The following is a 112,652-nucleotide window of genomic DNA, read 5'->3' as shown; positions in this document are numbered from 1 at the left end:
GCCGTCGGCGGGCTCGGCGAGGCGGCCGATGGCGTCGCCGATCGCGTAGCCGGTGAGGAACATCTCCGGAGCGGCCAGCAGCGCGGCGCCCGCGGCGGCGGCGCGGCCCGCGGCCTCGTCGAGGACCTTGAGGTTCTCGGCGATCGAGCCGGGGCGGCCGGAGCTCTGGAGCAGTGCGGTGCGCATGCGGGTTCCTCACCGGAAAGGGGGGTTTTGGGGCCACAAAAAAGGTACGGTCGGCGCGCTCGGCCGGACAAGCGGGAGCCGTTGCGCGCCGGTGCGCGGTTCGTTGCGTGACAGGGGGGCCGGGCGGCGATTCGTTGCGCGCCCCGAGGCGGGGTTCCCCTCCACCCCGAGGCGCAGGTCACGGCGGGGCTTCCCCGCCGGACGGGGGAGGCGGGATGCCGCCTGCGGGGCGATGTGCCGACGGCCCGCCGCCGGGAGAGTGGTGAGCGTTCAGTTCACACGCTTGACCTGCGGAAAGGACCGTCATGCAGCGTCGTACGAGGATCGCCGCCCTCACCTGTGCCGCCGCTCTGCTGATCACCGCCGGGACGGCGGGCGCGGCTGTGGCCTCGGGAGCCGGGACGCATCATCCCCAGCGTGAGGCCGCCGCGCTCACCGGCACGGCCAAGCTGTACCGGTCGGCCGGGGACGACATCACCTTCTCCTTCGACGCGCATCTGGCGGCGAAGGACAACAGGAATCCGCGGAAGGCCACCGGAACGTTCGAGTTCAGCCACTACCTGCACGGGGACGGCGCCTGGGCCAAGGCGAAGGTGGACTGCCTGGTCACCGGCGGGAAGGTCGCCGTCGTCTCCGGCGTGATCACGGCCTCGGACCTGCCGGGGGCCAAGGGCAGGCGGGTCGGCGTCACGGTCCACGACCTCGGCCGGCACGACCGGCTGGGCTACAGCTGGGCGGGGGCCGGCAGCCCCACGGACACCACGGACCTGCCGCCGTGCGTGTCGTCGGCTCCGTTCGAGAAGGTGAAGCAGGGCACGGGCGACTTCGAGGTCGTCCCGTGGAACCCGGCGCTGTGACGGTCGCCCGACGCCGATGACCACCTTTCCGAGCGGGCTCGCCGACTCGTAGTACCGGTAGGCCTCCGCGGCCTCCTCGAAGGGGAACACCCGGTCGACCACCCGGGTGCTGCTGCCTCCGCAGGGCCTGGGGCCCGCATCGTCAACCTCGAGCAGTGGGCGTGTCACATCATCGACGCGGTCCAGGCCGAGAGCATGCGCAACCCAGTCGACCGGCTGCGGCGGCCGGCGGCCGATCTCGCCGAGCCGGCTCCGGCACGCCCGCGCGAGTCGCCCGACCACCGGGGTTTCGCCGTACCGCTGCGGCTGCGGGCGGCCGGTCGGGACGACGACCGCGAGCTGACGCTGATCACCACGCTCACGCAGCTCGGCACGGCCACCGACGTCACGGTGGCCGAGCTGCGCCTGAAGGCCTTCCTGCCGGTGGACCGGGAGACCGCCGGGATGCTGACCGAACTCGTCGGCGCGGCGCCTACAGCGGCCGCGAACTTTCGGCGGGTGCCCGCGCGCCCTGTTGTGGCCCGCGCCGGCGGTCGGCTGCCGGACCGTCTCGGGCCCGCTGACACGGAGTCCCCTCCCGCCGTCCTCGAGCTCGCCCCGGAGCTCATCGCACGCGCGCTGCAACCGGACTCGGCACGCGGCCGCTACAGCTCCTTCAGCCGCGCCATGATCTCCCGCAGCAGCCCCGGATCGGCGGCCGGACCGCTGACCGGCAGCCGACGGGGCTCGTCGATGCGGATCAGACCGGCCTCGGCCAGGTCGCCGAGCAGGACCCGTACGACGGTCAGGGGCAGGTCGGCGTCCGCGGCCAGCTCGGCCACGGGGCGTGCGCCGCGGCGGATCAGGTCGAGCAGCGCGGTGCGGGCGTGGTCGAGTTCCGGGTGCGCCGCGCCGTCCGGCTCCAGAGCGGTGACCCGGGACATCAGGTCGATGGTGTGCCGGTCCGAGGGCCGGGTGCGGCCCCGGGTCACGGTGTAGGGACGGACCATCGACCCGGTCTCGTCCTCGTACCAGTGCTCGTCGCTCACCGCGGGATCAGGGGGCCGAGCGGGTGGCGGCGTCCAGGTGGCGGCCGAGGCGGCGGACGAGCAGGGCCATCTCGTGGGCGAGCTGTCCGACGTCGGTCCGCGCCTCGCTCAGGACGGCGAGGCGGCTGCCGTGGCCGGCCGGGGTGATGAAGAGGTAGGCGTCCTCCAGCATGACCATGGTCTGCCGCACCTCCCCCGCCTCGAACCGCTCCCCCGCCGAGCGGGCGAGGCCGTGGAAGCCGGAGCAGACGGCGGCCAGGTGCTCGATGTCCCGGCGGCGCATGCCCTCCGAGCAGCTGAGCGGCAGGCCGTCGGCGGTCAGCAGCACCGCCTGGCGGACATGGTCGGTCCGGGCCACCAGGTCGTCGAGCAGCCAGCCGAGATCCGTGCCGGGCGCTCCGCTGGGCTCGACGGACTGCTCGGGTCCGTGTTCGTCACCGGGCATCGTCGGTGTCCGTCCCTTCGTGGTCGGGTGTCCCTTGGTGGGGGCTGGTCGCGTCGTTCCTCGCGCCCCTGGGGAGCTGCGGTGCCGTCTGCCCGTGAGGCGAGGGAACGCCCTTGCGGCCTCGGTCCAGGCCTCGCTGGAAGGCGCCGAAGATCGCCCTCATCTCGTCGGCGTCGACCTCGCGCTCGGGTTCCGTGTCACGGGGCGGCGGATCGTCGCGCAGCTCGCGGACGAGGGACGCCTGGCGCGTACGGGTGGGCAGGGCGGGGGTGGGCTCCGGTTCGGGGGCAACCTCCGGGCCGGGAGCGACCTCCACGCCGGGAGCGACCTCCAAGCCGGGAGCCTCCCCCAGACCAGGGGCAACCTCCAAGCCGGGACCGTCCCCCAGACCAGGGGCAACCTCCGGACCAGGGGCGACCTCCGAGCCAGGGGCCTCCAGCCTGCGGGGCTCGTGCGGTGCAGGTCCGGGTGCGAGGGCGGGCCGGGACGTCGACCGCTTCCTGGTGGGCAGCTCCAGCACCGGCGCCTTCCGCTCGACCGGTCCCGTCCGCTCGACCGGCCTCGGCAGCTCGGCCGAGGCCGGCGGGTGGGCCACCGGGTCCCGTCCCTCGGCCCCGGCGGACGGCGCGCCCGTCGGCTCCACCGCCGCCAGCACCCCCTCCGGAAGCAGCACCACCGCTGTCGTACCGCCGTACGGCGAGTCCCGCAGGTTCACCTCGATGCCGTGCCGGGCGGCGAGGCGGCCGACGACGTACAGGCCGAGCCGGTCGTGCCGGGTGGGGTCGAAGGCGTCGGCGTCGGTGAGGGTGCGCTGGGCCTCCGCGCGCTGCTCGGCGTCGAGGCCGAGCCCGCGATCGTCGATCTCCAGCACGAAGCCGCTGCCGACCCGCCCGGGGCGCAGGGTGACCTGGGTGTGCGGCGGCGAGAACGCCGTGGCGTTCTCCAGGAGTTCGGCGACGAGATGGACGACGTCGGCGACCGCGTCCGCCGCGACGCCGACCTCGGGCATCGGCGGCACCACCACGCGCGCGTAGTCCTCGATCTCGCTCACCGCCGAGGCGACGACGTCCGCGACCGGCACGGGCCTGCGCCAACGGCGGCCGGGCGCCGAACCGGAGAGGATGATCAGGCTCTCCGCGTGCCGGCGCATCCGGGTCGTCAGATGGTCGATGCGGAACAGCTGATGCAGGATGTCCGGGTCCTCGGTGCGCCGCTCCAGCGTGTCGACGAGCTTCAGCTGCCGGTGCACCAGCGCCTGGTTGCGGCGCGCGATGTTGAGCAGCACCGCGAACAGGCCCCGGCGCAGGGTGGCCTGCCGGACGGCGGCCTCCACGGCGGCGAGCCGCGCGGTGTTGAAGGACCGGCCGACCTGGCCGATCTCGTCGTCCCTGATCTCGTCGGCGGCGAGCGGCGGCGCCTCGGCCAGCGCGTCCACGTCCTCGCCGGCGCTCAGCCTGCGCATCACGTCCGGGAGCTTGCGTGTGCTCAGCACGTCGGCCGCGTCCCGCAGCGTCTCCAGGCGCCGCGAAATGCGCCGCGCACCGCGCACCGAGAACCACAGAGACAGGGCGACGGCGGCCAGTCCGATCGCGCCGACGACGGCGGCCTTGGTCAGCTCGTGGTAGGCGAAGTCCCGGCCGCGCGCCGCGGAGTTCTCGGCGGAGCGGGTGCACAACTGCATATAGCGCTTGACGGCACGGTCGGAGGTGGTCCGCCAGGTGTCCGCCGCGACGGCCCGCCCGGCTCCCGCGGCTCCGGACCGCAGCAGCGCGTCCTCGCCCTGCGTCAGCGAGCGGTAGAGGTCACTGCGCTGGAACTCCTCGAACAGGCCGCGCGAGTCGGCGGGCAGGTCCGGTACGTACGTCCGCTCGAAGACGCGTCGGTCCTCGATGGTGGCGGTCAGGGTGTCGTACTGCCGGTCGGTCAGGATCCCGGCCGCCCGTGCCCCGGCGACCAGGGCGTCCTCCCGGGACACGAACTCCCGTACCCGCACCAGCTCGATGACGACCTGCGACTCCCGGGCGAGCTGCCCGGCCTGGAGCGCGGTGAGCGTGGACTGCACGTCGAAGCCGGGCTCGACGAGTGCGCTGTAGTCGTCGACCGCCTGGTCCCAGCTGATGTTCCTGGACAGGACGCGCTCGCGCAGCCCCTCCAGCTTCCCGGTGGCGGCGACCATGGTGTCCAGGGCCTGCCGCTGCCGGTCCGTGAGCCGTCCGCGGTCGCCGTCCCGGACCGCGTGCCGCATGGCGTCGACGGCCCGGTCGGTACGGCGCTGCTGGCCGAGCAGGTCCCCCGCCGTCGCCGTGTCCAGGCGGGCGCCCAGGTAGGAGGCGGACATCCGGCGTTCGATCTGGATCTGCCCGATCGCGGTGTCCACGGGGGTGCCGAAGTCCTCATACACCCCCTGGAGCCGGATCAGCGCGCGCAGTTCGGCGGTGACCGACACCATGGCGAAGCTCCACAGGGCCATCAGCGCGACGGCCGGGGTGAGAGCGAGCGCCACGATCCGCGCGCGGACGGTGGTGGGACGGCCGACGGGCCAGCGCATGGGGTACCTGCCCGTGTTACCAGTCAGTAGCAGTGGAAAGTCCGGCACAACCTACGGGATCGCCTCCTGGTCCGCAATGGTGACCTGCGGTAACCCCGGGTCACTTCCGAGGCAGTTCGAAGGTGGTCACGACGGCCGCGTGGTCCGAGGGCCAGTCGTTGCCCGCGACGTCGGGCCACGGGCGCGGGGTGCCGACGACGAGGGTCCGCGCGTCGCGCACGCTCAGGCCGCGGTGCAGGACGTAGTCGATCCGGTCCTGCGGCTCCGGGCGCCCGCTGCCGTCCTCGTGCACCGGGTGGATCGGCGACCAGGTGTGCCCCGGCTCGGCCACCGGGTCGGGGTGGACCTCACGGTAGGAGTCCGCGAACCCCGCGTCCGCCGCCGCCCGCGTCACCGGCCAGGCCACATCCGGCCAGTCCAGGTGCGAGGGGCAGTTGAAGTCGCCGACGAGGACCACCGGCACGCCGTCGCGGGACGACTCGGCGATCCGGTGCAGCGCGTCCCGCAGCTGAGCGAGCCGCACGTCCTCGTGGGCGATCAGCTCGGGTGCGCCGAGCCCGTCGAAAACGGCTTCGTAGGGCCCGTACGGCGTGTAATGCAGGTGAGCCGTCCACACGTCGACCTCGCGGCCGGGCGCGACCCGGATCCGGACGCCGGCGGCGCCGTAGAAGCCGACCTCGGGGTCGCCGAAGCGGGCGGTGATCGGGTACCGGCTGATGACGCCGAGGTTCTCGCCCGCCCGGTGGTGGTGCCAGCCGAGGGCCTCGGCCAGCTCCTGGGCGGCCGTGCCGGCGGTCTCCTGGAGCCCGACGACGTCGGCGCCGCTCTCCAGGACGGCCTTGACCTGCTTGGCGCGGTGGTCGTCGACCTCACTGCCGCCGAGCCACAGGTTCCAGCTCATGACGCGGAGTTCGGGCGCGATCATCCGGCGCAGCTCCTCGGGCGTGACACCGACCAGGCTGTCGCGCACGGTCCGCCCGGGTGCCGCGCCGATCGGCGCGAGGGACGGCACGGCGAGTACGGCGCACCCGGCGGCCTCGGCAGAGGCCACACCGGTCTCGGTGTCCTCCACGGCCACGCAGGCGGCCGGGTCGACGCCGAGCGCCCGGCAGGCGGCGAGGTAGGGGTCGGGGGCCGGCTTGGTGCGGGCGGTGTCGTCGGCGGTGACGGAGACCGCGAACCGTCCGGCGCCGAGGGCGTCGAGCACTACGTCGGCCACCGCGCGCGGGGACGCGGTGACCAGGGCGGTCGGGACGCCGGCGGCGGCCAGCGCGTCCAGCAGGTCCAGGGCGCCGGGGCGGGGCACGATCCCGGTGCGGACGCGGTCGGCGAACTCGCGGTGCAGCTCGGCCGCGAGGTCGGCCTCGGTCCGACCGGTGGCGCCGGCGGCGAGCCAGGCGGCGGTGTGCTCCACGGCCCGGCCGAGCACCTCCGGCTGGTCGGCCTCGCTCAGCGCGCGTCCGGCGACCTGCTCGACCGCCTCCCACCACAGGCGCTCGGTGTCGACGAGCGTGCCGTCCATGTCGAAGAGGACGGCCTGAAGCGGGAGTACGGGGTTGTGGGGGGTCACGTTGTTGTCGTTCCTCACTTCTGGATACGTTCGGCCACCAGCACGGGGCGCTCGGGCAGCGACACGGCGACGGCGGCTCCGGCGCCGAGCCCGGCGGCCTCGTGGGCGGGCAGGTCGGCCTTGGCCTCGGTGCCGTCGGCGAGCCGTACGGTGACCCGGACGACGGCGCCCAGGAAGGCGGTGGCGACGACTCGGGCGCTGCCCTGCTCGTCGGCCCGCACCTGGACGGACTCCGGCCGCACCAGCACGTCGACCGCGCCGTCCGGCACCTCGCCGTCGGCCGGGAGCCGCTGCCCGAGCACCTCGACGGTGCCGTCCTTCAGCTCGCCCGGGATCCGGCTCATCGTGCCGACGAACTCGGCGACGAAGGCGGTGGCGGGGCGGCCGTACAGCTCGGCGGGTTCGGCGCACTGTTCGAGCCGTCCGGCGCGCATGACGGCGACCCGGTCGGCGACCGAGAGGGCCTCCTCCTGGTCGTGGGTGACGAACAGGGTGGTGATGCCCAGCTCCTGCTGGAGCCGACGGATCTCCTCGCGCAGGGTCAGGCGCACCTTGGCGTCCAGCGCGGACAGCGGCTCGTCGAGCAGCAGGACGCGCGGGCGCAGGGCGAGGGCACGGGCGAGCGCGATGCGCTGCTGCTGGCCGCCGGAGAGCTGGTGCGGGTACCGCTCCCCCTTGTCGCCGAGGCCGACCAGCTCCAGCAACTCGGCGGCACGGGAGCGCCGTTCGGCCGTACGGACCTTGCGCATGCGCAGCCCGAAGGCGACGTTGTCGACGGCGTTCAGATGCGGGAAGAGGCTGTACGACTGGAAGACCATCCCGGCGTCGCGGCGGTGGGCCGGGACGTGGGTGACGTCCTCGCCGTCCACCAGCACCGCGCCGGAGTCGGGGTGTTCGAACCCGGCGAGCATGCGCAGCGCGGTGGTCTTGCCGCAGCCGGACGGGCCGAGCAGCGCCAGGAACTCCCCCGGGCGGACGGTCAGGTCGAGCCCGTCGAGCGCGACGGTGGCCCCGAACTCCCTGCGCAGTCCCCGGAATTCGACGGTGGCGGCCTTTTCGGCGGCGGCCTTCTCAAGCGTGGTGACGGTCATGGTCTATCCCCGGGAGGAAGCGGTTCGGGTGCGTCCGCCGGCACCGGCGAGCACGAGGAGCAGGGCCCAGGTGAGGAGCAGGCTGAGCACGGACACGGCGACGGACATCTGGGCCTGCGAGCCGCCGACGTTGTAGATCCACACGGCGAACGGCTGATAGCCGAGCAGCCGGGCGACGGTGAACTCGCCGAGGACCAGCGCCAGCGTGAGGAAGGCCGCGTTCAGCAGCGCCCCGCGCAGGTTCGGCAGCACGGCCCGCACGAGGGCCTGCGGCCAGGAGGCGCCGCAGCTGCGGGCGGCCTCCACGAGGGTGCGTACGTCGATGGCGCGCAGGCCCGCGTCCAGGGCTCGGTAGACGAACGGCAGGGCCATCACGACGTAGGCGAGGACCAGCACGACCGGGAAGGTCGGGTTCTGGATCGCCACGAACGTCTGGAACAGCGGGGTCCGGGACAAATGGTCCGGGCCCCACTTCAGCACGGTCACGATGCCGGCGACGAAGGCGATCGGCGGCACCACCAGCGGCAGCGAGCAGACTACCTCCACCACCGGCCGCAACTTGGGCGCGCCGAGCCGCAGCGCGACCACGGCGGGCACCATCAGCAGCAGGACGACCACGATGGTGGCCACGGCCAGCTCCAGCGAGAGCAGCAGGCTGGAGGTGAAGCCGTCGGCGGACAGGATCTGCGTGTAGGCGTCGAAGGTGACGCCGTGTCCGGGCACGTCGACCGTGAAGATCACGGAGGCGCCGAGCGGCACCAGGAAGTACAGCGCGGCCAGGCCGAGGACGGCCCAGCGCCAGGGGGTCAGGCGTCGAGCCATCGGGCGCTCCGTCGTTGCAGGGGCAGGTACACGGCCATGACCAGGCCCGCCACCAGCACCATGTCGAGGCTGAGGGCGAGGGCGACGTTCTCCTGGCCGACCAGCACGTTGCCGGAGAGGGCGTCGGCGATCTGCAGCGTGACGAGCGGGACCGCGCTGCCCACCATCGCGGCGGCGGTGGCGTAGGCGGCGAAGGCGCTGCCGAACAGCAGCACGAGACCGCCGAGCAGGGAGGGCGCGAGCACGGGCAGGGCCACGTGCCGCCAGTACTGCACACCGGTGGCGCCGTTGTTCAGCGCGGCCTCGCGCCACTGGACGCGCAGACCGTCCAGGGCGGGGGTGATGGTGAGGACCATCAGCGGGATCAGGAAGTACAGGTAGACGAGGACCAGGCCCCAGAAGCTGTAGAGGTCCCAGCCCTTGTCCGTGAGGCCCAGGTGCACGGTCAGGACGCCGGCGTTGCCCAGGGTGGCGACGAAGGCGAAGGCCAGCGGGACGCCGCCGAAGTTGGCGAGCACACCGGAGGCGGTCAGCACGGCCTCGCGCAGCGCGCGGGAGCGGGAGCTGACCACGGCCTGCGCGAGCGGCAGCCCGAGCAGGGCACCGAGCGCGGCGGAGATCGCCGACAGCTTCACGCTGCCCACCAGCGCGGTGAGGTACGGGCCCTGCAGCGAGGTCGAGAGGTTCTCGGCCGTGTAGGAGGCGGCGCCGGTCGTCTGGTCCTTGACCGTGAAGGCGCCGTCCAGGATGGCCAGGGCGGGCAGCCCGAAGGCGATCGCCGTGAACACCAGCAGCGGCACCACGGCCAGCCAGCCGGGGGCGCGGCGCCGCCGCTTCGCCGAAGCGACGGGCGCCACGTCCGTACGGGGGAGAGCGGTGGTCATCCGGAGACGGCCTTACCCCAGCCCTGCGCGATGACCGTCTTCGCCTTGCTCTGCTGGTCCTCGGTCGGGAAGGAGGGCGTGCCGGTGACCTTCGGGAGCTTGGCGGCGGCGGTCTTGTCGAGGGTGCCGGCCTTCTCCATGGCGGTCATCAGCGCCGGGCGGGCGTAGCCCTTGAGCCACAGGTTCTGGCCCTCGGCGCTGTACAGGTACTCCTGCCACAGGCGGGCGGCCGCCGGGTGCGGGGCGTCCTTGTTGATGGCCTGGGAGTAGTACTGGGCGTACTGGCCGTCGCTCGGGATGGCGACCTTCCAGTCGACGCCCTTGGACTTGAACTCGTCGGCGTAGCCGGCGTTCAGGTAGTCCCAGTCGATGCTGATGGGCGTCTCGCCCTTCTCGACCGTGGCCGGGGTCGACTCGACCGGCGTGTAGTTGCCGTTCTTCTTCAGCTTGGCGAAGAAGTCGAGGCCGGGCTGGATGCTGTCGAACGAGCCACCGCTCGCGAGGGCCGCCGCGTAGACGCCGCCGAAGGCCGAACCGGACTTGGTCGGGTTGCCGTTGAGCGCGACCTGGCCCTTGTACTGCGGCTTGAGGAGGTCCTTGAAGGTGGTCGGGCAGGCCTTCACGCGCTTGGCGTCGCAGCCGATGGAGATGTAGCCGCCGTAGTCGTTGAACCAGCGGGCCTGCGGGTCCTTCTGGCCCTCGGGGATCTGGTCGTAGGAGGCCACCTTGTAGGGCGCGAGCAGCCCCTGCTGTGCGGCGCTGAGGGCGAAGGAGGAGCCGAGGTCGAGGACGTCCGGGGCGCGGTCCTGGCCCTTGCGCGAGGTCACGGCGTTGATCTCGTCCTGGCTGGAGCCGTCGGGGCTCTCGTCCTCGATCTTGATGCCGTACTTCTTCTGGAAGCCGTCGATGATGGCGCCGTAGTTCGCCCAGTCGCGGGGCACCGCGACGATGTGCAGCGTGCCCTCCTTCTTGGCCGCCTTGACGAGGGCGTCGAGGCCGCCGAAGTCGGCCGCGGAGGTGGCGGTGGCGGCGTTCTTGCCGTCCTTGGTCTTGGTGGACGCGTTGTCGGGGGCGGCGCCACAGGCGCTCAGCGCGAGCGCGGCGACGACGGCGAGGGAGCCGCCGAGGACGGCGTTTCTCGGCAGGGACACGGTCACGGTCTCTCCAGGGGTGCGCACGAGGGTTGGGCGGTGCGTTGGGGAACTGCGGAGAACTTGTATGAACAAGTTGCGTCACAGTACGCCCGGCGCAGGTGTCCTGTCTGTAAACCGTGACGAAACTTTGAGCCCTTGTTGTGTGCACAATCCAGACCGTTACAGATCACGCTCAGGTCTCGATTACGCTGGTCACGTTGTGCACAGCGACCTGAGCAGAGGGGAAGCATGACCGCGCGACACGAGGAGATCGCCGACGAGCTGCGGCGCGCGATCGACCGCGAGCAGTACACGGTCGGCAGCCGGCTGCCCTCGGAGGCGGAACTCGCGACGCACTACGGCGTCTCGCGCGGCACGGTCCGGCAGGCCGTCGCCGCCCTCACCTCCGAGGGCCTGATCGGCTCCCGCCAGGGCGCCCGGCGCGTGGTCCTCGCCAGCCGCCGCAGTCAGAGCTTCGAGGAACTGCGCAGCTTCGCCCAGTGGGCGCGGGCGATGGGCCGCGAGGCCACCGGACACGTGGTGGCACAGGAGTACCGCCCGGCCACGCAGGAGGACGCGGTACGGCTCCAACTGCCCGCCGGGACGCAGGTGTTGCACGTGCTGCGCGTGCGCGGCCTGGACGGCGAGCCGGTGCTGCTCGAGCGCACGGTGTACGCCGACTGGATCGCACCGGCGGTCGAGCCGATCGAGCCCGAGTGCCCCTCCGTCACCCAGCGCCTCTACGACGACACGGGCCTGGTCTTCGCCTACGGCGAGCACGTCATCGACGCGGTCGCCTGCGGCGCGCAGGACGCCGAGTTGCTGGGGGTTCGCCGCACGAGTCCGCTGCTGCGGGTGCGGCGGGTCACCACGACCCGCGAAGGGCGGCCGGTGGAGTGGTCGGACGACCGGTACCGGCCGGACGCGGTGAGCTTCAGCGTGCGCAACTCGATAGGCAACAACGCGCTGGCACGGAAGACCCCGGAATAGAGCTCGGGGCGCTGTGCTGTGCGCCCCTGAAGGGGCGCGGGGAACTGCGCGAGCAACCCCGTACGGCCTGTACTCGGCATCCGGCAGAGCGCCCCGAGCTGGAACCCGCCCCCTACCCCGGCGCGCCGGAAGAGAAGCGGCGCAGCAACGGCGAAAGCACCAGCACCGACTTGGTCCGCTCCACGAACGGCTCCCCGGCGATCCGCTCCAGCACCCGCTCGAAGTGACGCATGTCGGACGCGAAGACCTGGACGATCGCGTCCGCCTCGCCGGTGACCGTGGACGCGGCCACGACCTCCTGGTAGCGCTCCAGGCCCCGCTGGATGGTCTCCGGCGAGGTGTTGCGCCGGCAGTAGATCTCGACGAACCCCTCGGTCTCCCAGCCGAGCGCCGCCGGATCCACCCGGACGGTGAATCCGGTGATGGCTCCGGTGGCCCGCAGCCGGTCCACGCGCCGCTTCACAGCGGGCGCGGACAGGCCGACCATCTGCCCGATGTCCGCGTAGGAGCGGCGGGCGTCCTCGGCGAGGGCGTGCACGATGCGTTCGTCGAGATCGTTCAGCACAGGGGGTGGTTCACTTCACTTCTTGTGTCGCAGGAGCTTCTTGCGTCGCGAGGCGGGAACGGCGGTAGCCGTAAAGGAAGTAGAACACGAGCCCGGCGGCCATCCAGCACCCGAAGACGACCCAGGTGACGGTGTCGAGGCTGAACATGTTGTACGCGCAGAACAGGAAGCCCAGCACCGGCAGGACCGGGCCGAACGGCACCCTGAACGTGCGCTCCAGCTCCGGCCGCTTGTAGCGCAGGACGACGACCGCGACGTTGACCAGGGCGAAGGCGAACAGCGTGCCGATGCTGGTGGCGTCGACGAGCTTGCCGAGCGGGATGAGCGCGGCGAGCACACCGCAGAAGAGGGACACGAGCACCGTGTTGAGGCGGGGAGCACCGGTCTTCGGGTGGACCTTGCCGAGCGCCCTCGGCACCAGGCCGTCGCGGGACATCGCGAAGAGGATGCGGGTCTGGCCGTAGAGCACGGTGAGCACCACGCTCGCGATGGAGATGACCGCGCCCAGCGCCAGCAGGGTGCCCCAGAAGGTCTGGCCGCTGACATCGTTCATGATCGCGGCGAGGGTGGCCTCCGAGCCGTCGAACTTCTTCCAGTTCCAGGCGCCCACGGCGACGCCAGCGACCAGCACGTACAGCGCGGTCACGATGATCAGCGACAGCATGATCGCCCGCGGCAGGTCCCGCTTGGGGTTCTTCGCCTCCTCACCGGCGGTGGAGGCGGCGTCGAAGCCGATGTACGAGAAGAACAGCGTGGCACCGGCGGCGCTGACCCCGGACATGCCGAGCGGCATGAAGTCGGCGTAGTTGCCGGACTTGAAGCCCATGAAGCCGATCGCGCAGAACAGCACGAGGGCGGCGATCTTCACGCAGACCATGATCGTGTTGGCGCGGGCGGACTCACGCGCGCCACCGAGCAGGAACAGCATCGCCAGGAGGACGACGATCAGGGCGGGCAGGTTGATGATGCCGTTGCCTTCACCCGGGGCCGCGGACAGTGCGTGCGGGATGGTGACGCCGATGGTGCCGTCGAGCAGCTCGTTCAGGTACTCGCCCCAGCCGACGGCGACGGCGGCCACCGACACGCCGTACTCCAGCACCAGGCACCAGCCGCAGACCCAGGCGACCAGTTCGCCCAGCGTTGCGTACGCATACGAGTAGGAGGAGCCGGCGACCGGGATGCTGCCTGCCAGTTCGGCGTACGACAGGGCCGAGAAGAGAGCCGTGAGACCGGCGATCACGAAGGCCAGGGTGACCGCGGGACCGGCCTCCGGGACGGCGTCGCCGAGGACGACGAAGATGCCGGTGCCGAGGGTGGCACCGATGCTGATCATGGTCAGCTGCCACAGCCCGAGAGAGCGCCTCAGCTGCCCTCCCTCGCCCTGGCCTCCCTCCGCGACCAGGTGTTCCACCGGCTTGCGACGCATGAGGCGCGCGGCGACGCCCGGGGACGCGGGGGCGGCCGTTGTGTGGTTCTGCGGGGGTGCGCCTTGGTCGAGCACGCGCTGGCTCCTTGTTCGATGCCGGGAAGGACGGACGGGGACCGGCAGGGGGCTGCAGGGCAGGAACCCACCGAGCGGAGTCCCCGCCACACCACGTACAGCGCAGCACCCTATGAGGCGGGCCTTAACGGGCGTAATGCAGCAACCTTGCGCGTCCCCGCATGATCATTGCGTTCATCGGGCCGGTATGACAAATCGTTGCGCGTGGGCTGCGGACCGTTGCACGGGCACCTCACCGGCCCGACGGTGCACCCTCTCCCGGCCCCCGTGACCCCGTGCACGCGGACGGCCCCCGCCGTTCCCGAGAGGGGAACGACGGGGGCCGCGGGGAAGCGATTCGGGGTCAGCTCCAGCTGGCGTGCAGCGGCTTGCCCTCCGCGTAGCCGGCGGCGCTCTGGATGCCGACGATGGCCTTCTCGGCGAACTCCTCCAGGGAGCCGGCACCCGCGTAGGTGCAGGAGGAGCGGACGCCCGCGATGATCGAGTCGATCAGGTCCTCGACGCCCGGGCGGGCCGGGTCGAGGAACATCCGGGAGGTGGAGATGCCCTCCTCGAACAGCGCCTTGCGGGCGCGGTCGTAGGCCGACTCCTCGGACGTACGGTTGCTCACCGCGCGTGCGGAGGCCATGCCGAACGACTCCTTGTACAGGCGGCCGTTGTTGTCCTGCTGGAGGTCGCCCGGGGACTCGTAGGTGCCCGCGAACCAGGAGCCGACCATCACGTTGGACGCGCCGGCCGCGAGGGCCATGGCCACGTCGCGCGGGTGCCGCACACCGCCGTCGGCCCACACGTGCTTGCCGTACTTCTTCGCCTCGGCGGCACACTCCAGGACGGCCGAGAACTGCGGGCGGCCCACGCCGGTCATCATGCGGGTGGTGCACATGGCGCCCGGGCCGACACCGACCTTGATGATGTCCGCGCCGGCGTCGATCAGATCCTTGACGCCCTCGGCGGAGACGATGTTGCCCGCGACGATCGGCACCTGCGGGTCGAGGGCGCGCACCTGCTTGATCGCGCTGATCATCGACTCCTGGTGGCCGTGCGCGGTGTCGATGACGAGCGTGTCCACGCCCGCGTCGAGCAGCTGCTTGGCCTTCTCCGCGAAGTCGCCGTTGATGCCGACGGCGGCGGCGATGCGCAGCTTGCCCTCGGCGTCGGTGGCCGGCGTGTACAGCGTGGCGCGCAGGGCGCCCTTGCGGGTCAGGATGCCGGCGAGCCTGCCGTCCTTGTCGACGGCCGGGGCGTAACGGCGGTTGTGCGCGTCCAGGGTGCTGAAGGCCTCGTGCGGGTCGATGTCCGCGTCGAGCAGCAGCAGGTCCTTGGACATGACCACTTCGAGCTGAGTGAAGCGGTCGACGCCGCTCAGGTCCGCGTCGGTGACGACACCGACGGGCCGGTGGTCCTCGTCGACAACCACACCGGCGTTGTGCGCCCGCTTGGGCAGCAGGGCCAGGGCGTCGGCGACGGTCTGGTGCGGGGCCAGCACGATCGGGGTGTCCAGCACCAGGTGGCGGCTCTTCACCCAGGTGATGACGTCGGTGACCACGTCGATCGGGATGTCCTGCGGTATGACCACCAGACCGCCGCGCCGGGCGACCGTCTCGGCCATGCGGCGGCCGGCGATGGCGGTCATGTTGGCGACCACGAGCGGGATGGTGGTGCCCGTGCCGTCGGGCGAGGCGAGGTCCACGCCCTGACGCGAGCCCACCGCGGAGCGGCTTGGCACCATGAAGACGTCGTCGTACGTCAGGTCGTACGCGGGCTGGATGTCATTGAGGAAACGCACGTGCCGCACATCCCAGTCGATCAGAGGTGACCCCCCGACGGGTGCGCCAGGGGGAAAAGAGCACGTACTTCATTGTCCCATGACGGGGTGCCCGCCATGCCCCCACAGAACATCCAGGCTGGTCGGGGCGGGTCTAGGAGGATCCTCCAAGGGCCAGGACGACGGCGAGCGCGGGGGTGCGGTCCACCGCCTCGGCGAACACGTCCTGCGCGGTCCGCCACTCGCCCGGGTTCGCCTCGGCGTAGGGCCGCCAGTCCCGCACGACGACCAGCAGTCCCTGCTCGACGGCGCCCTCGGGCCAGACGGTGTGGTCGGAGAGGGAGTCCACCAGCGCGTCCCAGTTGCGGCCGAACCAGTCGGGCAGCGCCAGGGCCCGGGCCGTGCGGTCCATCAGGCCCGCCTTGTCCGTGACACCCCCGAGGTCGAGGGTGACCGTGAGCCGGCCCGCCAGGTCTTCACTCATCTCAGCACCGCCCGGAACGAGTTGTAGTGATCACAGCAGCCCTTGAGCAGCACGGAGAGAAAGACCAGCAGCCCGGCGGGCGCGCGGGGAGCGCGCCGCGGGAACGGCGAGGGGACGGACCGCAGCAGCATGCCGAGGATGCTGCCACGGCCGTCCCGTAACGGCGTCGCCACGACCCGCCGTCAGACCCCGTCCGGGTCCGTGCGGCTGAGCGCGGGCTTCGGCGTCGGCCCCGCCGTCATCAGGTAGTCGGCGGCCGAGGTGTCCGTCACCAGGCTGGTGACCAGCCCGGAGCGCAGCACCGCGTCGATCGCGGAGGCCTTGCGCTGACCGCCGGCGATCGCCACGACCTCGGGGACACGGCGGAGCTGGTCGGCCTTGACCGTGATGCACCGCTCCCCCAGGTCCCGTCCGACCCGGCGCCCCTCGGCGTCGAAGAGGTGCGCGGCCATCTCGGCGGCGACACCGAGCGAGGCGTAGTGCGCGCGCTCCTCGTCGCTGAGCATGTCGTGCACCGTCGAGATGCCCGGCTCCCAGGAGCCGATGGAGACGCAGGCGACCGTGACCTTGTCGAAGTACTCGTAGGCCCGGGCGATCCCGGTCTGGTTGCGCAGCGCGGCCGCGGTGGCCGCGTCCGGCAGCAGCATCGGCGCGTAGATGGGGTGCGCGTCACCGCCCGAGACCTGTGCGGCACGCCGCACCGCCTCGACCGAGCCGCGCTCGGACGTCCCGGCGTCGTACACGCCCGTCAGCTGCACCACCGTGCACGGCGGCAGCCGGTCGAGCGCCGCCGCCATGTGGATGGTGGACCGGCCCCAGGCCAGCCCGAGCACGTCCCCTTCGTTGACGAGTTCGCCGAGCAGGTCGGCGGCGACCTCGCCGAGGTTCTCGGGGTCGGGGGTCTCCTCGGCCTCGGCCGGGGATTCGACCACGACTGCGTGCCTCAGGCCGTACCGGGCGCGGAGCGCGTCGGAGCGCTCGGCGTCCAGTTCGGCCGGCACACGGATCTCGATGCGTACGAGATCCCGTTCGAGAGCGGTCTCCAGGACCCGGGCCACTTTGAAGCGGCTGACGCCGAACTCCTCCGCGATCTGGATCTTGGACTTGCCCTCGAGGTAGAAGCGGCGGGCCATGGCCGCCGCCTGCACCAGCTCAGCGGGTCCCATCCGCATGGCTGACCGGCCCGCCGACATACCCGACACGGCGATCTCCTCACTGCTGTTCACACTCTGGATTCGCCGTTCATCCTTGCAGATTCGGCGGAACTGACGTGCCCTGAAGGGCGCCGAGCACTTAACCGTTCACGTAGCCGTGGCTCAGTGGTCGCATGCCCACGAGGCCTTGGCGGTCGCGGAATCCGCCTGGGCGCGCAGCGCCCGCACCGCCTCTGCCGGGTCCGCGGCCCCGTAGACCGCCGAACCGGCGACGAAGACGTCCGCCCCCGCGTCCGCGCACTGCTCGATGGTGGACGCCGACACGCCGCCGTCGACCTGCAGCCACAGCTGGAGGCCGTGCTTGCCGATCAGCTCACGGGTGCGGCGGATCTTGGGCAGCATGATGTCGAGGAAGGCCTGGCCGCCGAAGCCCGGCTCGACCGTCATGATCAGCAGCATGTCGAGCTCCGGGAGGAGGTCCTCGTACGGCTCGATCGGCGTGGCGGGCTTCAGCGCCATGGAGGCGCGGGCGCCCTTGGCGCGGATCTCCCGGGCGAGCCGCACGGGGGCGGCCGCCGCCTCCACGTGGAAGGTGACGGACGAGGCACCCGCCTCGACGTACTGGGGCGCCCAGCGATCGGGGTTCTCGATCATCAGGTGGCAGTCCAGCGGGGTGTCCGTCGCACGGGCCAGCGACTCCACGACCGGCACGCCGAGCGTGAGGTTGGGGACGAAATGGTTGTCCATGACGTCGACGTGGAGCCAGTCGGCTCCCTCGACCGCCTTCGCCTCGTCCGCGAGGCGGGCGAAGTCGGCGGACAGGATGCTGGGGTTGATCTGCGCGGCCATGACCCAAGCCTGCCATGTCCGGGGCACTGATGTTCGCGCCGGTCCACAGGCGAGACCGTTCATCACACTTGTGGGACTGTATGCGGGTGGCTGTGGACAACCGGCCGGCAGGACATGGGGCAGGGCGTGTTTCACGCGGTGAGCTGGTAGATGCTCTTCCCGGTGAGGTAGAGCCCGAGACCCAGGCAGAGGATCACGATCGCCTGCTGCTGGTGGCCCTTCATCCAGGCACGCAGCCGGAGCAGCCGGGGCTTGGCCTTCTCCGGTGCGAACACCACGTACAGCTCGATGGCGAGCAGACTCGCCGTGGCGAGCAGACAGAAGGCGAAGAGGACGAGCCAGGTCACCGGGTGGGACAGGTCGGCGGACACCACCGTCGTCGCTCCTGCGGCGATCATGCCCCAGGGCTGCAGGAGCACGGCCAGGCCCGCCGAGGTCCACACCGTGGTGCGGTCGAGTTCGGACGTCAGACTCGGCTGCTCCGGCGGGCGCCGGTTGCCGCGTTCGGCGACCATGCGGCGGCGTCGGCGTTCGCCATAGACGACGAGCCCCACCCCGATCGCCAGCTTCGCCGCGAGCACGGCCGTCGACGGCGCCGATCTCGGTGCCGGAGGGTGTCCACCGGTCAGGGCCAGGACCAGGGCGATCACCGCGACCAGGCACGCCAGCCAGCTCAGGATGAAGACGAGTCCCTTCCACACGCCCTTCGCCGAAGCGACCACCAGGACGAACGCGGCGAGCGGCAACGGATCGAGCGTGATGGCAAGGGCGATCAGCAGCAGATCGAGGACCATGGCGACCCCACCATGTCGGGACATCCCGAGCGTAAGCGGGGGCGGCCGACCGCACCTCCCGGCGGCGGCCGCCCGTGCCGTCAGCCGGTGCGGCGGATGAGCGCCAGGTACATCGCGTCGGTGCCGTGCAGATGCGGCCACAGCTGCACGTCCGGTCCCTCGCCGAGCGCGGGGACACCGGGGAGCAGCGGCCGGGCGTCGATCAGCTCGGCCTCCGGGTACTGCTTGAGCACGTCGGAGACTACCGCCCGGGTCTCGGCGAGGTGCGGCGAGCAGGTGGCGTAGCCGACGACGCCGCCGACGCGCACCGAGTCCAGCGCGGTGCGCAGCAGGGCGCGCTGGAGCGGTGCGAAGTTGTCCAGGTCCTCGGGGCGCCGCCGCCACCGGGCCTCGGGGCGCCGCCGCAGAGCGCCGAGTCCGGTGCACGGCACGTCCATCAGGACGCGGTCGAAGGTGCCGGGCCGCCACGGCGGCCGGGTCCCGTCGGCGGCGATGACCTGGTACGGCCCCGGGTTGCCGTGCAGGGCCTTCGCCACCAGGCCCGCCCGGTGCGGCTGCTTCTCGGAGGCGAGCAGCGCGGCCCCGCGTTCGGCGGCGAGGGCGGCCAGCAGCGCGGCCTTGCCACCGGGACCGGCGCAGCCGTCGAGCCACTTCTCGTCGGGACCGTCGATCGGGGCGTTGGCCAGCGCGAGGGCGACCAGCTGGCTGCCCTCGTCCTGCACACCGGCCCGCCCGTCGCGCACGGCCTCGACGGCACCCGGCTCGCCGCCCTCGGTGAGCCGCACTGCGTACGGGGACCAGCGCCCCGGCACGGCGGCGTCCTCGCGGAGCAACTCCTCGGTGGTGGCCCGCCCGGGCCGCGCCACGAGGGTCACCTCGGGCCGCTCGTTGTCTGCCTCCAGCAGATCCTCGATCCCGGCCCGCCCGCCACCGAGGGAGTCCCACAGCGCGGAGACGACCCAACGGGGGTGCGAGTGCACCACGGCGAGGTGGTCCTCGGGATCCTTGTCATAGGGCGGCGCGACCTTCTCCAGCCACCCGTCGAGGTCGTCCTGCGCGACCTTGCGCAGCACGGCGTTGACGAACTTGGCCCGCCCGTCCCCGAGCACCACCCGCGCCAGCTCCACCGAGGCGGACACGGCCGCGTGGGTGGGAATCCGCGTCCCGAGCAGCTGGTGGACACCGAGGCTCAGCACGTCGAGCACCGGCGGGTCGACCTCCCTGAGCGGCCGGTCGACACACGCGGCGATGACGGCGTCGTACGTCCCCTGCCTGCGCAGCGTCCCGTACACCAGCTCGGTGGCGAGGGCGGCGTCCCGCGCGTCGAACTTTTCGGGTCCCTCCTTCTCCCGCGCCTTGCGCAGCAGCGGCGGCAGCACGAGGTTGGCATAGGCGTCCCGCTCGTCCACCGCGCGCAGCGCCTCGAAGGCCAGCATGCGGACGGGGTCCTTCTGGGGACGGCGGTAGGGCTTGGCGGGCCGGTGCGGCCGCCGGGACTGCTCGCTCACGAAAAAGGTGCTCCGGATGTGAAGAAGAGGGTGCGGTTCCCAGCGTACGTCGGGACACCGCAACCCCCGCCTTCCGGGACCCGGGCTCAGGTGGGCGGGCCTCAGCTCCCGAGCCGCTCGCCCTCGGCGATGCGCACCCCGCGCGCCCAGTCGGCGGCCCGCATCGGCTTCTTGCCCTGCGGCTGCACCCACAGCAGCTCGACGGCGTACGACCCGGTGCCCACGTGCACGCTGTTCTTGCCGACCGCGAGCTGCCCCGGGGCGAGGTCGGTGCGCTCGGGCACGGGCCTGACCTGGATGAGCTTGAGCCGCTCGGCGCGGAAGGTGGTCCAGGCGCCGGGCGCCGGCGTGCAGCCACGCACCACCCGGTCGACCCGCAGCGCGGGCGTGGCCCAGTCCACCTGGGCGTCCTCGACGGTGATCTTCGGCGCGAGGGTGATCCCCTCCGCCGGCTGCGGTACGGCCTTCAGCGTGCCGTCCTCGATGCCGTCCATGGTCGCCGCGAGCAGCCCGGCACCCGCGAACGCGAGCCGGGTGAGCAGGTCCCCGCTGGTGTCGGTGGCCCGGATCTCCTCGGTGACGGTGCCGTACACCGGACCCGAGTCGAGCCCCTCCTCGATGAGGAAGGTGGAGGCGCCCGTGATCTCGTCGCCCGCCATGATGGAGTGCTGCACGGGGGCTGCGCCGCGCCAGGCGGGCAGCAGCGAGAAGTGCAGGTTGACCCAGCCCTGCGCCGGGATGTCCAGAGCCGCCTTGGGCAGCAGGGCGCCGTAGGCGACGACGGGGCAGCAGTCCGGGCCGATCTCCTTCAGCCGCTCCAGGAACTCCGGGTCCCTGGGCCTGACCGGCTTCAGCACCTCGATCCCGGCCTCCTCCGCCCGTTCGGCCACGGGCGACGCGACCAGCCTGCGGCCCCGTCCGGCCGGCGCGTCGGGCCGCGTGACGACGGCGGCCACCTCGTGCCGCCCGGAGGCGATGAGAGCGTCCAGAGCGGGAACGGCGACCTCGGGGGTACCGGCGAAGACGAGCTTCATGGGTGGGTTGGGGCCTCTCGGGCGGGGTCGGACGGGCAACGCACAAGTCTATGACGATGGAATGCGGGGGGTGCGCGGGTGGGAGACAGGCGTACGCATATGCCTGTACGCCCCCACCCCGTGACCAGCGGAGCGCAAACGCGTTGGTCAAGAGAGAGTTGACCACATCGGGCCGCTTTGGCGGCCCAATTCCTTTCAACGCCGGTTCGAGAGGCTTGTTCATGGCCGACCACGCCACCCACGACGCCCAGGCCCGGGCCAGCCTGCACTTGCTGGTGCGGGACATCGAGCGGGTCCGCCGGCAGGTGGACGCACTGCGCACGCTGACCGCCCAGTTGGGCAACGTCTACCGCCCGCGCCGCTCCGGCCCTTCCACGGGCTTCGTCGTCTACGGACGCGCCCCCGCCCCGACGGTCCGCCTCGCGCAGGAACTCCGGGACAGTGTCGAAACCCTGGTCACGGCCGCCGTGGACTTCGACCGCTCACTCGGCTTCTCCTGGGACGCGGTGGGCTCTGCGCTCGGGGTCACCAAGCAGGCGGTGCACCGCCGTTACGGCGCCCGCCGCGCCGCGGCCCAGGCGGCGGCCGAGACGGAGCGTTCGACGGAGCCGACCGGCACCCGGACGCTCAACGTGAGCGCCGGCCTGCCCAGCCTGCCCACGGTGCCGACGGTGCCCGCGGCCCGCTCCATGCCGACCCAGCCGACCGCGGGCAGCCCGACGCTGCGCGACGACGCCAGGCCGACGGCCTTCCCCGGCCCGCGCAACGGCTGACGCGACGGCCGGCGCCCTCACTCTGCCCTCCCGGGCGGCCTCCGGGAGGGCAGCCGTATGCCGGGCCTCAGCGCCCCCGTGGGCACGGTCACCCGATGTCCGGCGGATCGATCCGCACCCGCACCGCTTCCCCGCCGCCCCGCGCCATCCGCGCGGCCTGAGCCGCCTTCAGGGCGGCGGCCAGCGCGGCCCCGCTCCCCGGCGGCACCCGCACCAGCGCCCGCTCCCAGTGCTCACCGGGCGGCGGCGCCCCGGGCCTGCGCTGTCGCCCGGGGAGCGTGGGCGGCACCGGAACCGGCCCCAACACCTCGGCGTCCGACGGCAGTTCGACCGCGAGCAGGAACTCGGCGACCGCCTCGGCCCGGCCCGACACGGCCGCCATCCGGGACACCGGCGGGAACCCCAGTTCGGCCCGCTCCGCCAGCTCCCGCACCGCATGCCCCACGGGATCCCACCGCACCAGCGCCTGCACGGGCCGCAGGGTCGGCTCGGCCACGACGACGACGGTCCCCCGCTCCCCCTGCGGCCGTACGAGCGCCCCGGCCGCGATCCAGCGGCGCAGCGCGTCCTCACCGGCCCGCAGGTCGGGCCGCCCGAGCATGGCCCAGCCGTCCAGCAGCAGGGCGGCCGCGTACCCGCCCTCGGCGACCGGCTCGGCTCCCGGGGTGCTCACGACCAGCGCCGGTGTGCCCGGCACGGTGTCCAGCACATGCTCACGCCCCGACGTACGCACCGGTACCGCGGGAAAGGCCCGCCCCAGCTCCTCGGCGGTCCGCCGCGCCCCGACCACCTGGGCGCGCAGCCGGAAGCCTCCGCACTCGGGGCAGTGCCAGGCCGCCTCCTCGCGCCCGCACCAGCCGCACCGCAGCGCACCCGCGTCCTGCGCCTCCAGCGGCCCGGAACAGTGCCGGCAGCGGGCGGGCGCCCGGCACTGGGCACAGGCCATGCGCGGCACGTACCCCCGCCGGGGCACCTGGACCAGCACCGGTCCGTGCCGCAGCCCCTCCCGGACCGCCTGCCAGGCCAGGGTGGGCAGCCGGGCGGCGCGGGCGGCCTCGTCGCGCGCGAGGTCGTCGTCCCCGACGGTCCGCACCAGGGGCGCGGCCCGCCGTACCTGCTCCCGCCCGGCGACCAGCGGCCGCGCCCAGCCGCTCTCCACGAGCTGCGCGGCCTCGACGGTGCAGCTCCAACCGCCCAGCAGAAAGGCGCACTTGTCCAGCGCTGCCCGCAGCAGCAGCACGTCCCGCGCATGCGGCTGGGGGGCGTGCAGCTCGCTGTGGCTGTCGTCCCCGTCGTCCCAGATGGCGACGAGTCCCAGATCCCGCACGGGAGCGAACATGGCCGCCCGCGTCCCGACCACGGCCCGCACGCTCCCCCGCCGCACCGCGAGCCACTGCGCGTACCGCTTCTCGGGCCCGGCGTCGGCGGTGAGCAGCGCGTGCCGGCCCTCGCCGAGCAGCGCGGTCAGCGCGGCGTCGACCCGCGCGGCGGCCCGGCCGTCCGGTACGACGACGAGCGCGCCACGTCCGGAGGCGAGCGTCGCGGCGACGGCCCGGGCCAGCTCCTCGCTCCACAGCGGACCCGGCAGCGCGTTCCACACCCCCCTCGGCGCTCCCCCGGAGGCCAGCGACTCCAGAAGGGCACCCCCGTGCTCGTACCGCGCCCACGACCCGGTGTCGGGCGCGGCCGGCGGTGGCAGGGGCGCGGGCGACGGGCGCTGCTCGGCCCGCGCGCTGCGCGGCGGCACGGCGAGCTGGAGCACATCGGCGAGGCTTCCCGCATAGCGGTCGGCGACGGCTCGCGCGAGCCCCAGCAGCTCTTCGCTCAGCACGGGCTCGGGCGACACGACCTGGGCGAGGGCGGCCAGCGGCCCGGAGTACTCCGACTCGGCCAGCCTCTCGATGAGAAAACCGTCGATGAGCCCGCCGCCCTCACGACGCCCCTCGCGCACCCGATGCCGTCCGGCCCCGAACCGCACCCGCACGCGCACGCCAGGCTGGGCCTCGGCGTCCAGCTCCTCCGGCACGGCGTAGTCGAAGTACCGGTCGAGATGCAGCACGCCCTTGTCCACGAGCACCCGCGCGACAGGCAGCTCCTTGGCCAGCGCGGCCCCCCGCCACGTCCGCGGCTTGGCCCGGGGCACCTTGGCCCCCCGCACGGTCTCCCGGATGAACGCGAGCTGCTCCGGCGGCGCCCCTGCGCCACCGCCGTCCCCCGATCCGTTCTCGCTGCTCACGCTTGCATTCTTACCAAACGGCACCGACAACGGACGCCCGTGCCTAGGCTCGCGGCCATGTCCGAACCCGCACCCGACCCGCTCGAACGACTCCGTGAACGCCTCGCGGCCATCCCCGACGGGGAGGTCAGGACCGGCACGGTGGCCGGCTTCGGCGAGCGGGGTGACGTGCTCGTACAGCTCGACGGGGACGATCCGCAGGCGCCCACCGGAAGCATCCCTCGGCACCTCCTCTCCTGGACCGCGTTCGACGACCCCGGGGAGGTGGTGTCGGTCGGGCAGCGGATCACGGCCGAAGTGTTCGGCATCGACGAGCAGAGCGGCCATGTCACGCTCTCCGCCAAGGCGTGCGAGGACGAGGCCCTGTACGGGTATCTGCGCAGCAAGCAGCGCGGGGATGTCGTCACGGGCACGGTGGCCGCCGTGCACAACTTCGGGGTCTTCGTCCGGCTGGACGGGGAGCCCGCGCACCCCGCCTATCCGGGGACGGGCTTCGTCCGCATCCCCGAACTGACGTGGTCGCACATCGACCACCCGGAGGAGGTGGTCCGGCCCGGACAGCGGGTCACCGGCGAGGTGATCGACACCGACACGTACCAGGGCGAAGTGGTCGTCTCGCTCAAGGCCCTCCAGGAAGACCCCTGGGACGCACTCGCCGCGGGCACGGGGGACGTCGTGACAGGACCGGTCACCAAGGTGATCCCCTTCGGCGTCTTCGTCCGGGTCGGCGCGGCCGCAGAGGGCCTGGTCCATGAGTCGGACCTGGACGGACGGGCCGTGCGCGAAGGGCAGGAGCTGACGGTCAGGATCGTGGAGATCGACCGGGTCCTGCGCAGGATCCGGCTGGCGCCCGCAGACTGACGGCGCACACGCCGAGGCCCGGCCCCCCGAAGGGAGACCGGGCCTCGGTGAGAGAGCTGTGCGGGCTCAGAGCCCGGCGGCCTTGCGCAGGGCGTCCACGCGGTCCGTGCGCTCCCAGGTGAAGTCGGGCAGCTCGCGGCCGAAGTGGCCGTACGCCGCGGTCTGGGAGTAGATCGGGCGGAGCAGGTCGAGGTCGCGGATGATGGCGGCCGGACGGAGGTCGAAGACCTCGTCGATCGCCTTCTCGATCTTCTCGGCGTCGATCTTGGCGGTGCCGAAGGTCTCCACGAACAGACCGACCGGCTCGGCCTTGCCGATCGCGTAGGCGACCTGGACCTCGCAGCGGGAGGCCAGGCCCGCCGCCACCACGTTCTTGGCGACCCAGCGCATCGCGTAGGCGGCCGAGCGGTCCACCTTGGACGGGTCCTTGCCGGAGAAGGCGCCGCCGCCGTGGCGGGCCATGCCGCCGTAGGTGTCGATGATGATCTTGCGGCCGGTCAGGCCGGCGTCGCCCATCGGGCCGCCGATCTCGAAGCGGCCGGTCGGGTTGACCAGCAGCCGGTAGCCCTCGGTGTCCAGCTTGATGCCGTCGTCCAGGAGCGCCTTCAGCTCGGGCTCGACGACGAACTCGCGGATGTCGGGGGCCAGCAGCGACTCCAGGTCGATGTCCGACGCGTGCTGCGAGGAGACGACCACGGTGTCGAGGCGGACGGCCTTGTCGCCGTCGTACTCGATGGTGACCTGCGTCTTGCCGTCCGGACGCAGGTAGGGGATGGTGCCGTTCTTGCGGACCTCGGACAGGCGCTTGGACAGACGGTGCGCCAGGAAGATCGGCAGCGGCATCAGGGTCGGCGTCTCGTCGGAGGCGTAGCCGAACATCAGGCCCTGGTCGCCCGCGCCCTGCCGGTCCAGCTCGTCCTCGTCGCCCTCGACCCGGTTCTCGTAGGCGGTGTCCACGCCCTGCGCGATGTCCGGGGACTGCGCGCCGATCGACACCGACACACCGCAGGAAGCGCCGTCGAAGCCCTTCTTCGAGGAGTCGTAGCCGATCTCGAGGATCTTGTTGCGGACCAGGGTCGCGATGTCCGCGTAGGCCTTGGTCGTGACCTCGCCGGCCACGTGCACCAGGCCGGTGGTGATCAGGGTCTCGACCGCGACCCGGGAGGTCGGGTCCTCGCGCAGAAGCGCGTCGAGAATGGTGTCGCTGATCTGGTCAGCGATCTTGTCGGGGTGACCCTCGGTCACGGACTCCGAGGTGAACAGGCGACGGGACACAACGCTCCCTGGGGTTGCAGCGGCTGCTGGCTGATCATTGGCGGACCACGCGGGAGCTGCGCCCGACGTCGTCCGACAACAGTTTATCGGTCGCACTCGGCCACCGGCCCACGTGTCTCGCCTCTCGGGAGCGCTGTGACCTGCGGCACGGGCATTCTGCACAATGCCGAGCGGGCTTGGCCAGGGCCGCCACGCGACATTGTCGTGGGGAATGTCATGTGGTGGGAAGACACCGATCGGCTGAATCAGATGGCTCCCAACGGCGGAACGCGATCATCCGAGACGAGCGGCCACGAGGTCCCAGACGGTGTCCGCGAGCGCCTCCTTCGGACCGTGCGGCACGGGGGTCTCGCTGCCGTCGGCGCCCAGAACAAGGGCCTCGTTCTCTTCCGAACCGAACGTCTTGCGCTCTCCCACCTCGTTGACGACGAGGAGGTCGCACCCCTTGCGGGCGAGCTTGGTGCGGCCGTTGGCGAGGACGTCGTCCGTCTCCGCCGCGAAGCCGACGACGACCTGTCCGGGGCGGGCACGGTCGGCCGAAACCTCGGCGAGAATGTCTGGATTTCGCAGCAGGACGATCGGGTCGGGGTCCTGGCCGTCCTTCTTCTTGATCTTTCCGGCGGCGTAGGCCGCGGGGCGGAAGTCGGCGACGGCCGCGGCCATCACCACGGCGTCGGCGTCCGCGGCGGCCTTGAGGACCGCTTCACGCATCTGCACGGCGGTGCCCACCGGGACGACGTCGACGCCGGCCGGGTCGGGCAGGCCGGTGTTGGCCGCGATCAGCGTCACCCGGGCACCGCGCGCCGCGGCCGTGCGGGCGAGGGCGTAGCCCTGCTTGCCGGAGGAGCGGTTGCCGAGGAAGCGAACCGGGTCGAGCGGCTCGCGGGTGCCGCCGGCCGAGACGACGACGTGGCGGCCCGCGAGGTCGGGCTCGGTGACGCCACGGGCGAGTACCCGGCGGCAGACCTCGAAGATCTCCGCCGGGTCGGGCAGCCGCCCCTTGCCGGTGTCGACACCGGTGAGGCGGCCGACCGCGGGCTCGATCACGACGGCGCCGCGGCGGCGCAGCGTGGCCACGTTCTCCTGGGTGGCGGGGTGCTCCCACATCTCGGTGTGCATCGCGGGTGCGAAGACGACCGGACAGCGGGCGGTGAGGAGGGTGTTGGTCAGCAGGTCGTCGGCGAGGCCGTGGGTGGCCTTGGCGAGCATGTCGGCGGTCGCCGGGGCCACCACGACCAGGTCGGCGTGCTGGCCGATGCGGACGTGCGGGACCTCGTCAACGTCGTCCCAGACCTCGGTGGAGACCGGGTTGCCGGACAGCGCGGACCAGGTGGCGGCCCCGACGAAGCGCAGCGCGGAGTCGGTCGGCACCACGCGCACGTCGTGACCCGATTCCGTGAACCTTCTCAGCAGCTCACAGGCCTTGTACGCGGCGATGCCACCGCTGACCCCCAGTACGACCTTCGGCTTGTCCACCGTCGTCTCTCCCCGGCTAGGAACCCTACGAGCCCATCACACACCACAGGCCCGGCAGAAGCACTGCCGGGCCTGTGGATAAGTCAACCGCGATCTGAAAGTACTACTGAGCCGGGCCCTCGATGGCCTCGGAGGTCAGCAGACCCGCGTTGATCTCGCGCAGGGCGATCGAGAGCGGCTTCTCGTGGACGTGGGTGTCGACGAGCGGACCGACGTACTCGAGGAGACCCTCACCGAGCTGCGAGTAGTACGCGTTGATCTGGCGGGCACGCTTGGCCGCGTAGATCACGAGGCTGTACTTCGAGTCGGTGGCCTCGAGAAGCTCGTCGATCGGCGGGTTGATGATGCCCTCGGGCGCGGTGATGGAAGAGGACACGCTCTACCTTCCGATGGATGGGAAAGATTCAGTGTGCATGATCAGAAACGATCACACAACGTCCATCAAGGCTAGCAGCTCGCTGGCCACGTCCTCGACGGAGGTGTTGACCAAGGTCACGTCGAACTCCGGCTCGGCCGCCAGCTCGGTCCTGGCCGCCTTCAGGCGGCGCTCGATGACCTCGGGCGACTCGGTCCCCCGGCCGGTGAGCCTGCGCACCAGCTCCTCCCAGGAGGGCGGAGCCAGGAACACCAGCTGGGCGTCGGCCATCGACTCACGGACCTGCCGGGCGCCCTGGAGGTCGATCTCCAGCAGCACGGGCTCGCCGTTCTCCAGCCGCTCCAGCACGGCCGCGCGGGGCGTGCCGTAGCGGTTGCCGGCGAACTCGGCCCACTCCAGCAGCTCGCCGTTGGCGATCAGCTTGTCCATCTCCTCGTCGGTGACGAAGAAGTAGTGGACTCCGTGCCGCTCGCCGGGGCGCGGCTTGCGGGTGGTGGCCGACACCGAGAGCCAGACCTCCGGGTGTTCCTTGCGCATATGGGCGACGACCGTGCTCTTGCCGACCCCCGAAGGGCCGGAGAGCACGGTCAGCCGCGGACGTTCACTCATGCAGCGATTATTCCAGCAATCCCGGGGTGCCCGGGACGCCCGGTCCGGCCGGAGCCGGACTCAGGAACCGGTGCTGCCGAACTCACGCTCCAGGGACGCGATCTGGTTCGAACCGAGACCGCGCACACGGCGGCTCTCGGAGATGCCCAGACGCTCCATGATCTGCTTGGCGCGGACCTTGCCCACGCCCGGCAGGGACTCGAGCAGGGCGGAGACCTTCATCTTGCCGATGACGTCGTTCTCCTGGCCCTGCTTGATGACCTCGTGAAGGGAGGCGCCGGAGTGCTTGAGTCGATTCTTGACCTCGGCCCGCTCCCGGCGAGCCGCGGCGGCCTTTTCGAGCGCGGCTGCGCGCTGTTCAGGGGTAAGGGGCGGAAGAGCCACGCCTACGTCACCTCGGATGTCGAACTGTCGGATACGGACCGGTGAGGAACCTAGTCGCCCCACACCTGGGGAGCTACGAGCAACACGCTGCCCGTTCTCCCCCACTGCCTTAAACGGCGTGGGAGGTGCCCCCACTGCTCGGAGACTAGCGGGCAAGTCCGCCAGAGTCAGCGAGAACAGCGGAAAAGTACTGGTCAGCCGCCGTCAGGCCGGACATTTCAGACATACTGCCCTCGATTTGAGGATGTATTCACACTCAAGTCGCCCTGGTGCCGTCGGCGGGAACGCCCGGCGGAGTTCTCAGTCGGCGCTGACAGCGGCCCTGATCTCCTCCGCGAAGCGCTCCGTGGCCGAGCGCAGCGCCCCGACGTCGGGACCGTGCCGCAGCACACCCCGGCTGACGTTCGGGACGACGTTGCGCACCGCCGGCCCGAAGACCCTGGGAAGGTCGGCCGCCGTCGCGCCCTGAGCGCCGACACCGGGCGCGAGGAGCGGGCCGTTGATGTCGAGGTCGTAGGAGGACAGGTCGCCCACCGTGGCGCCGACGACCGCCCCGAAGGAGCCCAGCGGCTCCTCGCCCGCGTTCTCGGCGGCGAGGTGGGCCAGCATGGTCGCGCCCACGGTGCGCCCGTCGGCGCGGACCGCGTGCTGGACCTCCGGTCCCTCCGGGTTCGAGGTGAGGGCCAGGACGAACAGTCCGGCGCCGGTCTCCCTGGCCAGCGCGACGGCCGGGCTGAGGGAGCCGTAGCCGAGGTAGGGCGAGACGGTCAGGGCGTCGGAGAACAGCGGGGCGTCCTTGTGCAGGAAGGCCTCGGCGTACCCGGCCATGGTGGAGCCGATGTCGCCGCGCTTGGCGTCCATCACGACCAGGGTGCCGGCCGCGCGGGCCTCCTGGACCGCCTTCTCCAGGACGGCGACGCCGCGCGAGCCGAACCGCTCGAAGAAGGCGCTCTGCGGCTTCATGACGGCGACCCGGTCGGCCACCGCCTCGACGACCGTGCGGCTGAACCGCTCCAGACCGGCCACGTCGTCGTTCAGGCCCCACTCGGCGAGCAGGGAGGCGTGCGGGTCGATGCCGACACAGAGCGGGCCGCGCTCGTCCATCGCGCGGCGCAGCCGGGCACCGAAGGGCTCGAAGGAGGTCATGCGGGCTTCCTCACGTCGGCGCCGACCGCGTCGGCGAGGGTGGCGTACGGGCTGGTGCGCAGGCGCGCGGCGAGGCCCTTGTGGATGGCACGGGACCAGAAGGGGCCCTCGTAGATGAAGGCGCTGTACCCCTGGACCAGCGTGGCACCGGCCAGGATGCGCTGCCAGGCGTCCTCGGCGGTCTCGATGCCGCCGACCCCCACCAGGGTGATCCTGTCGCCCACGCGCGCGTACAGACGGCGCAGGACCTCCAGGGAGCGTGCCTTCAGGGGTGCGCCGGAGAGGCCGCCGGTCTCCTTCACCAGCGAGGGTGCGGATTTCAAACCGAGGCCCTCGCGCGCGATGGTGGTGTTGGTGGCGATGATGCCGTCCAGACCCAGCTCCACGGCGAGGTCGGCGACCGCGTCGATGTCCTCGTCGGCGAGGTCCGGGGCGATCTTCACCAGGAGCGGAACGCGCCGGCCCGCGACCGTACGGTCGGCGGCCTCGCGTACGGCGGTGAGCAGCGGGCGCAGCGCCTCGGTGGCCTGGAGGTTGCGCAGGCCCGGCGTGTTCGGCGAGGAGACGTTCACGACCAGGTAGTCGGCGTACGGCGCGAGGCGCTCGGCCGACTTCACGTAGTCGCCGACGGCCTCCGCCTCCGGGACGACCTTGGTCTTGCCGATGTTGACGCCGACGACGGTCCTGAAGACGGGCTCGCGCGTGGCCAGACGGGCCGCGACGGCGAGCGAGCCGTCGTTGTTGAAGCCCATGCGGTTGATCAGCGCCCGGTCCGCGACGAGCCGGAACAGCCGCTTCTTGGGGTTGCCGGGCTGCGCCTCGCCGGTGACCGTGCCGATCTCGACGTGGTCGAAGCCCAGCATCGACATGCCGTCGATGGCCACGGCGTTCTTGTCGAAGCCGGCGGCGAGCCCGAAGGGGCCGTGCATGCGCAGCCCGAAGGCCTCGGTGCGCAGCTCCTTGTGGCGGGGCGCGAGGGCGGCCGCGACGAAGGTGCGCAGCACGGGGACGCGGGCGGCGAGGCGGATCCAGCGGAAGGCCAGGTAGTGGGCCTGCTCCGGGTCCATCCACTTGAAGACGAGGTTGAAAAAGATCTTGTACATGCTGTCCTCATACAGAGGGGGACACCGTTTCCGGTGTCCCCCTCAGGGCTGCTAGTCGCGGGCCGCGGTCAGGTGTTCCGCGTGTTCCTGGAGCGAACGGACGCCCACGTCACCGTGGTTGAGGGCGTCGATGCCCTGGACGGCCGCCGCGAGCGCCTGGACGGTCGTCAGGCACGGCACGGAGCGGGCCACCGCGGCCGTACGGATGTCGTAGCCGTCGAGGCGGCCGCCGGTGCCGTACGGGGTGTTGACGATGAGGTCGACCTCGCCGTCGTGGATGAGCTGGACGATGGTCCGCTCGCCGTTCGGGCCGGTGCCCTCGGACTGCTTGCGCACGACCGTGGCGTTGATGCCGTTGCGCTTGAGGACCTCGGCCGTGCCGGAGGTGGCGAGCAGCTCGAAGCCGTGCGCGACCAGCTCACGGGCCGGGAAGATCATCGAGCGCTTGTCGCGGTTGGCGACCGAGATGAACGCGCGGCCCTTGGTGGGCAGCGGGCCGTAGGCGCCCGCCTGCGACTTGGCGTACGCCGTGCCGAAGACGGAGTCGATGCCCATGACCTCGCCGGTGGAGCGCATCTCCGGGCCGAGGACGGTGTCGACGCCGCGGCCGTGGATGTCGCGGAAGCGCGACCACGGCATGACGGCCTCCTTGACGGAGATCGGCGCGTCCAGCGGCAGCTCGCCGCCGTCGCCGGTCGCCGGGAGCAGGCCCTCGGCGCGCAGCTCGGCGATGGTCGCGCCCAGCGAGATCCGGGCGGCGGCCTTCGCGAGCGGCACCGCGGTCGCCTTCGAGGTGAAGGGGACCGTACGGGAGGCGCGCGGGTTGGCCTCCAGGACGTACAGGATGTCGCCCGCCATCGCGAACTGGATGTTGATCAGGCCGCGCACCCCGACGCCGCGCGCGATGGCCTCGGTGGAGGCCCGCAGGCGCTTGATGTCGAAGCCGCCGAGGGTGATCGGGGGCAGGGCGCACGCCGAGTCGCCGGAGTGGATGCCGGCCTCCTCGATGTGCTCCATGACGCCGCCGAGGTACAGCTCCTCGCCGTCGTACAGGGCGTCGACGTCGATCTCGATGGCGTCGTCCAGGAAGCGGTCGACGAGGACCGGCCGGGAGGGGCTGATCTCGGTCGACTCGGCGATGTAGGAGGCGAGGCGGGTCTCGTCGTAGACGATCTCCATGCCGCGCCCGCCGAGGACGTAGGAGGGCCGGACGAGGACCGGGTAGCCGATCTCGTCGGCGATGGCCTTGGCACCGGCGAAGGTGGTGGCCGTGCCGTGCTTGGGCGCGGGCAGGCCGGCCTCGGCGAGGACCCGGCCGAAGGCGCCGCGGTCCTCGGCGGCGTGGATCGCCTCGGGCGGGGTGCCCACGATCGGCACGCCGTTGTCCTTCAGGGCCTGTGCGAGACCCAGCGGGGTCTGGCCGCCCAGCTGGACGATGACGCCCGCGATCGGGCCGGCGAGGGACTCCGCGTGGACGATCTCCAGCACGTCTTCGAGCGTCAGCGGCTCGAAGTACAGGCGGTCGGAGGTGTCGTAGTCCGTGGAGACGGTCTCCGGGTTGCAGTTGACCATCACGGTCTCGTACCCGGCGTCGGACAGCGCGAAGGAGGCGTGGACGCAGGAGTAGTCGAACTCGATGCCCTGGCCGATGCGGTTCGGGCCGGAGCCCAGGATGATCACCGCGGGCTTCTCGCGGGGCGCGACCTCGCTCTCCTCGTCGTAGGAGGAGTAGAAGTACGGTGTCTTCGCGGCGAACTCGGCGGCGCAGGTGTCGACCGTCTTGTAGACCGGGCGGATGCCGAGGGCGTGCCGGACCTCGCGGACGACGTCCTCGCGCAGGCCGCGGATCTCACCGATCTGCTGGTCGGAGAAGCCGTGCCGCTTGGCCTCGGCGAGCAGCTCACGGGTCAGCTCGGGCGCCGCGTCCAGCTCGTCCGCGACCTCCTTGATCAGGAAGAGCTGGTCCACGAACCACGGGTCGATCTTCGTGTACTCGAAGATCTCCTCGGGCGTGGCGCCCGCGCGGATGGCCTGCATGACCGTGTTGATCCGGCCGTCGGTGGGGCGCACGGCCTCGCGCAGCAGCGCGTCCTTGTCGCCGGGCTCACCGACGAAGGTGAACTGGCTGCCCTTCTTCTCCAGCGAGCGCAGCGCCTTCTGGAAGGCCTCGGTGAAGTTGCGGCCGATGGCCATGGCCTCGCCGACCGACTTCATGGTGGTCGTGAGGGTCGAGTCGGCCTGCGGGAACTTCTCGAAGGCGAACCGCGGGGCCTTGACGACCACGTAGTCGAGCGTGGGCTCGAAGGAGGCCGGGGTCTCCTGGGTGATGTCGTTCGGGATCTCGTCCAGGGTGTAGCCCACGGCGAGCTTGGCGGCGATCTTGGCGATCGGGAAGCCGGTCGCCTTGGAGGCGAGCGCCGAGGAGCGCGACACACGCGGGTTCATCTCGATGACGATCACCCGGCCGTCCTCGGGGTTCACCGCGAACTGGATGTTGCAGCCGCCGGTGTCGACGCCGACCTCGCGGATGACGGCGATGCCGATGTCGCGCAGGATCTGGTACTCGCGGTCGGTCAGCGTCATCGCGGGCGCGACGGTGATCGAGTCACCGGTGTGCACGCCCATCGGGTCGAAGTTCTCGATGGAGCAGACGACCACGACGTTGTCGTGCTTGTCGCGCATCAGCTCCAGCTCGTACTCCTTCCAGCCGAGGATGGACTCCTCCAGGAGCACCTCGGTGGTCGGCGAGAGGGTGAGGCCCTGACCGGCGATGCGGCGCAGCTCCTCCTCGTCGTGCGCGAAGCCGGAGCCGGCGCCGCCCATGGTGAAGGACGGGCGGACGACGACCGGGTAGCCGCCGAGCTGCTCGACGCCCTTGAGGACGTCGTCCATGGAGTGGCAGATGACCGAACGGGCGGACTCGCCGTGCCCGATCTTCGCGTTGACGGCCTCCACCACGGCCTTGAACAGGTCGCGGTCCTCGCCCTTGTGGATCGCCTCGGGCTTGGCGCCGATCAGCTCGACGCCGTACTTCTCCAGGACACCGTTCTCGTGCAGCGAGATGGCGGTGTTCAGGGCCGTCTGGCCGCCCAGGGTGGGCAGCAGGGCGTCGGGGCGCTCCTTGGCGATGATCTTCTCGACGAACTCGGGGGTGATCGGCTCGACGTAGGTGGCGTCGGCGATCTCCGGGTCGGTCATGATCGTCGCCGGGTTGGAGTTGACGAGGACCACACGCAGGCCCTCGGCCCTGAGCACGCGGCACGCCTGGGTGCCGGAGTAGTCGAACTCGGCGGCCTGGCCGATGACGATCGGGCCGGAGCCGATGACCAGGACGGACTGGATATCGGTGCGCTTAGGCACGCTGGCCCTCCATCAGGGAAACGAAGCGGTCGAAGAGGTAGGCGGCGTCGTGCGGGCCCGCTGCCGCTTCGGGGTGGTACTGGACGGAGAAGGCCGGCTGGTCGAGCAGCTGCAGCCCCTCCACGACGTTGTCGTTCAGGCAGACGTGCGAGACCTCGGCGCGGCCGAACTTCGTGTCGCTGACCTTGTCGAGCGGCGCGTCGACGGCGAAGCCGTGGTTGTGCGCGGTGACCTCGACCTTGCCGGTCGTACGGTCCTGGACCGGCTGGTTGATGCCCCGGTGGCCGTACTTCAGCTTGTAGGTGCCGAAGCCGAGGGCGCGGCCGAGGATCTGGTTGCCGAAGCAGATGCCGAACAGGGGCGTCCTGCGCTCCAGGACGGCGGACATGAGGGCCACCGGGCCGTCGGCCGTGGCCGGATCGCCGGGGCCGTTGGAGAAGAAGACGCCGTCCGGGTCGACGGCGTAGACGTCGTCCACGGAGGCCGTCGCCGGGAGCACGTGCACCTCGATGCCGCGCTCGGCCATGCGATGCGGGGTCATGCCCTTGATGCCGAGGTCGATGGCGGCGACGGTGAAGCGCTTCTCGCCGATCGCGGGGACGACGTACGCCTGCTCGGTCGCGACCTCCTCGTACAGGCTCGCGCCCTTCATGTGCGGCTGGGCCTGCACGCGCTCGAGCAGCTCGGCCTCGGGGGCGATCGCCTCGCCGGAGAAGACGCCGGCGCGCATCGAGCCGCGCTCGCGCAGGTGGCGGGTGAGGGCGCGGGTGTCGATCCCGGAGATGCCGACCACGCCCTGCGCGACCAGCTCGTCGTCCAGGGAGCGCTTGGCCCGCCAGTTGGACGGAACGCGCGCGGGGTCGCGCACGACGTAGCCGGAGACCCAGATGCGGCTCGACTCGTCGTCCTCGTCGTTCCAGCCGGTGTTGCCGATCTGCGGGGCGGTCGCGACGACGATCTGGCGGTCGTACGACGGGTCGGTGAGAGTCTCCTGGTAGCCGGTCATACCGGTGGAGAACACGGCCTCGCCGAAGGTCTCCCCCACGGCCCCGTAGGCACGGCCGCGGAAGGTGCGGCCGTCCTCCAGGACGAGTACGGCGGGAACCTTGGCGGCTCCCCTGGTGGAGGTCGTCATCGTGCGCCTTCCGTGTCGTTGGTCATCTGGTTGAGGGTGTCGACCCACTCGGTGTGCTCGGCCGCGTGGTCGGAGCGGAAGCCGGAGTCGATCAGCTTGTCCCCGAGGGCCCAGGTCACCACCAGCAGGCCGCCCTCGGTGAGGACCTTGCCGGCGATGCCCTTGTCGAGCCGGGCCCCGCGCAGCGCGGCGGTGGGGACGAAGAAGTCGGTCGCCCCGGGGCGTACGACCTCCAGGCCCGCGTCCGTGAGGGTCAGCTCGGCCCGGCTGCGGGTGCCGAGGCCGTGGGCCACGATGCGGTCCAGCCACTGCCCGGCCGTGGTCGAGCCGTGGTAGCGGCCGCTCATCGTCAGTCTGGCCTCGCCTGGCTCCTGCGGCGCGCTGGGCAGCTCGGGCAGGTCGCCCTGGAGCGTGCCGCGCCACTTCCAGCCCTCGCGCATCAGCCAGTAGATGAGCGCGACGAAGAGGGCGAGGCCGATCAGCCAGCCGATGCGGGCGGGCCAGTCGGTGACCTCGGCCGACTTCTGCGCCTCGGCCAGCAGGATTACAGGTGTCACGTGAGCTTCCCGTCGACGAGCGTGGCCTTGCCCCGGAGCCACGTGTGGGTGACACGGCCCGGCAGCTCGCGTCCCTCGTACGGGGTGTTGCGGCTGCGCGAGGCGAAGCCCGCGGGGTCCACCGAGCCACGGTATTCCGTGTCGACGAGGGTGAGGTTGGCGGGCTCACCAGCCGAGACGGGACGGCCGTGGCCGGTGGCCTGTCCGATCTGCGCCGGCTTGACGGACATGCGGTCGGCGACGCCGGCCCAGTCCAGCAACCCGGTGTCGACCATGGTCTCCTGAACCACTGACAACGCGGTCTCCAGACCGACCATGCCCATGGCGGCCGCGGCCCACTCGCAGTCCTTGTCCTCGTGCGGGTGCGGGGCGTGGTCGGTGGCGACGATGTCGATCGTGCCGTCGGCGAGCGCCTCGCGCAGGGCGAGCACGTCCCGCTCGGTGCGCAGCGGCGGGTTGACCTTGTAGACGGGGTTGTACGTGCGCACCAGCTCGTCGGTGAGGAGCAGGTGGTGCGGGGTCACCTCGGCGGTGACCTGGATGCCGCGGGACTTGGCCCAGCGGACGATCTCCACCGAGCCCGCGGTCGAGAGGTGGCAGATGTGGACCCGGGAGCCCACGTGCTCGGCGAGCAGCACGTCCCGGGCGATGATCGACTCCTCGGCGACGGCAGGCCAGCCGCCCAGGCCCAGCTCGGCGGAGACGATGCCCTCGTTCATCTGGGCGCCCTCGGTGAGCCTCGGCTCCTGCGCGTGCTGGGCGACGACACCGCCGAAGGCCTTCACGTACTCCAGCGCCCTGCGCATGATCACGGCGTCGTCGACGCACTTGCCGTCGTCGGAGAAGACGGTGACCCCGGCGGCCGACTCGTGCATCGCGCCCAGCTCGGCGAGCTTGCGGCCCTCCAGGCCGACGGTGACGGCGCCGATGGGCTGGACGTCGCAGTAGCCGTGCTCCTGGCCGAGCCGGTAGACCTGCTCGACCACACCGGCGGTGTCGGCGACCGGGAAGGTGTTGGCCATGGCGAACACGGCGGTGTAGCCGCCGGAGGCGGCCGCGCGCGTGCCGGTCAGCACGGTCTCGGAGTCCTCGCGGCCCGGCTCGCGCAGGTGGGTGTGCAGGTCGACCAGGCCCGGCAGCAGCACCTTGCCGGCGGCCTCGACGACCTCCGCGCCCTCGGTGCTGAGCCCGGCGCCCACCTCGGCGATCGTCTCGCCGTCGATCAGCACGTCCTGCGGCTCGCCGCCCAGCACCTTCGCACCACGGATAAGGATCTTGCTCATGGGTCTTACTTCTCCTCGTTGGTGCGGGTGGGGGTGACGGCGGGCACGTTTTTTGAATCAAACACAGCGCCGCCGAGCAGCAGGTACAGGACGGCCATCCGGATGGAGACGCCGTTCGCGACCTGCTCGACCACGGTGCAGCGCTCGGAGTCGGCGACCTCGGCGGTGATCTCCATGCCGCGGACCATCGGGCCGGGGTGCATCACGATGGCGTGCTCGGGCATCTTCGCCATGCGCTCGCCATCGAGGCCGTAGCGACGCGAGTACTCGCGCTCGGTCGGGAAGAAGGCGGCGTTCATGCGCTCCCGCTGGACCCGGAGCATCATCACCGCGTCGGACTTCGGCAGGGTGCTGTCGAGGTCGTACGACACCTCGCAGGGCCAGGTCTCGACGCCGACCGGCACCAGGGTGGGCGGCGCGACGAGGGTGACCTCGGCGCCGAGGGTGTGCAGCAGGTCGACGTTGGAGCGGGCGACCCGGCTGTGCAGGACGTCGCCGACGATGGTGATCCGCTTGCCGGCCAGGTCCTGGCCGAGGCCGGCGTCCCGGCCGACCAGGCGGCGGCGCATGGTGAAAGCGTCCAGCAGGGCCTGCGTGGGGTGCTGGTGGGTGCCGTCGCCGGCGTTGATGACGGCGGCGTCGATCCAGCCCGAGGTGGCCAGGCGGTAGGGGGCTCCGGAGGCGCCGTGCCGGATGACGACGGCGTCGACGCCCATCGCCTCCAGGGTCTGCGCGGTGTCCTTCAGGGACTCGCCCTTGGACACGCTGGAGCCCTTGGCGGAGAAGTTGATGACGTCCGCGGACAGCCGCTTCTCGGCGGCCTCGAAGGAGATCCGGGTCCGGGTGGAGTCCTCGAAGAAGAGGTTGACGATGGTGCGGCCGCGCAGGGTCGGCAGCTTCTTGATCGGCCGGTCGGCGACCCGGGCCATCTCCTCGGCGGTGTCGAGGATCAGGACGGCGTCGTCGCGGGTGAGGTCGGCGGCCGAGATGAGATGACGCTGCATCTGTCAGGCTCCGTAAGGCAGTTAATCGGGAGAATTAGGGCAAACCGGTTCGCGTGTCAGCACGCCGAAGCGGCCGCGCGCGCCTGACTTGCTACTGGTCGGCCGGCTTCACACCGAGCAGCACGGTGTCGCGACCGTCCTCCTCGGCGAGCTGGACCTTGACCGTCTCCCGCAGCGACGTGGGGAGGTTCTTGCCGACATAGTCGGCGCGGATGGGCAGTTCGCGGTGGCCGCGGTCGACCAGGACCGCGAGCTGGACCGCGCGCGGGCGCCCGATGTCGTTCAGGGCGTCGAGGGCGGCACGGATGGTGCGCCCGGAGAAGAGCACGTCGTCGACGAGGACGACCAGACGGCCGTCGATGCCGTCACCGGGGATCTCGGTGCGGGCCAGCGCACGCGGCGGGTGCATGCGCAGGTCGTCGCGGTACATGGTGATGTCGAGCGAGCCGACGGGGACCTTGCGGTCGGTGATCTGCTCCAGCTTGGCGGCGAGCCGCTGGGCGAGGAAGACACCCCGGGTCGGAATACCGAGGAGCACCACGTCGTCGGCGCCCTTGGCGCGCTCGACGATCTCGTGGGCGATACGGGTCAGCACCCGTGCGATGTCGGAGCCTTCGAGTACAGGCCGCGCATCGGATGCATGCGGGTTCGCGTGCGAGTCCATAAGAAACGGACCTCCTTCTCCGCCTCACGGGACGGACCTTAAAGGACGTCGGATTTGCGCCATCCACGGTAGCAGGTCCCGAGCGGGCGTCGATCACCCACCTGGAGCAATCGGCCGCCACTACCACGGAAGAGTCGGTGTGGACCATTCGGCTTGACGCATGAGAGTCACGCTGCGTAACCTCACAGTGAGTTACCAGCCGCGCGGCGGGAAACCCAGCCGACCGCGTCGACACAGTGTCCGGGGAGCTATATGTCCAGCGAATACGCCAAACAGCTCGGGGCCAAGCTCCGGGCCATCCGCACCCAGCAGGGCCTTTCCCTCCACGGTGTCGAGGAGAAGTCCCAGGGGCGCTGGAAGGCCGTGGTGGTCGGTTCATATGAGCGCGGTGACCGCGCCGTTACCGTGCAGCGTCTCGCCGAGTTGGCCGATTTCTATGGCGTCCCCGTGCAGGAGCTCCTGCCGGGCACCACGCCGGGCGGCGCCGCCGAGCCGCCGCCGAAGCTGGTCCTCGACCTGGAGCGGCTTGCCACGGTGCCGGCCGAGAAGGCGGGCCCCCTGCAGCGCTACGCGGCGACCATCCAGTCCCAGCGCGGCGACTACAACGGCAAGGTGCTCTCTATCCGCCAGGACGACCTGCGCACCCTCGCCGTCATCTACGACCAGTCCCCCTCGGTCCTGACCGAGCAGCTGATCAGCTGGGGTGTCCTGGACGCGGACGCGCGCCGCGCGGTGGCCACCCACGAAGAGGCCTGAGCGCCTGCGACAGCTGAGCAGAAACGTGCCGCCGGGGTGGCCTGAACCGTACGGTTCGGGGCACCCCGGCGGTGTTTTCGTGGATGTACGCCGAAGGGCCCGCAGCATGCGTTCGCTGCGGGCCCTTCGGCGTTTGTCGTACCGCTTACGCCTCGTCCCGGCGCAGTGACGGCTTCAGCTCCTTGAGCCGGCCGAGCAGGCCGTTCACGAACGAGGGCGACTCGTCCGTGGAGAACTCCTTGGCGATCTGCACCATCTCGTCCAGGACGACGGCGTCCGGGGTCTCGTCCACCCAGATCAGCTCGTAGGCACCCAGGCGCAGGATGTTCCGGTCGACGACCGGCATCCGGTCGAGCGTCCAGCCCACCGCGTACTGGGAGATCAGGTCGTCGATGCGGCGTGCGTGCTCCGCGTAGCCCTCGACCAGCTGCATCGTGTACTCGCTCACCGGCGGCTGCCGGGTGTCGGACCGGGACAGCCGGATCCAGTCCGCGAGGACCGTCAGGACGTCGGCGCCGCGCTGGTCGCCCTCGAAGAGGATCTGGAAGGCGCGCTTGCGGGCCGTGTTGCGGGCAGCCACGGTTAGCTGTTCACCCGGCCGAGGTAGTCGCTCGTACGGGTGTCGACCTTGATCTTCTCACCGGTGGTGATGAAGAGCGGGACCTGGATCTGGTGGCCGGTCTCCAGGGTGGCGGGCTTGGTGCCACCGGTGGAGCGGTCGCCCTGGACGCCCGGCTCGGTCTCCTGGATGACGAGCTCCACGGCGGCCGGAAGCTCGACGAAGAGCACCTCGCCCTCGTGCTGCGCGACGGTGGCGGTGAAGCCCTCGATGAGGAAGTTGGCGGCGTCGCCGACGGCCTTGCGGTCGACCATCAGCTGGTCGTAGGTCTCCATGTCCATGAAGACGAAGTAGTCGCCGTCCATGTACGAGAACTGCATGTCGCGCTTGTCGACAGTGGCCGTCTCGACCTTGACGCCGGCGTTGAAGGTCTTGTCGACGACCTTGCCGGAGAGCACGTTCTTGAGCTTGGTGCGCACGAAGGCCGGGCCCTTGCCGGGCTTGACGTGCTGGAACTCGACGACGGACCAGAGCTGGCCGCCTTCGAGCTTGAGCACCATGCCGTTCTTGAGGTCGTTCGTGGAAGCCACGGTTGCGGAATCTCCTGGACTGACGTACGACCCCGGGGCACGCGCACAGCGCGAGGCTAGAGCGCGAGCAGCTCCTTGGTCGTGATGGTGAGTAGCTCGGGTCCGCCGTCCGCCTCAGGGCGTACGACGAGCGTGTCATCGATCCGGACGCCGCCCCGGCCCGGGAGGTGGACCCCCGGTTCGACGGTGACCGGCACGCAAGCGTCCAGTTTACCCATGGCCGCAGGGGCCAGCTGCGGGTCCTCGTCGATTTCGAGTCCGACGCCGTGTCCCGTCAGCGGTGGTAGAGCCTCAGCATAGCCCGCGGAGCCCAGCACCTGGCGTGCCGCACGGTCGACGTCACGGTAGGCGGCGCCCGGTGCCAGGGACTCGCGTCCGGCCCGCTGGGCTGCGAAAACCAGGTCGTACAGCTCGATCTGCCAGTCGGCGGGCGAGGTGCCGATGACGAAGGTACGGCCGATCTCGCAGCGGTAGCCGCGGTAGGTGGCGCCCAGACAGACGGAGAGGAAGTCGCCCTCCTCCACGCGGCGGTCGGTGGGCCGGTGGCCGCGGCGGCCGGAGTTCGGGCCGGTGGCCACCGAGGTGGCGAACGCGGGCCCGTCGGCGCCGTGGTCGACCAGGCGCCGCTCCAGCTCCAGCGCCAGGTGCCGTTCCGTGCGGCCGACCAGGATGGACTCCAGCAGCTCGCCGAGGGCCTGGTCGGCGATCTCGGCGCCGATGCGGAGGCAGGAGATCTCCTCCTCGTCCTTGACGACCCTGAGCTGCTCGACGGCTCCGCCGAGGTCGGCGAGGCGCAGCTCGGCGGCGACGGAGGACAGGGCCCGGTGGCGGGCGACGGTGAGGTGGTGTTCCTCCACCGCGAGGGATTCGGCCCCCTGTGCTGCGGCCAGGCCGGCTGCCGTGACCGCGCAGTCGCCGCCCGGCGAGGGCAGGACATGCACGGTCAGGGCCTCGTCGGGACGGCCCTCGGTCGGCCGGTCGTCCAGCGGGCCGGCGCAGACCAGCAGGTCCTCGCCCTTGCCCAGCAGCAGCACGGAGCCCTGCGGCGCTGCACCGGCGAGATAGCGCACGTTGGCAGGGCGCGAGATGAGCGCTGCTGCGGTGCCGGCCGCGTTGCAGCGGTCCCTGAGCTGGGCTCTGCGGGTCGCGTACACCTCTGACATGAGATGAGCGTATGAGTTTTGGCCGGGTTGTGCTGGTTTGTGGGGGCCGAGTGGGGTTTGCCGGGGGTGGCTCGGTCGTGTGCCAGGTGCGGGTGGGTGGGGGTTGCTCGCGCCCACGCGGCGGAGCCGCATATCGATACAGCCCCGCGCCCCTTGAGTGGGACCAGTCGCCCCTGTTCACCAGCTAGGCGGGCTTGCGATGGCTCGGGCCAGGACGTCGTCCAGGACCCGGGCCGTCCCCGGAACGTCCAGCTGGGAGTTGTCGATGATCGGCAGGCCCGAGCCGTACCAGCCGGCCATGCGGCCGTGGATGCGGGCCACCTCCTCGTCGGTGAGGCGGCGGTTGCCGGTGCGTTCGGCGTTGCGTTCCAGGACGATGTCGAGGCCCGGGAGGAGGACGACCGGGAGCAGGCCGGGGCCGACATGCCGTTTCCAGCCACCGAGGCCCACGACGGGGCGGTCCGGGAAGACGGCGTCGTCGAGGATGCAGGAGATGCCGTTGGCCAGGAAGTTCCGGGCGGCGAAGCCGCAGGTGCGGCGGGCCAGGCGGTACTGGGCCTCGGAATTGTCGTTCCACCCGGACTGCGGGTTCGCGTAGCCCGCGCGGACCCATTCGCGTACGTCGTCCAGGCTGATGTGGGCGGTGGGCACCCGGCGGTGGTCCGCCCAGTACTTGGCCACGCTCGTCTTGCCCGCGCCCGCGGGGCCGATCAGCAGGACCGCGAGGGTGGTGGCCGTCGGGTCCGGGACGGCGACCGCGGCCAGAGGCGCGGTGGGCACACCGACCGGGCCGCCGGGCGGCAGCGGTACGTGACCGGTCGTGTCGGGCGGCAGGACGGGGGCGTGCTGCGGAGGCGCGGGCGGCATGGGGGCGGACGGGGGTACGGATCCCGGTCCGGCTCCGGGGTAGCCGGGTGGCGGAGGGGGCACGGGTGCGGGACCCTGTGGGACTCCCGGGTGGTGTGCGGCCGACGCCCAGCCGGCGTGCGGTCCCTGCCCCGGCTGGTGGGGCGGCAGCGGAGACCCCACTGCGTGCTGCATCCGTTGCCACTCCGTCTCGTACACACATTTGGCGCTGGCAGGCGGGTACGGAGCCCGCTCCCTACCGAACGGTACCGCCCCCGGCCGTCGTTTGGTGAAACGACCGGGGGCGGTCCGAAGTGCCCGGCTCGGAAAGGGAATCGGGCGGAAGGGAACAGCAGAGGACGTACTGGACCGCTTCCTACTGGCCCACTTCTCCGTAGGCGGCGAGGAGGACGGCCGGGTCCGGGCCCTCCATGACGGTGGGCTTCGCCAACCCGTCCAGGACGATGAAGCGCAGCAGGTCACCGCGGGACTTCTTGTCGACCTTCATCGCCTCCAGCAGCTTGGGCCACTGGTCGTAGCGGTAGTGCAGCGGCAGGCCGACCGACTCGAGGACGGTGCGGTGGCGGTCCGCCGTCGCGTCGTCCAACCGGCCCGCCAGACGGCCCAGTTCGGCGGCGAAGTGCATGCCGACCGCGACCGCCGCGCCGTGCCGCCACTTGTACCGCTCGTTCTTCTCGATCGCGTGGCCGAGCGTATGGCCGTAGTTCAGGATCTCCCGGAGCCCGGACTCCTTCAGGTCCGAGGAGACGACGTCCGCCTTGACCCGGATCGAGCGCTCGATCAGCTCGGCCGTGTGCGGGCCGACCGGCGTGCGGGCGGCCTCGGGGTCGGCCTCGATGAGGTCGAGGATCACCGGGTCGGCAATGAAGCCGGCCTTGATGATCTCCGCGAGCCCGGAAACGTAGTCGTTGACCGGCAGGGAGTCCAGCGCGGCCAGATCGCACAGGACACCGGCCGGCGGGTGGAACGCGCCGACCAGGTTCTTGCCCTCGGCGGTGTTGATGCCGGTCTTGCCGCCGACCGCCGCGTCCACCATGGCCAGCACGGTGGTCGGGACGGCGATCCAGCGCACCCCGCGCAGCCAGGTCGCGGCCACGAACCCGGCGAGGTCCGTGGTGGCACCGCCGCCCACGCCGACGATGACGTCGGTGCGGGTGAAGCCGGACTGGCCCAGCGCCTTCCAGCAGTAGGCGGCGACCTCGGCGGTCTTGGCCTCCTCCGCATTGGGCACCTGGATGGCGACGGCCTCGTAGCCCTGCCCGGCCAGGTCGCCGCGCAGTGCGTCGCCGGTCTCGGCGAGCGCCTCGGGGTGGATCACCGCGACACGCTTGGCCTTGGGGCCGATCAACCCGGCCAGCTCGCCCAGGAGTTGCCGGCCGACCAGCACCTCGTACGGGTCGGTGCCCGCGGTGCCGGCGACCTGGATCCGGGTGACTGCCTCGCTCATGCTTCTTTCAACTCCAGTGCGTCCAGCGCTGCTTGGGTGACCTCTTCGGGGGTGCGGCCGTCGGTCGGCACGACGGCGGTGGCGACCTCCTCGTACAGGTGACGGCGGGCCTCCATCAGCTCGCGCCACTGCTTGCGCGGGTTGACCGCGAGCAGCGGGCGGGCCACGTTCAGGCCGGTGCGCTTGACCGCCTCCTCCACGTCCATGGAGAGGTAGACCACCCGGTGCCCGGCGAGCAGCGCTCGGGTGTCCGCGTCGAGGATCGCCCCGCCGCCGAGCGCGAGGACGCCCTGGTGCTCGGCGAGCGCGGTGTGCACCGTGCGCTTCTCGATCGCGCGGAAGGCCGGCTCGCCGTCGTCCACGAAGATCTCGGCGATGGTCCGGCCCTCGGCGGCGACGATGTCGTCGTCGGTGTCGCGGTAGACGACCCCGAGCCGCTCGGCCAGCAGCTGCCCGACGGTGGACTTGCCCACGCCCATCGGGCCGACCAGTACGACCGCAGGCACGGCGGTCACCGGATGGCGAGGTTGTCGAGGTACGACTGCACGTTCCGCCGCGTCTCGGGGACGGAGTCGCCGCCGAACTTCTCCGCGACGGCGTCGGCCAGGACGAGCGCCACCATGGCCTCGGCGACGATGCCGGCGGCCGGGACCGCGCACACGTCGGAGCGCTGGTGGTGGGCCTGGGCGGCCTCACCGGTGGAGACGTCGACGGTCTGCAGGGCCCGGGGCACGGTCGCGATCGGCTTCATGGCGGCGCGCACGCGCAGCAGCTCACCGGTGCTCAGGCCGCCCTCGGTGCCGCCGGAGCGCCCGCTGGACCGCTTGATGCCCTCGGGGGTGCTGAGGATCTCGTCGTGCGCCTTGGAGCCGGGCACCCGGGCCAGCTCGAAGCCGTCGCCGACCTCGACGCCCTTGATCGCCTGGATGCCCATGAGGGCGGCGGCGAGCCGGGCGTCCAGCCGGCGGTCCCAGTGCACGTGCGAACCCAGGCCGACCGGGACGCCGTAGGCGAGCACCTCGACCACGCCGCCGAGCGTGTCGCCGTCCTTGTGGGCCTGGTCGATCTCCGCGACCATCGCCTTCGACGCGTCGGCGTCCAGGCAGCGCACCGGGTCGGCGTCCAGCTTCTCGACGTCGGCCGGGGTCGGGTAGACGCCGTACGGGGCCTTGGCGGCAGCCAGCTCGACGACGTGCGAGACGATCTCGATGCCGGCCGTCTCCTTCAGGTAGGAGCGGGCGACGGCACCGAGCGCCACGCGCGCGGCGGTCTCGCGGGCGGAGGCGCGCTCCAGGATCGGACGGGCCTCGTCGAAGCCGTACTTCTGCATGCCGGCGAGGTCGGCGTGGCCGGGCCGGGGGCGGGTCAGCGGCGCGTTGCGGGCGAGGCCGTCGAGGATCTCGGGGTCGACCGGGTCGGCCGCCATGACCTGCTCCCACTTGGGCCACTCGGTGTTGCCCACCATGACCGCGATCGGGGAGCCGAGGGTGAGGCCGTGCCGGACGCCACCGAGGAAGGTGACCTCGTCACGCTCGAACTTCATCCGCGCACCGCGGCCATAGCCGAGCCGCCGCCGCGCCAGGTGGTCGGCCACCATCTCCGTGGTGATCGGCACGCCGGCGGGAAGCCCCTCCAGCGTCGCGACAAGTGCGGGACCGTGGGACTCCCCCGCGGTCAGCCAACGCAGCCTGCTCAACGGTGCTCCTCAGTGTTCGCGCCCGGTACTGCCCTGCGTACGCACGTCCTCGCGTACGGCGACGGCGCCACCGGGTGCGCGACCCCGGTCCGCCACCTCCGATCCTCCCACGTCCGGGGGCGGTATCCGGCCGCTGGTCCAGCAGGCGGGACGCGGCGCCGGAACGGAGGCGGCCGATCAGCGTGCGGCCAGCGCCTTCTCCCCCGCGTGCCGCATGGCCTCCAGGGGGGCCGGGGAGCGGCCGGTCATCTGCTCGACCTGGAGAACGGCCTGGTGGACCAGCAGGTCGAGGCCGCTGACGACGGCGCCGCCGAACATGGACCAGCGGGCCGCGAGGTCGGTGGGCCAGGGGTCGTAGAGCACGTCGAAGAGGGTGGCGGGGCGCTCCGGTACGGCGCTGGCGAGGGCGTCGGTGGTGCCGGCCGGGGTGGTGGCGATCACCAGGGGCGCCTTCAGGGCCTCCCGTGCGTCCGCCCAGTCCGCCGTACGGACGTCCACGTCGAGCCGTTCGCCCCACTGACGCATCTCGGCGGCGCGGGCCTCGCTGCGGACGTAGGCGACGACCTCGCCGGTGCAGATCCGGGCGAGCGCGGCCAGCGCCGAGGAAGCGGTGGCGCCGGCGCCGAGGATCGCCGCGGAGTCGACCTCTTCGATGCCGTGCTCGCGCAGGGCGGCCACCATGCCCGGGATGTCCGTGTTGTCGCCGATGCGGCGGCCGTCCTCGGTGAAGACCACGGTGTTGACGGCGTCGACCGACGCGGCCGTCTCGCTGATCTCGTCCAGCAGCGGGATGACCGCCCGCTTCAGCGGCATGGTCAGTGACAGCCCCGCCCACTCCGGCCCGAGCTTCTCGATGAAGTCGGGCAGCGTGGCCTCGTCGATCTCGAAGCGGCCGTACGACCAGTCGGTGAGCCCGAGTGCCTCGTAGGCCGCCCGGTGCAGCACCGGGGAGAGGGAGTGGGCGATCGGCGATCCGAGCACGGCAGCCCGGCGGGCGTCAGTTGCCCGAGGAGGCATTGAATTTTTCCTTGAGCTGCTGGAATTCTGCGTAGGTCTTGGCGAATTCGGTGTTTGTCGTGCCGTCGGTCGCCACGAAATAGAGCCACCCGTCGTCCGTCGGATTCAGCGCCGCCTTCATCGCGTCCTCACCGGGGTTGCCGATCGGACCGGGCGTGAGGCCCTTATGGGTGTAGGTGTTGTACGGGCTCCGGTTGCTGTTGATCTCCTTCTCGGAGATGTGGATGTTGCTCGTGCCCTTGAGGTAGTTGTACGTCGAGTCGAACTGGAGCAGCTGGTTGGTCTCGGTGTTCGTGGGCTTCAGACGGTTGTAGATCACTTCCGCCATCTTGCGGAAGTCGTCGTGCGTCTTGCCCTCGGCCTGGACCAGGCTCATGACCGTGACGAGCTGGAACGCGTTGTTCAGGCCCAGCTCCTTCGCCTTCGACGGCAGGTCGTAGGCGGCGTACCTCTCCTTGGCCTGGGTGACCATCTGCTTCAGGATCGCGTCGGGCTTCATGCCCTTCGCGGCCGCATAGGTACCCGGGAACAGGAAGCCCTCCAGCGGGTCCTGGATCTCGCTGCTGCTCTGCGCCCAGCTCGGCAGACCGAACTTCTTGTACCCCTGCTTGGCGATCTTCCGGGTGGTGCCGGTGGACAGCTGGAGCTTCTTGTCGATCGACGCGTAGACACCCGCGTTGCGCTCGCCGGGCGTGACGATCACATTGTTCTGGCTCTTCGGGTCGAGCATCAGCTGCACGGCGCTGGCGGCGGACATGTGCTTCTCCAGCGTGTAGACGCCTTCCTGGAGCCCCTTGCCCTTGGGGTTCGCCTGCAGCGCGGAGACGAAGGCGTCCGCGCTCTCGACGACGCCCGCCTCCCTCAGCTTCGCACCGATCTCCCAGCCGCCGGCGCCCTTCGGGATGGTGACCGTGACCTGTTCGCCGTTGCCGCTGCCCGCGTAGTCCGGGGCTGGGCCGAAACGATTTTGGTAGTACTTGTAACCGAAGTAGCCGACCGTGCCGAGGCCGCCGCCGAAGACCAGGACGACCACCATGCAGGCGCAGCCGGTGCGCCGCTTCTTGCTCTTGACGGGTTTCTTGCCGCGCCGTTCGCCACGGCCGGACCGGCTGTCCGCCTCGTCGTCGACGTCGTCGTCATCGCCGCCTCCGGCGAAGAACGCTTGCTCGCCCTGGTCCTCGCCCGGGTCCCAGCCGGTCTCGGGGTCCGGTTCCGGTTTCGCATCGGGACGCCTGCGGCTGGGCGGCACCGGCGGCGGGTAGGCGTCCTCGGTGCCGTAGAAGTCGGGGGCCTGCCCGCCGTAGGCCGCGGACTGCTGGCCGTACGGGTCGCCGGGGTCGGGCGTGTAGGGCACCTGGCCGTGCGTGCCGGACGCGCCCCAGCTGCCCTGCTGCTGGTACTGCTGCGGGGTCTGCACCGCGTACTGCTGGTCCTGACCGGCGTACTGCTGGCCGTACTGCTGCTGGCCCTGCTGGTTGTAGTACTGGTACTGCTGCTGGTCGTACCCGGACTGGGACTGCTGACCCTGGTTCCAGTCGCTGTGCTGCGGCTGCGGGTGCTGCTGCTGTGGCTGGCCGCCGTAGGGGGACTGCCGGCCCACGTGGGCCTGCTGTCCTCCCCATCCGCCGTCCCCGTACAACGGGTCCTCCGGATGCCACGGTTCGGAGCCAGGGCCCCGGCCATACTCAGTCATCGATCCCCTAGAGCCGCGAGGCCGACGGTCGCATGGCCGGTGGACCGGCTTCCGTTCCGCCTCTTGCTGTGCGGCGGCTGTTCGAACACCGCCGCATCGCGCGGAACGTTACCGTATCGCGATCAGATGACCACTTCGACGCCCTCGCCGGGTGCTTTACCTGACACCCGTTCGGATTCCAGAGCCTGCTGCAGGATGATGACGGCTGCTGCCTGGTCGATAACGGCCCGGCCCTTCTTGGATTTCACCCCCGAGGCACGCAGTCCCTGACTGGCCGTCACGGTCGTCATCCGCTCGTCCACCAGCCGGACCGGAACGGGCTGGATGCCCTTGGCGAGTTCCTGGGCGAAGGCCCGTACCTTCTGTGCGGCCGGGCCCTCGCCCCCCTTGAGGGAGCGAGGGAGTCCGACGACGACCTCGATCGGTTCGTACTCCTCCACCAGTTGACGCAACCGGCGGTGGGCGGCGGGGATGTCCCGCCCGGGGACGGTCTCGACCGGTGTGGCGAGGATCCCATCGGGGTCGCACGAGGCGACCCCGATCCGGGCGTCCCCGACGTCGATCGAGAGTCGGCGTCCTCTGCGCATTTCCGACCGTTTCCTTACTTCACTGTCACTTGGCGGTCTCGGTGACGAGCCGTTCGACGGCCTCCACGGCCTCGCCGACGGCGGCCGGGTTCTGGCCGCCGCCCTGGGCGACGTCCGGCTTGCCGCCGCCACCGCCGCCGAGCGTCTTGGCGGCGGTACGGACCAGGTCACCGGCCTTGAGGCCGCGCTCGCGGGCGGCCTCGTTGGTGGCGATGACGGTCAGCGGCTTGCCGTTGTTGACCGTGAACAGGGCGACCACGGCGGCCCGGCCGCCCTGGATGCGGCCGCGCACGTCGAGGACCAGCTTGCGCAGGTCGTCCGGGGTCGTACCGTCCGGCACCTGGCCGGTGACGACGGCCACACCGCGCACGTCCTTGGCGGACTCGGCGAGACCCGCGGCAGCCTGCAGCACCTTCTCGGCGCGGAACTTCTCGATCTCCTTCTCGGCGTCCTTCAGCTTGCCGAGCATCGCGGAGACCTTCTCCGGCAGTTCCTCCGAGCGGCCCTTGAGCAGCTCGGTCAGCTGGTTGACGACCGTGTGCTCACGGGCCAGGAAGTTGTAGGCGTCGACGCCGACGAGGGCTTCGATACGACGGACACCCGAGCCGATCGACGACTCGCCGAGCAGCTTCACCAGGCCCAGCTGGGCGGTGTTGTGCACGTGCGTGCCGCCGCACAGCTCCTTGGAGAAGTCGCCGATGGTCACGACGCGGACGCGCTCGCCGTACTTCTCGCCGAACTCGGCGATGGCGCCCTGCTTCCTGGCCTCGTCGATGCCCATGACCTCGGCGTGCACGTCGAGGTCGCGGGCGAGCACCTCGTTGATCTTCTGCTCGACGTCGGTCATCACGGCCGTCGGAACGGCGGACGGGGAGCCGAAGTCGAAGCGGAAGCGGCCGGGCTGGTTCTCGGAACCGGCCTGGGCGGCCGTCGGGCCGAGGGCGTCGCGCAGGGCCTGGTGGGTCAGGTGGGTGGCCGAGTGGGCGCGGGCGATGGCCTTGCGGCGAAGGGTGTTGATCGAGGCGTGGGCCTTGGCGCCGACGGTGACCTCGCCGACCTGGACGACACCCTTGTGGACGTACACGCCCGGGACCGGCTTCTGGCAGTCGCGGATCTCGATCACGGCACCGGAGTCGACCTTGATCCGGCCGGTGTCGCCGATCTGGCCGCCGCCCTCGGCGTAGAACGGGGTGCGGTCGAGGACGACCTCGACCTCGTCGCCCTCGGTGGCGGCCGGGGAGGAGACACCGTCGACCAGGAGGCCGACGATCGTCGACTCGCCCTCGGTGTCGCTGTAGCCGATGAAGTCGGTCTCGCCGGCGGAGTCGGCGATCTCGCGGTAGGCGCCCATGTCGGCGTGGCCGGTCTTCTTGGCCTGGGCGTCGGCCTTGGCGCGCTCCCGCTGCTCCTTCATCAGGCGGCGGAAGCCGTCCTCGTCCACGGACAGCCCCTGCTCGGCGGCCATCTCGAGGGTGAGGTCGATCGGGAAGCCCCAGGTGTCGTGGAGCAGGAACGCCTTGTCGCCGGGCAGGATCGTGGAGCCGGCCTGCTTGGTCTCGGTGACGGCGGTGTCGAGGATGTTGGTGCCGGCCTTCAGCGTCTTCAGGAAGGCGTTCTCCTCGGCGAGGGCGACCTTCTCGATGCGCTCGCGGTCGGTGACCAGCTCCGGGTACTGCTGGCCCATCATGCCGATGACGACCTCGATCAGGTCCTTGACGACCGGACCGGTGGCGCCCAGCAGACGCATGTTGCGGATGGCGCGGCGCATGATGCGGCGCAGGACGTAGCCGCGGCCCTCGTTGCCGGGGGTGACGCCGTCGCCGATGAGCATCGTGGCCGTGCGCATGTGGTCGGTGACCACGCGCAGGGACACGTCCGAGCCGTGGGCGTCGCCGTAGCGCACCCCGGTCAGCTCGGTGGCCTTGTCGATGACGGCCATGGAGGTGTCGATCTCGTACATGTTCTGCACGCCCTGCAGAATCATGGCGAGGCGCTCCAGGCCGAGGCCCGTGTCGATGTTCTTGCTCGGCAGGTCCCCGAGGATCTCGAAGTTGTCCTTGCCGATGCCCTCGCCCCGCTCGTACTGCATGAAGACGAGGTTCCAGATCTCCACGTACCGCTCGTCGTTGACGGCGGGGCCGCCCTCGACGCCGAACTCGGGGCCGCGGTCGTAGTTGATCTCCGAGCAGGGTCCGCAGGGGCCGGGGACACCCATGGACCAGAAGTTGTCCTTCATGCCCAGGCGCTGGATGCGCTCCTTGGGCACGCCGACGACCTCGTGCCAGATCTGCTCGGCCTCGTCGTCGTCCTGGTAGACGGTGATCCACAGGCGCTCGGGGTCGAGGCCGTAACCGCCCTTGTCCTGGGCGCTGGTGAGCAGCTCCCAGGCGAGCTTGATGGCGCCTTCCTTGAAGTAGTCGCCGAAGGAGAAGTTGCCGCACATCTGGAAGAACGTGCCGTGGCGCGTGGTCTTGCCGACCTCTTCGATGTCGGGCGTGCGCACGCACTTCTGCACGCTGGTGGCGCGCGGGAACGGCGGCTTGACCTCACCCAGGAAGTAGGGCTTGAAGGGCACCATGCCGGCGGGGACGAGGAGCAGAGTCGGGTCGTCCGCGATGAGCGACGCCGAAGGGACGACGGTGTGCCCGCGCTCCTCGAAGAAGCTCAGCCAGCGGCGGCGAATCTCGGCCGACTCCATCAGTGGTCCTCATTCCGGTTGTACGAGTACATCGGGGCTTCGATGTACTTCGGGTTGCTGCGGTTGTCGCTGTTCTCGATGGCGGTGTACCGCCGAGGTGCGGGGAGTTCGGGGTTCTCCTGGATACCCAGCGCCTCCCCCAGCTCGGCCTCCCGCTGCGCCATGTTGTCGCGGACGTCGAGCGCGAAGCCGACCGCGCGGTCCTTCAGGCGCTGACCGGTCTCCAGGGCCTTGTTGGCCGCGGTCGCGGCGAGGCTCTCGGGGGTCAGCTGCTTCAGCTTGCGGTTGACCTTGGTGGTGGCCCACACACCGGCGGCGACACCCGTGGTGAACCAGAACGTACGGCGGAACATCGCTCGGTCAGTCCTTCTTTCCCCGGTTGCTCCGCTTGCGTGCCGCCGGGACCGTACGGCCCACGATCACGGTACGCCTGGGCTCCTTGGCGGGCACGTTCTCCTTGCGGCCGCCGATTGCCCGGCGCACGCCGTAGCCGAAGGCCGCGACCTTGACCAGCGGGCCGCCGAAGGTGGAGGCGACGGTGGTCGAGAGCGCGGAGGCGTTCGACGTGACCTCCTGGACGTCGGAGGCGATCGCGTCGACCCGGTCGATCTGGGTCTGCGCGGAGCGCACCGCGGCGGAGGCGTCGGCGAGCAGCGGGACGGCCTGGTCGGTCACGTCCGCCACGAGCTTGGTGGTCGCCTTGAGCGTCTGGGCCAGCCTCGCCAGTGCGACGGCGAGGAAGGAGACCAGGATCGCCCAGAAGACGGCCACGAGAATCCCGGCCACCTCTCCACCGGACACTGTGCGCACCCGCTCCCTGAAACGTGCCTGATGAACATCGAAAAAGTCGTGCACCGAGCCTATCGCGCCACAGGTGGGGCTCCGTACCGGATTACGGTCGGCGGATGGCGGAGTTGCGGGAAGCGATTGTACGGAATGAACACGGTTCAGTACGCTCCGTGTCCCATGCGAGGTCCTCAGCGCCCCGGCCCCTGCACGGACGGCGATCTGCCCCTTGAACTCACCGCTTTCGTCGGGCGCTCGGCCGAACTCGCCGAGCTGGCCGAGGCGATGGAGGCGGCCCGGCTGGTGACGGTGACCGGGGTCGGTGGCGTGGGCAAGTCCCGGCTGGCCGCACGGGCGGCGGCCCGGTCGGCGCCGCGAGCGGAGCCGCGAGCCTGGGCGAGGGTCGAACTGGCGCCGGTTCGGGATCCGCAGTTCGTGGAGTACGCGGTCGTAGAGGCGCTGGGGCTGGCCGACCACACCACCCGGTCGCCCCGGGAGACCCTGCTCGGCCGTCTCGCCGGCCGCCGGTTCCTGCTGGTGCTGGACGGGTTCGAGCATCTGGTGGCGGCCTGCGCCGACCTGGCGTCCGAGCTGCTGCGCAAGCTGCCGGAGCTGCGGGTGCTGGCCGTGGGACGGCGTCCGCTGGGGCTGACCGGCGAGCGGCTGTTCCCGCTGGCCCCGCTGGCCGAGGACGAGGCGGTCGAGCTGTTCACGGACCGGGCCCGGCAGCACGGGCCGGTGTCGGGCGACTGCCCGGTGGTGCGGGAGCTGTGCCGCCGGCTGGAGGGGATCCCGCTGGCTCTGGAACTGGCCGCGGGGCGGCTGCGGGCGCTGTCCCCGGCGCAGCTCCTGGAGCGGCTGGACGACCGGTTCCGGCTGCTGACCGGCGGCGGCCGGGACGCTCTCCCCCGCCATCAGACGCTGCGCACGGCGATCGGCTGGAGCCATGAGCTGTGCACCCCGGCCGAGCGGCTGCTGTGGGCGCGGCTCTCGGTGTTCGCGCAGTCCTTCGACCTGGAGGCGGCCGAGTACGTGTGCAGCGGGGACGGGCTGGACGCCGAGAACGTCCTGGACCTGCTGGCGGAGCTGCTCGCGCAGTCGGTCCTCTCCCGCGAGGAGACCCCGACGGGCCCCCGCTACCGGATGCTGGACACGGTCCGGGCCTACGGCGCCGACTGGCTGGAGGCGACGGGGGACGCGGTACGGCTGCGGCGGCGGCACCGTGACTGGTACCTGGGCCTGGCGACCTGGTGCGAGCTGGAGTGGTTCTCGCCCCGGCAGCGCGAGGTGGCCGCGCGGGTCGAGGTCGAGCTGCAGAACCTGCGCACCGCCCTGGAGTTCTGCCTGACCGAACCGGACGAGGCGCATCTGGGGCAGTACCTGGCGGGCTCGCTGTGGTTCTGCTGGGCGGGCTGCGGGCGGCTGTCGGAGGGGCGGCGCTGGCTCGAGCGCAGCGTGGAGCTGGAGTCGGAGTACGAGCAGTCCCGGCTGAAGGCGCTGTGGGTGCTCGGCTATGTGGCGATCCTGCAGGGCGACACCGTGCCGGCGCTGGCCGCGCTGCGGGAGTGCCGGGTGCAGGCGGAGCGGGTCGCGGACCTGACGGCGGTGGCGTACGCGGAGCACCGCACCGGCTGTCTGGCCCTGGTCACGGATGACATGGCGCGCGCAGAAACGCTGCTGCGCTCGGCCCTCGACCGCTACCAGGAGATCGGCGAGCTGAACAGCAACGTCCTGATGGCCCAGGTGGAGCTGGCGATGGCGCGGGCGTTCCAGGGGGACCTGGCGGACGCGGTGCGGCTGTGCGAGGACGTGCGCCGGGTGTGCGAGGACCACGGCGAGCGCTGGGCCAGGTCGTACGCGCTGTACGTGCTGGCCTACGCGGCCTGGCGGGACGGGGATCCGGCCGGCGCGCGGGAGCTGCTCGCAGACTGCCTGGACAACGCGCACGCCTTCCACGATCTGCTGGGCTCGGTGCTGTCCCTGGAACTGCTCGCCCTGGTGACGGCGGCCCAGGGCGACCCGGCCGAGGCGGCGGTCCTGCAGGGCGCCGCGGGCCGGATGTGGCCGTCGGTGGGGCTGCCGCTGTTCGGCTCCGCCTACTACAACGCCCCGCACGAGCTGTGCGAGGCGACGGCCCGGCAGGCGCTCGGCGCCGAGCGGTACGCGGAGTGCGTGCGCGAGGGAGCACGCCTGGACGGGGACGCGGCCGTGGCCCGGGCGCTGGGGGGCGGCGGTGTACGGCCGCTGGAGGCCCTGCCGACCCCGCGCGGACCGGTGTCGCATGCCCTCGGGGACGCCGGGAAACGCAAACCCGCCGCCTCGCCCACCCAGAAGGGCGGGGAGACGGCGGGCTGAGGTGCTACGCCGGGGCTGGGATCAGCGGGCGTAGTACTCGACGACGAGCTGCTCGTCGCAGATCACCGGGATCTCCTTGCGGTTCGGCTCACGGTCCAGGCGGAACGCCAGGGCCTTGAGGTTCACCTGCAGGTAGCGCGGGGTCTCACCGTCGGGGGCGAAGCCACCCTCACGGGCGATCTGGAAGAGCGTCTTGTCCTTGGAGCGGTCGCGGACCTGCACGACGTCGTCCGGACGGACACGGAAGGACGGCTTGTCGACCTTCTGGCCGTTGACCTGGATGTGGCCGTGGACGACCATCTGGCGGGCCTGGTAGATCGTGCGGGCGATGCCCGAACGCAGGACCAGCGCGTCGAGACGGCGCTCCAGCTCGACGATCAGGGCCTCACCGGTCTTGCCCTGAACCTTGGACGCACGGTCGTAGGCGCGGACCAGCTGGCGCTCGGAGATGTCGTACTGAGCGCGCAGGCGCTGCTTCTCGAGCAGACGGACCTTGTAGTCCGAGTTCTGCTTGCGGCCGCGGCCGTGCTCGCCCGGCGGGTAGGGGCGGGCCTCGAAGTACTTTACGGCCTTCGGGGTCAGCGCGATGCCGAGGGCACGCGACTTCTTGACCTTGGGGCGGGACTGGTTCGCCACTGTCTTTTGTCTCTTTCCTAGTTTTCGGCTTGTCAGCGTTGAGGGAGGTCGCATCCGCAGCCGGGGAAACCCGCCGGGTCCGTATCGGACCTGCCGGGCAGCCGCTCCCCTGGTCTGGGCACATACGTGCAGCACGCGAGTGGCCCACCGACCTCTCCCGGGATCCGGGTGGTGGTGGGCTGCCCGCGACACCGTTCGACGGTGCGCGACGCTCCTGGAGTCAGTCCCGAGGGACTGGGTCTCCGGCCGGGTGTCCCGCTCTGACTGCGCGGGACTCAGCACTTCGAGCGATTCTACAGGGCGCTCAGGAACGCTTGCGACCGAGGTGCTTGCGGGTCCATTCGACGGCGTCCGCGTACCGTGCCTCGGCTCCGTGCCGGGTCGGTGTGTAGTACTCGCGGTCCTTGAGGGCGTCCGGGGCGTACTGCTGCGGGGCGATGCCCTCGGGCAGGTCGTGCGGGTACACGTACCCCTGCGCGTGGCCGAGCTTGGCCGCGCCCTTGTAGTGCCCGTCCCGCAGGTGCGGCGGGACGGCTCCGGCCAGGCCCCCCCGTACGTCCTCCATGGCGGCGCCGATCGCGGTGGTCGCGGCGTTGGACTTGGGGGCGAGCGCGAGGGCGATGGTGGCGTGGCTGAGGGTGAGGGCGGCCTCGGGGAAGCCGATCATGGCGACGGCCTGGGCGGCGGCGACCGCGATGGGCAGAGCGTGGGGGTCAGCCAGGCCGATGTCCTCGCTGGCGGAGATCATCAGGCGGCGGGCGATGAAGCGGGGGTCCTCACCGGCCTCGATCATGCGGGCCAGGTAGTGCAGGGCGGCGTCGACGTCGGAGCCGCGGATCGACTTGATGAGGGCGCTGGCGACGTCGTAGTGCTGGTCGCCGTCGCGGTCGTACTTCACCGCGGCCCGGTCGACGGTCTGCTCCAGGGTCTGGAGGCTGATCTCCGTCTCGCCCTGGTCGAGGGCGGCCCCGGCCGCGGCCTCCAGGGCGGTCAGGGCGCGCCGGGCGTCACCGCCGGCGATGCGCAGGAGGTGGTCCTCGGTGTCCTCCGGGAGCGAGACGGCCGCCTTGAGGCCGCGCTCGTCGGTCAGCGCCCGCTTGAGGAGTCCGCGGATGTCGTCGTCGGTGAGGGGTTCGAGGGTGAGGAGGAGGGAGCGGGACAGCAGCGGGGAGATGACCGAGAAGTACGGGTTCTCCGTGGTCGCGGCGATCAGGGTCACCCAGCGGTTCTCGACGGCGGGGAGCAGGGAGTCCTGCTGGGCCTTGCTGAAGCGGTGGATCTCGTCGAGGAAGAGGACGGTCTCCTTGCCGAAGCCGCCGGTGGCGCGGCGGGCTCCGTCGATGACCGCGCGGACCTCCTTGACGCCCGCGGTGATCGCCGACAGCTCCACGAACCGCTTGTTGGTGGCCTTGGAGACGACGTAGGCGAGGGTCGTCTTGCCGATGCCGGGCGGGCCCCAGAGGATCACCGAGGACGGTCCGGCCGGGCCGCCGTTGCCCTCGCCTACCAGTCTGCGCAGCGGGGATCCCGGCTTGAGCAGGTGCTGCTGGCCCACCACCTCGTCGAGGGTGCGCGGGCGCATGCGGACCGCCAGGGGGCTGCCGGCCGGGTCCTTCTCCTGGCGTTCCTCTGCTGCGGCGGTGAACAGGTCGGCTTCCACGTGGGAAACCCTATGTCACTGCACTGACAATCCGGTCCGGGCCGTCAGCTGGTCCAGAAGTCCCACCAGCGGGTCAGGATCAGCATGCCGATGATGCCGATGTGCAGGACCGGCAGCACCCAGGTGAACTCGCCGAAGAAGCCCTTGAGCCAGCGCGGGGCGGTCAGGAAGTCGTTGCGGATGTTGAAGGAGGTCACGTACCAGAACATGATGATCGTCGCGACCCAGGCGAGCGAGCACCACAGGCACAGCGCGTTGATCCGGTACAGCGACTGGAACATCAGCCAGGCGCAGAAGCTCACGCCGAAGAGGGTGCCGGCGTTGAAGGTCAGCCAGTACCAGCGCGGGAAGCGGGCGCGGGCCAGCAGGCTCATGCCGACGCAGATGACGATGCCGTAACAGACCAGGCCGAGCATCGGGTTGGGGAAGCCGAAGGCGGCGGCCTGCTTGCTCTCCATGACGCTGCCGCAGGAGACGACCGGGTTGAGGCTGCACCCGGGGGTGAACGTCTTGCCCTCGACCTTGGCTTCCAGCAGCTTGAACTTGTCGATCGTGATGACCCAGGCGGCGAGCAGTCCGGCGGCACCGGTGATCACCAGCAGCAGGGCGAAGGCGCGGCTGCCGCCCACCGCGCGGGGTGCGTCGACGGCACGCTCGGGCCCGGGCTCCGTGGAGACGTCTTTGACTGTCGTCTTGCTCATCACGCCGATTCCGTCACTTGAGAGTTGGACCATCTTCGGGCACCGGACATTGTGCCGCACACACCTGGGTGCGCACCGTTCGCTCCGCATAAGCATGTACGTATGACCGGCGCCGTCCGTTCGGTTCCGGACAGCGCCCGTGCCCGACGACGACAAAGGCGCCGGACGCCCCCAGGGAGCATCCGGCGCCCATGCGCGCGTGCGGTCAACCCAGCCGCGACCGCAGCTCGGCCACGATGTCGTTCACGCCGACCGCCGTCTGCTCGCCGGACTCCATGTCCTTGAGCTGGACGACGCCCTCGGCGAGGTCGCGCTCGCCGGCGACGATCGCGTAGCGGGCCCCGCTGCGGTTGGCGTTCTTCATGGCGCCCTTCAGGCCCTTGCCGCCGTAGGAGAAGTCCGCGGCGACACCGGCCTTGCGCAGCTCGGTGACCTTCGCGAACAGGACCCGGCGGGCCTCCTCGCCGAGCGGCACCGCGTAGACGCTGGTCGAGGACGGGATGTCCAGCTCGACACCCTCGGCCTCCAGGGCGAGGACCGTGCGGTCGACGCCGAGGGCCCAGCCGACGGACGGCAGCGCGGGGCCGCCGATCATCTCGGACAGGCCGTCGTAGCGGCCGCCGCCGCCCACCGCGGACTGGGAGCCCAGACCGTCGTGCACGAACTCGAAGGTGGTGCGGGTGTAGTAGTCCAGGCCGCGGACCAGCTTCGGGTCGTCCTCGTAGGACACGCCCGCCGCGGAGATCAGCTCGCGGACCTCCTCGTGGTACGCCTTGCACGCGTCGCACAGGTAGTCACGCAGAAGCGGGGCGCCGCCGAGCTGCTTCTGGACCGACTCCCGCTTGTCGTCGAGCACGCGCAGCGGGTTGATCTCGGTGCGGCGCTGCGTGTCCTCGTCGAGGTCCAGGCCGCGCAGGAAGTCCTGCAGCGCGGCCCGGTAGACCGGACGGCACTCCTTGTCGCCCAGGCTGTTCAGCAGGATGCGGAAGTTGCTGAGGCCCAGGGAGCGGTACGCCTGGTCGGCGAGGATGATCAGCTCGGCGTCCAGCGCCGGGTCCTCGGCGCCGATCGCCTCGGCGCCGACCTGGGAGAAGTGCCTGTAACGGCCCTTCTGGGGGCGCTCGTAGCGGTAGTACGAGCCGGAGTACCAGAGCTTGACCGGGAGGTTGCCCGCCTTGTGCAGGTTGGCCTCCAGGGCCGCGCGCAGGACGGACGCCGTGCCCTCCGGACGCAGGGCCAGCTTGTCGCCGCCCTTGGTCTCGAAGGCGTACATCTCCTTGGTGACGATGTCGGTGGACTCACCCACACCGCGTGCGAAGAGTTCGACGCTCTCGAAGCCGGGAGTCTCGATGTAGCCGTAGCCGGAGTTGCGCAGCGGGGCCGCGATCGCCTCGCGGACCGCCAGGTACTTGGCGGAGTCCGGCGGAATCAGGTCGTACGTGCCCTTGGGGGCCTGAAAGGTGCTCACGGAAGCTCTCTCGTCACATTCCTCGTCGGGGAGCCTGGAAGGCTCCCTGGCCGGCCGCCACCTGCCGCAGGTAGGGGTTGGTGGCGCGCTCCTGGCCGATGGTCGTCTGGGGGCCGTGACCGGACAGCACCACGGTGGAGTCGTCGAGCGGCAGGCACACGCGGCCCAGCGACTCGAGCATGTCCTCCATGGATCCGCCCGGCAGATCGGTACGTCCGATGGAGCCGGCGAACAGCAGATCCCCGGAGAAGAACACCGACGGGATGTCGGCGGTCTCGGGCATCCGGAAGGTCACCGACCCCCTGGTATGGCCCGGTGCGTGCGCGACGGAGAACTCCAGCCCGGCAAGCTCCAGCTCGGCGCCGTCGGTCAGCTCCTTGACGTCGTCCGGCTCCCCCACGGTCAGCTCGCCCATCAGCGGCATGCCGATGGACCGGCCGAGCGCCTTCTCGGGGTCGCTCATCATGTACCGGTCCTCGGGGTGGATCCAGGCCGGTACGTCGTGCGCGCCGCACACGGGGACGACCGAGGCCACATGATCGATGTGGCCGTGGGTGAGGACGACGGCGACGGGCTTGAGCCGATGCTTCTTCAGCGCTTCCTCGACGCCCTGGGCGGCCTGGTGGCCCGGGTCGATGATCACGCACTCCTCACCGGCGGCGGGGGCGACGAGATAACAGTTCGTCCCCCAGGCCCCGGCGGGGAACCCGGCAATGAGCACGATCGTCCTTCGTTGTGTCGATACGGGAGGGCTTACGGGCGGGCGGCCCGTGGTCCAGAGCCTACCGGCGCTGCCGTTTCCTCAGCGAACCCATATACGGTACGGGGCTACACGCAGCTGTCGGCTCACAGGTCGCACGCGTACCGGTCGACACACGACACGCATGAGGAGAGAACCCGGTGGTCAGCCAGGAGCAGCGGCGGCGTCAGCTCGCCCGGGAGAAGTTCTTGCGGCAGCAGCAGCGGCGCACCAGCGCGCGGCGCAAGGCGAATATGCGCAACTCCGTGATCGCGTCCGTGCTGGGCGTGGTCGTGATCGGCAGTGTCGCGCTGTACACGACCGGTGTGCTCAAGAACGACGACGACAAGAAAACCAACGCGAGCGCCGACGTCACCCCGAGCGCCGCGCCGACCAGCAAGGCGCCGGACCCCTGCGCGAAGCCGGCCGCGGGCTCCATCGAGAAGGAGACCTGGAAGAAGGAGCCGGCGATGTCGATCGACACGTCGGCGAAGTACACGATGAAGCTCGCGACGACGTGCGGTGACATCAACATCGCGCTGAAGACGTCGGCCGCGCCGCACACCGTGAACTCGTTCGACTTCCTGGCGGGCAAGGGCTTCTTCGACCACACCAAGTGCCACCGCCTGACCACGAACGGCATCTACGTGCTGCAGTGCGGCGATCCGACGGGCGTCGGCAGCGGCGGCCCGGGCTACACGATCCCGGACGAGAACCTGAAGGACGCGAGCCTGAAGGGCAACAAGTACCCGGCGGGCACGGTGGCGATGGCCAACACCGGCCAGAAGCACACCGGAGGCAGCCAGTTCTTCCTCGTCTACAAGGACAGCCCGCTGCCGCCCAGCTACACACCGTTCGGCACCATCGACGCGGCGGGCCTGAAGGTGCTGGACAAGATCGCGGCCGCGGGCGAGAACACGGGTGCCGGTGACGGCGCCCCGAACGCTACGGTCGTGATCAACAAGGCGACGGTCACCAAGTCCTGACGCCGAACCGGCGCTCAACACGGCCAACTGCGGAATTTCGGTCGCGCTGGATGCGGACAGGCAACCCGCTGGTCGCCTATGTTGGCCGTGACGAAACTGTGGACGATGCCCGGGGGCGCCGAGGCCCCCGCGGGCATCATGTGGAGGAGGCGCTGTGAGCAGCGACCCGTGGGGCCGCGTCGACGAGACGGGGACCGTGTACGTGCGTACGGCCGACGGCGAGCAGGTCGTCGGTTCCTGGGCGGCCGGCTCCCCTGAGGAGGCGCTTGCCTACTTCGAGCGCAAGTACGAGGGCCTGGTTGTCGAGATCGGCCTCCTCGAGAAGCGAGTGAAGACGACGGACCTGTCGGCGAAGGACGCCCAGACCGCGATCGACCACCTGCGCGAGCAGGTGGACGCGCACCACGCGGTGGGCGACCTGGAGGCGCTGAAGGCCCGTCTCGACAAGCTCGTGGCGACGGTCGAGGCGCGGCGCGAGGAGCGCAAGGTCCAGCGGGCCAAGCAGTCCGACGAGGCCCGCAAGGCCAAGGAGGACCTGGTCACCGAGGCCGAGCAGCTGGCGCAGTCCGACCAGTGGCGGGCCGCCGGTGAGCGCCTGCGGGCGCTGGTGGACACCTGGAAGGGGCTGCCGCGGCTGGACCGCAAGTCCGACGACGAGCTGTGGCACCGCTTCTCGCACGCCCGGTCGGCGTTCTCCAAGCGTCGCAAGGGCCACTTCGCGCAGCTGGACGCGCAGCGCGAGGAGGCGCGCAAGACCAAGGAGCGGCTGGTCGCCGAGGCCGAGTCGCTGTCCGCTTCGACGGACTGGGGTCCGACGGCGGCGCGCTACCGCGAGCTGATGGCGGAGTGGAAGGCCGCGGGCCGCGCCCAGCGCGAGCACGAGGACGACCTGTGGAACCGCTTCCGCGGCGCCCAGGACGTGTTCTTCGCCGCCCGCAGCTCGGTCTTCGCCGAGCGGGACGCCGAGCAGGCGGAGAACCTGAAGCTCAAGGAGGAGCTGGCCGAGGAGGCCGAGAAGATCCTCCCGGTCACGGACCTCAAGGCCGCCCGGGCCGCCTTCCGCTCGGTCAACGAGCGTTGGGAGGCCATCGGTCACGTCCCGCGGGACGCGCGGCCGAAGGTCGAGGGCCGGATGCACGCGGTCGAGCGGGCCATCCAGGAGGCCGAGGAGGCCGAGTGGCGCCGGACCAACCCGGAGGCACGCGCGCGTGCCGAGGGGCTGACCGGTCAGCTGCAGGCCGCCGTGGACAAGCTGAGGGCGCAGATCGAGCAGGCGCGCGCCCAGGGCAACAACTCCAAGGCCGACAAGCTGGAGCGTGAGCTGGAGGGCCGTCAGGCGCTCCTGGACCAGGCTCTGAAGGGCCTGCAGGAGTTCGGCGGCTGATCCCCCGCTGCGCACCGAGAAGGGCCCCGTACGTGGCGTACGGGGCCCTTCCTCGTGTGTGGGTGTCCTACGACCCCTCCTAGGACCCCTACGACCGGCTGCGCGCCGAGGTCACGCGGTAGACGTCGTACACGCCCTCCACGCCCCGTACGGCCTTCAGGACGTGGCCGAGGTGCTTCGGGTCGCCCATCTCGAAGGTGAAGCGGGAGGTGGCCACGCGGTCGCGGGAGGTCTGGACGGCCGCGGACAGGATGTTGACGTGCTGGTCGGACAGGACGCGGGTGACGTCCGACAGCAGGCGGGAGCGGTCCAGGGCCTCGACCTGGATGGCGACCAGGAAGACCGAGGACTGGGTGGGCGCCCACTCGACGTCGAGGATGCGCTCCGGCTCACGGGACAGTGACTCCACGTTGACGCAGTCGCTGCGGTGAACCGATACACCGCTGCCCCGGGTGACGAAGCCGATGATCGGGTCGCCGGGGACGGGCGTGCAGCAGCGGGCCAGCTTGACCCACACGTCGTCGACGCCCTTGACCACGACGCCGGGGTCGGCGCTGGAGCGGCGCTTGCGGCCGCGGGTGCGGGTCGGCGGGACGGCCTCGTCGATCTCCTCGGTGGCCGCCTCCTCGCCGCCGAGCGCCGAGACCAGCTTCTGCACGATGTTCTGTGCGGAGACGTGGCCCTCGCCGATGGCCGCGTACAGCGCGGAGATGTCGGAGTAGCGCATCTCGTGCGCGAGCGTGACGAGGGAGTCGCCGGTGAGGATGCGCTGGATCGGCAGGTTCTGCTTGCGCATGGCGCGGACGATGGCGTCCTTGCCCTGCTCGATCGCCTCGTCGCGGCGCTCCTTGGAGAACCAGGCCCGGATCTTGTTGCGGGCGCGCGGCGACTTGACGAACCCGAGCCAGTCGCGGGACGGACCCGCGCCGGGCGCCTTGGAGGTGAAGACCTCCACCAAGTCGCCGTTGTCCAGGGTGGATTCGAGCGGTACGAGTCTGCCGTTGACCCGCGCTCCTATGGTGCGGTGGCCGACCTCGGTGTGCACGGCGTACGCGAAGTCGACCGGGGTGGCGCCGGCCGGGAGCGCTATGACGTCGCCCTTGGGCGTGAAGACGAAGACCTCGTTGCGGGACAGGTCGAAGCGCAGGGACTCCAGGAACTCGCCGGGGTCCTCGGTCTCCTTCTGCCAGTCGAGCAACTGGCGCAGCCACGCCATGTCGTTGAGGTGGTCGTCCTTGCCCTTGCCCGCCTTGGGCACGTCGGTGCGGACCTTGGAGGCGCCGGCGACGGCCTCCTGCTTGTACTTCCAGTGCGCGGCGATGCCGTACTCGGCGCGGCGGTGCATGTCGAAGGTGCGGATCTGCAGTTCGACGGGCTTGCCGTTGGGTCCGATGACCGTCGTGTGCAGCGACTGGTACATGTTGAACTTGGGCATCGCGATGTAGTCCTTGAACCGGCCGGGGACCGGGTTCCATCGCGCGTGCACGGTGCCGAGGGCGGCGTAGCAGTCCCTGACCGTGTCGACCAGGACACGGATGCCCACCAGGTCGTAGATCTCCGCGAAGTCGCGGCCGCGGACGATCATCTTCTGGTAGACGCTGTAGTAGTGCTTCGGGCGTCCGGTGACGGTCGCCTTGATGCGGGCGGCGCGCAGGTCGGCCTGGACCTCGTCGGTCACTATGGCCAGGTATTCGTCACGCTTCGGTGCCCTCTCGGCCACCAGCCGGACGATCTCGTCGTACATCTTGGGGTAGAGGATCGCGAACGCCAGGTCCTCCAGCTCCCACTTGATGGTGTTCATGCCCAGGCGGTGGGCGAGGGGCGCGTAGATCTCCAGCGTCTCGCGCGCCTTCTTCTCCTGCTTCTCGCGCTTGAGGTAGCGCATGGTGCGCATGTTGTGCAGGCGGTCGGCGAGCTTGATCACCAGGACCCGCGGGTCCTTGGCCATCGCCACGACCATCTTGCGCACGGTCTCGGCCTGTGCGGCCTCGCCGAACTTGACCTTGTCCAGCTTGGTGACGCCGTCCACCAGGAGGGCGACGACGTCGCCGAAGTCGCGGCGCAGGTCGTCCAGGCCGTACTCGGTGTCCTCGACGGTGTCGTGCAGCAGGCCCGCCATGAGGGTGGCCGGGTCCATGCCCAGCTCGGCGAGGATGGTGGTGACGGCGAGCGGATGCGTGATGTACGGGTCGCCGCTCTTGCGCTTCTGCCCCCGGTGCCAGCGCTCGGCGACCTGGTAGGCACGCTCGATCTGGCGGAGCGTCGCGTTCTCGATCTTCGGGTCGTTGCTGCGCACTATCCGCAGCAGCGGCTCCAGCACGGGGTTGTACGGGTTCGCGCGCTGGACACCGAGACGGGCGAGACGGGCGCGGACGCGGTTGGAGGAGCCGGTGCGGGCGGGCTGGTTGGGGGCCGGGCGTCCGGGCGGGGCCGGTTTGGGGCGGGCCACTTCGCCAGCCTTCTCCACGGGCGCCGACTGGGCGTGCTCGACCGCCCCGCGGGTGTCGTTCTTCGCGTGCGACACGTTCGGCGCGGGCTTGGCCGCGGGTGCCGAGGCGGGCTCGGGCTTGGCGGCGGTCAGTGGCTGGGCCTCGTCTGGCAAGAGGGCTCCTCGTGCGCGATCCGGGTCCCCCGGTCAGGCTCCGGAGACAACATGGTAGCGATCCTGCGCCCGGTCATCGCCTTCAGGCGGATGTGAGGACCGTCTACCCCCTGAAACACAAGGGACGGGCGCGGGATTCCGGGAGGTGGCTTCGAGGTGATTTCCCGGCATGCGGTGTGTGTCCCGCACCGGAACGGCGACGGCCGCCCCGGTGGTGCCGGAGCGGCCGTGGAGCACAGGTGCTCGGTTCCGTCAGACCTGTCAGATCTGGAGCAGCGCCTCCAGGGGTGCCCCGTTCAGCGCGGGCTCCAGACGGGCGCGACCGTCCAGGAAGCCCAGCTCCATGAGCACCGCGAGGCCGGAGACCTCGGCGCCCGCCCGGTGGATGAGCTGGATCGCGGCCTCGGCGGTGCCACCGGTCGCGAGGACGTCGTCCACGATCAGCACACGGTCGCCGGAGGACAGGTCCTCCGCGTGCACCTCGATCTCCGCGGAGCCGTACTCCAGGTCGTACGCCTGGCGCAGGGTCGCCCCGGGGAGCTTGCCCGCCTTGCGTACGGGGATGAAGCCGAGGCCCGCGCGGACCGCGACCGGGGCGCCCAGGATGAAGCCCCGGGCCTCCAGGCCGACGACCTTGGTCGCGCCGGTGTTGGCGGCGATCTCGGCCAGCGCGTCCGTGAGGGCCGTGAAGGCGGCCGGGTCCGCCAGGAGCGGCGTGATGTCCTTGAACATCACTCCCGGCTCCGGGTAGTCCGCCACGTCACGGATGCGGCTGAGCAGCAACTCCTTGATGTCGGTCATCGGCGCTTCCCGGAGGGCCGGCCGCGGCCCGACCTGCGGGACGACGGCTGGTTGCGCGGACCCACCACGGCGGGAGCGGCGTCCTCCGGCTCGTCACCGGCGGCGGACCGCGCGTCCGCGAAGCCCTCCTCGGCGGCGGCCTGGGCGCGCTTGGCCAGGACCCGCTTGCGGAGCGCCTTCATCGCCGGCTCGCTCTCCTTGAGGTCGGCGACGAGCGGCGTTGCGATGAAGATCGAGGAGTACGCACCGGCCGCGAGGCCGACGAACAGCGACAGCGAGATGTCGTTCAGCGTGCCGGCCCCGAGGAAGCCGCCACCGATGAACAGCAGGCCCGCCACCGGCAGCAGCGCGACCACGGTGGTGTTGATGGAGCGGACCAGCGTGCCGTTGATCGACCGGTTGGCGATGTCGCTGTACGTCCAGCGGGTCTGCTTGGTGATGTCCTTCGTCTGCTCCTTGAGGCTGTCGAAGACGACGACCGTGTCGTAGAGCGAGTAACCGAGGATCGTCAGCAGACCGATGACCGTACCGGGCGTGACCTCGAAGCCGACCAGGGCGTAGATACCGGTCGTGATGGTGATGTCGTGGATCAGCGCGATGAGGGCCGCGACGGCCATGCGCCACTCGAAGGCGATCGCCAGATAGATCACCACGAGCACCATGAAGATCGCCAGGCCCTCCCAGGCCTTGTTGGCGATCTGCTCACCCCAGCTGGGGCCGACCAGGTCGGCGTTCAGCTTCTCGGGGTTGAGGCTCAGGTCCTTGGCCAGCGTCTGCTTGATCTGGTCGGACTTGTCGGTGTCGATGCCCGCGATCTGGATGCGCAGGCTGCCGTTGCCGAGCTTCTGTACGACCGCTTCCTGGCCGGAGGCGGACTTCGCGTACTCCTCCGCCTGCGTGACCGACGTGCTCATGTGCGTCGGCGTGGTGAAGACCGCTCCGCCCTGGAACTCGATGCCCATGTTCAGGCCGCGCACCGCCAGGCCGAGGATGGCCGTGATGGTGATCAGGATGGAGATGCCGTACCAGATCTTGCGCTTGCCGATGAAGTCGTAGCTGATCTCGCCGCGGTGCAGTCGAGCGCCGAGGTTGCCGAGTTTCGACATGGCTCAGGCCTCCTTCGGGTCGACAGAGCCGGCGGCAGGACCGGCGGGACGGCGGGTGCGGCGCAGCGGCGGCTTGGCACCCAGGCTCTTCGGGTCGAGTCCGGACCACTTGTGGCCGTCCGCGAAGAACTTGCGGCGGGCGAGGAGAGTCATCAGCGGCTTGGTGAAGAAGAAGACCACGACCACGTCGAGCACGGTGGTCAGGCCGAGCGTGAACGCGAAGCCCTGCACCTTGCCGACCGTCACGATGAACAGCACCGCTGCGGCGAGGAACGACACGAAGTCGGAGACCAGGATCGTGCGCCGGGCGCGCGGCCAGGCCCGCTCGACGGCGGGGCGCAGCGAGCGGCCCTCGCGGATCTCGTCCCGGATGCGTTCGAAGTACACGATGAACGAGTCCGCGGTGATACCGATGGCGACGATGGCACCACAGACGGCCGGAAGGTTCAGCGCGAAGCCGATGGCCGGGCCGAGCAGCGACATGATCACGTAGGTGAGCATCGCGGAGACGAGCAGGGACGCCATGGCCACGACCGACAGACCGCGGTAGTAGGCGACCAGGTAGATCACGACCAGAGCGAGGCCGATCGCGCCCGCGAGCAGACCGGCGTGCAGCTGCTCACCACCGAGCGCGGCGGTCACCGTGGTGACGGTCTCCTCCTTGAAGGACAGCGGCAGCGCGCCGTACGACAGCATGTTGGCGAGGCTCTGCGCCTCCTGCTGCGTGAAGCTGCCGGAGATCTCCGCCTGGCCACCCGAGATGGCCGTCTGCACGAACGGGCTGGAGACGACCTCGCCGTCGAGGACGATGCCGAACTCGTTCTGCGGGGTTGTCTTCTTGGCCAGCTCGGCGGTGATGTCCGCGAACTTCTTCGACCCGCTGGAGGTGAAGGTCATCTGGACCTGCCAGCCGGCGGCACCCTGGGTGTCGATCACGGCCTGGGCCTTCTTCACCTCGGTGCCGTCCACGGCGGCCGGGCCGAGCAGGTACTTGTACCAGATGTTCTTGTTCTCGCCGCAGGCCACGGTGGGCTCGCCGGGCTTGGCGTTCGTACCGGCCTTGGCGCGCTGGTCGGGCTTGGAGCAGTCCAGCGCGGCGTACTGCGCCTGGAGCTTGGTGGCCTCGGCGGTGCCTCCCGAGGACGACGCGGACGGGCTCGGCGACGACGTGGCGCTCGGGGAGCCGGAGGACGACGGCGTGGCGTCGGCCTTCAGGGCGTCGGTGACGGCGCGGCCCTGCGAGGTGGCGGTGGCCGTCGGCGTCGGGGACCCGGAGGAGGACGAGGACGCCTTCTCCTTGGCGGAGGCGCTGCTCGACGGGCTCGGCGAGCCGCTGCCGCTGGGGGACGCGCTCGGCGAGGGGCTCGCGGCCGATCCCGTGGGCTCGCTGGCGAGCACCGGGCGGAAGTACAGCTTGGCGGTGGTGCCGACCTGCTGCTGGGCCTGCTTGGAGTTGGTGCCCTTGGGGATGTTCACGATGATGTGATCGGTCCCCTGGGTCTGCACCTCCGCCTCGGAGACGCCCAGGCCGTTGACACGGCGGTTCATGATGTCGACCGCGGTGTCCATGTTGGCCTTGTTGATCGCGGACCCCTGGTCGGCCTTCGCCTTGAGCGTGATGCTCGTACCACCGGCGAGGTCGATGCCGAGACGCGGAGTCTTGTTCCCGGAGGCGAACATCCCTCCGGTCATAGCCACGATGGCGATCAGGATGAGGGCCAGCGAGCGCCCTGGCTTGCTCTGGGCGCTCGCGCTCCGGCCCCTCTTAGGTGCTGCCACCTTCTCGTACTCCCTCTCGGGCCGCCCCGCGCCGGGTCGGCGCGGTCGGCCATGACATGGTGTCGGGCTCCCGTACGGAAAACAGACGCGCCCGGGGTGCTCGGGGTGCGGTCAGGCCGCGCCCCGAACCCCGGACGTGACTACTTCGCGTCGGTGTCGCCGTCGGTCTTCTTCGGCTCTTCGTCCGCCTTGGCCTCGGCGGCCTCGGGGGCCTCGTCGGCCTTGTCCTCGTCGGCGTCCTTCTTACCGAGGTCGACGGCCTTGTCGTCGGAGGCGGCGGCAGCGGCGTCGGCAGACTCGTCGGTCTCGGTGAGGGAGGAGGCGTCGTCCGGGACGATGGCGGCGTCGGACTTCAGGTCGTGCTCGATGCCGTGGACGATGCGGTTGTACTCGTCGTCCGAGAGGACGGCGCCGATCGCGTTCTTGGCGAAGAGGAGGTCCACGCCGGGGCCGGCGTCGAGGAGGACGGTGTCCTCGTTGACCTCCTTGACCGTCGCGTACATCCCCCCGATGGTGCGGACACCGGAGCCGGGCTGCATCTCGTTCCGCATGTTGGCGGCCTGCTGCTGCTTCTTCTTGGCCGAGCGCGTCATCAGGAACATGGCCGCGATGAGCACGATGAAGGGGAGAAGGGTAAAGGCATTCACGGGACGGAATTTCCTTCGCGCGACCGCGCGGTGAGCGGCCTGATGGATGGGGGTGTTGGTCGGCGCCACCCGCAAGGGCGGCATCGGCGGAGTCTAAGCGAGTCCGCGTGCATGGAACAACGCTCAGCATGGCACCTGGGTTCCTGCCCCCGCCATTGCCCTCGCCGTCACGGAGCGGTCACGCCCCGAACAGGTCCTGTTGTCCGTTTCCCCCGGCCGCCGAGCGGGGCGGGGTCAGTCCGAGGTGCGCCCAGGCCGCGGGAGTGGCGACCCGGCCCCGTGGGGTGCGGGCCAGCAGACCCTCTCTGACCAGGAACGGTTCGGCGACCTCCTCGACGGTCTCGCGCTCCTCCCCCACCGCGACGGCGAGCGTGGACAGGCCCACCGGACCGCCGCCGAACAGCTTCAGCAGCGCCTCCAGGACGGCCCGGTCGAGGCGGTCGAGGCCGCGCGCGTCGACCTCGTAGACGGCGAGGGCGGCCGCGGAGATCTCGCGAGTGATCACGCCGTCGGCCTTGACCTGCGCGTAGTCGCGTACGCGGCGCAGCAGTCGGTTGGCGATACGGGGCGTGCCGCGGGAGCGGCCGGCGATCTCGGCGGCGCCGTTCGGGTCGATCTCGACGTCGAGCAGGTGCGCCGAGCGGTGCACGACACGCTCCAGCTCGGCGGGCTCGTAGAACTCCATGTGCGCGGTGAAGCCGAAGCGGTCGCGCAGCGGGGGCGGCAGCAGGCCCGCGCGCGTGGTGGCGCCGACCAGTGTGAACGGGGGCAGCTCCAGGGGGATGGCGGTGGCGCCGGGGCCCTTGCCGACGATGACGTCGACGCGGAAGTCCTCCATGGCCATGTACAGCATCTCCTCGGCGGGCCGGGACATGCGGTGGATCTCGTCCAGGAAGAGGACCTCGCCCTCCTGGAGGGAGGAGAGGATCGCGGCGAGGTCGCCGGCGTGCTGGATGGCGGGGCCGGAGGTGATACGGATGGGGGCGCCCATCTCGGCCGCGATGATCATCGACAGGGTGGTCTTGCCCAGGCCGGGCGCGCCGGAGAGCAGCACGTGGTCGGCGGTCGCCCCCCGCGCGCGTGCGGCGCGCAGGACCAGGTCGAGCTGCTCGCGCACCTTCTCCTGGCCGATGAACTCGCCGAGGTCCTTGGGGCGCAGGGCGGCCTCGACGGCCTGGTCCTCGCGGTCGGCGACAGAGCCCACCAGCCGCTCCGCGGCGGGGCCGACGAGCTGCTCCTCGGCAGCGCCGTCGGTCGTCTCGTCCCAGTTCATGTGATGTGCCTTCGGCTTCGGGGGGTCAGCGGGCTCGGTTCAGGGTCTGCAGGGCGGCCTTCAGCAGCTGGCCCACCTGGGGTGTGCCGCCCGCCGCCTCCGCCTGGGGCGCCACGGCGGCCACGGCCTCCTCGGCCTCACGGGTGGCGTAGCCGAGGCCGATGAGCGCCGCGTGCAGCTGGTCGCGCCAGCCCTGGGTGACCGGGGCGCCGACCGCGGGGGCGCCGGTGGGCGCGCCGAGCCGGTCCTTCAGCTCGAGCAGCAGCTTCTGCGCGCCCTTCTTTCCGATGCCGGGGACCGCGGTGAGGGCCTTCTCGTCACCGGTGGCGATGGCGCGGCGCAGTGCGTCCGGCGTGTGCACGGCGAGCATCGCCTGGGCGAGGCGCGGTCCGACCCCGCTCGCGGTCTGCAGCAGTTCGAAGACCTGGCGCTCGTCGTCGTCCGCGAAGCCGTACAGGGTCAGCGAGTCCTCGCGCACCACCAGGGAGGTGGCGAGCTTGGTCTGCCGGCCCATGCGCAGGCCGGAGAGCGTGTTCGGGGTGCACTGGACGGCGATGCCGATGCCACCCACCTCGACCACCGCGGAGTCGGGGGCGAGGGCGGCGACCGGGCCGCTGACGAACGCGATCATGCCGTACGGCCTTTCGTTGCGTGGACTGGGTGCCGGGCGACGGCCTGCTGGAGCCGGTTCTGGGCGGGGGCGCGCCAGATGTGGCAGATGGCCAGGGCGAGGGCGTCGGCGGCGTCGGCCGGCTTCGGCGGGGCGCTGAGCCGCAGCAGGCGGGTGACCATGGCCCCGACCTGGGCCTTGTCGGCGCGGCCGCTGCCGGTGACGGCGGCCTTGACCTCGCTGGGGGTGTGCAGGGCGACGGGGATGCCCCGCCGGGCGGCGCACAGCATGGCGACGGCGCTGGCCTGGGCGGTGCCCATCACCGTGCGCACGTTGTGCTGGCTGAAGACGCGCTCGACGGCGACGAACTCGGGCCGGTGCTCGTCCAGCCACTCCTCGATGCCCTGCTCGACGGCGAGCAGCCTGAGGCTCAGGTCGGCGTCCGCGGGTGTCCGTACGACCCCGACGCCGAGCATGGTGAGCGGCCGGCCCGCGACCCCCTCGACCACGCCGACACCACACCGGGTCAGCCCGGGGTCCACCCCCAGTACACGCACGTGCGCCCCCTCCATCGATCGCCTGTTTGTGCAGGCTATCGGGTGCCACTGACAACGCGACGGGCCGACGGGGTGTGTCCCGTCGGCCCGTCGCGTTCGCGTCGGTGTCAGGCTTCGACCTTCTCCATGATGTCGTCGCTGACGTCGAAGTTGGCGAAGACGTTCTGCACGTCGTCGCTGTCCTCGAGCGCGTCGATCAGCTTGAAGATCTTCTTGGCGCCCTCCTCGTCCAGTTCGACCTGGACGGACGGCACGAAGCTGGACTCGGCGGAGTCGTAGTCGATGCCGGCCTCCTGGAGGGCGGTGCGGACCGCGACCAGGTCGGTGGCCTCGCTGATGACCTCGAAGGACTCACCGAGGTCGTTGACCTCCTCGGCACCCGCGTCCAGCACGGCACCCAGCACGTCGTCCTCGGTCAGCTCGCCCTTGGGGACGATGATGACGCCCTTGCGGCTGAACATGTACGACACCGAGCCCGGGTCGGCCATGTTGCCGCCGTTGCGGGTCATGGCGACACGGACGTCCGAGGCGGCACGGTTGCGGTTGTCGGTGAGGCACTCGATGAGCACCGCGACACCGTTGGGGCCGTAGCCCTCGTACATGATCGTCTCGTAGTCGGCGCCGCCGGCCTCGAGACCACCGCCGCGCTTGATCGCGGAGTCGATGTTCTTGTTCGGGACCGACTGCTTCTTGGCCTTCTGGACGGCGTCGTAGAGCGTCGGGTTGCCCTCGAGGTCGACACCGCCCATACGCGCCGCGACCTCGATGTTCTTGATCAGCTTCGCGAAGAGCTTGCCGCGCTTGGCGTCGATCACGGCCTTCTTGTGCTTCGTCGTGGCCCATTTAGAGTGGCCGGACATCTGCCTGTCTCCTTCGCGTAACCCATCTCTGCAACGAACTCCAGAGATCCTACAAGGATTCCGGTGTCCGGTTGGCGCGCACCATGTCGACGAACAGGGAGTGCACGCGGTGGTCGCCGGTCAGTTCCGGGTGGAACGACGTGGCCAGCACGTTGCCCTGACGGACCGCGACGATGTGGCCGTCGTGCTCGGCGAGCACCTCGGCCTCGGCCCCGACGGACTCGACCCAGGGGGCGCGGATGAAGACGCCCTCTACAGGATCGCCCTCGACGCCCTTGACGTCGACCGCCGCCTCGAAGGACTCGTTCTGCCGTCCGAAGGCGTTGCGGCGCACGATCATGTCGATGCCGCCGATCGTCTCCTGGCCCGAGCGCGGGTCGAGGATCTTGTCCGCGAGCATGATCATGCCGGCGCAGGTGCCGTAGACGGGCATGCCGTCGCGTACGCGCGCGCGGAGGGGCTCCATCACTCCGAAGAGGACGGCCAGCTTGGAGATGGTGGTGGACTCGCCGCCGGGCAGGACGAGACCGTCGACCTCGGCGAGTTCCTCGGGGCGCCGCACCGGCCTGGCCACGGCGTCAGCCGCGGCCAGGGCGATGAGGTGCTCCCGTACGTCGCCCTGGAGGGCCAGGACGCCTATGACGGGGGTGTTCATGTGTTCCGGTGCCTTACCAGCCGCGGTTCGCGTAGCGCTCGGCCTCGGGGAGGGTGTCGCAGTTGATGCCGACCATGGCCTCGCCCAGGTTGCGGGAAGCGTCCGCGATGATCTTCGGGTCGTCGAAGAAGGTGGTGGCCTTCACGATGGCGGCGGCGCGCTTGGCCGGGTCGCCGGACTTGAAGATGCCGGAGCCCACGAACACACCCTCGGCGCCGAGCTGGCGCATCAGGGCGGCGTCGGCCGGGGTGGCGACACCACCGGCGGAGAAGAGGACCACCGGGAGCTTGCCCAGCTCGGCGACCTCCTTGACCAGCTCGTACGGGGCGCGCAGCTCCTTGGCGGCGGCGTACAGCTCGTTGTTGTCGTAGCCGCGCAGGCGGGCGATCTCGTTCTTGATCTGGCGCAGGTGGCGGACGGCCTCGACCACGTTGCCGGTGCCGGCCTCGCCCTTGGAGCGGATCATCGCGGCGCCCTCGGCGATGCGGCGCAGGGCCTCGCCCAGGTTGGTGGCACCACAGACGAAGGGGGTGGTGAAGGCCCACTTGTCGGAGTGGTTGACCTCGTCGGCCGGGGTGAGGACCTCGGACTCGTCGATGTAGTCGACGCCGAGGGACTGCAGCACCTGGGCCTCGACGAAGTGGCCGATGCGGGACTTCGCCATGACCGGGATGGAGACGGCGTTGATGATGCCCTCGATCATGTCCGGGTCGGACATGCGGGCCACGCCGCCGTCCTTGCGGATGTCGGCCGGGACCCGCTCCAGGGCCATGACCGCGACGGCGCCCGCGTCCTCGGCGATCTTCGCCTGCTCCGGCGTGACGACGTCCATGATCACGCCGCCCTTGAGCTGCTCGGCCATGCCGCGCTTCACGCGGGCGGTGCCGGTCTCGGGAGCCTGGTTCTCGGTGGTGGACACGGGTGACCTCACTGAAGGGAAAGAGGGTTTTCTGCTCCAGAGAGGAAACGTGAGTGGACCAGGCCACAGCAAGGGCCAATGGCAACCCGGTGGATCCTTTTGGTCCACCAAAGGTTCAGGAGGCCCGCTCCACCAGGGCCGCGGGAGGCTCGTCGTCCATCTCGAAGGCCAGCGGGAAGGGGGCGTGGCCGGCCAGTCGGAACCAGCGCACCTTGCGGTGCTCCCGGAGCCTGCGGGCGGCTCCCACGGCGTCGTTGTGGAAGCGGCGGGCCATGGGGACCCGGCGTACCGCTTCGGCCAGCTCGCAGGCCGCCGACTCGCCGCCCGGGGCCTCCCGTACGGCCTCGACCTGCTGCGGATCCTCGAACACCGCGCGCAGCGCCTGGCTCAGCTCGCTCTCCGCCACCTCCCGCTGCTCCTCCTCGGCCTGCCGGGCGGCGTGCGCGGCCTCGTAGAGCACGATCGAGGCGGCGGGGTCCAGCACGCCCGAGGTCGCCAGTTCCTGCGTCACGGAGGCCCGCCGCAGCAGCTGCGCGTCCAGCGCGGCCCGCGCGGCGTCCATCCGCACGTGCAGCCGGTCCAGCCGGCCGGCCGTCCAGCTCAGGTACAGGCCGATGGCGACGAGTGCGACGAGGATCCAGATGAGGGTTGCGGTCACGGGCGAAGGTTAGTCGGCCCGCGAGGCCGGCCGGAGCAGACCCTCGCCTCAGTCCCGCGCCAGCCCGAACCGTGCCCTGAAGCCCGTGCGCTCGTCGGTGGCCACCGCGGACGTACCGGTGGTGACCGTCTCGTACACCGACAGGATGTCCGCGCCGACCGTGGACCAGTCGAAGCGGCGTACGTGGGCGCTGCCCCGCTCGCGCAGCTCGGCCCGGCGGTCCGGGTCGGCCAGCAGCCGTACGGCGGCCTCGGCCAGGGCGTCCGCGTCCTCGTTGGCGAAGACCTCGCCGGCCTGGCCCTGGTCGAGGACCTGGACGAAGGCGTCCAGGTCGGAGGCGAGGACGGGGGCGCCCGCCGACATGGCCTCGACGAGGATGATGCCGAAGCTCTCGCCACCCGTGTTGGGCGCGACGTACAGGTCGACGCTGCGCAGGAAGCGCGCCTTGTCCTCGTCGCTGATCATGCCGAGGAACTCGACGCGGGAGCGCAGCTCCTCGGGCAGGTCCTCGACGGCCGCCTCCTCGTCGCCGCGTCCCGCGACCAGCAGACGCGTCTGCGGGCGGGCGGCGAGGATCTTCGGGAGGGCCTTCATCAGGACCGGCAGGCCCTTGCGGGGCTCGTCGATCCGGCCGATGAAGCCGAGCGTGTCTCCCTGCCATTCGGGGTTCGGCTCGGCCTTGGCGAAGAAGTCGACGTCGACGCCGTTCGGGATGACCACCGCGTCACCGCCCAGGTGCTCGACCAGGGTGCGGCGGGCGTACTCGCTGACCGCGATGCGCGCGCTGATCTTCTCCAGCGCGGCCTGCAGAATCGCGTACGCGGCGATCATCGCGCGCGAGCGGGGGTTGGAGGTGTGGAAGGTGGCCACGATGGGGCCCTGGGCCGCCCAGCAGGTCAGCAGGCCGAGCGACGGGGAGGTCGGCTCGTGGATGTGGACCACGTCGAACGCGCCGTCGTGCAGCCAGCGCCGCACCCGCGCGGCCGACAGGAAGCCGAAGTTCAGGCGGGCCACCGAGCCGTTGTACGGCACCGGGACCGCGCGGCCGGCCGAGACGACGTACGGCGGCAGCGGGGTGTCGTCGTCGGCGGGAGCGAGGACGGAGACCTCGTGGCCGAGGCGGATGAAGTACTCGGCGAGGTCGCGGATGTGGAACTGGACGCCACCGGGCACGTCCCAGGAGTACGGGCAGACGATCCCGATTCTCACGAGGGTCCCTTCGCGGGGTCGAGGTCGGCGAGCCACAGGCGCTGGAGCATGTGCCAGTCCTCCGGGTGATCGGCGATCCCCTTGGCGAAGACGTCGGCCAGTGCCTGTGTCATGACAGACGTCTTCTCGGCCCGGTCGCCTGTCTCCGGTACCTCGATCGGGGGATGCACCTGGCCCTTCATGACGGGCGAGTCGTCGTACCAGAGCGTGACGGGCATCAGCAGCGCGCCGGTCTGCTGGGCGAGCAGGGCCGGGCCCGCGGGCATCCGGGTCCGCTCGCCGAAGAAGTCGACCTCGACGCCGGACGCGGACAGGTCCCGGTCGGCGACCAGGCAGACCAGGCCGCCGTCGCGCAGCCTCCGGGCCAGGGTGCCGAAGGCGGTGCCACCGCTGTGCGGCAGGACCTCCATGCCGAGGCCCTCGCGGTAGGCGACGAAGCGGTCGTAGAGCGTCTCGGGCTTCAGCCGCTCGGCGACCGTGGTGAACGGCGTCTCCAGCTTGGTGGTGACCCAGGCACCGGCCAGGTCCCAGTTGGCCATGTGCGGCAGCGCGAGGATCAGGCCCCGGGGGGAGGCGATCCCGTCAATCAGGTGGTGCACGTCCGTGCACTCGAAGCCCGTCTTCACGCGCTCGGCGCTCCAGGCGGGCAGCCGGAAGGACTCCATCCAGTAGCGCAGGTACGAGCGCATGCCCGCGCGGGAGAGTTCGGCGAGGCGCTCGGGCCCGGCGTCGGGCACCACGCGCGCGTAGTTCGCCTCCAGCCGCAGGACGCCCTTGCCGCGCTGCCTCCAGGCGAGGTCGGCGATGGACCGGCCGAGGCGGACCGCGGCGGGTTCCGGGAGCTTCTTGACGGTGCTCCAGCCGAGGCCGTAGAGCGAGTCGGTGAGCCGGTCGGCGGTGCTCACTTCGCCGCCTCCCTCCCCTGGGACGCGTTCTGCTGCGCCGCGGCCTCGGCCTCGGCCTCGGCGGACTCGCGACGGACGGTGACGACCCGCTGGACGAGGGTGACGAGGCTGCCCACGGCGACGATCCACAGGGCGATCGGGAGGAGGACCTGGATGCCCGGGACGCCGAACGTGTGGAGGCCGGCCAGACCGGCCGCCACCAGCGAGATCACCAGCCGCTCGGCACGCTCGACGAGGCCGTTGACGGCGACCGGCAGTCCGATCGACTCGCCGCGCGCCTTGGTGTACGACACCACCTGACCGCTGGCCAGGCAGAAGATCGAGACGGCGCACAGGGCGTTGTTGTCGCCGTTGCCCGCGTACCACAGGGCGAAGCCGCCGAAGATCGCGCCGTCGGCCACCCGGTCGAGCGTGGAGTCCAGGAAGGCGCCCCAGCGGCTGGAGCGGCCCAGCTGGCGGGCCATGTTGCCGTCGACCAGGTCGGAGAAGACGAACAGGGTGATCACGATCGTGCCCCAGAAGAACTCGCCCCGGGGGAAGAAGACCAGCGCGCCCGCGACGACACCGGCCGTGCCGATGAGCGTGACCGCGTCGGGGCTGACGCCTCGCCGGATGAGAAACGCGGCGAACGGTGTGAGGACACGCGTGAAGAATGCACGCGCGTACTTGTTCAGCATGGCCTTCCCGACGGTCGTGGCGCCGCGGCCCTGGTGGCCACCGGCTGGCCCATCGTAGTCACGCGCACGCGTACGTGACGGGCGGGCACCCGCAGACGTGCCGCGAACCGGTGCACACCCGCCCGCGCGGGGGGGCGCGTGGCGCGATCGGCGTCCGTCGTATGGACGCAGCATGACGGGAGTGGAAAGCTCGAAGGACCGCGGGCGTCGCAGGAGCCGCCAGTGCACGCGGTGCCGCGTGTCCGCGCCCACAGTGACCTCACCGTCCACGGGAGGCAGGATCATGGGCGACAAGGCGCAAACACACCCCGGGGCCGCCGGCAGGGCAGTGGCGGCCGACCACCCCGCGTCCGTACGGAATGTGGTGCTGGTCGGCCACTCCGGTTCGGGCAAGACGACTCTGGTGGAGGCCCTCGCGCTGACCGCGGGGGCTGTGAACCGGGCGGGCCGCGTGGAGGACGGCGGCACCGTCTCCGACTACGACGAGATCGAGCACCGGCAGCAACGCTCGGTACAGCTGTCCCTGGCCCCGGTCGAATGGGACGGGTTCAAGATCAACATCCTCGACACCCCTGGGTACGCCGACTTCGTCGGCGAGCTGAGGGCCGGTCTGCGAGCGGCGGACGCGGCCCTCTTCGTCGTCTCGGCCTCGGACGGCGTGGACGGCTCGACCCGCATGGTGTGGGAGGAGTGCCAGGCCGTCGGCATGCCCCGCGCGATCGTGATCACGCACCTGGAGGCCGCCCGGGCGGACTTCGAGGAGATGACCCGGGTGTGCGCGGAGGCCTTCGGCGCCGACGACCCCGACGCCGTGCTGCCGCTGTACCTGCCGCTGCGCGGGCCGGAGGGCCCCGACGGGCACGCGCCCGTGACCGGGCTGATCGGGCTGCTGTCGCAGAAGCTCTTCGACTACGCGTCCGGGGAGCGCAAGGAGTCCGAGCCCGGCGAGGACCAGCTGCCGCACATCGCGGAGGCCCGCAACCGGCTCATCGAGGGGATCATCGCCGAGAGCGAGGACGAGACCCTCATGGACCGCTACCTGGGCGGCGAGCAGATCGACGTCAAGACGCTGATCGACGATCTGGAGCGGGCCGTCGCGCGTGGCACCTTCTTCCCGGTCCTGGCGGCCGCCCCCGCCGCCGAGGGCGCCCGGCAGGGCCTCGGTACGGTCGAGCTGCTTGAGCTGATCACCGGCGGGTTCCCGACCCCGTTCGAGCACCCCATGCCCGGGGTCACCACCATCGACGGCAAGCCACGCGAGCTGAAGGCCTGCGACACGGGCGGCCCGCTGGTCGCCGAGGTCGTGAAGACCGCCTCCGACCCGTATGTCGGCCGGATCTCGCTGGTCCGCGTCTTCTCCGGCACCCTGCGCCCCGACGAGACGGTGCACGTCTCCGGGCACGGCCTGGCAGACCGCGGGCACGAGGACCACGACGTGGACGAGCGGATCGGCGCGCTGTCCACCCCCTTCGGCAAGCAGCAGCGCCCGGTGACGCACGCCGTCGCGGGCGACCTGGTGTGCGTGGCCAAGCTCGGCCGCGCCGAGACCGGGGACACGCTCTCGGCCAAGGACGACCCGCTCCTGATGGAGCCCTGGCAGATGCCCGACCCGCTGCTGCCGGTCGCCATCCAGGCGCACAGCAAGGCGGACGAGGACAAGCTTTCGCAGGGGCTGAGCCGGCTGGTCGCCGAGGATCCGACGATGCGCCTGGAGCAGAACCAGGACACCCACCAGGTGGTCCTGTGGTGCCTGGGCGAGGCCCACTCGGACGTCGCCCTGGAGCGGCTGCGCAGCCGCTACGGCGTCCAGGTCGACGTCGTCCCGCACCGCGTCTCCCTGCGGGAGACGTTCGCGACGAAGGCCGCGGGGCGCGGCCGGCACGTCAAGCAGTCCGGCGGGCACGGGCAGTACGCCATCTGTGAGATCGAGGTGGAGCCGCTGCCGGGCGGCTCGGGCATCGAGTTCGTGGACAAGGTGGTGGGCGGCGCCGTACCGCGCCAGTTCATCCCGTCCGTGGAGAAGGGCGTACGGGCACAGGCCGCGAAGGGCGTGGTCGCCGGGTATCCGCTGGTGGACGTGCGGATCACGCTGCTGGACGGCAAGGCGCACTCGGTGGACTCCTCCGACGCCGCCTTCCAGACGGCGGGCGCGTTGGCCCTGCGCGAGGCCGCGGGCCAGACGCGGATCCATCTGCTGGAGCCGGTGGCCGAGGTGACCGTGCTGGTCGCCGACGACTACGTGGGCGCGGTGATGAGCGACCTGTCGAGCCGGCGCGGCCGGGTGCTCGGCACCGAGCAGGTGGGCTCCGGACGGACCCTGGTCCGCGCCGAGGTTCCCGAGTTCGAGATCGGCCGCTACGCGATCGACCTGCGCTCCCTGTCGCACGGGACGGCGCGCTTCGACCGGGCGTACGCCCGGCACGAGCCGATGCCGCCGCAGATCGCCGAGCGGATCCGCGAACAGGCGGGAGAATCCTCGTAGTTCACCATCGGTGGACGTCATGCGTCGGCGGGCGGCTTGGGCCGTCCGCCGACGCGCTGTCAGTGGCTGCGGATACGCTGATCATCTGATCACGGTGTGCCGAACTCGTGCGGTAGTGGCTTGGTCTCGGCACGACGGGCTGTTCAACAGGTGTGCGGGGCAGGGAAGTCGGGAAGGCCGCAGAAGCGAGACCGGCGGCGATGGGGGCGGGAATGTCGGTTGGAACGGAGTGGGACGGACCGCAGGTGCCCGTGTCCGGCGACGAGGGGCAGGCGGCGACCTTCGCGCTGGCCTCGGCGGCCTACCGGGACAACGCGGTCGAGGACATCAAGAAGACCGACAACGAGTGGCACCAGTCGACGGTCAAGGCCGGCCGGATCGCCCTGCTCAAGCCGAACCTCGGCGAGGCCTTCTCGCGGGCCGTCGTCGACCGCATGCTCGCGCCCGGGCGCAAGCCGCTCATCCAGTCCTTCGGCGCCGAGCCCCAGGTCGTCGTGGAGCACTGCCTGGCGGCCAACAACATCCGCCGGGAGCGGGACAACCGGCTGTCCCTGGTCATGGTGGTGTGCGGCCTGATCTTCCTGCCGGGCCTCGTCGGCTGGCTGCTCGTCTTCCAGCTGCGCACGTACGTCGCCAAGCGCGACGACAAGCGGGCCGGGGCGCTCGCCACCGCCCTGCTCGCCGGGGTCGGCGTGCTCGCCGCGCTCTTCCTGCTGAAGATGCCGTTCACCGGGTTCTGGGCGTGGTACGCGCGCGGTTGCGTCGTGGCCCCGGTGCTGGGCTGGTTCTGGGCCAAGCAGATCTGCGAGCGCACCGCGAAGGACCTGCGGGCGCGCTGGGACGGCCTGCTCTCGGGCACCAGCGTCGGCGCCAAGGTCCCCGAGGCCGTGCCGCGCAGCCCGGGCGAGACCGCGGCCGAGCAGCTGCGCCAGTCGCTGGCCCGGCTCAGTGCCGAGCAGCAGTCCAACTCGGTCTTCTATGCCGGTCCCAAGGGCATACTCGGCATGGGCACCCGCTGGGGCGCCTGGCAGCTCGCCGAGGATCTGGTGCCCGCCGACCCCACCCGGGAGATCCACCCCTTCCGCAGCTGGGACGTCATACGCGCTATCCATGACCAGCTGCGCATGCTGGAGCGCGGCCCGCTGAACACCGGCGGCTTCCCGCGGCCCTCGATACGGCACTGGATCGTCACGCCGATCGGGGAGAACGCCAAGGAGGTGTCCCGGCCCGGGGGCACGGACGTCGAGGCGTTCCAGGTCAAGCCGCACGCCATACAGGACATCTGCAACAAGCAGCAGTTCGGCAGCGGCGACCGGCACTATCTGGGCGTGCAGTGGACCCTGTGGGACGGCCAGCTGGTTCTCACCATGCTGATCACGGTGACCGTGCTGCACGAGACGCTGCGCATCGAGGTGACCGGGCACGCGCTGGGGCCGGTGAACCCGCTGTTCACCGCGAAGTCGGCGGCGCCGACCAAGGAGGTCGCCAAGTCCCTCAAGCCGTGGGAGACCCGCACGGTCAAGCTGCCGCTGGTGCGCACCGACGAGGTGGTGCGGCTCGCCGCGCGCGCCCCGCTGACCTGGTATCCGCCGCTCCTCAACTGGCTCGGCGGCTCCCTCGCGCTGCCCGAGCCCTTCGGCCTCCGGCACGCCTGGGCCGACCAGCCCTGGCGGCACCGCTTCATGGCCGACGACGCGCTGCGCGCGGCCACGCCCGTGCTGCGGGTGGTGCACTCGGCCGCACTCCGGGTCCTGGCGGAGAACGGCGTGGACACGGCGAAGTTCGGCAACCGCTCGTCCGTGCTCAGCGGTCTGGTGCAGGATGCGTCGCCGAGGAAGGCAGACCTGTACGACGCGTAGGGGTGCCCCCTGGCAAGGGCACCCAGGGGCCTACGCCGGCCAGGCCTCCGCCAGCATCTTCCGCGTGTCCGCCAGCAGCTGCGGCAGCACCCTCGTGTGGCCGACCACCGGCATGAAGTTCGTGTCGCCGCCCCAGCGCGGGACGATGTGCTGGTGCAGGTGGGCCGCGATGCCGGCGCCGGCCACCGTGCCCTGGTTCATGCCGATGTTGAAGCCGTGCGCGCCGGAGGCGGTGCGCAGGGCCGTCATCGCCTGCTTGGTCAACTCGGCCAGCTCGGTGGTCTCCGGCCCGGTCAGGTCGGTGTAGTCGGCCACGTGCCGGTAGGGCACGGTCATCAGGTGGCCGCCGTTGTACGGGTAGAGGTTGAGGACGGCGTACACGTGCTCGCCGCGGCGGACGATCAGGCCGTCCTCGTCGGACTTGGCCGGGATGGAGCAGAAGGGGCAGCCGTCGCCGGCCCCCGGGCCGGTCGGCTTGTTCTCGCCCTGGATGTAGGCCATCCGGTGGGGCGTCCACAGGCGCTGGAACGCGTCCTGCGTCCCCACTCCGATCTGCTGCTCCGGCTCACTCGTCATGCAAGGCAGCATATGGCTTCGCCCATTCGCGGCGTGTCGCCGGGGCGGCAGGAGGGCACTCACCGGCCAAGCTTGGCCGGTGGACGACGACAGCCCCCTGGCCCGCTGGGAGCAGAGCACCGAGATTCCCCTGTTCGCCGCCTCGGTGGTCTTCCTCGCGGCCTACGCGACCCGCGTCCTCGCGACCGGCCTGGCGCCCCTCTGGCGCGACCTGTGCGCGTTCGTGCTGCTGGTGATCTGGGTGGCCTTCGTCGCGGACTACGCGGTGCGCTGGCGGCTCAGCGGGCAGCGCTTCCTGCGCTTCGTCACCGGGCACTTCCTGCTCACGGTCGTGGTCCTGCTGCCGCTGCTGCGCCCGCTGCGGATCGTTCCGCTCTACGAGGTCATCCAGCGCCGCCAGGGCGAGCCCCGGCTCTCCCTGTACGCCCGCGTGATCGCCTACGCGAGCCTGTCCACCCTGCTGCTCGGCTTCTCCGGCGCCCTCGCGACCTACCAGCAGGAACGCGGGGCGCCCGGCGCCACCATGACGACGTTCGGGGACGCCGTGTGGTGGGCGGCCTCGACCCTCACCACGGTCGGCTACGGCGACATCACCCCGGTGACCACGGCCGGCCGGACGATCGCGATCGGGATGATGGCCTGCGGGCTGGGTCTCCTCGGCGCGGTGACGGGTTCGTTCTCGTCCTGGCTGATGCAGACCTTCACCCGCGAGGGCGACGCAGGGCCCCCGCGGAAGTGATCCCCGGGGGCCCAGCGAACGGTACGGATCAGACCTGGGTCCGCTCCTCCACGACCTGCGCGATCTTGGCGATGGCCTCGTCGAACGGGATGCCGTTCTCCTGCGAACCGTCGCGGTAGCGGAAGGACACCGAGCCGTTCGACATGTCCTCGTCGCCCGCGATGACCATGAAGGGCACCTTCTGCTTCTGGGCGTTGCGGATCTTCTTCTGCATGCGGTCCGAGGAGGAGTCCACCTCGACGCGCAGGCCCTTCTTCCGGGCCGCCGCGGCGAACTTCTCCAGGTACTCGACGTGCCCGTCACCGATCGGGATGCCGATCGCCTGGACGGGGGCGAGCCACGCCGGGAAGGCGCCCGCGTAGTGCTCCAGGAGCACCGCGAAGAAGCGCTCGATCGAGCCGAAGAGGGCGCGGTGGATCATCACCGGGCGCTGCTTGGAGCCGTCCGGGCCGGTGTACTCCAGGTCGAAGCGCTCGGGCAGGTTGAAGTCGAGCTGGATGGTCGACATCTGCCAGGTGCGACCGATCGCGTCCTTGGCCTGGACGGAGATCTTCGGGCCGTAGAAGGCGGCGCCACCCGGGTCCGGGACCAGGGGCAGGCCCTGCTTCTCGGCGACCTGGCGCAGCGTCTCGGTCGCCTCCTCCCAGACCTCGTCGGAGCCGACGAACTTCTCCGGGTCCTTGGTGGACAGCTCCAGGTAGAAGTCGGTCAGGCCGTAGTCGCGCAGCAGGCCGAGGACGAAGGTGAGCGTCTTGTCCAGTTCCTCGGACATCTGCTCACGGGTGCAGTAGATGTGCGCGTCGTCCTGGGTGAAGCCGCGGGCACGGGTCAGGCCGTGCACGACGCCCGACTTCTCGTACCGGTACACGGTCCCGAACTCGAACAGGCGCAGCGGCAGTTCACGGTACGAGCGGCCGCGCGCGTCGAAGATCAGGTTGTGCATCGGGCAGTTCATGGGCTTGAGGTAGTAGTCCACGCCCTCGTCGAGCTGCATGGGCGGGTACATGCCCTCGGCGTACCAGTCCAGGTGGCCGGACGTCTCGAAGAGCTTCCCCTTCGTCGCGTGCGGGGTGTAGACGAACTCGTAGCCCTCCTCCTCGTGCCGGCGGCGCGAGTAGTCCTCCATCACGCGGCGGACGATGCCGCCCTTGGGGTGGAAGACGGCGAGGCCGGAGCCGATCTGCTCGGGGATGGAGAACAGGTCCAGCTCGTTGCCCAGCTTGCGGTGGTCGCGCTTCTCCGCCTCGGCGAGGAAGTCGAGGTACGCCTTCAGCTCGTCCTTGGACGGCCAGGCGGTGCCGTAGATGCGCTGGAGCATCGGGTTCTTCTCGCTGCCGCGCCAGTAGGCGGCCGCGTTGCGCATCAGCTTGAACGCCGGGATCAGGCGGGTCGACGGCAGGTGGGGACCGCGGCAGAGGTCCTTCCAGCACAGGTCGCCGGTCTTGGCGTCCAGGTTGTCGTAGATCGTCAGCTCGCCGGCGCCGACCTCGACGTCCGCGCCGTCGTCGTGCGACGCCGAGCCCTTGAGGCCGATCAGCTCCAGCTTGTACGGCTCGTCCGCCAGCTCCTCGCGGGCGGCGTCGTCGGTGACGACGCGGCGGGCGAAGCGCTGGCCGCGCTTCTGGATCTCCTGCATCTTCTTCTCGATGGCCTTGAGATCCTCGGGCGTGAACGGCTTCTCGACGTCGAAGTCGTAGTAGAAGCCGTCCTTGACCGGCGGGCCGATGCCCAGCTTGGCCTCGGGGAACAGCTCCTGCACGGCCTGCGCCATGACGTGCGCGGTGGAGTGGCGCAGGATGTTCAGACCGTCCTCGGAGGAGATCTCGACGCCCTCGACCTCGTCACCGTCCAACAGCGCGTACGCGAGGTCCTTCAGCTCGCCGCCCACGCGCGCGGCGATGATCGACCGCTCGCCCGCGAAGAGGTCGGCGGCCGTAGTGCCCGTCGTCACCACGCGTTCTTCCCGCTCGGAATCGCGTTGGATGATCACACGGACGTCTGACACCGGTCTCTCCTGACTGAAGGTGGGGTGCGGCGCCATACCAGGAGCGCGCGCACAAGGGATCGTACCGACCCGGCACCTCCGACCGCTAAACGGTCACCCTCAGTCCTCGCCCCCGTACGCCTCCCCGCACGCCTCCTCGAAGAAGGCCCCTTCCCCATCGGTCCCCTGCAAGGACTTCATCAGCCGGTCCCGCTCGGCGTCGTCCACCTGCACGGGAACGACCCCGGAGGCACCGGTGAGCCTGCGGAAGCCGCCCCGGCGCTCCAGGCGGCCGTGCACCCGCACCGGGAGGCCGACGAGGTGGGCGTGGCCGGCGATGCGGTAGTCCTCCTCGTCCAGGGTGACGCGGACGTGCGGGACCTCGGCGCCCGCGAGCACCCGCAGTCGTACGGTGCCCGCGCCACGCGGCCCGGAGCGGCGCAGCCGGACCACGGTGCCGGTGATCCGGACCGGCACGGACGGTTCCCCCTGCACATAGCGGGCGCCGGCCGCGTGCAGCACGGGCAGGTCGCCGGGTGAGAACTCGACGGGTTCGGCCAAGGCGGCACAGCCCTCGGGCACTGCGGCCCCGGGGGCCCAGGCGATGGCGATGCGGGCGCCCTCGGTGCCGCGGACGAGCGTGGTGAGCGCCTCGGTCAGCTCGCGGCTGACGCCGGCCTCGACCGCGCCGTCGAAGGCGTCCATGCCGCCGGTGGCCCGCTGGTAGTCGATGGCCTCGCGGGCGGCGTACAGGGCCTGGTGGAGGCGGACGGCGAGCGAGCGGCCGGTGGGCACGGGCACGAAGGCGGTCAGCCGGTGGCCCTCGGCGGTGGGGCCGACGAGGACGTTCTCCAGGAGGCCGGCGGCGGACCGGCGGTGCCGGGCGCCGTAGTAGCCGGCACGCGCGCGCGTGGCGAGCGCGGCCGCGAGGAGCATCTGGCGGGCCGCGGTGCGCAGGCGCTCCTCGACCGCCCAGGGGGAGGCTCCGACGGGCCCGCTCGGGGTGTCCCGCCACCAGCGGATCTCGTCGCTGGGCACGGCGAGGGAGATCAGCACCTCGCGCGCGGCGGGGGTGTCGCTGCGGGCGAGGGCGTCGAGGGCCTCGCCGAGCAGGTCGTCGCTGTCGGGGAAGGCCCGGTTCTCGGGCACCAGCAGGCTGGTCCCGCCGCCGCTCGGCCCGGGCGGGGTCCAGCGGCCGTAGCGCCCGGCCGCTCCCCCGCGCCGCTGCCAGCCGTGCCGGCGCAGCAGGGCGCCGAGCACGGCGGGGTCGACCTCGGCGGGGTCGGGCGGCCGGTTCCAGGCCAGGTCGTCGGGGTGCGGCCGGACCTGCCGGGCCGGCTCGTCGTACGGACGGATCCTCATGGCCTGCCTCCCGTCCCGACCCGCGTCATGATCTCGCACAGCGCACGGTCGTCGAAGATGCGCGAGGTCGGTATCCGCACGGTGGTCCGGTGCCGGCCGGTGACCGGGTGGCCGGCGAGGTTGACCCAGTAGCAGCAGTGCCTGAGGTCGAGCCGGTCGTGGCTGGCGCGCAGCCAGTCGTCCTGGGCGCGCGGGACCAGCATGACGACCAGGATCTTGTGCACCGAGACGGGCGTGCGGGCGAGTTTGCGCAGGTGGTCGTTGTCGAGGGTGAAGGAGAAGAAGCGGCCCGGGGGGTTCGGCGGGACCTGGTAGGTGCACTTGAGCTGCACCTTGATGGTGACCTCGTCGTCGACGGTGTGTCCGGGTGCGCTGTGGCTGACGTGCCAGTCGATGCCGTTGTCGGGGAAGGGCTGGGACAGTGAGCAGCCCGCCGCGGCGGCGACCGCGTGCAGATATCCGACCTGCAGTGTCTCCATGCAGGCGGTGGTGGCGAGCGTGCCGCGGACGGTGCCCGGGCGTTCGGGCAGCAGCCCGCCCCGCTCGGGCTGCGCTATGGCCATGACCAACAGCCTTCCAAGCCAAGAGTTTCCCCGCTGCGGGCTGCTGAACTGCAAAGACCCGCACTCCTGTTGTGTCCTCGCGGCGTACGGCGCAAACGGCCCGGGTATCACCAAACGGGCAGAAGACGGAACTTCATCTGCCGTGGGTGAACGAGGAGTTGGATTGGGATGACGTGCTGGTACGAGGGGGCGCTGGCCGCCTTCGACACGGAGACGACGGGCGTCGACGTGGAGACCGACCGGATCGTGTCGGCCGCCGTCGTCGTCCAGGACGCGCCGGGTACCCGGCCCCGGATCACCCGCTGGCTGGTGAACCCGGGGGTTCCGGTGCCGGAGGCGGCGACGGCGGTGCACGGTCTGACGGACGAACACCTGCAGCACAACGGCCGCTGGCCGGCGCCGGTGATGTTCGAGATGGCCGAGCAGCTGGCCGAGCACGCGGCGATGGGACGTCCGCTGGTGGTGATGAACGCGCCGTTCGATCTCACGCTGCTGGACCGGGAGTTGCGCCGGCATCGCGCCTCGTCGCTGGACCGCTGGTTCGAGACGAGCCCGCTGCATGTGCTGGACCCCCGGGTCCTGGACAAGCACCTGGACCGCTACCGCAAGGGCCGGCGCACGCTGACCGATCTGTGCGCGCACTACGGCGTGACGCTGGAGGGCGCGCACGACGCGGCGGCGGACGCACTGGCCGCGCTGGACGTCGTACGCGCCGTGGGCCGCCGTTTCGCGACCCGGCTGGAGCGGCTGAGCCCTGCCGAGCTGCACACGCTCCAGGCCACCTGGCACGCGGCGCAGGCCCGCGGTCTTCAGGCGTGGTTCGCACGCAGCGGCTCGGAGGAGACGGTGAGCACGGACTGGCCGCTCAGGCCGGAGCTGCCGGCGGCGGCGTAGCAGCTTGGCGGGTGCGGGAGTTCACCAGGAGCCTCCGCCACCGCCGCCTGCTCCCCCGCCGACGCCGCCGGAGGAGCCGCCGCCGCTGCCGCCGGAACTTCCGGAGCCGCTGGAGGAGGGTGCCTTGGACGACATGGCGGCGGTGACGACGATGCCGAGGGCCAGCGCGGGTCCGAACCGCACGGCCGGCGAGGCGTGCCGCCGGGTGGGCACGGCGGACGACTCGACGGCATGCCGCCAGGTGTCGCCGAGGCCGAGTGCGACGGCCCACGCCGTGCAGAGCCGTACCTGGTCGTCGTCGAGCGGTTCCATGTCGGGAATCGTCGACGGGTCGGCGAGACAACGTCGGAACGCCTCGACCCGCAGCAGCTGGGCGCTGCCCTCGGAGGTGCGCCGGTGCAATTCCCAGCCGCGCCGCCACAGGGCGAGACCGACGCCGAAGACGATCACGCCGGCGACGAGCAGCGGCCCTCCGGCCGCGTGGCGGCCGGCGCCCAGTGCGGCGCCCACCGCGCCGGCGAGCAGACCGAGCACGGTGGCGGCGATGCCCACGGGCCGGGCGCGGCGGGCGAGGCGTACGGCGGCCGGGTCCCAGAGACCGGAGTCGGCCTGCCATTGCCTCAGGTGCCGGGCCAGCGCGTGCCAGCCCGTCTCGAAGGACGAGTCGTACTGGCCCAGGGTGATCTCTGCGCGGCCCGAGAACATGTAGCGCAGGACCTCCCGGGTGACCGGGTCGTCCGCCCCCGCACCAGGGTGGGGGCGCCGCAGGGTCGGGGCGTGTTCGGCGCCCCCGAGGATGAGGTGGCCGTCGGCGGCGAGGCCGAGCAGCCAGGCGACCTGGTGCACGGGATCGACCTGCTCGGCGGCCAGGATCCCGCCCTGGGCCGGGCTCAGGCCCGGCGGGGGCAGGGGGCTCGGGGCAGGCGTTCCCGGGGTCCCGTCGGCGCCCGCCGGTGCGGGCCGGTCGCGGCCTGCGACTGGACGGTTTGCAACGGCTTACCGAGGAGCCGCATGGTGGCGGTTTAGCTCGATCGTGTGATGGTCGGCTCGCGGGCCTGCGGCGCTGTGTAGGGAGCGGGGTAGCGTGACGGTGCGACCTGGGACACCGGGTGCGGCGCCAGCGTGCGGGGCCTCTGCTCCACCAGCGAGATGGTTCAGGGCCTCCCCCTCGCCTCTGGCCGCACTCATATGGCCAGCTCGTCAGGGAATCCGCCCTTCCGGACCGGACCACGGACAGGATCCGTGTCGCCGCCCGGTTACGAAAGCGGGCGACCAGTGCGCCCAAGACCGTTCGGGGCGTGCCAGTGCGCGGGCTCACTCCCGCTCACTGCAAAGGAACGGTGTACTGGATGCGGTAGCGGCTGACGGCCCGGTCGGGGTCGCCGACCTTGACACGGTTGGCGGTCTCCCGGTGGCCGTTCGGTTCGAGGTAGTAGTCGCCGACCGTGAGTTCCCAGGGGCCGAGGTCGCTGTCCAGGGTGACGGCGGCCTCGGCCTCGTCCTCGTCGTAGCGGAGGTCCGGCAGGTCGCGGTAGATTCCGCGCCGCTCGGTGCCCGGGTATCCGAAGTCGTAGTCGACGGCCTCGGTGATCCGGGCGCTGCCGTCGGCGGAGATCCGCGCGTCGACCCTCATCGCGGTGACCCGCTCGGTGTTGCCGCCGGCCCGGGCGAGCGCCACCAGGGCGCCCAGCGCCAGCACGAGCAGGACGATCCTGATCAGACTGTGGACCCGGAGCCGGCGCGCTTCCGCGACAACTCTCGGTCCTCCTTTCCCTGTTCCTCGCCCACGACGCCCGCCCTGACGTCAAAAAAGCCGGTCCGCTGTGCGGACCGGCTTTTTCCCGGTGGGCGATACTGGGTTCGAACCAGTGACCTCTTCGGTGTGAACGAAGCGCTCTCCCACTGAGCTAATCGCCCGGGAACGCACTGAACAATACAGGTCTCTGCGGTGTTACTTCAAACCGCTTCCAGGTGACGCAGCAGTCCGCGCCGCCCGGCGGCCATCATCAGCCGGTGGTTGAGGCGGAAGACGGGGCGTCCCGGCACGGCCAGCCGTCTGAGCAGGGGCTTGGTGACGTCGACGACCTGGTCGTAGCGGGCGAGCGTGCCCGCGCCGTCGGCCGTGACCGTCCAGCGGGCCCAGCCCTCGATGTCTCCGGACACGGCGATCTCCAGGACACCGGCGGCCGGGTCGCGGCGTGTCTCGCGGGCGGTGAAGGTCATGGCGTACGGCAGCAGGGAGCGGATGGTGATGACGCCGGTGCCGTCGTCGAGCCGGGTCACCGCCCGTACCTGCGGCCACCAGTCGGGATAGCCCTCGGGCCGCTCCAGCACCGCGAACACGGCGGCCGGCGGGGCGGGCAGGGACCACAGGCTGAGAAAGCGGTAGTGGGACCAGTCCATGGCCAGAGTCTGCCCTGGTCGACGCGTTGATCTGAGTACGCGTACTCATGCGGCGCGCAGTGACGCGAACCACACTCGGGGGACGAGCGCCGCCGCCCGTGCGACGGCGCTCCCCCAACGCCGTCAGCCGGGCATCCTGTCGCCGAGCAGGGCGAGGTTCTCGATGGCCGCGAGGCCGTACAGCGCGGTGTCGTTGGTCGACACCCAGCTCGCCTCGCTCCCTGCGACCAGGGTGGCCGGTCCGCTCAGCTTCTCGGTCTTCCACGGCGAGGACTCGGTGTAGCCGTCGGAGCTGTAGAACCTGGTCCAGGCGCGCTTGGCGAGCGTCGCGTCACCGGTCTGTACGGCGGCGTAGGCGTCCAGGCGCGAGTGGCCCTGGAAGAGCAGCAGGGTCCCGAAGTTGCTGCCGTAGCGGGCCGCCTGCTCGGCCTTGGTGGCGTTGAAGTAGCGGCAGTAGTCGAGGTAGGCCTCCTTGAACTTCGGCAGGTCGACCAGGTGGATCAGCTCGGCGCACAGCTCGTTCAGGCCGAAGACGGCCGAGAGGTGGGAGACCGCCACCACCGGCTTGTCGGCGACGGCGAACCTGCCGGTGTCGATGTCGTACAGGCCGCTGCCCTGGACGAAGCCGTTGGGCTGGGCGGCGATGGTCTCCATGGTGGACAGGACCCGTGCCCTGGCCTTCTCCCACTTGGGGCCCTTGCGCTCCCACTCGGTCAGCCACGCCGACACCAGTCCGCTCCAGTCGGTGCCGAAGCCGATCGACAGGGCGTGCGGGTCGGGGGTGTACGGGTCGGTGCGGATCTTGCGCTGCGGGTCGAGGACGAGGAACGTCTCGTCGGAGTCGACGACTGCGCGCATGAGGTCGCCGACGCGTTCGTCGGCGGTGAGGAAGTAGTAGAAGCGCCGGTAGGTGGTGTTGGCGATGCGCTGCTGCTTGGCGCTGTCGGCGAAGTGCTGGACGCCGTGCCGGGTGCCGAGGCCGGCCCACTTGCCGAGGTGGTAGACGTCGACCTCGCCGGTGTGCCGGGTCATCGCCTCGGCGAAGCGGAAGATGTCGGAGCGGCCGCTTCTCAGGTACGCGTACCAGAGCCAGAGGTCGGGCGACAGCTCGGAGTTGTCCCAGGCGTAGCCGCCGATGTCGTACCGCCACACGTGCCGGGCCGAGTCGTAGGTGTGCATGATGTCGCCGTAGTCCCAGAAGCCGTACCAACGGCGCATCTCCACCTGGTCCCTGTAGTAGGTGAAGAGGAAGTCGAGGTGGTCCTCGATCTTCGCCTTGGCGGCGGTGGAGCGGTCCGGCTCGGAGTAGAGGCCGGGGCCGAAGACCCTGGCCTTGATGAGCTGCCCGGGCGGGGCGGCGAGCTGCGGCAGCGTCCGTACGGCCGTGACCTGGTCGGCGAGGGTCTCGGGGGCGGGCGTCGACTCGTTGGCCCAGAAGAGGAGTTCGGAGGTGCGGGCGATGCCGTAGGGGGTGCCGAACTCCGGTTCGTAGTCCTCGTAGGTGATGTTGAGGCCTTCGAGCTGTTCGGCGTAGGTGTCCTGGCCCATGCCGTCGTGGTAGAAGCGCAGGTCCATGGGCTGTGCCTCGGGCGACCAGAGCCAGAGGGTGACGGTGGCCTCGTCGGTGTGGGCGTCGCGGATGTCGAGCTGGGCGGGGAACTTCTCCCAGAAGTTCCGCAGGCCGAAGGAGAATCCGCCGCTCGCGCCGCCGACGTAGCCGAAGCCGGAGGCCCGCCCGCCGCCGCTGGCGGTGATCCAGCCGTAACCCAGGTCGAGCCCCGGGTGACCGACTTGATGAGGGTCGAGCCGTTCTTGCCGATCTTCGCGGTGATGACGCCGGTGGATACGTCGATGGTGCCGCCGCTCCTGTCGACGGTGACCTTCCGGTCGGGGGCCTTGGGGGTGCCGACCGTGAGAGTGAGCTTGCCTGAACCCGAACTGGCCGCGTGCGCCGTCCACTTGAGGGAACCGTCGGGCCAGTGGGCGAGGGGCCAGGTCTGTACGGGGACGTCCTTGCCGTCGGCGTCCGTGAGCGCGAAGGTCTGGTCCTCCTGGTAGGCGCCCATCGGCCAGGGCACGCCGACGGTGGAGCCGGGCGCGGCGCCGAGGCCGCCGTCCTCCAGCCAGTCCAGGGTCACCGGGTCGGCGCCGTCGGCCGCGGCCGCGGGCGCGGCCTGCGCGTCGCTCGCCCCCAGTGCCCAGCTGAACTGGGCGGCGGCTCCGGCGACGGCGGCCGCCTTCAGGAGGGACCTGCGGGGAATGGGAGACATGGTCTTTCCTTCCGTGCGGGCACGTGCGAGCTGGTCAGGGGCATGACAGAGGTGCGGCGCCCAGAGGGCACCGACCTTGATCAGGGCACCGCGGGGTCAGCGGCGCCGGTACCGCTCCTCCACGGCGACGGCCGCCGCCGCGACGGCCCCGAGCACGGGGGCCGCCAGCGGGGCGATGAGCAGAGCGGAACAGCAGGTCAGGACCGCTCCGCCGACGAGCAGGAAGGATCCGGCGGGGTCGAGGACCGTACGGCGGCCCGCGTCGGCGAGCAGGGAGCGCCAGCGGCTCTCCGGGGTCCACACGGCCGCCGCGCGCAGCCCGGCCACGGCGAGGCCGAGCAGCGCGAACAGGCCCACGGCAGTGACAAGCGGTCCGCCGGGCAGCCCGGCGCGCACGGCCTGGACGTCCACCCGGCCCAGCGCCACCGCGACCCAGCCGACGGCCCCGACGGCCCAGCCGCCGCGCAGCGCGCTCCGGAAGTCGGCGACGAACTCCCACACGCCGCCGGCCTCATGCGCCGTACGACGGCGCAGGTGCCGGGCGCCGGCGGCGAAGGCGGCCGGGTAGGTGACGACTCCGAGGGAGGCCACCGCGATCCACACACCGGTGAGCAGACACTCGGCGAAGACCCCGAACCTCTCCGCGACCACGGACTCCTTGTGCGGCTTCACCCGTGTTTCCGCCATGGTGGCCGCCTCAGCCCTTCAGTCCGGAGGTCGCCATGCCGTCGATCAGGTACCGCTGGAAGGCGAGGAAGAACAGCAGCACCGGCAGCAGCGCGACCAGGGACGTGGCGATCATGCCGCCGTAGTTGGCGGCCACACCGTCGGAGTCGCGGAACATCATCAGGCCGAGGGAGACGGTGTACTTGCCGGGCTCGTTGAGGTAGATCAGCGGGCCCATGAAGTCGTTCCAGGCGTTGATGAAGGTGAAGATCGCGCTGGTGATCAGCGCGGGCCGGCACAGCGGCAGCACGATCGACCAGTAGATGCGCAGGTGGCCGCAGCCGTCGAGCCGGGCGGCCTCGTCCAGCTCACGGGGCAGGTTGCGCATGAACTGCACCATCAGGAAGACGAAGAAGGCCTCGGTGGCGAGGTACTTGCCGATCAGCAGCGGGGCGTAGGTGTTGATCCAGCCCAGCTTCTGGAACATCACGTACTGCGGGATCAGCAGCACGTGGTACGGCAGCAGCAGGGTGCCGATCATCAGGGAGAAGAGCAGGTTGCGGCCGGCGAACCGGATGCGGGCGAAGGCGTAGGCGGTGAGCGAGCAGGAGATGAGCACGCCGACGACGGCACCGGCGGCGTAGAAGAGGGAGTTCTGGAAGAAGGTCCAGATCTCGATGTCCGCTATGCCGTCGGCGAGGCCCTTGAAGTTGGACAGGATCGGGTGGGACGGGAACAGCGTGAGGCTGTTGATGATGTCCTTGCTGGGCTTGAACGAGGCGCCGATCACCCAGACCACCGGGTAGAGGATGACCGCGAGGATCAGCAGGGCGCCGAGGTGCCAGGCGAGGGAACCGGCGCGCCTGCGGCCGACCGGGTCCGTGACCTTGGTGGTGACCGCACTCATCGGGCGTCCTCCTCGTAGTGCACCCACTTCTTCTGGGACCAGAAGAGGACGGCCGTCACCAGGGCGACTGCGAGCAGCAGCATCCAGGCCATCGCGGCGGCGAAGCCCATCTGGGCATTCTTGAAGCCCTGCTGGTACAGGTAGCAGGTGTAGACGAGCGTGGCGTCGGCCGGTCCGCAGTAGGTGTTGGAGACGACGTAGGCCGAGCCGAAGATCTGGAAGGAGTGGATGGTCTCCAGGAGCACGTTGAAGAACAGCACCGGGGAGATCATCGGCAGGGTGATGTTCCAGAACTTCCGGAACGGTCCCGCGCCGTCCATCTCGGCGGCCTCGTACAGCTCCCTGGGCACCTGCTTGAGCCCGGCCAGGAAGATGACCATGGGCGCCCCGAACTGCCAGACGGTCAGCGCGACCAGGCAGTACAGCACCCAGTCGGCGTTGCCGACCCAGCCGCCGACGTGGAAGCCGAGGAAGGTCTGGGTACGGTCCACGATGGCGTCGTCGGAGAAGAGCGAACGCCAGACGAAGCCGACCGAGACGCTCGCGCCGATGAGCGAGGGGGCGTAGAAGGCGGCCCGGTAGAAGGACTGGCCGCGGCGGCTCTGTGCGAGGAGCAGGGCGACACCGAGGGCGAGCAGCAGCTTCAGCGGGGTGCCGATGACGACGTACTTGGCCGTCACCTCCACCGACTTCTGCCACCGGGGGTCGTCGAACATCTTGGTGAAGTTGTCGAACCCGACCCATTTGGGGGTGTTGAAGAGGTTGTAGTCCGTGAAGGCGAAGTAGAGCGAGGCGACCATCGGGCCCGCTGTCAGCAACAGGAAGCCGGCGATCCACGGGGACATGAAGAGGTAGCCGGCGAGGTTCTCCCGGCGGCGGCCCGGCCGCCGCGCGGTGGCGCGGCCGGCCGGGCGTGTCCTGCGGGTGGCGGGCGCGGAGTCCTTGACGAGCGTCACGGCACGTCCCATCAGGCCTGGAAGGCGGCCTCGGACTCGGTGAAGAACTGCTTCACCGCGTCCGCGACCTTGGTCTTGCCCTGTCCGAGGTCGCCGCCGAGGCGCAGGAAAGCGGCCTCGATGGTGTCGGCGCCGGAGGGGTGCGGGGTGATCGTGCCGAGGACGCCGGACTTGGCGGTGTCCTCCTCGTACTGCGCGATCTCCTTGTTCACCGCGTCGGTCGGCTTGAACGCCTCGTACTGCTCGGTGCTCGCGAGGATGCCCCGGTCGTAGCCCATGATCTTGCCGACCTCGGGGTCGTGGACCATGAAGTCGATGAACTGGGCGACCTCCTTGGGGTGGGCGGTGCGGGCGGAGGCGCTGAGCATCAGGGAGGCGAGGTACTGACCGGTGCTCTTGCCGTCGGTGGTGGGGATCGGGGCGAGGCCGTAGGAGCTGGCGCCCTCCGCGGAGTAGCGGACGGTGAAGTTGTCCCAGGTGAACTCCGAGGCGCCGTGGCCGGCGGAGAGGGAGGACTTGGGCATGTCCTGCTGGACGACCTTCGGGTCGGTGACGATGCCTGCCTTGACGCGGTTGTAGCCGTCGGTCCACCACTCCGTCAGGTCGGCCTTGTCGAAACCGAGTCCGTCCTCGGTGAAGAAGGACTTCCCGTTCTGGCGGAGGTAGAGGTCGTACAGGTACATGATGGCGAAGTAGCCGGTGTCCCCGGCGACCTTCGTCCTGTCGTGGATCGTCTTCAGGGCCTTGAAGTACTCGTCCCAGGTCCAGCCCGGCTGCGGCTCGACGCCCGCCTTCTGGAAAACCTTCTTGTCGATGACGAGCGCCATGGTGTTGGAGCCGACGGGAACGCCGAGCTGCTTGCCGTCGACCTCGCCCACCTTCGTGACGCCCGCGCGGAAGTGATCCAGGCTCAGATTGCCCGCCTGCACCTGTGACTTGAGGTCCAGAAGAATTCCGCGCTTGTCGTACTTCCGAAGAAATGTGACGGCGTTCTGGAAAACGTCCGGGGGATTTCCGCCGGCCGCCTGCGTCTGGAACTTCTCCCAGAACGATTGGTACGTCTGAAAGTCGGTCTTGACCTTGATCTTCGGGTACTTCTTCTCGAAGAGCGCGATCGTCTGGTTGATCTTCTTGGCCCGCTCCTCGGCACCCCACCACGAGTAACGGATCGTCACCGTCCCATTCCCGGAACCGCTTTCACCACCGCACCCGGTCGTCGCGGCGAGCCCGAGCGCGGCAGCCGAGACTCCGGCCGCCTTCAGGATCGTACGCCTCTCAAGATTCCTGCTGGTTCCCACAGTCGGGCCCCTCCCCGCAGCGTCGTCGCCGCCGCCATGAATCGTTTCAAGTAAGCGCTTGCTGGCACAAGTTACGGAGGGGTCGGAGGTGCGTCAATGATTCGGACAGGATTTTCTTCGGGGCGCGGGGCGGAGCCTGGGCCGTCCGGCCGGGGCGTGGGGGCGGGGGGGCGGGGTGATTGGGCAGGTCAGGGGGCGCTGTCCGGCGGGTGGGGAAGCCGGCCGCGCGGCACGGTGGCCGGAAACGCGTCGGTGGCGTCCCTCGCGTCGGGCGGGCGAGGGGCAGCGAGGTGAGCCCTGGAAGGGAGTTCGGTGCCGATCGAGCCGAGCTGAGCCCGCAGCAGGCGGTCTTCGGGGGTCTGGAGGCCTTCGATGTCGTGCCCCCAGGCCGCGAGGGCGTCGAGTGCGCGCACGCGGTGGTGGGGCTCGGCACCGGCGGCGAGAAGCCGGCGGGCGCAGCCGGCGAGGTCCGGGCGATGCTGCGCGAGCTCGGGAGCGCCCAGGATGGGGGCGGCCGCCATGAACGCGGCGGGGGACATCTCAGGGTCGTCGTCGGGTCGTCGTCATGCAGGAATGCGGTCACCGCCTGGTAGAACGCCGGGCGAGACGCGACCAGGGCGTCCTCGTCCGGGGTGGGCGGCCACCGCGGCGCTCTTGACGTTCTCGGCGTTCTCGGCGTTCTCGGCTTCGTGGCCGAGGAGGGCGCCCAGCCGGCCGAGCAGCTGGCCCCGCAGCGGACGCAGTCGGTACGTGTCGCCGGTGTGCAGGTACGAGCCCACGGCCGCCGTGGAAGGGTCGGGGAGGATCGCGGCGATGTACCGGGCGGCGGGTACCGCGGCCGAGTAGATCCGCCCTTCGAGTTGCAGCGGCTCCAGGTGCCGGTTCATGGCCCGGGCCTGGACCGCCGGATCCGGATGCAGGAGTGCGCGCAGTGCGCGCAGTGCGAGCGGTGTCTTGGCGGCGGAGCCGCGGGCGTGCCGCAGGCCGGCCCGGTCGGTGCTCGCCAGTACGGGCTCGGGATCAGGTGGTCGAGCGTCATCGGACGCCTGCCTCGGCGCTGGGGATCGTCCGGAATCCGACCCTGCGGACCGGCTCGGTGACAGAGCGAAGTCGGAACGATGATCCACCGGACGGCGTAACGCCCAAGGTGACCTTCGGGAAGCGCGCACACGACGACGGCCCACCTGCTGTTCGCAGGTGGGCCGTCGGTTCCGGGTGGGCGATACTGGGTTCGAACCAGTGACCTCTTCGGTGTGAACGAAGCGCTCTCCCACTGAGCTAATCGCCCGGGCGCAGGAAGAACATTACCCCATGTCAGGGGTGCCTCCGACCACGCCCGGGTCCGTGATCACTGGTCCTTGATCTGCCACGGCATCACGATGCCGAACCTCCACAGGTAGACCCCGACCAGCGCGCCCACGATCACCAGACCGATCACCGTCAGCGTGATGTTCCGGCGCCGCACCCTCGGGTCGAGGGCCTTCTGGGCCGCCTCGGTGACCTTGCGTTTCGTCCAGCGCAGCACGAGTTGGGCCCAGACGAACTCGGTCGCCCAGATCGCCATGCCCGCGAAGATCACCACCCAGCCCGGGCCGGGGAGCGGCAGCATGATGATGCCCACCACGACGACCGCGAGGCCGATCACGAAGATGCCGACCTGCCAGCTCAGATGCAGGACCCGGCGGGCCTTGATGAAGGCCGGCGCCCGGGAGCCGAGCCCCTGCTCGGACTGCTCCGCGTCCGCCACCGTGTCTGTCATATCGGCCTTGTCGGCCTTGTCCGCGTTGTCCGCCACCACGGCGACCTCGCCCGGCTCGTCACTCCCCGTATTCATACAGACAAACCCTACCTGAGTGAATCCAGTCACCGGAATGGTCGTAGGTCTCGTACGAGTTCTCGGCCGGAAGAGTGTCGTAAAGACACGCAAAACCCTCAGAGGGGTTTACAACGGCACCGTAGGTGGCATGTCGATTTCGCCGACGTGCGAATCCCCGAGCGCACACTGAGCGAAAGGCCCTGGCGCTTATGAACACCACGGTCAGCTGCGAGCTGCACCTGCGCCTCGTTGTGTCGAGCGAGTCATCCCTGCCTGTCCCCGCAGGCCTGCGGTACGACACGGCCGACCCCTACGCCGTGCACGCCACCTTCCACACCGGAGCCGAGGAGACCGTCGAGTGGGTGTTCGCCCGCGACCTCCTCGCCGAGGGGCTTCACCGGCCCACCGGCACCGGCGACGTCCGCGTCTGGCCGTCCCGCAGTCACGGTCAGGGCGTCGTGTGCATCGCCCTGAGCTCTCCGGAAGGGGAAGCCCTGCTGGAAGCCCCGGCACGGGCCCTGGAGTCCTTCCTGAAGCGAACCGACGCCGCCGTGCCGCCCGGCACGGAACACCGGCACTTCGATCTGGATCAGGAGCTCTCGCACATCCTGGCGGAGAGCTAGGCCGAGGCCACCCCAAAGCCGCCCGGCGCCGTCCACTCGGGGAGACGGCTCGGGCCAAGACAACCGCATACGGCACAGACTGACGCCGTCACCGTGAGTGCTCACGGGGCGGCGTCGGCCTGTTTTCCGGCCACATCGAGGCATATCGTGCAGGCACAGGACGGACTCGGGAACCGCCGAGGGCACGGGGGCGTTCTACCGGGCAATCGCCGGTGGGCGGCCCCCGGTGCGGTGGGCGCGGTTGTCGCTACCATCGGCCAGCATCGGCGGGCGCCCGCCCGACCCTCAGGCCAGGGAGCGAAACGTGCTGATCACCCACGACACCCGGTGCGCCCTAGACACCGTGGTGGATCTGGTGAACACCGCGCCGGAGGACGACTCTGCGGCGGACGGGCTGCCGGACGTCGCGGCTCTCGCTGATTTCGTGCGCAGTCACGCGATCAGCGATGTCGGGGTGCTGTCGGAGTTCGACCTGTCGGCGGTGCGCAAGGTCCGGGGCAGGTTCGCGGGGATCTTCGCAGCTCCGGACGCCCGGTCCGCCGCGGGGATGATCAACGAGCTGGTCGCCGCGGCCGGCACCACCCCGCGGCTGACGGACCACGACGACTACGACTGGCATGTGCACTACTTCGCCCCCGGCGCCTCCGTGGCCGACCACCTGGCGGCCGACTGCGGGATGGCGCTCGCCTTCTTCGTGGTGGCCGGGGAGCAGGAGCGACTGCGGCGCTGCGAGGCGCCGGACTGCCGGCGTGCCTTCGTGGATCTCTCCCGCAACCGCTCGCGCCGCTACTGCGACAGCCGCACCTGCGGGAACCGGCTGCATGTGGCCGCCTACCGGGCCCGGCGCAAGGAAGCGGCGGGCTGATCCCCGGGGACACCCCCGGTCGACGCCGGTCCCGGCGGGTGGCGCCGGGACGGACGTGTACGGCTCACAGCCACAGCAGGTCGTGCAGCGCAGCCATGAGGAGCAGACACCCGATCACCGCAAGGAAGATCATCAGCGGTGGCTGGGATAGGGCGAAGAGGCATCCGCGCGGCTCGTCCTTCGGCGGCGCGGCCTCGCTCTGTCTCGTGTCCAGCATCTCGCGGTGATGATGACCCAGGGGATGCCCCCTTGGCGATCACCACGGCTTCGAGTGCGGTACCTCACCGATTTCCGTATCAGCCCGTTCGACTTGCTTCCGGTTGTGAACGGTTTCAGGCCATATGTCGTGCTTCTGTCATATGCCGTGCTTCTTGAGGATGGCCTCGATGTCGCTGAAGTCGTCGGCGGAGGTAGTGGCGGGCGGGGCGCCCGCGGGCCGGGTGGCAGGCCGGGTCGCCGGGCTCAGCGAGGGGGCCGAGGCGGAAGGGGCCACCGCGTCGCGTCCGGCGGCCCGAGCCGCCTTGCGCTCCGCGCGGGTGCCTGAGCGCCTGCGCTCCACGGCCCGTGTCGTCGCGAACAGTGCCCAGGCGGCGCCCAGTACCCCGAAGCCGGCCCAGGCCGTCGGGCTGAACGCCGTGTCGGCCAGCCAGCCGACCACGCCCGTCATCACCAGGCCGATCGGGACGAGCGCGTAGGCGGTGATGCGGGCGGCGGCCAGGAAACGCTTGCGGTAGGCGGTGACCGCGGCCACGCCGAGGCCGGCCGCGGAGACGGCGGAACACACGGTCTCGGCAATCATCCGGTCCTCCTGGCGGACTCGATGGGGCACGACGGGGCGCGGGGTGCGCTTCGTCCCTTCCATCCTGCACCGCCCGGTCCTTGCGATGCCATGCTCGGGCCCGACATCAGGGAGATCTCCGGGTCGTCTCCTCCCGAGGTGCCGGTGGCCGCGTACCGTCCGATTCGGTACCCGGGGTCCGGCCTGGAAGACTGGTGCGCATGAGCGACTCCTCCCCCGCACGCACCGAAGCCCCCGTCCTCGACGTCTGGTGCGAACTCCAGTGTCCCGACTGCCGCAGCGCCCTGGACGACCTGCGCGCCCTGCGTGCCCGGTACGGCGACCGGCTGGAGCTGCGGCTGCGGCACTTCCCGCTGGAGAAGCACAAGCACGCCTTCGCCGCCGCCCAGGCCGCCGAGGAGGCGCTGGAGCAGGGGCAGGGCTGGGCCTACGTCGAGGCGGTGCTCGGCCGGGTCGAGGAGCTGGACCGTGCGGGAGAACCCTTCCTGGTCGAGGTCGCCCGTGAACTGGGGCTGGACGCCGAGGAGTTCGACACCGCGCTGATCGACGGGCGGCACATCCTGATCGTCGACGCCGACCAGGCCGAGGGCAAGGCGATCGGCGTCACCGGCACGCCGACCTATGTCATCGGCGGCGAGCGCCTCGACGGCGGCAAGAGCCAGGAGGGTCTGCGCGAGCGCATCGAGGAGATCGCGGACCGGCTGCTGGCCGGGCCGGAGGCCTGACCGCGGGCCTGATCGGCCGCACAGGAGGACTTCGCTACAAAAGGTCCTTGTACAGGGAGTACCGCGTCGTCTCGTAGCCGAGCGACTCGTAGAGCCGCTCGGCCGGGGTGTTGCCGGCGAAGACGTTGAGGCCGAGGACTCGGCGGCCGGCGGCGATCGCCTGGCGCTCCGCCAGCAGCATGAGCGTACGGCCGTGGCCTCGGCCGCGGTGGGCACCGTCGGCCTCCACGTCGAAGACGAAGGCCTTGCCGTCCTGCAGAGACACCCACAGCGTGCCCACCCGCACGCCCTCGTGCTCGAGCACGCTGAACAGCATGTCCTCGGTGGCGAGCCCGTGCGGCAGCAGTCTCTCGTGGTCGTGGCGCGACCTGGCGTACGCCTCGGCCTCGGGCACGCCCCGCTCGATCCAGACGCGTGCGTAGTCCTCCGACTCGTGCGCGAGCCACGCCTCGAACTCGGCGGCGCCCATGGGGTGCTCCAGGCTGCCGGCGGGCAGTTCGGGCGGGACCTCGCCGAGCGGCTTCTCCATGCCGCGGTTGCGGTGGACGTAGCCGAGCGCCTCGAAGAGCCGCAGCGCGGCCCCGGCGTCCCCGGCCTCCCCGGCCTCCCTGCCGACGCTTGTCTCGATCTGCCGGCAGCCCCAGCTGCGCGCCACCTCCTCGGCAGCGAGCACGGCCACCGTGCCCCGGCCTCGACGGCGGTCCGGCTCGTCGATGCGCACGTCCAGGATCCGGGCCATCCGGTCGCCGAAGGCGGCTGAGGTCCCGAGATGTATCGAGCCGACCGGGCGGCTGTTCACGCACACCTGGTAGCGGCGCGAACGCGTCCCGTCGGCGTTGTGCTGGAGCGGCTCGGTCGGCCGCAGGGTCGTCGTCATCACGGGTGTTCTACCCGCTCCGGAACCCCGGGGCAGCCGATTTTCCGGCTTCTGTCACGGGTCCAGGTCCTCCCCGGCCCGGTCCTCGAAGATCCGCATCGCCTTCGCCGTCACCGGGCCCGGCGCACCGGGCAGTTCCCGGTCGTCGACGCGGTGCACGGCCTGGACGTCCCTGAGGGTGGACGTGAGGAAGACCTCCTCGGCCCGTTCCAGCACGTCCAGCGGCAGGTCGGTCTCCTTGGCGCCGGTCCACTCGACGGCGAGGGCGCGGGTGATGCCGGGCAGGCAGCCGGAGGCGACCGGCGGCGTGTGGATCTCGCCGTCCAGGACCACGAAGACGTTCGACCCGGTGCCCTCGCAGAGCTGTCCGACCGTGTTGCCGAACAGGGCCTCGGAGGCGCCGTGTTGGTGGGCACGGGCGAGGGCGACGACGTTCTCGGCGTACGAGGTGGTCTTCAGGCCGGTGAGGGCGCCGCGCTCGTTGCGGGTCCAGGGGACGGTGATCACGGCGGTGGAGTCGGGGCGGCGCGTGGTCTCGCCGAGCGCGACCACCAGGGTCGGGCCGTGCTCGCCGCGGTCGGAGCCGAGGGGGCCGTGGCCGCCGGTGTAGGTGATGCGCAGCCGGCCCAGCGGCATCGGGTTGGCTTCCAGCACGGCCGCACAGGCGCGGCGGACCTCGGCGTGGTCGGGGTCGGGCAGGCCCAGGCCGCGGGCCGAGCGGGTCAGCCGGTCGAGATGGCGGGTGAGCGCGAAGGGCTGCCCGTCCACCGCCTTCACCGTCTCGAAGATGCCGTCGCCGACGGTCAGCCCGTGGTCGAAGACGGAGACCCGGGCCGACTCCGGGTCCTGCAGCGCGCCGTCCAGCCAGATCCTCATGACAGAGCCCCTCCGCTCACCTCGTACGTCCCCGACGCTACCGCGAGCAGCCGGGACGCCTTCAGTTCGGTCTCGCGCCACTCCCCCTCGGGATCGGATCCCCAGGTGATGCCGGCGCCGGTGCCGAAGCGGAGCGTCGCCGCGCCCTCGGCGGACCGGTCGATCCAGAACGTCCGGATGCCCACGGCCAGCTCGCCGGCACCCCGGTCGGCGTCGACCCAGCCGATGCCGCCGCAGTACGGGCCGCGGGGTGCCGTCTCCAGCGCCTCGATGATCCGCAGCGCGCTCGATTTCGGGGCGCCGGTGACCGAGCCGGGCGGGAAGGCCGCGGCGAGCAGGTCGGGCCAGCCGGCGCCGTCGCACAGCTCGCCGCGGACGGTGGAGACCAGGTGGACCAGGCCGGGGTGCTTCTCCACGGCGCACAGGTCGGGGACGGTCACGCTGCCCGTGGCGCAGACGCGCCCGATGTCGTTGCGGACCAGGTCCACGATCATCACGTTCTCGGCGTAGTCCTTCTCCAGGAGGTCCGCCTCGGTCCGCCCGGTGCCCTTGATGGGTCCCGACTCGACGGTACGGCCGTCCCGGCGCAGGAACAGCTCGGGCGAGGCGGTGGCGATCTCCACGCCGTGGTCCGGCAGCCGGATCGTGCCCGCGTACGGCGCCGGGTTGCCGCGGGCCAGCAGGGCGGTCAGGGCGTCCACGTCGGCGTCGGGGGCGACGGGCGCGCTGAGCACCCGGCAGAGGTTGGCCTGGTAGACCTCGCCGGCCGCGATGTACTCACGGATCCGGCCGACGCCCGCGGTGTAGGCGGCCCGGTCCAGGGAGGTGGTCCAGTCCGCCACCGCCGGGCCGTGCCAGCCGCCGGGCACCGGGGCGGGCACCGGCTCCTCCCGTACGTGCGCGAAGCGGGCGCAGGTCAGCCGGCCCTCGAAGTCGGCGCACACGGCCCAGAAGCCGGTGGAGTCCAGAGCGGCGGGATCGTCGGTGACGTCGAGGAGGCCGGTGGCGAGGCGGGCGCCGAAGCGGGCGAGAGGAGGGAGGCCGGAAGGAAGGTCGAGCACGTGGTCGAGTCTAGGGCGGGTGGCCGAAAGGTGGCCCGGGCATGTCCCCTCGGGGGCACTGACCACCCGCTCCGTGGAGTGCAGCGCAGCACGCTGCGCAAACGCGTTTTTGTACTGGCCCGGGAATCCGCTAGAGTTCAACACGTCGCCGGGACGCGAGAGCGGACCGAAACGACAAGCGGACGTAGCTCAGTTGGTAGAGCGCAACCTTGCCAAGGTTGAGGTCGCGAGTTCGAGCCTCGTCGTCCGCTCGAAGGAAGAAGGGGTCTTCCCGATCCCCTACACTCCTGGTGGAGTGGCCGAGAGGCGAGGCAACGGCCTGCAAAGCCGTCTACACGGGTTCAAATCCCGTCTCCACCTCCAAGGACGATTAGCTCAGCGGGAGAGCGCTTCCCTGACACGGAAGAGGTCACTGGTTCAATCCCAGTATCGTCCACTGGATCTTCTCGAAGATCCGAACCCGCGCGATTAGCTCAGCGGGAGAGCGCTTCCCTGACACGGAAGAGGTCACTGGTTCAATCCCAGTATCGCGCACCGACTGTGACTCCCACGTCACAGCCTGCGGACGATTAGCTCAGCGGGAGAGCGCTTCCCTGACACGGAAGAGGTCACTGGTTCAATCCCAGTATCGTCCACACAGCAGGAAGCCCCCGGTCTCGTGACCGGGGGCTTCTTCGTGCGCTCAGCTCGAGAACAGCATGTGCGCCCAGCTCTTCTGGTGACCGTGATGGCCGTGGTGACCGTGGTGACCGCCGTGCGGGGCACCCCAGGCCGGCGCGGGCGCGGCCGGGTACGCCTGCGGGGCGGCCGGCGGGACCGGCTTGGCCCACTGGGCCTCCAGCTGGGTCAGGGCCTCCAGCTCGCCGTAGTCGAGGAAGATGCCGCGACAGCCGCTGCACTGCTCGATCTGGACGCCGTTGCGGTTGTAGGTGTGCATCGGCGCATGGCACTTCGGACACTGCATGGTCGGCTCAACTCCTCGCCGGTTGGTCCTGCTTCGTGTTTCCCCAGGACAGACTCCGTCCGGCCCTGGTCGGTTGCACCCTACGCCGGAAATCCGTGCGTCAACTGGTGGGGGATGGAACTCATTCGGGCACAGGCGTCCACCAGGGCCTGCTCCACCTCGTCCAGCGGGCGCTCCGCCGCGAGCGCCTTCGTGAGCGCGCGGGCCGCGGTCTGCACGGTCAGGGCGCGGGCAGGGACGTCCAGGGCGGGCCAGGGGTCGCCGTCGGCGGGTACGGCGGGGCCGCCGGCCTCGCGGTAGGCGGTCAGGAAGCGGGTCCACTCGTCGGGCGGGAGGAGTCCGCAGGCGTACCAGGAGGCGGGGCGGGCGAGGTCCCACGCGGGGACGCCGACGCCGAGGTCGTCCACGTCGATCAGGAGCCAGGGGCCGTCGGGTGCGGGACGGCGGACCAGCTGACCGAGGTGGAGGTCGCCGTGGCAGAGGGCCGGGGTGCCGGGCATGGGGGCCTCGGCGCGGGCCCAGGCGGGGAGGGCCTGCCAGGCCCGCAGGACGGGGGGTGCGGCGGGATGGGGCGCGGTGCTCACGGCCGTACGCAGGCGGTGGATGGCGTGGGCGGCCTTGGCGGGGCCGCGCATCGGGGGAAGGGGGGCGGGAGGGGGCGTCCGGTGCAGCCGGGCGAGGAGTGTGGCGGCGGCTTCCCAGGGGGCGGCGGCCGGGTCGTCCGGGTCCACGGGGGCGCCGTACGGCCAGAAGGTCACCAGGCGGTTGTGGAGGGTGACCGGGGTGGTGGTGAGCGGGGCGAGGAGGACGTCCGGGAGCCGGGCCGCCGCGGCGAGGCGGAGGGTCAGCTCGGCGGGGTCCGTGTCCGGGGCGTGGGCCTTGGCGACGGTGTCGGCGTGGCGGACGACGGTGGCGTCGGGGCGGTCGGCGAGGGGGGTGGTGCCGCAGGCGCAGGTGGCTCCGCCGGTTTGGGGGTGGGCGGTGGCTGTGAGTTTTGCGGTGAGAGCGGCTAGAAGGTTCACGTAGGCCTCGGTGGGTGGGGTTTCCGAGGTGAGCGTACGCGGGTGCGGTGGTGCTCGGTGCTGTGGTTGGGCGGGGGCGGGGTTGAGCGGCTGCCCGGTGCTGCGGCTGGGCGGGGGTGGGCTTCGCTTGCCCGCGCTTGCGGGGTGCCGCTGCGCCCACCCGTGCCGCCCCAGCGGCACGACTGCCCGCAGCTACGCAGGCATGCAGCCCGCAGCTGGTGCGGCAGCCATGCAGGCGACGATGCCGCAACTCACCAGGTCAAGGGCCCAAAACGGCGTAATGCCGGCGCAGCTCCCCAGCTGCGCCGGCATTTGTGCCGTCCGTCGCACCCCCGTCCCCACGGGGTTTCATGGATCGATGTCCCCGCCCGGACCGCTCTTCCGGGCCTGGGGTCGCCGCTCAGCGCCCCAGCATCGCACCCACGGACGACGCCTGTGTGGCCACTGTCTCCCAGCCGTCGAAGACGAGGAGGAGCAGGGCCGCCAGGGGAAGGGCCATGAGTGTCGCCACCAAGGGGTGGCGACGACCCGTCCGGCGAGGGGCGAACGTCGTGCGTCGCGGTGCCGGGTGGGCCATGGTCCCTCTCCTGACCGTCTCGGTTCTCGGTTGTCGTTGGCAGCGGCGGGTGCCTGACCTCGGGGGACGAGTGCTGCACCCGCCGCTTGACCTCAAATCTAGGCGTGCGGCCCCCGACGGGCGTCATGCCTTCGTACCGAATCGCGGGCCTCCCGGAGGATGAGCCATGACCTGCGGAGTACTCCCCTGGGTGGAGACGGGGTCCTAGGTCTCGGGGTCTTCCCGGAGGGGTCGCCCGCCGTGTCCGGTCATTTCCGGACCATTCGACGGGTGGCGTGAGTGACTTCGATCACTTCGAGGGGGGTGAGGGGGTGTGATGCGTCCCCGCGGTGGCCGGTTCCCGGTGGCGGGTGGGAGGCAGAGCGCGGTGTTCCTTCGACAGGCGCTTCTCCCCGTCCATGGTCACTCCGGCGGTGGCCAACCTCCCTGCCGCGTCCGCACGTTGACGTCACAAGTGTCCCAAAGGCACCGCAGAGAGCGGCTTCCTGACCGTGTTTCACCTCGCGCTCCCGTCGCGCACAATCCATCCACCCCAGAGGGCGCGGCCTCTGCGCGCGGGCGGCTGTGGAAACGTAAGCTGTGCCACGTCACAGGGACCGGGCAGCGGGGATGAACATGGCGATGATGCGCCTGAGGCGCGAGGACCCGCGCGTCGTCGGCTCGTTCAGGCTTCACCGACGGCTCGGCGCGGGCGGAATGGGCGTGGTCTACCTCGGCTCCGACAAGAAGGGGCAGCGGGTCGCGCTGAAGGTGATCCGGCCCGATCTGGCGGAGGATCAGGAGTTCCGTTCGCGGTTCGCCCGTGAGGTCTCGGCGGCCCGGCGCATCCGGGGCGGCTGCACCGCACGGCTGGTGGCGGCGGACCTGGAGGCCGACCGGCCGTGGTTCGCGACGCAGTACGTGCCCGGACCCTCCCTGCACGACAAGGTCGCCGACGAGGGCCCGCTCGGCGTGGCCGAGGCCGCGGCGGTCGGGGCGGCGCTGTCCGAGGGACTCGTCGCCGTGCACGAGGCCGGGGTCGTCCACCGGGACCTGAAGCCCTCCAACATCCTGCTGTCCCCCAAGGGGCCGCGGATCATCGACTTCGGCATCGCCTGGGCCACCGGCGCCTCCACGCTCACCCACGTCGGCACCGCCGTCGGCTCCCCCGGCTTCCTCGCTCCCGAGCAGGTGCGCGGCGCGGCCGTCACCCCGGCCACGGACGTCTTCTCCCTCGGCGCCACCCTGGCCTACGCCTCGACCGGCGACTCCCCCTTCGGGCAGGGCAGTTCCGAGGTGATGCTGTACCGCGTGGTGCACGAGGAGCCGCACCTGTACGGCGTTCCGGACGCCCTCGCCCCGCTGGTGCGGGCCTGTCTGGCCAAGGACCCCGACGACCGGCCCAGCACCCTCCAACTGTCGCTGCGGCTCAAGGAGATCGCCGCCCGCGAGGCGCAGGGCCTGGCCGACGCACGGCCGCCCGCGCCGCGCGCCGGGGAGGCGGACCGGCCCACCGGACGGCTCGTGGACACCTACGACACCCACCCCGAGCCGCAGCGTGCCCAGCGGCGCACCGCCCCCGGCACCCCGGTGCCGCGCGGCGGCACGCCCGCCCGGGGCGGTACCCCCTCGCGGGGCGGCAGCGCCTCGCGCGGCGGGGGCGTCGCCTCCCGGCCGGGCACGGCCCGTCCCACTCCGGCGCCCCGCTCCGGCGGCACGCGCTCGGGCAGCGGGAGCCGGACCGCTCCGCGCAGCGGTACCGGGCGTCCGGTGCCGCGCGCGACGGGGACCGGCCGCCGCCCGGCCAACCCCCGGCTGCTGCGCCAGCGGCTGTTCGTGTTCGTGGTGGTGACGCTGCTGGTGGCGGTCGGTATCGCGGTGGCGCAGGGCTGTCAGGGCCCGGCCCGCGGGCTCGGCGACGACGGTGGCGACGGCCGGCGGCAGCAACAGCACGTACAGCCGAGCTTCACGCCGCCGGCCGACGGGAAGCTGATGTCGCAGCGGTACGAGTCGACGTTCGAGTCCGGGTCCGGGTCCGGGAACTGAGCTTCCCGGACCGTCTCAGGCTCCGGGTCGTCCCGAGGCCACCGCGTAGAAGGCCACCGCGGCCGCCGCTCCCACGTTGAGGGAGTCGACCCCGTGGGACATGGGGATGCGCACCCATTCGTCGGCCGCGACCAGGGCCTGCGTGGACAGGCCGTCGCCCTCGGCGCCGAGCATCAGCGCGACCCGGTCCATCCGGTGCGGGGCGGCCTCGTCCAGGCTCCTGGCCTTCTCGTCCGGAGTGAGCGCGAGGAGCGTGAAGCCCGCCTCGCGCACCGACTCCAGACCCTTGGGCCAGGTCTCCAGGCGGGCGTACGGCACGGAGAACACCGCACCCATGGAGACCTTGACGCTACGGCGGTACAGCGGGTCGGCGCAGTCGGGCGACAGCAGTACCGCGTCCATGCCGAGGGCGGCGGCCGAGCGGAAGATCGCGCCGATGTTGGTGTGGTCGTTGACCGACTCCATGACCACCACCCGGCGGGCGGAGCCGAGCAGTTCCGCCGCCGTCGGCAGCGGCTTGCGCTGCATGGAGGCGAGGGCGCCGCGGTGCACGTGGTAGCCGGTGACCTGCTCGGCCAGCTCCGGGCTGACCGCGTACACGGGGGCCGGGAGTTCGTCGATGACGTCGCGCATGACGTCGATCCACTTGGCCGAGAGCAGCATGGAGCGCATCTCGTAGCCGGCTTCCTTGGCCCTTCGGATGACCTTCTCGCCCTCGGCGATGAACAGGCCCTCGGCCGGCTCGCGCTTGCGGCGCAGTTCGACGTCGGTCAGGCCCGTGTAGTCGCGCAGGCGCGGGTCGTCGGGATCCTCAACGGTGATGAGATCGGCCACAGGGTGATACTGCCTTGTCCTGGGTGTGCTGCCAACGGCTGGGAACGGGTTGTGTTACCCCGGGTTACGCGGGATCAAGCCACGGGCTCCGGGCCGACGTTCACGACGTCGCCGATGACGATGACCGCCGGGGGCTTCACGTCCTCGGTGCGTACGGTCTCGGCGACCGTGGCGAGGGTCGCGTCCACGCGGCGCTGGGCGGCCGTCGTGCCCTCCTGGACGAGGGCGACGGGGGTCCGGGGCGACTTGCCGTGCGCGACGAGCGTCTCGGCGATCTTCCCGATCTTGTCGACGCCCATCAGGATCACCAGCGTGCCGGTCAGCCTGGCCAGCGCCGGCCAGTCGACCAGGGAGCGCTCGTCATCGGGGGCGACATGGCCGCTGACCACGGTGAACTCGTGGGCGACGCCCCGGTGGGTGACCGGGATCCCGGCCGCGCCGGGGACGGAGATCGAGCTGGAGATGCCCGGCACGACCGTGCACGGGATGCCGACCTCGGCGAGCGCCTGGACCTCCTCCATGCCCCGCCCGAAGACGAACGGGTCGCCGCCCTTGAGCCGTACCACGGACTTGCCCTGCCTGGCGTGCTCGATCAGCGCGTTGTTGATGGCCTCCTGGGCCATGTACCGGCCGTACGGGATCTTCGCGGCGTCGATGACCTCTACGTGGGGCGGGAGTTCGGCGAGCAGGTCGCGCGGGCCGAGCCGGTCCGCGATGACGACGTCGGCCTCGGCGAGCAGGCGGCGGCCGCGGACGGTGATGAGGTCCGGGTCACCGGGGCCGCCGCCGACCAGGGCCACGCCGGGTGTACGGGTGCGGTGGTGCGGGGCGACGAGAGTGCCGTCGCGCAGGCCCTCGACGACCGCGTCGCGGATGGCGGCGGTGTGCCGGGGGTCGCGACCCTTGGCGTCCGTGGTGAGGACGGCGACGGTGACGCCTTCGCTGTGACCGGTCGCCGGGGTCCAGGCCGTCGCCTGGTCGGCGTCGTCGGAGCGGACGCACCAGACGCGGTGGCGCTCCGCTTCGGCGGAGGCCTGGGCGTTGGCCTCGGGGTCGCTGGTGGCGATGAGGGCGTACCAGGCGGCCGCGAGGTCGCCGTCCGTGTAGGGGCGCCGCTCCCAGGTGATCTCGCCCGCGTCCGCCATCGCCTCCACGGAGGGGGTCGCCTCGGGGGACACGAGGAGGATGTCCGCGCCTGCCGCGATCAGGGCGGGGAGGCGGCGCTGGGCGACCTGGCCGCCGCCGAGGACGACCACGCGGCGGCCGGAGAGGCGGAGGCCTACGGGGTAGGCGGGGTGTTCGGCCATGAGGGGCGGCTCCTCTTGGGGCGGCGGTGCGGTAGCCCTGACGTGCGGATTTTAAGCGGCGCGGGCTTCTTGCGGGTCAGGTGTCCGGTGGCTGAGCAGAGCGGCCGTATGCACGGCGGTGGGTGGTTGTGCCCACCCTCCCCACTCTCGGCTTCGCTCGAGCGGGGGGACCCCCATCGCCCCAGCGGAACGACTGCCCACAACCACCCGGCCGTTGGAACGGGCGCCCGGTACTGCAGTACCGAAGCACCCCACCCTACTTCTCGGTAACTCCCGCCGAATCGAAGGTTGCCACCTCGTGCATCGCCCTGGCCGTGCTCTGTACCAGCGGCAGGGCCAGGAGGGCGCCCGTGCCCTCGCCGAGGCGGAGGTCGAGGTCGACCAGGGGGCGCAGGCCCAGCTTGTTGAGGGCGGCGACGTGGCCGGGCTCGGCGCTGCGGTGGCCGGCGATGCAGGCCGCGAGGACCTCGGGGGCGATCGCGCGGGCGACCAGAGCCGCTGCGCCGGCGCTGACGCCGTCCAGGATCACCGGGGTACGGAGGGAGGATCCGCCCAGGAGCAGGCCGACCATCGCCGCGTGTTCGAAGCCGCCGATCGCCGCGAGGACGCCGATCGGGTCGGCCGGGTCCGGCTGGTGGACTTCGAGCGCGCGGCGGACGACCTCGGTCTTGCGGGCCAGGGTCTCGTCGTTGATGCCCGTGCCCCGGCCGGTGACCTCCGCCGGGTCGGCGCCGGTGAAGACGGAGATGAGCGCGGCGGACGCCGTCGTGTTGGCGATGCCCATCTCACCGGTGAGCAGCGCCTTGTTGCCCGCCGCCACCAGGTC

Annotated in this window: 106 protein-coding genes, 7 tRNA genes and 1 pseudogene (2 of these 114 only partly in view); 21 read left to right on the top strand and 93 right to left on the bottom strand. The window is 71.1% G+C overall.

All coding sequences use genetic code 11. The features are described 5' to 3' along the window. Positions 1-186, bottom strand: the beginning of a protein-coding gene (locus ACFYZZ_RS31775) for a carbon-nitrogen hydrolase family protein (RefSeq protein ID WP_389183216.1). Its footprint begins 603 nt before the window's first position; only the first 186 of its 789 coding nucleotides appear in the window; the start codon lies at positions 184-186; the stop codon falls past the left edge of the window. A gap of 305 nt (positions 187-491) precedes the next feature. Between ACFYZZ_RS31775 and ACFYZZ_RS31770 the strand changes: the two genes are divergently transcribed. Then, on the top strand, positions 492-1,043 hold the full coding sequence (locus ACFYZZ_RS31770) for a Repetin (protein WP_389183214.1): 552 nt from the start codon (positions 492-494) through the stop codon (positions 1,041-1,043). Positions 1,044-1,687: 644 nt separating this feature from the next. On the opposite strand, the gene ACFYZZ_RS31765 is transcribed toward ACFYZZ_RS31770, so the two are convergent. From ACFYZZ_RS31765 to ACFYZZ_RS31730, 8 genes are all read right to left on the bottom strand, one after another. After that, positions 1,688-2,071, bottom strand: coding sequence for a DUF742 domain-containing protein (locus ACFYZZ_RS31765; protein ID WP_389183211.1), 384 nt, complete (start codon positions 2,069-2,071; stop codon positions 1,688-1,690). A gap of 7 nt (positions 2,072-2,078) precedes the next feature. Further along, on the bottom strand, positions 2,079-2,516 hold the full coding sequence (locus ACFYZZ_RS31760; RefSeq protein ID WP_386574913.1) for a roadblock/LC7 domain-containing protein: 438 nt from the start codon (positions 2,514-2,516) through the stop codon (positions 2,079-2,081). Continuing rightward, entirely contained in the window at positions 2,506-5,064 is a 2,559-nt protein-coding gene (locus tag ACFYZZ_RS31755) for a nitrate- and nitrite sensing domain-containing protein (protein ID WP_389183208.1), read from the bottom strand. The genes ACFYZZ_RS31760 and ACFYZZ_RS31755 overlap by 11 nt, the downstream gene beginning before the upstream one ends. A 100-nt stretch (positions 5,065-5,164) precedes the next feature. Beyond that, positions 5,165-6,634, bottom strand: coding sequence for an HAD-IA family hydrolase (locus ACFYZZ_RS31750; RefSeq protein ID WP_389183205.1), 1,470 nt, complete (start codon positions 6,632-6,634; stop codon positions 5,165-5,167). A 14-nt stretch (positions 6,635-6,648) separates the two neighbouring features. Continuing rightward, entirely contained in the window at positions 6,649-7,725 is a 1,077-nt protein-coding gene (locus ACFYZZ_RS31745) for an ABC transporter ATP-binding protein (RefSeq protein WP_389183202.1), read from the bottom strand. 3 nt (positions 7,726-7,728) lie between these two features. Further along, a complete protein-coding gene (locus ACFYZZ_RS31740) occupies positions 7,729-8,547 on the bottom strand; it encodes an ABC transporter permease (protein ID WP_389183199.1) in 819 nt (272 codons plus the stop codon). After that, positions 8,532-9,431 (bottom strand): ABC transporter permease, encoded by a 900-nt coding sequence (locus ACFYZZ_RS31735; protein ID WP_389183196.1) that lies wholly within the window; start codon positions 9,429-9,431, stop codon positions 8,532-8,534. Before ACFYZZ_RS31735 ends, ACFYZZ_RS31740 begins: the two co-directional genes overlap by 16 nt. Next, the gene (locus ACFYZZ_RS31730) at positions 9,428-10,588 is read right to left on the bottom strand and encodes an ABC transporter substrate-binding protein (protein ID WP_389183193.1); all 1,161 of its coding nucleotides are present in this window, start codon (positions 10,586-10,588) and stop codon (positions 9,428-9,430) included. The genes ACFYZZ_RS31735 and ACFYZZ_RS31730 overlap by 4 nt, the downstream gene beginning before the upstream one ends. Before the next feature lie 225 nt (positions 10,589-10,813). Between ACFYZZ_RS31730 and ACFYZZ_RS31725 the strand changes: the two genes are divergently transcribed. After that, complete coding sequence (locus ACFYZZ_RS31725) at positions 10,814-11,554, top strand: GntR family transcriptional regulator (protein WP_389183190.1); 741 nt, start codon at positions 10,814-10,816, stop codon at positions 11,552-11,554. A gap of 112 nt (positions 11,555-11,666) precedes the next feature. On the opposite strand, the gene ACFYZZ_RS31720 is transcribed toward ACFYZZ_RS31725, so the two are convergent. The 10 genes from ACFYZZ_RS31720 to fmt all read right to left on the bottom strand — a co-directional run bounded on the left by ACFYZZ_RS31720 (position 11,667) and on the right by fmt (position 21,208). Continuing rightward, complete coding sequence (locus tag ACFYZZ_RS31720) at positions 11,667-12,119, bottom strand: Lrp/AsnC family transcriptional regulator (protein ID WP_389183187.1); 453 nt, start codon at positions 12,117-12,119, stop codon at positions 11,667-11,669. Between the two features lie 10 nt (positions 12,120-12,129). Further along, entirely contained in the window at positions 12,130-13,620 is a 1,491-nt protein-coding gene (locus ACFYZZ_RS31715) for an amino acid permease (RefSeq protein ID WP_389183184.1), read from the bottom strand. A 343-nt stretch (positions 13,621-13,963) separates the two neighbouring features. Beyond that, positions 13,964-15,406 (bottom strand): GuaB1 family IMP dehydrogenase-related protein, encoded by a 1,443-nt coding sequence (locus ACFYZZ_RS31710; protein ID WP_389183181.1) that lies wholly within the window; start codon positions 15,404-15,406, stop codon positions 13,964-13,966. A gap of 133 nt (positions 15,407-15,539) precedes the next feature. Then, a complete protein-coding gene (locus tag ACFYZZ_RS31705; RefSeq protein WP_389183179.1) occupies positions 15,540-15,869 on the bottom strand; it encodes a barstar family protein in 330 nt (109 codons plus the stop codon). Further along, on the bottom strand, positions 15,866-16,000 hold the full coding sequence (locus ACFYZZ_RS31700; RefSeq protein WP_389183176.1) for a hypothetical protein: 135 nt from the start codon (positions 15,998-16,000) through the stop codon (positions 15,866-15,868). Before ACFYZZ_RS31700 ends, ACFYZZ_RS31705 begins: the two co-directional genes overlap by 4 nt. Positions 16,001-16,051: 51 nt before the next feature. Continuing rightward, entirely contained in the window at positions 16,052-17,095 is a 1,044-nt protein-coding gene (locus ACFYZZ_RS31695; RefSeq protein WP_389183173.1) for a sugar-binding transcriptional regulator, read from the bottom strand. A gap of 90 nt (positions 17,096-17,185) precedes the next feature. Continuing rightward, on the bottom strand, positions 17,186-17,872 hold the full coding sequence (gene rpe, locus ACFYZZ_RS31690) for a ribulose-phosphate 3-epimerase (RefSeq protein WP_389183170.1): 687 nt from the start codon (positions 17,870-17,872) through the stop codon (positions 17,186-17,188). 131 nt (positions 17,873-18,003) lie between these two features. Further along, the gene (locus ACFYZZ_RS31685; RefSeq protein ID WP_389183167.1) at positions 18,004-18,666 is read right to left on the bottom strand and encodes a GAP family protein; all 663 of its coding nucleotides are present in this window, start codon (positions 18,664-18,666) and stop codon (positions 18,004-18,006) included. Positions 18,667-18,746: 80 nt separating this feature from the next. After that, entirely contained in the window at positions 18,747-20,174 is a 1,428-nt protein-coding gene (locus tag ACFYZZ_RS31680) for an RsmB/NOP family class I SAM-dependent RNA methyltransferase (protein WP_389183164.1), read from the bottom strand. A 101-nt stretch (positions 20,175-20,275) separates the two neighbouring features. Further along, positions 20,276-21,208 (bottom strand): methionyl-tRNA formyltransferase, encoded by a 933-nt coding sequence (gene fmt, locus ACFYZZ_RS31675; RefSeq protein WP_389183161.1) that lies wholly within the window; start codon positions 21,206-21,208, stop codon positions 20,276-20,278. A gap of 221 nt (positions 21,209-21,429) precedes the next feature. Here fmt and ACFYZZ_RS31670 point away from each other — a divergent pair, with 221 nt between their 5' ends. Then, complete coding sequence (locus ACFYZZ_RS31670) at positions 21,430-21,981, top strand: hypothetical protein (protein WP_389183159.1); 552 nt, start codon at positions 21,430-21,432, stop codon at positions 21,979-21,981. Between the two features lie 88 nt (positions 21,982-22,069). Here ACFYZZ_RS31670 and ACFYZZ_RS31665 read toward each other — a convergent pair whose 3' ends face one another. Next, complete coding sequence (locus ACFYZZ_RS31665; RefSeq protein ID WP_389183156.1) at positions 22,070-24,217, bottom strand: primosomal protein N'; 2,148 nt, start codon at positions 24,215-24,217, stop codon at positions 22,070-22,072. 57 nt (positions 24,218-24,274) lie between these two features. Between ACFYZZ_RS31665 and ACFYZZ_RS31660 the strand changes: the two genes are divergently transcribed. Next, positions 24,275-25,078 (top strand): S1 RNA-binding domain-containing protein, encoded by an 804-nt coding sequence (locus ACFYZZ_RS31660; protein WP_389183153.1) that lies wholly within the window; start codon positions 24,275-24,277, stop codon positions 25,076-25,078. Positions 25,079-25,144: 66 nt separating this feature from the next. Here ACFYZZ_RS31660 and metK read toward each other — a convergent pair whose 3' ends face one another. The 13 genes from metK to pyrR all read right to left on the bottom strand — a co-directional run bounded on the left by metK (position 25,145) and on the right by pyrR (position 39,450). Continuing rightward, on the bottom strand, positions 25,145-26,353 hold the full coding sequence (gene metK / locus ACFYZZ_RS31655) for a methionine adenosyltransferase (RefSeq protein WP_389183150.1): 1,209 nt from the start codon (positions 26,351-26,353) through the stop codon (positions 25,145-25,147). A gap of 273 nt (positions 26,354-26,626) precedes the next feature. Then, entirely contained in the window at positions 26,627-27,829 is a 1,203-nt protein-coding gene (gene coaBC / locus ACFYZZ_RS31650) for a bifunctional phosphopantothenoylcysteine decarboxylase/phosphopantothenate--cysteine ligase CoaBC (protein ID WP_389183147.1), read from the bottom strand. Between the two features lie 103 nt (positions 27,830-27,932). Next, on the bottom strand, positions 27,933-28,205 hold the full coding sequence (rpoZ, locus tag ACFYZZ_RS31645; protein WP_005319902.1) for a DNA-directed RNA polymerase subunit omega: 273 nt from the start codon (positions 28,203-28,205) through the stop codon (positions 27,933-27,935). A 51-nt stretch (positions 28,206-28,256) separates the two neighbouring features. After that, positions 28,257-28,814 carry a guanylate kinase gene (gene gmk, locus ACFYZZ_RS31640; protein ID WP_389183144.1) on the bottom strand — a complete coding sequence of 186 codons (558 nt, stop codon included), beginning with the start codon at positions 28,812-28,814 and terminating at the stop codon, positions 28,257-28,259. A gap of 60 nt (positions 28,815-28,874) precedes the next feature. Then, positions 28,875-29,198 (bottom strand): integration host factor, encoded by a 324-nt coding sequence (locus ACFYZZ_RS31635; protein ID WP_003977346.1) that lies wholly within the window; start codon positions 29,196-29,198, stop codon positions 28,875-28,877. 300 nt (positions 29,199-29,498) lie between these two features. Further along, a complete protein-coding gene (gene pyrF / locus ACFYZZ_RS31630; RefSeq protein WP_389183141.1) occupies positions 29,499-30,344 on the bottom strand; it encodes an orotidine-5'-phosphate decarboxylase in 846 nt (281 codons plus the stop codon). Further along, a complete protein-coding gene (locus ACFYZZ_RS31625) occupies positions 30,341-31,447 on the bottom strand; it encodes a quinone-dependent dihydroorotate dehydrogenase (protein ID WP_389183138.1) in 1,107 nt (368 codons plus the stop codon). The genes pyrF and ACFYZZ_RS31625 overlap by 4 nt, the downstream gene beginning before the upstream one ends. Positions 31,448-31,498: 51 nt before the next feature. After that, complete coding sequence (gene carB, locus ACFYZZ_RS31620) at positions 31,499-34,807, bottom strand: carbamoyl-phosphate synthase large subunit (RefSeq protein WP_389183135.1); 3,309 nt, start codon at positions 34,805-34,807, stop codon at positions 31,499-31,501. Beyond that, the gene (carA, locus tag ACFYZZ_RS31615) at positions 34,800-35,942 is read right to left on the bottom strand and encodes a glutamine-hydrolyzing carbamoyl-phosphate synthase small subunit (protein WP_389183132.1); all 1,143 of its coding nucleotides are present in this window, start codon (positions 35,940-35,942) and stop codon (positions 34,800-34,802) included. The genes carB and carA overlap by 8 nt, the downstream gene beginning before the upstream one ends. Beyond that, positions 35,939-36,499, bottom strand: a complete 561-nt coding sequence (locus ACFYZZ_RS31610; RefSeq protein WP_389183129.1) for a hypothetical protein — start codon at positions 36,497-36,499, stop codon at positions 35,939-35,941. The genes carA and ACFYZZ_RS31610 overlap by 4 nt, the downstream gene beginning before the upstream one ends. Continuing rightward, the gene (locus ACFYZZ_RS31605; RefSeq protein ID WP_389183126.1) at positions 36,496-37,782 is read right to left on the bottom strand and encodes a dihydroorotase; all 1,287 of its coding nucleotides are present in this window, start codon (positions 37,780-37,782) and stop codon (positions 36,496-36,498) included. Before ACFYZZ_RS31605 ends, ACFYZZ_RS31610 begins: the two co-directional genes overlap by 4 nt. Before the next feature lie 5 nt (positions 37,783-37,787). Next, on the bottom strand, positions 37,788-38,786 hold the full coding sequence (locus ACFYZZ_RS31600; RefSeq protein ID WP_386574879.1) for an aspartate carbamoyltransferase catalytic subunit: 999 nt from the start codon (positions 38,784-38,786) through the stop codon (positions 37,788-37,790). Positions 38,787-38,877: 91 nt separating this feature from the next. Continuing rightward, positions 38,878-39,450, bottom strand: coding sequence for a bifunctional pyr operon transcriptional regulator/uracil phosphoribosyltransferase PyrR (gene pyrR / locus ACFYZZ_RS31595; protein ID WP_389183123.1), 573 nt, complete (start codon positions 39,448-39,450; stop codon positions 38,878-38,880). 252 nt (positions 39,451-39,702) lie between these two features. On the opposite strand from pyrR, the gene bldD reads away from it, so the two are divergent. After that, positions 39,703-40,206 (top strand): transcriptional regulator BldD, encoded by a 504-nt coding sequence (gene bldD, locus ACFYZZ_RS31590; RefSeq protein ID WP_014671524.1) that lies wholly within the window; start codon positions 39,703-39,705, stop codon positions 40,204-40,206. 145 nt (positions 40,207-40,351) lie between these two features. Here the strand turns inward: bldD and nusB are convergent, their stop codons facing one another. The 13 genes from nusB to ACFYZZ_RS31525 all read right to left on the bottom strand — a co-directional run bounded on the left by nusB (position 40,352) and on the right by ACFYZZ_RS31525 (position 53,333). Next, positions 40,352-40,786 (bottom strand): transcription antitermination factor NusB, encoded by a 435-nt coding sequence (gene nusB, locus ACFYZZ_RS31585; RefSeq protein ID WP_381664879.1) that lies wholly within the window; start codon positions 40,784-40,786, stop codon positions 40,352-40,354. Positions 40,787-40,788: 2 nt separating this feature from the next. Then, complete coding sequence (gene efp, locus ACFYZZ_RS31580; RefSeq protein ID WP_030048852.1) at positions 40,789-41,355, bottom strand: elongation factor P; 567 nt, start codon at positions 41,353-41,355, stop codon at positions 40,789-40,791. Between the two features lie 56 nt (positions 41,356-41,411). Then, complete coding sequence (locus ACFYZZ_RS31575) at positions 41,412-42,518, bottom strand: aminopeptidase P family protein (RefSeq protein WP_389183120.1); 1,107 nt, start codon at positions 42,516-42,518, stop codon at positions 41,412-41,414. A gap of 177 nt (positions 42,519-42,695) precedes the next feature. Further along, a complete protein-coding gene (locus ACFYZZ_RS31570) occupies positions 42,696-43,559 on the bottom strand; it encodes a Pro-rich N-terminal domain-containing protein (protein WP_389183118.1) in 864 nt (287 codons plus the stop codon). Between the two features lie 181 nt (positions 43,560-43,740). Beyond that, positions 43,741-44,832, bottom strand: a complete 1,092-nt coding sequence (gene aroB, locus ACFYZZ_RS31565) for a 3-dehydroquinate synthase (RefSeq protein WP_389183116.1) — start codon at positions 44,830-44,832, stop codon at positions 43,741-43,743. Then, complete coding sequence (locus ACFYZZ_RS31560; protein ID WP_389183498.1) at positions 44,829-45,311, bottom strand: shikimate kinase; 483 nt, start codon at positions 45,309-45,311, stop codon at positions 44,829-44,831. Before ACFYZZ_RS31560 ends, aroB begins: the two co-directional genes overlap by 4 nt. Positions 45,312-45,343: 32 nt before the next feature. After that, positions 45,344-46,528 (bottom strand): chorismate synthase, encoded by a 1,185-nt coding sequence (gene aroC / locus ACFYZZ_RS31555; RefSeq protein WP_389183114.1) that lies wholly within the window; start codon positions 46,526-46,528, stop codon positions 45,344-45,346. Between the two features lie 177 nt (positions 46,529-46,705). Then, on the bottom strand, positions 46,706-47,545 hold the full coding sequence (locus ACFYZZ_RS31550) for a shikimate dehydrogenase (protein ID WP_389183112.1): 840 nt from the start codon (positions 47,543-47,545) through the stop codon (positions 46,706-46,708). Next, positions 47,526-49,238, bottom strand: a complete 1,713-nt coding sequence (gene mltG, locus ACFYZZ_RS31545) for an endolytic transglycosylase MltG (RefSeq protein ID WP_389183109.1) — start codon at positions 49,236-49,238, stop codon at positions 47,526-47,528. The genes ACFYZZ_RS31550 and mltG overlap by 20 nt, the downstream gene beginning before the upstream one ends. Before the next feature lie 122 nt (positions 49,239-49,360). Beyond that, the gene (gene ruvX / locus ACFYZZ_RS31540) at positions 49,361-49,825 is read right to left on the bottom strand and encodes a Holliday junction resolvase RuvX (protein ID WP_389183106.1); all 465 of its coding nucleotides are present in this window, start codon (positions 49,823-49,825) and stop codon (positions 49,361-49,363) included. A gap of 25 nt (positions 49,826-49,850) precedes the next feature. Then, complete coding sequence (gene alaS / locus ACFYZZ_RS31535) at positions 49,851-52,523, bottom strand: alanine--tRNA ligase (RefSeq protein ID WP_389183103.1); 2,673 nt, start codon at positions 52,521-52,523, stop codon at positions 49,851-49,853. Beyond that, positions 52,523-52,876, bottom strand: coding sequence for a hypothetical protein (locus ACFYZZ_RS31530; protein WP_389183100.1), 354 nt, complete (start codon positions 52,874-52,876; stop codon positions 52,523-52,525). The genes alaS and ACFYZZ_RS31530 overlap by 1 nt, the downstream gene beginning before the upstream one ends. 7 nt (positions 52,877-52,883) lie before the next feature. After that, positions 52,884-53,333 (bottom strand): DUF948 domain-containing protein, encoded by a 450-nt coding sequence (locus ACFYZZ_RS31525; RefSeq protein ID WP_381664847.1) that lies wholly within the window; start codon positions 53,331-53,333, stop codon positions 52,884-52,886. A gap of 156 nt (positions 53,334-53,489) precedes the next feature. Here ACFYZZ_RS31525 and ACFYZZ_RS31520 point away from each other — a divergent pair, with 156 nt between their 5' ends. Then, the gene (locus ACFYZZ_RS31520) at positions 53,490-55,664 is read left to right on the top strand and encodes an ATP-binding protein (protein ID WP_389183097.1); all 2,175 of its coding nucleotides are present in this window, start codon (positions 53,490-53,492) and stop codon (positions 55,662-55,664) included. Positions 55,665-55,685: 21 nt separating this feature from the next. Here the strand turns inward: ACFYZZ_RS31520 and rpsD are convergent, their stop codons facing one another. The 5 genes from rpsD to ACFYZZ_RS31495 all read right to left on the bottom strand — a co-directional run bounded on the left by rpsD (position 55,686) and on the right by ACFYZZ_RS31495 (position 60,850). Further along, positions 55,686-56,300 carry a 30S ribosomal protein S4 gene (gene rpsD / locus ACFYZZ_RS31515; RefSeq protein ID WP_386574864.1) on the bottom strand — a complete coding sequence of 205 codons (615 nt, stop codon included), beginning with the start codon at positions 56,298-56,300 and terminating at the stop codon, positions 55,686-55,688. Positions 56,301-56,604: 304 nt separating this feature from the next. Further along, on the bottom strand, positions 56,605-57,960 hold the full coding sequence (locus ACFYZZ_RS31510) for a replication-associated recombination protein A (protein WP_389183093.1): 1,356 nt from the start codon (positions 57,958-57,960) through the stop codon (positions 56,605-56,607). 44 nt (positions 57,961-58,004) lie between these two features. Further along, complete coding sequence (locus tag ACFYZZ_RS31505; RefSeq protein WP_389183090.1) at positions 58,005-58,661, bottom strand: vitamin K epoxide reductase family protein; 657 nt, start codon at positions 58,659-58,661, stop codon at positions 58,005-58,007. Between the two features lie 205 nt (positions 58,662-58,866). Further along, positions 58,867-60,129: a histidine--tRNA ligase gene (gene hisS / locus ACFYZZ_RS31500; RefSeq protein ID WP_389183087.1), complete on the bottom strand. Its 1,263-nt coding sequence runs from the start codon at positions 60,127-60,129 to the stop codon at positions 58,867-58,869. A 13-nt stretch (positions 60,130-60,142) separates the two neighbouring features. Next, on the bottom strand, positions 60,143-60,850 hold the full coding sequence (locus ACFYZZ_RS31495; RefSeq protein ID WP_389183084.1) for an MBL fold metallo-hydrolase: 708 nt from the start codon (positions 60,848-60,850) through the stop codon (positions 60,143-60,145). Between the two features lie 179 nt (positions 60,851-61,029). Here ACFYZZ_RS31495 and ACFYZZ_RS31490 point away from each other — a divergent pair, with 179 nt between their 5' ends. Then, positions 61,030-61,854 (top strand): peptidylprolyl isomerase, encoded by an 825-nt coding sequence (locus ACFYZZ_RS31490; protein WP_389183082.1) that lies wholly within the window; start codon positions 61,030-61,032, stop codon positions 61,852-61,854. A 154-nt stretch (positions 61,855-62,008) separates the two neighbouring features. Next, positions 62,009-63,238: a DUF349 domain-containing protein gene (locus ACFYZZ_RS31485; RefSeq protein ID WP_389183079.1), complete on the top strand. Its 1,230-nt coding sequence runs from the start codon at positions 62,009-62,011 to the stop codon at positions 63,236-63,238. 88 nt (positions 63,239-63,326) lie between these two features. Here ACFYZZ_RS31485 and ACFYZZ_RS31480 read toward each other — a convergent pair whose 3' ends face one another. The 15 genes from ACFYZZ_RS31480 to pgsA all read right to left on the bottom strand — a co-directional run bounded on the left by ACFYZZ_RS31480 (position 63,327) and on the right by pgsA (position 78,496). Next, positions 63,327-65,840 (bottom strand): RelA/SpoT family protein, encoded by a 2,514-nt coding sequence (locus tag ACFYZZ_RS31480; RefSeq protein WP_389183076.1) that lies wholly within the window; start codon positions 65,838-65,840, stop codon positions 63,327-63,329. A 261-nt stretch (positions 65,841-66,101) separates the two neighbouring features. Continuing rightward, on the bottom strand, positions 66,102-66,641 hold the full coding sequence (locus ACFYZZ_RS31475) for an adenine phosphoribosyltransferase (RefSeq protein ID WP_389183073.1): 540 nt from the start codon (positions 66,639-66,641) through the stop codon (positions 66,102-66,104). Beyond that, the gene (gene secF / locus ACFYZZ_RS31470) at positions 66,638-67,747 is read right to left on the bottom strand and encodes a protein translocase subunit SecF (protein WP_389183071.1); all 1,110 of its coding nucleotides are present in this window, start codon (positions 67,745-67,747) and stop codon (positions 66,638-66,640) included. Before secF ends, ACFYZZ_RS31475 begins: the two co-directional genes overlap by 4 nt. A 3-nt stretch (positions 67,748-67,750) precedes the next feature. Beyond that, positions 67,751-69,526: a protein translocase subunit SecD gene (gene secD, locus ACFYZZ_RS31465; protein WP_389183068.1), complete on the bottom strand. Its 1,776-nt coding sequence runs from the start codon at positions 69,524-69,526 to the stop codon at positions 67,751-67,753. A 140-nt stretch (positions 69,527-69,666) separates the two neighbouring features. Beyond that, positions 69,667-70,173 (bottom strand): preprotein translocase subunit YajC, encoded by a 507-nt coding sequence (yajC, locus tag ACFYZZ_RS31460; protein WP_389183065.1) that lies wholly within the window; start codon positions 70,171-70,173, stop codon positions 69,667-69,669. Between the two features lie 178 nt (positions 70,174-70,351). Continuing rightward, a complete protein-coding gene (ruvB, locus tag ACFYZZ_RS31455) occupies positions 70,352-71,446 on the bottom strand; it encodes a Holliday junction branch migration DNA helicase RuvB (RefSeq protein ID WP_389183062.1) in 1,095 nt (364 codons plus the stop codon). Positions 71,447-71,471: 25 nt separating this feature from the next. Next, positions 71,472-72,077 (bottom strand): Holliday junction branch migration protein RuvA, encoded by a 606-nt coding sequence (gene ruvA, locus ACFYZZ_RS31450; RefSeq protein WP_389183059.1) that lies wholly within the window; start codon positions 72,075-72,077, stop codon positions 71,472-71,474. Next, positions 72,074-72,613: a crossover junction endodeoxyribonuclease RuvC gene (ruvC, locus tag ACFYZZ_RS31445; protein ID WP_389183056.1), complete on the bottom strand. Its 540-nt coding sequence runs from the start codon at positions 72,611-72,613 to the stop codon at positions 72,074-72,076. Before ruvC ends, ruvA begins: the two co-directional genes overlap by 4 nt. A 107-nt stretch (positions 72,614-72,720) precedes the next feature. Further along, on the bottom strand, positions 72,721-73,473 hold the full coding sequence (locus ACFYZZ_RS31440; protein ID WP_389183053.1) for a YebC/PmpR family DNA-binding transcriptional regulator: 753 nt from the start codon (positions 73,471-73,473) through the stop codon (positions 72,721-72,723). A 49-nt stretch (positions 73,474-73,522) separates the two neighbouring features. Continuing rightward, a complete protein-coding gene (pdxT, locus tag ACFYZZ_RS31435; protein WP_386574845.1) occupies positions 73,523-74,128 on the bottom strand; it encodes a pyridoxal 5'-phosphate synthase glutaminase subunit PdxT in 606 nt (201 codons plus the stop codon). Positions 74,129-74,141: 13 nt separating this feature from the next. Beyond that, positions 74,142-75,047 (bottom strand): pyridoxal 5'-phosphate synthase lyase subunit PdxS, encoded by a 906-nt coding sequence (gene pdxS / locus ACFYZZ_RS31430; protein WP_386574844.1) that lies wholly within the window; start codon positions 75,045-75,047, stop codon positions 74,142-74,144. 115 nt (positions 75,048-75,162) lie between these two features. Then, on the bottom strand, positions 75,163-75,705 hold the full coding sequence (locus tag ACFYZZ_RS31425) for a hypothetical protein (protein ID WP_389183050.1): 543 nt from the start codon (positions 75,703-75,705) through the stop codon (positions 75,163-75,165). Between the two features lie 48 nt (positions 75,706-75,753). Further along, a complete protein-coding gene (locus ACFYZZ_RS31420; protein ID WP_386574842.1) occupies positions 75,754-76,914 on the bottom strand; it encodes a glycosyltransferase family 4 protein in 1,161 nt (386 codons plus the stop codon). Beyond that, complete coding sequence (locus tag ACFYZZ_RS31415) at positions 76,911-77,819, bottom strand: phosphatidylinositol mannoside acyltransferase (protein ID WP_389183047.1); 909 nt, start codon at positions 77,817-77,819, stop codon at positions 76,911-76,913. Before ACFYZZ_RS31415 ends, ACFYZZ_RS31420 begins: the two co-directional genes overlap by 4 nt. After that, entirely contained in the window at positions 77,816-78,496 is a 681-nt protein-coding gene (gene pgsA, locus ACFYZZ_RS31410) for a phosphatidylinositol phosphate synthase (RefSeq protein WP_389183044.1), read from the bottom strand. Before pgsA ends, ACFYZZ_RS31415 begins: the two co-directional genes overlap by 4 nt. Before the next feature lie 283 nt (positions 78,497-78,779). On the opposite strand from pgsA, the gene ACFYZZ_RS31405 reads away from it, so the two are divergent. Together ACFYZZ_RS31405 and ACFYZZ_RS31400 are read left to right on the top strand one after the other, a co-directional pair. Next, positions 78,780-80,978 carry an elongation factor G-like protein EF-G2 gene (locus ACFYZZ_RS31405; RefSeq protein ID WP_389183041.1) on the top strand — a complete coding sequence of 733 codons (2,199 nt, stop codon included), beginning with the start codon at positions 78,780-78,782 and terminating at the stop codon, positions 80,976-80,978. A 212-nt stretch (positions 80,979-81,190) separates the two neighbouring features. Continuing rightward, positions 81,191-82,837 (top strand): hypothetical protein, encoded by a 1,647-nt coding sequence (locus ACFYZZ_RS31400; RefSeq protein ID WP_389183038.1) that lies wholly within the window; start codon positions 81,191-81,193, stop codon positions 82,835-82,837. A gap of 30 nt (positions 82,838-82,867) precedes the next feature. Here the strand turns inward: ACFYZZ_RS31400 and ACFYZZ_RS31395 are convergent, their stop codons facing one another. Continuing rightward, positions 82,868-83,425, bottom strand: a complete 558-nt coding sequence (locus ACFYZZ_RS31395; RefSeq protein WP_386574836.1) for an HIT family protein — start codon at positions 83,423-83,425, stop codon at positions 82,868-82,870. Between the two features lie 67 nt (positions 83,426-83,492). Here ACFYZZ_RS31395 and ACFYZZ_RS31390 point away from each other — a divergent pair, with 67 nt between their 5' ends. After that, positions 83,493-84,152, top strand: coding sequence for a potassium channel family protein (locus tag ACFYZZ_RS31390; protein ID WP_389183035.1), 660 nt, complete (start codon positions 83,493-83,495; stop codon positions 84,150-84,152). Between the two features lie 28 nt (positions 84,153-84,180). Here the strand turns inward: ACFYZZ_RS31390 and thrS are convergent, their stop codons facing one another. The 3 genes from thrS to ACFYZZ_RS31375 form a co-directional block, all read right to left on the bottom strand. Then, positions 84,181-86,157, bottom strand: coding sequence for a threonine--tRNA ligase (gene thrS / locus ACFYZZ_RS31385; RefSeq protein WP_389183032.1), 1,977 nt, complete (start codon positions 86,155-86,157; stop codon positions 84,181-84,183). A 99-nt stretch (positions 86,158-86,256) separates the two neighbouring features. Then, positions 86,257-87,498: a hypothetical protein gene (locus ACFYZZ_RS31380; RefSeq protein ID WP_389183030.1), complete on the bottom strand. Its 1,242-nt coding sequence runs from the start codon at positions 87,496-87,498 to the stop codon at positions 86,257-86,259. Continuing rightward, positions 87,495-88,061: a DUF4365 domain-containing protein gene (locus ACFYZZ_RS31375; protein ID WP_389183027.1), complete on the bottom strand. Its 567-nt coding sequence runs from the start codon at positions 88,059-88,061 to the stop codon at positions 87,495-87,497. Before ACFYZZ_RS31375 ends, ACFYZZ_RS31380 begins: the two co-directional genes overlap by 4 nt. 168 nt (positions 88,062-88,229) lie before the next feature. Here ACFYZZ_RS31375 and ACFYZZ_RS31370 point away from each other — a divergent pair, with 168 nt between their 5' ends. Further along, the gene (locus ACFYZZ_RS31370) at positions 88,230-88,955 is read left to right on the top strand and encodes a 3'-5' exonuclease (RefSeq protein ID WP_386574830.1); all 726 of its coding nucleotides are present in this window, start codon (positions 88,230-88,232) and stop codon (positions 88,953-88,955) included. 21 nt (positions 88,956-88,976) lie between these two features. Here ACFYZZ_RS31370 and ACFYZZ_RS31365 read toward each other — a convergent pair whose 3' ends face one another. The 13 genes and pseudogenes from ACFYZZ_RS31365 to ACFYZZ_RS31305 form a co-directional block, all read right to left on the bottom strand. Continuing rightward, positions 88,977-89,849, bottom strand: a complete 873-nt coding sequence (locus ACFYZZ_RS31365) for a DUF2207 family protein (RefSeq protein WP_389183495.1) — start codon at positions 89,847-89,849, stop codon at positions 88,977-88,979. Positions 89,850-90,279: 430 nt separating this feature from the next. Next, positions 90,280-90,654, bottom strand: coding sequence for a DUF2207 domain-containing protein (locus ACFYZZ_RS31360; RefSeq protein WP_389183024.1), 375 nt, complete (start codon positions 90,652-90,654; stop codon positions 90,280-90,282). A 146-nt stretch (positions 90,655-90,800) separates the two neighbouring features. Further along, positions 90,801-90,872 (bottom strand) — tRNA-Val (locus tag ACFYZZ_RS31355). A 39-nt stretch (positions 90,873-90,911) separates the two neighbouring features. Then, a complete protein-coding gene (locus ACFYZZ_RS31350; RefSeq protein WP_389183021.1) occupies positions 90,912-91,358 on the bottom strand; it encodes an SRPBCC family protein in 447 nt (148 codons plus the stop codon). A gap of 123 nt (positions 91,359-91,481) precedes the next feature. Next, a pseudogene (locus ACFYZZ_RS31345) lies at positions 91,482-93,628 on the bottom strand (hypothetical protein). Positions 93,629-93,724: 96 nt separating this feature from the next. Beyond that, entirely contained in the window at positions 93,725-94,315 is a 591-nt protein-coding gene (locus ACFYZZ_RS31340) for a hypothetical protein (RefSeq protein ID WP_389183018.1), read from the bottom strand. A gap of 10 nt (positions 94,316-94,325) precedes the next feature. After that, positions 94,326-95,201, bottom strand: a complete 876-nt coding sequence (locus ACFYZZ_RS31335) for a carbohydrate ABC transporter permease (RefSeq protein ID WP_389183016.1) — start codon at positions 95,199-95,201, stop codon at positions 94,326-94,328. Beyond that, positions 95,198-96,157, bottom strand: coding sequence for a carbohydrate ABC transporter permease (locus ACFYZZ_RS31330; RefSeq protein ID WP_389183013.1), 960 nt, complete (start codon positions 96,155-96,157; stop codon positions 95,198-95,200). The genes ACFYZZ_RS31335 and ACFYZZ_RS31330 overlap by 4 nt, the downstream gene beginning before the upstream one ends. Before the next feature lie 11 nt (positions 96,158-96,168). Beyond that, positions 96,169-97,455, bottom strand: a complete 1,287-nt coding sequence (locus tag ACFYZZ_RS31325; protein WP_389183010.1) for an ABC transporter substrate-binding protein — start codon at positions 97,453-97,455, stop codon at positions 96,169-96,171. Positions 97,456-97,643: 188 nt separating this feature from the next. Continuing rightward, a complete protein-coding gene (locus ACFYZZ_RS31320) occupies positions 97,644-97,994 on the bottom strand; it encodes a hypothetical protein (protein WP_389183008.1) in 351 nt (116 codons plus the stop codon). Positions 97,995-98,018: 24 nt separating this feature from the next. Further along, the gene (locus ACFYZZ_RS31315) at positions 98,019-98,342 is read right to left on the bottom strand and encodes a hypothetical protein (RefSeq protein ID WP_389183005.1); all 324 of its coding nucleotides are present in this window, start codon (positions 98,340-98,342) and stop codon (positions 98,019-98,021) included. Positions 98,343-98,671: 329 nt separating this feature from the next. Next, positions 98,672-98,743: transfer RNA gene (locus ACFYZZ_RS31310), tRNA-Val, on the bottom strand. A gap of 60 nt (positions 98,744-98,803) precedes the next feature. Continuing rightward, complete coding sequence (locus tag ACFYZZ_RS31305; RefSeq protein ID WP_389183002.1) at positions 98,804-99,289, bottom strand: TIGR02611 family protein; 486 nt, start codon at positions 99,287-99,289, stop codon at positions 98,804-98,806. 191 nt (positions 99,290-99,480) lie between these two features. On the opposite strand from ACFYZZ_RS31305, the gene ACFYZZ_RS31300 reads away from it, so the two are divergent. Both ACFYZZ_RS31300 and ACFYZZ_RS31295 read left to right on the top strand, forming a co-directional pair. After that, positions 99,481-99,894, top strand: coding sequence for an SsgA family sporulation/cell division regulator (locus ACFYZZ_RS31300; RefSeq protein WP_004002642.1), 414 nt, complete (start codon positions 99,481-99,483; stop codon positions 99,892-99,894). Positions 99,895-100,198: 304 nt separating this feature from the next. Beyond that, positions 100,199-100,759, top strand: a complete 561-nt coding sequence (locus ACFYZZ_RS31295) for a CGNR zinc finger domain-containing protein (protein WP_389182999.1) — start codon at positions 100,199-100,201, stop codon at positions 100,757-100,759. A gap of 64 nt (positions 100,760-100,823) precedes the next feature. Here ACFYZZ_RS31295 and ACFYZZ_RS31290 read toward each other — a convergent pair whose 3' ends face one another. Continuing rightward, positions 100,824-100,976 carry a hypothetical protein gene (locus ACFYZZ_RS31290; RefSeq protein ID WP_389182996.1) on the bottom strand — a complete coding sequence of 51 codons (153 nt, stop codon included), beginning with the start codon at positions 100,974-100,976 and terminating at the stop codon, positions 100,824-100,826. Between the two features lie 138 nt (positions 100,977-101,114). After that, positions 101,115-101,558, bottom strand: coding sequence for a hypothetical protein (locus ACFYZZ_RS31285; RefSeq protein ID WP_389182993.1), 444 nt, complete (start codon positions 101,556-101,558; stop codon positions 101,115-101,117). 200 nt (positions 101,559-101,758) lie between these two features. Between ACFYZZ_RS31285 and ACFYZZ_RS31280 the strand changes: the two genes are divergently transcribed. Then, the gene (locus tag ACFYZZ_RS31280) at positions 101,759-102,283 is read left to right on the top strand and encodes a DsbA family protein (RefSeq protein ID WP_389182990.1); all 525 of its coding nucleotides are present in this window, start codon (positions 101,759-101,761) and stop codon (positions 102,281-102,283) included. Between the two features lie 34 nt (positions 102,284-102,317). Here the strand turns inward: ACFYZZ_RS31280 and ACFYZZ_RS31275 are convergent, their stop codons facing one another. The 3 genes from ACFYZZ_RS31275 to ACFYZZ_RS31265 are packed head-to-tail and all read right to left on the bottom strand — an operon-like array spanning position 102,318 to position 105,097. Further along, on the bottom strand, positions 102,318-103,160 hold the full coding sequence (locus tag ACFYZZ_RS31275; protein WP_389182988.1) for a GNAT family N-acetyltransferase: 843 nt from the start codon (positions 103,158-103,160) through the stop codon (positions 102,318-102,320). A gap of 54 nt (positions 103,161-103,214) precedes the next feature. Further along, complete coding sequence (locus tag ACFYZZ_RS31270; RefSeq protein ID WP_389182985.1) at positions 103,215-104,036, bottom strand: aminotransferase class IV; 822 nt, start codon at positions 104,034-104,036, stop codon at positions 103,215-103,217. Further along, the gene (locus ACFYZZ_RS31265) at positions 104,033-105,097 is read right to left on the bottom strand and encodes a chorismate-binding protein (RefSeq protein WP_389182982.1); all 1,065 of its coding nucleotides are present in this window, start codon (positions 105,095-105,097) and stop codon (positions 104,033-104,035) included. The genes ACFYZZ_RS31270 and ACFYZZ_RS31265 overlap by 4 nt, the downstream gene beginning before the upstream one ends. A gap of 178 nt (positions 105,098-105,275) precedes the next feature. Here ACFYZZ_RS31265 and ACFYZZ_RS31260 point away from each other — a divergent pair. The 5 genes from ACFYZZ_RS31260 to ACFYZZ_RS31240 all read left to right on the top strand — a co-directional run bounded on the left by ACFYZZ_RS31260 (position 105,276) and on the right by ACFYZZ_RS31240 (position 105,732). Continuing rightward, positions 105,276-105,348: transfer RNA gene (locus ACFYZZ_RS31260), tRNA-Gly, on the top strand. Between the two features lie 38 nt (positions 105,349-105,386). Beyond that, positions 105,387-105,460 (top strand) — tRNA-Cys (locus tag ACFYZZ_RS31255). Between the two features lies 1 nt (position 105,461). After that, positions 105,462-105,533 (top strand) — tRNA-Val (locus tag ACFYZZ_RS31250). A 26-nt stretch (positions 105,534-105,559) separates the two neighbouring features. Beyond that, positions 105,560-105,631: transfer RNA gene (locus tag ACFYZZ_RS31245), tRNA-Val, on the top strand. Positions 105,632-105,660: 29 nt separating this feature from the next. Next, positions 105,661-105,732, top strand: a tRNA-Val gene (locus ACFYZZ_RS31240). A gap of 47 nt (positions 105,733-105,779) precedes the next feature. Here ACFYZZ_RS31240 and ACFYZZ_RS31235 read toward each other — a convergent pair. Beyond that, positions 105,780-106,061, bottom strand: a complete 282-nt coding sequence (locus ACFYZZ_RS31235; protein ID WP_386574813.1) for a zf-TFIIB domain-containing protein — start codon at positions 106,059-106,061, stop codon at positions 105,780-105,782. Between the two features lie 80 nt (positions 106,062-106,141). Then, on the bottom strand, positions 106,142-107,083 hold the full coding sequence (locus tag ACFYZZ_RS31230) for a phosphotransferase family protein (protein WP_389182979.1): 942 nt from the start codon (positions 107,081-107,083) through the stop codon (positions 106,142-106,144). Positions 107,084-108,269: 1,186 nt separating this feature from the next. On the opposite strand from ACFYZZ_RS31230, the gene ACFYZZ_RS31225 reads away from it, so the two are divergent. Beyond that, entirely contained in the window at positions 108,270-109,685 is a 1,416-nt protein-coding gene (locus ACFYZZ_RS31225) for a protein kinase (protein ID WP_389182976.1), read from the top strand. Between the two features lie 15 nt (positions 109,686-109,700). Here the strand turns inward: ACFYZZ_RS31225 and ACFYZZ_RS31220 are convergent, their stop codons facing one another. The 3 genes from ACFYZZ_RS31220 to cobT all read right to left on the bottom strand — a co-directional run. After that, positions 109,701-110,519 (bottom strand): TrmH family RNA methyltransferase, encoded by an 819-nt coding sequence (locus tag ACFYZZ_RS31220; RefSeq protein ID WP_389182974.1) that lies wholly within the window; start codon positions 110,517-110,519, stop codon positions 109,701-109,703. 74 nt (positions 110,520-110,593) lie between these two features. Continuing rightward, on the bottom strand, positions 110,594-111,826 hold the full coding sequence (cobA, locus tag ACFYZZ_RS31215; RefSeq protein WP_389182971.1) for a uroporphyrinogen-III C-methyltransferase: 1,233 nt from the start codon (positions 111,824-111,826) through the stop codon (positions 110,594-110,596). Between the two features lie 256 nt (positions 111,827-112,082). Next, positions 112,083-112,652, bottom strand: partial view of a nicotinate-nucleotide--dimethylbenzimidazole phosphoribosyltransferase gene (gene cobT / locus ACFYZZ_RS31210; protein WP_389182968.1) — the final stretch only. 3,312 nt of this gene lie beyond the right edge of the window; 570 of the gene's 3,882 nt are visible here — the last part of the coding sequence; the start codon falls outside the window, past its right edge; it ends in the stop codon at positions 112,083-112,085.

Origin of the sequence: Streptomyces sp. NPDC001816 (assembly GCF_042892235.1) — a bacterium.
Taxonomy (GTDB): domain Bacteria; phylum Actinomycetota; class Actinomycetes; order Streptomycetales; family Streptomycetaceae; genus Streptomyces.
This window is presented reverse-complemented; position numbering and strand designations above follow the sequence as displayed.

Excerpts from the sequence above, each read along its gene's own strand:
- ACFYZZ_RS31770 (WP_389183214.1), top strand. The coding sequence starts at position 492 with ATGCAGCGTCGTACGAGGATCGCCGCCCTCACCTGTGCCGCCGCTCTG.
- ACFYZZ_RS31760 (WP_386574913.1), bottom strand. The coding sequence starts at position 2,516 with ATGCCCGGTGACGAACACGGACCCGAGCAGTCCGTCGAGCCCAGCGGA.
- ACFYZZ_RS31755 (WP_389183208.1), bottom strand. The coding sequence starts at position 5,064 with ATGCGCTGGCCCGTCGGCCGTCCCACCACCGTCCGCGCGCGGATCGTG.
- ACFYZZ_RS31745 (WP_389183202.1), bottom strand. The coding sequence starts at position 7,725 with ATGACCGTCACCACGCTTGAGAAGGCCGCCGCCGAAAAGGCCGCCACC.
- ACFYZZ_RS31740 (WP_389183199.1), bottom strand. The coding sequence starts at position 8,547 with ATGGCTCGACGCCTGACCCCCTGGCGCTGGGCCGTCCTCGGCCTGGCC.
- ACFYZZ_RS31735 (WP_389183196.1), bottom strand. The coding sequence starts at position 9,431 with ATGACCACCGCTCTCCCCCGTACGGACGTGGCGCCCGTCGCTTCGGCG.
- ACFYZZ_RS31725 (WP_389183190.1), top strand. The coding sequence starts at position 10,814 with ATGACCGCGCGACACGAGGAGATCGCCGACGAGCTGCGGCGCGCGATC.
- ACFYZZ_RS31705 (WP_389183179.1), bottom strand. The coding sequence starts at position 15,869 with ATGAGTGAAGACCTGGCGGGCCGGCTCACGGTCACCCTCGACCTCGGG.
- ACFYZZ_RS31700 (WP_389183176.1), bottom strand. The coding sequence starts at position 16,000 with ATGCTGCTGCGGTCCGTCCCCTCGCCGTTCCCGCGGCGCGCTCCCCGC.
- rpe (WP_389183170.1), bottom strand. The coding sequence starts at position 17,872 with ATGGCCGCGCAGATCAACCCCAGCATCCTGTCCGCCGACTTCGCCCGC.
- ACFYZZ_RS31685 (WP_389183167.1), bottom strand. The coding sequence starts at position 18,666 with ATGGTCCTCGATCTGCTGCTGATCGCCCTTGCCATCACGCTCGATCCG.
- fmt (WP_389183161.1), bottom strand. The coding sequence starts at position 21,208 with ATGAAGCTCGTCTTCGCCGGTACCCCCGAGGTCGCCGTTCCCGCTCTG.
- ACFYZZ_RS31670 (WP_389183159.1), top strand. The coding sequence starts at position 21,430 with ATGGCCGACCACGCCACCCACGACGCCCAGGCCCGGGCCAGCCTGCAC.
- ACFYZZ_RS31660 (WP_389183153.1), top strand. The coding sequence starts at position 24,275 with ATGTCCGAACCCGCACCCGACCCGCTCGAACGACTCCGTGAACGCCTC.
- gmk (WP_389183144.1), bottom strand. The coding sequence starts at position 28,814 with ATGAGTGAACGTCCGCGGCTGACCGTGCTCTCCGGCCCTTCGGGGGTC.
- pyrF (WP_389183141.1), bottom strand. The coding sequence starts at position 30,344 with ATGACCTCCTTCGAGCCCTTCGGTGCCCGGCTGCGCCGCGCGATGGAC.
- ACFYZZ_RS31625 (WP_389183138.1), bottom strand. The coding sequence starts at position 31,447 with ATGTACAAGATCTTTTTCAACCTCGTCTTCAAGTGGATGGACCCGGAG.
- carA (WP_389183132.1), bottom strand. The coding sequence starts at position 35,942 with ATGACGACCTCCACCAGGGGAGCCGCCAAGGTTCCCGCCGTACTCGTC.
- ACFYZZ_RS31605 (WP_389183126.1), bottom strand. The coding sequence starts at position 37,782 with ATGAGCAAGATCCTTATCCGTGGTGCGAAGGTGCTGGGCGGCGAGCCG.
- ACFYZZ_RS31600 (WP_386574879.1), bottom strand. The coding sequence starts at position 38,786 with ATGCAGCGTCATCTCATCTCGGCCGCCGACCTCACCCGCGACGACGCC.
- pyrR (WP_389183123.1), bottom strand. The coding sequence starts at position 39,450 with ATGGACTCGCACGCGAACCCGCATGCATCCGATGCGCGGCCTGTACTC.
- bldD (WP_014671524.1), top strand. The coding sequence starts at position 39,703 with ATGTCCAGCGAATACGCCAAACAGCTCGGGGCCAAGCTCCGGGCCATC.
- ACFYZZ_RS31575 (WP_389183120.1), bottom strand. The coding sequence starts at position 42,518 with ATGTCAGAGGTGTACGCGACCCGCAGAGCCCAGCTCAGGGACCGCTGC.
- ACFYZZ_RS31570 (WP_389183118.1), bottom strand. The coding sequence starts at position 43,559 with ATGCAGCACGCAGTGGGGTCTCCGCTGCCGCCCCACCAGCCGGGGCAG.
- aroB (WP_389183116.1), bottom strand. The coding sequence starts at position 44,832 with ATGAGCGAGGCAGTCACCCGGATCCAGGTCGCCGGCACCGCGGGCACC.
- ACFYZZ_RS31560 (WP_389183498.1), bottom strand. The coding sequence starts at position 45,311 with ATGGGCGTGGGCAAGTCCACCGTCGGGCAGCTGCTGGCCGAGCGGCTC.
- ACFYZZ_RS31550 (WP_389183112.1), bottom strand. The coding sequence starts at position 47,545 with ATGCCTCCTCGGGCAACTGACGCCCGCCGGGCTGCCGTGCTCGGATCG.
- mltG (WP_389183109.1), bottom strand. The coding sequence starts at position 49,238 with ATGACTGAGTATGGCCGGGGCCCTGGCTCCGAACCGTGGCATCCGGAG.
- ruvX (WP_389183106.1), bottom strand. The coding sequence starts at position 49,825 with ATGCGCAGAGGACGCCGACTCTCGATCGACGTCGGGGACGCCCGGATC.
- alaS (WP_389183103.1), bottom strand. The coding sequence starts at position 52,523 with ATGGAGTCGGCCGAGATTCGCCGCCGCTGGCTGAGCTTCTTCGAGGAG.
- ACFYZZ_RS31530 (WP_389183100.1), bottom strand. The coding sequence starts at position 52,876 with ATGTTCCGCCGTACGTTCTGGTTCACCACGGGTGTCGCCGCCGGTGTG.
- ACFYZZ_RS31520 (WP_389183097.1), top strand. The coding sequence starts at position 53,490 with ATGCGAGGTCCTCAGCGCCCCGGCCCCTGCACGGACGGCGATCTGCCC.
- ACFYZZ_RS31505 (WP_389183090.1), bottom strand. The coding sequence starts at position 58,661 with ATGAGCAAGACGACAGTCAAAGACGTCTCCACGGAGCCCGGGCCCGAG.
- ACFYZZ_RS31475 (WP_389183073.1), bottom strand. The coding sequence starts at position 66,641 with ATGACCGACATCAAGGAGTTGCTGCTCAGCCGCATCCGTGACGTGGCG.
- secF (WP_389183071.1), bottom strand. The coding sequence starts at position 67,747 with ATGTCGAAACTCGGCAACCTCGGCGCTCGACTGCACCGCGGCGAGATC.
- ruvB (WP_389183062.1), bottom strand. The coding sequence starts at position 71,446 with ATGAACTGGGACGAGACGACCGACGGCGCTGCCGAGGAGCAGCTCGTC.
- ruvA (WP_389183059.1), bottom strand. The coding sequence starts at position 72,077 with ATGATCGCGTTCGTCAGCGGCCCGGTCGCCGCCCTCGCCCCCGACTCC.
- ACFYZZ_RS31440 (WP_389183053.1), bottom strand. The coding sequence starts at position 73,473 with ATGTCCGGCCACTCTAAATGGGCCACGACGAAGCACAAGAAGGCCGTG.
- pdxT (WP_386574845.1), bottom strand. The coding sequence starts at position 74,128 with ATGAACACCCCCGTCATAGGCGTCCTGGCCCTCCAGGGCGACGTACGG.
- pgsA (WP_389183044.1), bottom strand. The coding sequence starts at position 78,496 with ATGCTGAACAAGTACGCGCGTGCATTCTTCACGCGTGTCCTCACACCG.
- ACFYZZ_RS31405 (WP_389183041.1), top strand. The coding sequence starts at position 78,780 with ATGGGCGACAAGGCGCAAACACACCCCGGGGCCGCCGGCAGGGCAGTG.
- ACFYZZ_RS31400 (WP_389183038.1), top strand. The coding sequence starts at position 81,191 with ATGTCGGTTGGAACGGAGTGGGACGGACCGCAGGTGCCCGTGTCCGGC.
- ACFYZZ_RS31395 (WP_386574836.1), bottom strand. The coding sequence starts at position 83,425 with ATGCTGCCTTGCATGACGAGTGAGCCGGAGCAGCAGATCGGAGTGGGG.
- ACFYZZ_RS31380 (WP_389183030.1), bottom strand. The coding sequence starts at position 87,498 with ATGAGGATCCGTCCGTACGACGAGCCGGCCCGGCAGGTCCGGCCGCAC.
- ACFYZZ_RS31375 (WP_389183027.1), bottom strand. The coding sequence starts at position 88,061 with ATGGCCATAGCGCAGCCCGAGCGGGGCGGGCTGCTGCCCGAACGCCCG.
- ACFYZZ_RS31370 (WP_386574830.1), top strand. The coding sequence starts at position 88,230 with ATGACGTGCTGGTACGAGGGGGCGCTGGCCGCCTTCGACACGGAGACG.
- ACFYZZ_RS31350 (WP_389183021.1), bottom strand. The coding sequence starts at position 91,358 with ATGGACTGGTCCCACTACCGCTTTCTCAGCCTGTGGTCCCTGCCCGCC.
- ACFYZZ_RS31340 (WP_389183018.1), bottom strand. The coding sequence starts at position 94,315 with ATGGCGGAAACACGGGTGAAGCCGCACAAGGAGTCCGTGGTCGCGGAG.
- ACFYZZ_RS31335 (WP_389183016.1), bottom strand. The coding sequence starts at position 95,201 with ATGAGTGCGGTCACCACCAAGGTCACGGACCCGGTCGGCCGCAGGCGC.
- ACFYZZ_RS31320 (WP_389183008.1), bottom strand. The coding sequence starts at position 97,994 with ATGTCCCCCGCCGCGTTCATGGCGGCCGCCCCCATCCTGGGCGCTCCC.
- ACFYZZ_RS31315 (WP_389183005.1), bottom strand. The coding sequence starts at position 98,342 with ATGAACCGGCACCTGGAGCCGCTGCAACTCGAAGGGCGGATCTACTCG.
- ACFYZZ_RS31305 (WP_389183002.1), bottom strand. The coding sequence starts at position 99,289 with ATGAATACGGGGAGTGACGAGCCGGGCGAGGTCGCCGTGGTGGCGGAC.
- ACFYZZ_RS31300 (WP_004002642.1), top strand. The coding sequence starts at position 99,481 with ATGAACACCACGGTCAGCTGCGAGCTGCACCTGCGCCTCGTTGTGTCG.
- ACFYZZ_RS31290 (WP_389182996.1), bottom strand. The coding sequence starts at position 100,976 with ATGCTGGACACGAGACAGAGCGAGGCCGCGCCGCCGAAGGACGAGCCG.
- ACFYZZ_RS31285 (WP_389182993.1), bottom strand. The coding sequence starts at position 101,558 with ATGATTGCCGAGACCGTGTGTTCCGCCGTCTCCGCGGCCGGCCTCGGC.
- ACFYZZ_RS31280 (WP_389182990.1), top strand. The coding sequence starts at position 101,759 with ATGAGCGACTCCTCCCCCGCACGCACCGAAGCCCCCGTCCTCGACGTC.
- ACFYZZ_RS31275 (WP_389182988.1), bottom strand. The coding sequence starts at position 103,160 with ATGACGACGACCCTGCGGCCGACCGAGCCGCTCCAGCACAACGCCGAC.
- ACFYZZ_RS31270 (WP_389182985.1), bottom strand. The coding sequence starts at position 104,036 with ATGAGGATCTGGCTGGACGGCGCGCTGCAGGACCCGGAGTCGGCCCGG.
- ACFYZZ_RS31235 (WP_386574813.1), bottom strand. The coding sequence starts at position 106,061 with ATGCAGTGTCCGAAGTGCCATGCGCCGATGCACACCTACAACCGCAAC.
- ACFYZZ_RS31225 (WP_389182976.1), top strand. The coding sequence starts at position 108,270 with ATGAACATGGCGATGATGCGCCTGAGGCGCGAGGACCCGCGCGTCGTC.
- cobA (WP_389182971.1), bottom strand. The coding sequence starts at position 111,826 with ATGGCCGAACACCCCGCCTACCCCGTAGGCCTCCGCCTCTCCGGCCGC.